The 87,024-nt window shown below is 65.7% G+C and carries 78 protein-coding genes and 1 pseudogene; 38 read left to right on the top strand and 41 right to left on the bottom strand.

The features are described from left to right. Window positions 1-444: 444 nt before the first annotated feature. Together ABLE92_RS22630 and ABLE92_RS22625 are read right to left on the bottom strand one after the other, a co-directional pair. The gene (locus tag ABLE92_RS22630) at window positions 445-762 is read right to left on the bottom strand and encodes a putative quinol monooxygenase (protein WP_348807044.1); all 318 of its coding nucleotides are present in this window, start codon (window positions 760-762) and stop codon (window positions 445-447) included. An 87-nt stretch (window positions 763-849) separates the two neighbouring features. After that, complete coding sequence (locus tag ABLE92_RS22625) at window positions 850-1,647, bottom strand: sulfite exporter TauE/SafE family protein (protein ID WP_348807043.1); 798 nt, start codon at window positions 1,645-1,647, stop codon at window positions 850-852. A 98-nt stretch (window positions 1,648-1,745) separates the two neighbouring features. Between ABLE92_RS22625 and ABLE92_RS22620 the strand changes: the two genes are divergently transcribed. Then, entirely contained in the window at window positions 1,746-2,384 is a 639-nt protein-coding gene (locus tag ABLE92_RS22620; protein WP_348807042.1) for a DUF1345 domain-containing protein, read from the top strand. A 3-nt stretch (window positions 2,385-2,387) separates the two neighbouring features. On the opposite strand, the gene solA is transcribed toward ABLE92_RS22620, so the two are convergent. Beyond that, on the bottom strand, window positions 2,388-3,524 hold the full coding sequence (gene solA, locus ABLE92_RS22615; RefSeq protein WP_348807041.1) for an N-methyl-L-tryptophan oxidase: 1,137 nt from the start codon (window positions 3,522-3,524) through the stop codon (window positions 2,388-2,390). Next, window positions 3,521-4,669, bottom strand: coding sequence for an ornithine cyclodeaminase family protein (locus ABLE92_RS22610; protein ID WP_348807040.1), 1,149 nt, complete (start codon window positions 4,667-4,669; stop codon window positions 3,521-3,523). The genes solA and ABLE92_RS22610 overlap by 4 nt, the downstream gene beginning before the upstream one ends. A gap of 156 nt (window positions 4,670-4,825) precedes the next feature. On the opposite strand from ABLE92_RS22610, the gene ABLE92_RS22605 reads away from it, so the two are divergent. Continuing rightward, entirely contained in the window at window positions 4,826-5,428 is a 603-nt protein-coding gene (locus ABLE92_RS22605) for a TetR/AcrR family transcriptional regulator (protein WP_348807039.1), read from the top strand. A gap of 13 nt (window positions 5,429-5,441) precedes the next feature. On the opposite strand, the gene ABLE92_RS22600 is transcribed toward ABLE92_RS22605, so the two are convergent. Further along, on the bottom strand, window positions 5,442-6,128 hold the full coding sequence (locus ABLE92_RS22600; protein WP_348807038.1) for a helix-turn-helix domain-containing protein: 687 nt from the start codon (window positions 6,126-6,128) through the stop codon (window positions 5,442-5,444). Beyond that, a complete protein-coding gene (locus tag ABLE92_RS22595; RefSeq protein ID WP_348807037.1) occupies window positions 6,125-7,633 on the bottom strand; it encodes an APC family permease in 1,509 nt (502 codons plus the stop codon). The genes ABLE92_RS22600 and ABLE92_RS22595 overlap by 4 nt, the downstream gene beginning before the upstream one ends. A 238-nt stretch (window positions 7,634-7,871) precedes the next feature. Here ABLE92_RS22595 and ABLE92_RS22590 point away from each other — a divergent pair, with 238 nt between their 5' ends. Both ABLE92_RS22590 and ABLE92_RS22585 read left to right on the top strand, forming a co-directional pair. Continuing rightward, complete coding sequence (locus tag ABLE92_RS22590; protein ID WP_348807036.1) at window positions 7,872-9,353, top strand: APC family permease; 1,482 nt, start codon at window positions 7,872-7,874, stop codon at window positions 9,351-9,353. 51 nt (window positions 9,354-9,404) lie between these two features. Next, complete coding sequence (locus ABLE92_RS22585; RefSeq protein ID WP_348807035.1) at window positions 9,405-11,318, top strand: primary-amine oxidase; 1,914 nt, start codon at window positions 9,405-9,407, stop codon at window positions 11,316-11,318. A gap of 528 nt (window positions 11,319-11,846) precedes the next feature. Here the strand turns inward: ABLE92_RS22585 and ABLE92_RS22580 are convergent. Continuing rightward, window positions 11,847-12,998: an acyl-CoA dehydrogenase family protein gene (locus ABLE92_RS22580; RefSeq protein ID WP_348807034.1), complete on the bottom strand. Its 1,152-nt coding sequence runs from the start codon at window positions 12,996-12,998 to the stop codon at window positions 11,847-11,849. 3 nt (window positions 12,999-13,001) lie between these two features. After that, window positions 13,002-14,195 (bottom strand): thiolase family protein, encoded by a 1,194-nt coding sequence (locus ABLE92_RS22575; RefSeq protein WP_348807033.1) that lies wholly within the window; start codon window positions 14,193-14,195, stop codon window positions 13,002-13,004. A gap of 172 nt (window positions 14,196-14,367) precedes the next feature. Here ABLE92_RS22575 and ABLE92_RS22570 point away from each other — a divergent pair, with 172 nt between their 5' ends. Both ABLE92_RS22570 and ABLE92_RS22565 read left to right on the top strand, forming a co-directional pair. Then, the gene (locus ABLE92_RS22570; protein WP_348807032.1) at window positions 14,368-14,976 is read left to right on the top strand and encodes a TetR/AcrR family transcriptional regulator; all 609 of its coding nucleotides are present in this window, start codon (window positions 14,368-14,370) and stop codon (window positions 14,974-14,976) included. Between the two features lie 95 nt (window positions 14,977-15,071). Further along, window positions 15,072-15,956, top strand: a complete 885-nt coding sequence (locus ABLE92_RS22565) for an oxygenase MpaB family protein (protein ID WP_348807031.1) — start codon at window positions 15,072-15,074, stop codon at window positions 15,954-15,956. Between the two features lie 367 nt (window positions 15,957-16,323). On the opposite strand, the gene ABLE92_RS22560 is transcribed toward ABLE92_RS22565, so the two are convergent. From ABLE92_RS22560 to ABLE92_RS22550, 3 genes are all read right to left on the bottom strand, one after another. Further along, window positions 16,324-16,956 (bottom strand): TetR/AcrR family transcriptional regulator, encoded by a 633-nt coding sequence (locus tag ABLE92_RS22560; RefSeq protein WP_348807030.1) that lies wholly within the window; start codon window positions 16,954-16,956, stop codon window positions 16,324-16,326. A gap of 104 nt (window positions 16,957-17,060) precedes the next feature. Next, on the bottom strand, window positions 17,061-18,677 hold the full coding sequence (locus tag ABLE92_RS22555) for an MFS transporter (RefSeq protein ID WP_348807047.1): 1,617 nt from the start codon (window positions 18,675-18,677) through the stop codon (window positions 17,061-17,063). 273 nt (window positions 18,678-18,950) lie between these two features. Then, window positions 18,951-19,337 carry a MarR family winged helix-turn-helix transcriptional regulator gene (locus tag ABLE92_RS22550; RefSeq protein ID WP_348807046.1) on the bottom strand — a complete coding sequence of 129 codons (387 nt, stop codon included), beginning with the start codon at window positions 19,335-19,337 and terminating at the stop codon, window positions 18,951-18,953. A gap of 337 nt (window positions 19,338-19,674) precedes the next feature. On the opposite strand from ABLE92_RS22550, the gene ABLE92_RS22545 reads away from it, so the two are divergent. The 6 genes from ABLE92_RS22545 to ABLE92_RS22520 all read left to right on the top strand — a co-directional run bounded on the left by ABLE92_RS22545 (window position 19,675) and on the right by ABLE92_RS22520 (window position 25,092). Beyond that, window positions 19,675-20,781: a GGDEF domain-containing protein gene (locus tag ABLE92_RS22545; RefSeq protein ID WP_348807029.1), complete on the top strand. Its 1,107-nt coding sequence runs from the start codon at window positions 19,675-19,677 to the stop codon at window positions 20,779-20,781. 173 nt (window positions 20,782-20,954) lie between these two features. Then, the gene (locus ABLE92_RS22540; protein WP_348807028.1) at window positions 20,955-21,671 is read left to right on the top strand and encodes a type 1 glutamine amidotransferase domain-containing protein; all 717 of its coding nucleotides are present in this window, start codon (window positions 20,955-20,957) and stop codon (window positions 21,669-21,671) included. A gap of 56 nt (window positions 21,672-21,727) precedes the next feature. After that, complete coding sequence (locus ABLE92_RS22535; protein WP_348807027.1) at window positions 21,728-22,780, top strand: ABC transporter permease; 1,053 nt, start codon at window positions 21,728-21,730, stop codon at window positions 22,778-22,780. Next, window positions 22,777-23,613 (top strand): ABC transporter ATP-binding protein, encoded by an 837-nt coding sequence (locus ABLE92_RS22530; RefSeq protein ID WP_348807026.1) that lies wholly within the window; start codon window positions 22,777-22,779, stop codon window positions 23,611-23,613. The genes ABLE92_RS22535 and ABLE92_RS22530 overlap by 4 nt, the downstream gene beginning before the upstream one ends. Then, entirely contained in the window at window positions 23,610-24,473 is an 864-nt protein-coding gene (locus ABLE92_RS22525; RefSeq protein WP_348807025.1) for an ABC transporter ATP-binding protein, read from the top strand. Before ABLE92_RS22530 ends, ABLE92_RS22525 begins: the two co-directional genes overlap by 4 nt. A gap of 4 nt (window positions 24,474-24,477) precedes the next feature. After that, window positions 24,478-25,092 carry a TetR/AcrR family transcriptional regulator gene (locus tag ABLE92_RS22520; RefSeq protein WP_348807024.1) on the top strand — a complete coding sequence of 205 codons (615 nt, stop codon included), beginning with the start codon at window positions 24,478-24,480 and terminating at the stop codon, window positions 25,090-25,092. Window positions 25,093-25,100: 8 nt separating this feature from the next. On the opposite strand, the gene ABLE92_RS22515 is transcribed toward ABLE92_RS22520, so the two are convergent. Then, on the bottom strand, window positions 25,101-26,153 hold the full coding sequence (locus tag ABLE92_RS22515) for a porin PorA family protein (RefSeq protein WP_348807023.1): 1,053 nt from the start codon (window positions 26,151-26,153) through the stop codon (window positions 25,101-25,103). A gap of 175 nt (window positions 26,154-26,328) precedes the next feature. On the opposite strand from ABLE92_RS22515, the gene ABLE92_RS22510 reads away from it, so the two are divergent. Further along, complete coding sequence (locus ABLE92_RS22510; protein ID WP_348807022.1) at window positions 26,329-27,636, top strand: PucR family transcriptional regulator; 1,308 nt, start codon at window positions 26,329-26,331, stop codon at window positions 27,634-27,636. A 29-nt stretch (window positions 27,637-27,665) separates the two neighbouring features. Here ABLE92_RS22510 and ABLE92_RS22505 read toward each other — a convergent pair whose 3' ends face one another. The 6 genes from ABLE92_RS22505 to ABLE92_RS22480 all read right to left on the bottom strand — a co-directional run bounded on the left by ABLE92_RS22505 (window position 27,666) and on the right by ABLE92_RS22480 (window position 33,915). Further along, window positions 27,666-29,087 carry an ABC transporter substrate-binding protein gene (locus ABLE92_RS22505; RefSeq protein ID WP_348807021.1) on the bottom strand — a complete coding sequence of 474 codons (1,422 nt, stop codon included), beginning with the start codon at window positions 29,085-29,087 and terminating at the stop codon, window positions 27,666-27,668. 29 nt (window positions 29,088-29,116) lie between these two features. Beyond that, window positions 29,117-29,473 carry an ArsR/SmtB family transcription factor gene (locus ABLE92_RS22500; protein ID WP_348807020.1) on the bottom strand — a complete coding sequence of 119 codons (357 nt, stop codon included), beginning with the start codon at window positions 29,471-29,473 and terminating at the stop codon, window positions 29,117-29,119. Between the two features lie 84 nt (window positions 29,474-29,557). Next, complete coding sequence (locus ABLE92_RS22495) at window positions 29,558-30,790, bottom strand: GTP-binding protein (protein ID WP_348807019.1); 1,233 nt, start codon at window positions 30,788-30,790, stop codon at window positions 29,558-29,560. 135 nt (window positions 30,791-30,925) lie between these two features. Further along, window positions 30,926-31,579 carry a nitrile hydratase subunit beta gene (gene nthB, locus ABLE92_RS22490; protein ID WP_348807018.1) on the bottom strand — a complete coding sequence of 218 codons (654 nt, stop codon included), beginning with the start codon at window positions 31,577-31,579 and terminating at the stop codon, window positions 30,926-30,928. Between the two features lie 51 nt (window positions 31,580-31,630). Next, window positions 31,631-32,260, bottom strand: a complete 630-nt coding sequence (gene nthA / locus ABLE92_RS22485) for a nitrile hydratase subunit alpha (protein WP_348807017.1) — start codon at window positions 32,258-32,260, stop codon at window positions 31,631-31,633. Between the two features lie 83 nt (window positions 32,261-32,343). Further along, window positions 32,344-33,915, bottom strand: a complete 1,572-nt coding sequence (locus tag ABLE92_RS22480; RefSeq protein ID WP_348807016.1) for an amidase — start codon at window positions 33,913-33,915, stop codon at window positions 32,344-32,346. A 264-nt stretch (window positions 33,916-34,179) separates the two neighbouring features. Here ABLE92_RS22480 and ABLE92_RS22475 point away from each other — a divergent pair, with 264 nt between their 5' ends. After that, entirely contained in the window at window positions 34,180-35,142 is a 963-nt protein-coding gene (locus ABLE92_RS22475) for a helix-turn-helix domain-containing protein (protein ID WP_348807015.1), read from the top strand. Window positions 35,143-35,316: 174 nt separating this feature from the next. After that, window positions 35,317-36,375, top strand: coding sequence for an aliphatic aldoxime dehydratase (gene oxdA / locus ABLE92_RS22470; protein WP_348807014.1), 1,059 nt, complete (start codon window positions 35,317-35,319; stop codon window positions 36,373-36,375). Window positions 36,376-36,405: 30 nt separating this feature from the next. Here oxdA and ABLE92_RS22465 read toward each other — a convergent pair whose 3' ends face one another. Beyond that, the gene (locus ABLE92_RS22465) at window positions 36,406-37,299 is read right to left on the bottom strand and encodes a helix-turn-helix transcriptional regulator (protein WP_348807013.1); all 894 of its coding nucleotides are present in this window, start codon (window positions 37,297-37,299) and stop codon (window positions 36,406-36,408) included. A 156-nt stretch (window positions 37,300-37,455) separates the two neighbouring features. Here ABLE92_RS22465 and ABLE92_RS22460 point away from each other — a divergent pair, with 156 nt between their 5' ends. The 4 genes from ABLE92_RS22460 to ABLE92_RS22445 all read left to right on the top strand — a co-directional run bounded on the left by ABLE92_RS22460 (window position 37,456) and on the right by ABLE92_RS22445 (window position 40,313). Further along, window positions 37,456-37,830 carry a DUF2255 family protein gene (locus tag ABLE92_RS22460; protein WP_348807012.1) on the top strand — a complete coding sequence of 125 codons (375 nt, stop codon included), beginning with the start codon at window positions 37,456-37,458 and terminating at the stop codon, window positions 37,828-37,830. A 157-nt stretch (window positions 37,831-37,987) separates the two neighbouring features. Next, window positions 37,988-38,845 (top strand): LLM class F420-dependent oxidoreductase, encoded by an 858-nt coding sequence (locus ABLE92_RS22455; RefSeq protein WP_348807011.1) that lies wholly within the window; start codon window positions 37,988-37,990, stop codon window positions 38,843-38,845. Between the two features lie 110 nt (window positions 38,846-38,955). Further along, window positions 38,956-39,708, top strand: coding sequence for a helix-turn-helix domain-containing protein (locus tag ABLE92_RS22450; protein ID WP_348807010.1), 753 nt, complete (start codon window positions 38,956-38,958; stop codon window positions 39,706-39,708). A 20-nt stretch (window positions 39,709-39,728) separates the two neighbouring features. After that, window positions 39,729-40,313, top strand: coding sequence for a PIN domain-containing protein (locus ABLE92_RS22445; protein WP_348807009.1), 585 nt, complete (start codon window positions 39,729-39,731; stop codon window positions 40,311-40,313). A 40-nt stretch (window positions 40,314-40,353) separates the two neighbouring features. Here ABLE92_RS22445 and ABLE92_RS22440 read toward each other — a convergent pair whose 3' ends face one another. Together ABLE92_RS22440 and ABLE92_RS22435 are read right to left on the bottom strand one after the other, a co-directional pair. Beyond that, complete coding sequence (locus ABLE92_RS22440) at window positions 40,354-41,208, bottom strand: aldo/keto reductase (protein WP_348807008.1); 855 nt, start codon at window positions 41,206-41,208, stop codon at window positions 40,354-40,356. 20 nt (window positions 41,209-41,228) lie between these two features. Next, complete coding sequence (locus tag ABLE92_RS22435; protein WP_348807007.1) at window positions 41,229-41,624, bottom strand: (R)-mandelonitrile lyase; 396 nt, start codon at window positions 41,622-41,624, stop codon at window positions 41,229-41,231. Window positions 41,625-41,744: 120 nt separating this feature from the next. Between ABLE92_RS22435 and ABLE92_RS22430 the strand changes: the two genes are divergently transcribed. Then, window positions 41,745-42,419 (top strand): TetR/AcrR family transcriptional regulator, encoded by a 675-nt coding sequence (locus ABLE92_RS22430; protein WP_348807006.1) that lies wholly within the window; start codon window positions 41,745-41,747, stop codon window positions 42,417-42,419. 30 nt (window positions 42,420-42,449) lie between these two features. Here ABLE92_RS22430 and ABLE92_RS22425 read toward each other — a convergent pair whose 3' ends face one another. Further along, window positions 42,450-43,046 (bottom strand): TetR/AcrR family transcriptional regulator, encoded by a 597-nt coding sequence (locus ABLE92_RS22425; protein WP_348807005.1) that lies wholly within the window; start codon window positions 43,044-43,046, stop codon window positions 42,450-42,452. 85 nt (window positions 43,047-43,131) lie between these two features. Between ABLE92_RS22425 and ABLE92_RS22420 the strand changes: the two genes are divergently transcribed. The 3 genes from ABLE92_RS22420 (at window position 43,132) to ABLE92_RS22410 (ending at window position 47,049) form a co-directional block, all read left to right on the top strand. After that, window positions 43,132-44,349: a cytochrome P450 gene (locus ABLE92_RS22420; RefSeq protein WP_348807045.1), complete on the top strand. Its 1,218-nt coding sequence runs from the start codon at window positions 43,132-43,134 to the stop codon at window positions 44,347-44,349. 196 nt (window positions 44,350-44,545) lie between these two features. Further along, window positions 44,546-45,343, top strand: a complete 798-nt coding sequence (locus ABLE92_RS22415; protein WP_496560838.1) for a lysophospholipid acyltransferase family protein — start codon at window positions 44,546-44,548, stop codon at window positions 45,341-45,343. Between the two features lie 83 nt (window positions 45,344-45,426). Continuing rightward, the gene (locus tag ABLE92_RS22410) at window positions 45,427-47,049 is read left to right on the top strand and encodes an AMP-binding protein (protein ID WP_348807003.1); all 1,623 of its coding nucleotides are present in this window, start codon (window positions 45,427-45,429) and stop codon (window positions 47,047-47,049) included. A gap of 117 nt (window positions 47,050-47,166) precedes the next feature. On the opposite strand, the gene ABLE92_RS22405 is transcribed toward ABLE92_RS22410, so the two are convergent. From ABLE92_RS22405 to ABLE92_RS22395, 3 genes are all read right to left on the bottom strand, one after another. Further along, complete coding sequence (locus tag ABLE92_RS22405; RefSeq protein WP_348807002.1) at window positions 47,167-48,486, bottom strand: WS/DGAT/MGAT family O-acyltransferase; 1,320 nt, start codon at window positions 48,484-48,486, stop codon at window positions 47,167-47,169. Further along, window positions 48,486-49,655, bottom strand: coding sequence for an alpha/beta hydrolase (locus ABLE92_RS22400; protein WP_348807001.1), 1,170 nt, complete (start codon window positions 49,653-49,655; stop codon window positions 48,486-48,488). The genes ABLE92_RS22405 and ABLE92_RS22400 overlap by 1 nt, the downstream gene beginning before the upstream one ends. Window positions 49,656-49,830: 175 nt before the next feature. Next, entirely contained in the window at window positions 49,831-50,850 is a 1,020-nt protein-coding gene (locus tag ABLE92_RS22395) for a zinc-dependent alcohol dehydrogenase (protein ID WP_348807000.1), read from the bottom strand. Between the two features lie 145 nt (window positions 50,851-50,995). Between ABLE92_RS22395 and ABLE92_RS22390 the strand changes: the two genes are divergently transcribed. Then, window positions 50,996-51,565: a TetR/AcrR family transcriptional regulator gene (locus ABLE92_RS22390; protein ID WP_348806999.1), complete on the top strand. Its 570-nt coding sequence runs from the start codon at window positions 50,996-50,998 to the stop codon at window positions 51,563-51,565. 41 nt (window positions 51,566-51,606) lie between these two features. Here ABLE92_RS22390 and ABLE92_RS22385 read toward each other — a convergent pair whose 3' ends face one another. Further along, on the bottom strand, window positions 51,607-52,368 hold the full coding sequence (locus tag ABLE92_RS22385) for an IclR family transcriptional regulator (RefSeq protein ID WP_348806998.1): 762 nt from the start codon (window positions 52,366-52,368) through the stop codon (window positions 51,607-51,609). Between the two features lie 62 nt (window positions 52,369-52,430). Then, entirely contained in the window at window positions 52,431-53,615 is a 1,185-nt protein-coding gene (locus ABLE92_RS22380; RefSeq protein ID WP_348806997.1) for a 4-hydroxybenzoate 3-monooxygenase, read from the bottom strand. Window positions 53,616-54,155: 540 nt separating this feature from the next. Between ABLE92_RS22380 and ABLE92_RS22375 the strand changes: the two genes are divergently transcribed. Next, window positions 54,156-54,392 (top strand): FitA-like ribbon-helix-helix domain-containing protein, encoded by a 237-nt coding sequence (locus ABLE92_RS22375; RefSeq protein ID WP_348806996.1) that lies wholly within the window; start codon window positions 54,156-54,158, stop codon window positions 54,390-54,392. Next, on the top strand, window positions 54,389-54,949 hold the full coding sequence (locus tag ABLE92_RS22370; protein WP_348806995.1) for a type II toxin-antitoxin system VapC family toxin: 561 nt from the start codon (window positions 54,389-54,391) through the stop codon (window positions 54,947-54,949). Before ABLE92_RS22375 ends, ABLE92_RS22370 begins: the two co-directional genes overlap by 4 nt. Here ABLE92_RS22370 and ABLE92_RS22365 read toward each other — a convergent pair. From ABLE92_RS22365 to ABLE92_RS22355, 3 genes are all read right to left on the bottom strand, one after another. Continuing rightward, window positions 54,882-55,277 (bottom strand): type II toxin-antitoxin system VapC family toxin, encoded by a 396-nt coding sequence (locus ABLE92_RS22365; protein ID WP_348806994.1) that lies wholly within the window; start codon window positions 55,275-55,277, stop codon window positions 54,882-54,884. The two genes, ABLE92_RS22370 and ABLE92_RS22365, sit on opposite strands and share 68 nt — an antisense overlap. Further along, window positions 55,264-55,497, bottom strand: a complete 234-nt coding sequence (locus ABLE92_RS22360) for a hypothetical protein (protein WP_348806993.1) — start codon at window positions 55,495-55,497, stop codon at window positions 55,264-55,266. Before ABLE92_RS22360 ends, ABLE92_RS22365 begins: the two co-directional genes overlap by 14 nt. Window positions 55,498-55,657: 160 nt before the next feature. Next, window positions 55,658-56,530, bottom strand: a complete 873-nt coding sequence (locus ABLE92_RS22355) for a universal stress protein (RefSeq protein WP_348806992.1) — start codon at window positions 56,528-56,530, stop codon at window positions 55,658-55,660. A gap of 240 nt (window positions 56,531-56,770) precedes the next feature. On the opposite strand from ABLE92_RS22355, the gene ABLE92_RS22350 reads away from it, so the two are divergent. Further along, window positions 56,771-57,484 (top strand): TetR/AcrR family transcriptional regulator C-terminal domain-containing protein, encoded by a 714-nt coding sequence (locus ABLE92_RS22350; RefSeq protein WP_348806991.1) that lies wholly within the window; start codon window positions 56,771-56,773, stop codon window positions 57,482-57,484. Then, complete coding sequence (locus ABLE92_RS22345; protein ID WP_348806990.1) at window positions 57,481-59,160, top strand: acyl-CoA dehydrogenase family protein; 1,680 nt, start codon at window positions 57,481-57,483, stop codon at window positions 59,158-59,160. Before ABLE92_RS22350 ends, ABLE92_RS22345 begins: the two co-directional genes overlap by 4 nt. Window positions 59,161-59,202: 42 nt before the next feature. Here the strand turns inward: ABLE92_RS22345 and ABLE92_RS22340 are convergent, their stop codons facing one another. Further along, window positions 59,203-60,099: a LysR family transcriptional regulator gene (locus tag ABLE92_RS22340; RefSeq protein WP_348806989.1), complete on the bottom strand. Its 897-nt coding sequence runs from the start codon at window positions 60,097-60,099 to the stop codon at window positions 59,203-59,205. Window positions 60,100-61,040: 941 nt separating this feature from the next. Between ABLE92_RS22340 and ABLE92_RS22335 the strand changes: the two genes are divergently transcribed. After that, a complete protein-coding gene (locus ABLE92_RS22335) occupies window positions 61,041-63,434 on the top strand; it encodes an acetyl-CoA acetyltransferase (protein WP_348806988.1) in 2,394 nt (797 codons plus the stop codon). 266 nt (window positions 63,435-63,700) lie between these two features. Here the strand turns inward: ABLE92_RS22335 and ABLE92_RS22330 are convergent, their stop codons facing one another. Then, window positions 63,701-65,068: an FAD-binding oxidoreductase gene (locus tag ABLE92_RS22330; RefSeq protein ID WP_348806987.1), complete on the bottom strand. Its 1,368-nt coding sequence runs from the start codon at window positions 65,066-65,068 to the stop codon at window positions 63,701-63,703. Between the two features lie 172 nt (window positions 65,069-65,240). Here ABLE92_RS22330 and ABLE92_RS22325 point away from each other — a divergent pair, with 172 nt between their 5' ends. The 3 genes from ABLE92_RS22325 to ABLE92_RS22315 all read left to right on the top strand — a co-directional run bounded on the left by ABLE92_RS22325 (window position 65,241) and on the right by ABLE92_RS22315 (window position 68,874). After that, window positions 65,241-67,397, top strand: a complete 2,157-nt coding sequence (locus ABLE92_RS22325; RefSeq protein ID WP_348806986.1) for a protein kinase domain-containing protein — start codon at window positions 65,241-65,243, stop codon at window positions 67,395-67,397. A 64-nt stretch (window positions 67,398-67,461) separates the two neighbouring features. Next, entirely contained in the window at window positions 67,462-67,890 is a 429-nt protein-coding gene (locus ABLE92_RS22320) for a nitroreductase family deazaflavin-dependent oxidoreductase (RefSeq protein ID WP_348806985.1), read from the top strand. Between the two features lie 75 nt (window positions 67,891-67,965). Beyond that, the gene (locus ABLE92_RS22315) at window positions 67,966-68,874 is read left to right on the top strand and encodes a serine/threonine-protein kinase (RefSeq protein ID WP_348806984.1); all 909 of its coding nucleotides are present in this window, start codon (window positions 67,966-67,968) and stop codon (window positions 68,872-68,874) included. Window positions 68,875-69,013: 139 nt separating this feature from the next. Here the strand turns inward: ABLE92_RS22315 and ABLE92_RS22310 are convergent, their stop codons facing one another. After that, window positions 69,014-70,135, bottom strand: coding sequence for an amidohydrolase family protein (locus ABLE92_RS22310; protein ID WP_348806983.1), 1,122 nt, complete (start codon window positions 70,133-70,135; stop codon window positions 69,014-69,016). Between the two features lie 185 nt (window positions 70,136-70,320). Between ABLE92_RS22310 and ABLE92_RS22305 the strand changes: the two genes are divergently transcribed. Then, window positions 70,321-71,472 carry an FAD-binding oxidoreductase gene (locus tag ABLE92_RS22305; RefSeq protein WP_348806982.1) on the top strand — a complete coding sequence of 384 codons (1,152 nt, stop codon included), beginning with the start codon at window positions 70,321-70,323 and terminating at the stop codon, window positions 71,470-71,472. 66 nt (window positions 71,473-71,538) lie between these two features. On the opposite strand, the gene ABLE92_RS22300 is transcribed toward ABLE92_RS22305, so the two are convergent. From ABLE92_RS22300 to lon, 7 genes are all read right to left on the bottom strand, one after another. Next, window positions 71,539-72,756 (bottom strand): hypothetical protein, encoded by a 1,218-nt coding sequence (locus tag ABLE92_RS22300; protein WP_348806981.1) that lies wholly within the window; start codon window positions 72,754-72,756, stop codon window positions 71,539-71,541. Window positions 72,757-72,913: 157 nt separating this feature from the next. Then, window positions 72,914-73,324, bottom strand: coding sequence for a heat shock protein transcriptional repressor HspR (locus tag ABLE92_RS22295; protein WP_348806980.1), 411 nt, complete (start codon window positions 73,322-73,324; stop codon window positions 72,914-72,916). A gap of 3 nt (window positions 73,325-73,327) precedes the next feature. Continuing rightward, window positions 73,328-74,542, bottom strand: a complete 1,215-nt coding sequence (dnaJ, locus tag ABLE92_RS22290) for a molecular chaperone DnaJ (RefSeq protein WP_348806979.1) — start codon at window positions 74,540-74,542, stop codon at window positions 73,328-73,330. Between the two features lie 112 nt (window positions 74,543-74,654). Continuing rightward, on the bottom strand, window positions 74,655-75,308 hold the full coding sequence (gene grpE / locus ABLE92_RS22285; RefSeq protein ID WP_348806978.1) for a nucleotide exchange factor GrpE: 654 nt from the start codon (window positions 75,306-75,308) through the stop codon (window positions 74,655-74,657). Beyond that, window positions 75,305-77,158, bottom strand: coding sequence for a molecular chaperone DnaK (gene dnaK / locus ABLE92_RS22280; RefSeq protein WP_348806977.1), 1,854 nt, complete (start codon window positions 77,156-77,158; stop codon window positions 75,305-75,307). The genes grpE and dnaK overlap by 4 nt, the downstream gene beginning before the upstream one ends. A 538-nt stretch (window positions 77,159-77,696) precedes the next feature. Next, window positions 77,697-78,053, bottom strand: a complete 357-nt coding sequence (locus ABLE92_RS22275) for a hypothetical protein (protein WP_348806976.1) — start codon at window positions 78,051-78,053, stop codon at window positions 77,697-77,699. Between the two features lie 231 nt (window positions 78,054-78,284). Then, window positions 78,285-80,621 carry an endopeptidase La gene (gene lon, locus ABLE92_RS22270; RefSeq protein WP_348806975.1) on the bottom strand — a complete coding sequence of 779 codons (2,337 nt, stop codon included), beginning with the start codon at window positions 80,619-80,621 and terminating at the stop codon, window positions 78,285-78,287. A 177-nt stretch (window positions 80,622-80,798) separates the two neighbouring features. Here lon and ABLE92_RS22265 point away from each other — a divergent pair, with 177 nt between their 5' ends. The 5 genes and pseudogenes from ABLE92_RS22265 (at window position 80,799) to ABLE92_RS22250 (ending at window position 86,259) form a co-directional block, all read left to right on the top strand. Further along, entirely contained in the window at window positions 80,799-81,524 is a 726-nt protein-coding gene (locus ABLE92_RS22265; RefSeq protein ID WP_006369927.1) for a TnsA-like heteromeric transposase endonuclease subunit, read from the top strand. Next, window positions 81,521-83,533 carry a TnsB C-terminal domain-containing protein gene (locus ABLE92_RS22260; RefSeq protein WP_348806974.1) on the top strand — a complete coding sequence of 671 codons (2,013 nt, stop codon included), beginning with the start codon at window positions 81,521-81,523 and terminating at the stop codon, window positions 83,531-83,533. The genes ABLE92_RS22265 and ABLE92_RS22260 overlap by 4 nt, the downstream gene beginning before the upstream one ends. After that, entirely contained in the window at window positions 83,526-84,599 is a 1,074-nt protein-coding gene (locus ABLE92_RS22255) for an ATP-binding protein (protein ID WP_006369929.1), read from the top strand. Before ABLE92_RS22260 ends, ABLE92_RS22255 begins: the two co-directional genes overlap by 8 nt. Next, a pseudogene (locus ABLE92_RS26230) lies at window positions 84,565-85,047 on the top strand (TniQ family protein); the annotation flags it as partial. The gene ABLE92_RS22255 and the pseudogene ABLE92_RS26230, both read left to right, overlap by 35 nt. A 159-nt stretch (window positions 85,048-85,206) precedes the next feature. Further along, window positions 85,207-86,259 (top strand): hypothetical protein, encoded by a 1,053-nt coding sequence (locus ABLE92_RS22250; RefSeq protein WP_246221959.1) that lies wholly within the window; start codon window positions 85,207-85,209, stop codon window positions 86,257-86,259. 332 nt (window positions 86,260-86,591) lie between these two features. Here ABLE92_RS22250 and ABLE92_RS22245 read toward each other — a convergent pair. After that, a partial coding sequence (locus ABLE92_RS22245; protein ID WP_348806973.1) for a hypothetical protein occupies window positions 86,592-87,024 on the bottom strand: 433 nt, incomplete at its 5' end.

Raw genomic sequence — 87,024 nt, 5'->3', positions numbered from 1 at the left:
GTTTCCACCAACCACCCACAGTCAAACGACCGCAGCAACGCGTCGCCATCAACCTGCACCACCAACCCACCGCATAACACAACAAAATCGGGAACTGACTCACCACAGCTTGACACTCACCGGCCGGGCGCCATCAGTGTCGGACAAAGCGCTGTCAACGTGGAGGAGAGCGCTGTCAACGGAGTTCAGAGCGCTGTCAGTGAACCGACAGCGCTCGCCAACGGGCCTGTCGTCGCCTTCCAGCCTTGACTGACGGTGGTCTCGACACGGCTCGTCGTTTCGACGGAGCTCAACGCGGCGGCTTGCGCTCCTCACCGGCTCGACCAGCGGGGGTCCGGACACAACTCAACCAGCGGGGGGTTAGGACACGACTCAGCCAGCGGACGTTCTGGACACCACTCGACCACGTGAACCCGCGGGTCACGGGCGCACTGTCAGTGAAACCTAGAGGGCGCCCTTGTTTGCGTCGCCGGCCGGGACGGCGGTGAAGGTCTTGACGTCCAACGGCCCCGCGAGGAGGGGACCGATCGCGGCGCCGAGTTCGGCGAGCGCCGGTGCGCCGCCATGCACCTTGAGGGCGTCGGCCGATTCCCACTTCTCGATCATCACGAAGTCGGTGCCGACGGCCGCCTCGTGCAGTGCGTACAGTTCGCAACCCGGCTCGCCGTGGACCTTGTCGATGGCGGTCAGGATCGCCTCCTTGACCTCGGCTTCCTTGCCCTCCTGCGGGCTGATTGTCGCCACCACGATCACCTCGGACATCTCGTGTCACTCACCTTCGTCTCGACTGCAGTTTGACCAGTCGCACGCTACCCGGTGGCCACCCCGTCGACGGTGAAACCTCAGAACTCAGGCGAGCAGCCGCCACAGGCCGACGAGACCGACGATGACGATCACCACGCGCAGCGTCCACGGCGACAACCGTCGCCCGTATCGTGCACCCACGACGCCGCCGATCAGCGAACCGACGGCGATCATCCCGGCCGCCGCCCACTCGATCCGGTCAAATGCGACGATCGTGTAGGTCACGGCGGCAACCACATTCACGATCAGCGACAACAGATTCTTGGCCGCGTTGAGGCGCTGGATGTCGTCCGGCGCGATCACTCCGATGGCACCGATCAGCAAGATGCCCTGCGCGGCTGTGAAGTATCCGCCGTAGATGCCGATGAGGAAGGTGGCCGACGTCATCGCGGCGAGGCGCGTGGGCGTCAGCGGAAATGCCTGGGAGATCGGCACATCCGGGTCATGGCCGGCCCTCGACCGCTGCAACGACCGGCGCTGGATCCGGGGTCCGAGAACCACCAGGATCAGCGCACCGATGAGCAACACCGGCACGACGGCCTCGAACACCGTCTCCGGCAGATGCAGCAGCAGAAAGCATCCCAGCAACGCACCGAGGAACGACCCGGGGATCTGCCACCGCAGCCTCGGCCACTGCCCGTCGAGTTCCCGCCGGTACCCCCACGTCCCCGACACCCCGCCGGCGACCAGCCCGATCGCATTGGAGATGGTCGCGCTGACCGGAGGCACCCCGAAGGCCACCAGCGTGGGGAAGGTGATGAGTGTTCCACTACCGACCAGCGCGTTGATGGCTCCGGCACCGAACCCGGCGGCGAGCACCGCCATCAATTCCCACGTGGACATGCCTCCAGGGTGCCCGGAGACCGAATCCACACGGCGTCTGGGTGCCGCACCCCGCGTCGTACCGCCGCAAACGGCTCACGAACCACTATCACTGAAGCATGCAGATCACGCCGAACGCCGCGACCCACCGCATCCTCACCGCTGTGGCCGTAGGAGTCGTGGCCGGCACCGCCACCGGCGTGCTCATCGACGACATCGGACACGGACTGCTCGTCGGCATCGTCGGGACCGCAGGAGCGTTCGTGCTGATGGACTGGCTCGCCCTGTGGCCGATGGACGGCGCCGAAACCAAGGAGCATGTGGCCCGCGAGGATTTCCGGCCGCAGGTCGACGAGATCATCGTCATCGCCGCCGCCCTCTCCGCCCTCGGTGGCATCGTCGGATTGCTCATCGAAGGTGGTTCCCACGCGCAGTGGCCTCCCGCGGCACTCGCCCTGGCCGGCGTCTTCCTCGCCTGGGCGAGCCTGCACCTGATGTTCGCCACCCGGTACGCCTACATGTACTACGCCGACGGCACGCCCGGCGGGATCGACTTCAACTCCGACGATCCGCCGGCCTTCCGCGACTTCTTTTATTTCAGCTACAACCTCGGCATGACCTATCAGGTGTCCGACACGTCGGTCTCCGACTCGGCGATTCGTGCGGTGGCGCTGCGCCAGTGCCTCATCTCCTACGCCTTCGGTGCGGTGATCCTCGCGACCACCATCAATCTCGTCGCCGGAGTGGTGACCGGGTAGCGGTCAGGACACCGCCACGCTCCGGTGCCCGTCGACGGTGAACGCATCGCCGACGAACCGCACCGGCTCACCGAGCGCCATCGCCGCCAATTCCTCACCCCACACCGGTGCGAACTTGAATCCGTTGCCGCTCATCGCCGTTGCCACGACGATCCGATCACCGACCCGATCGATGACCGGCATCTTCGTCGGCGTCCACGAATCGGCGTGCAGCGACCACCGGACAACCTCGGGGATGAGATCGGGCATCAGCCGCTGTGCCTGCTCGCCGACCCAGCGCAACTGATCGCCGTCGAGTGTCGTGGGATGCCCGGTGGCGGTGTCGAAGTCGAGATGCGAGCAGATCTTGATGCTGTACCCGTCAAGTGTCGGCACACCGAACGCATGCACGTCGCCGCGGTCACGCATGAAGCCGGGCAACCGATCCGGGGTGAACAGGCCGATGTGGCGCGGCATCAGCCAGGTGAGCGCGAACGTCTTGGACGTGACGATGTCGGCGAGACCGGGCAGCACCTGGGTGGTCCAGGGACCGGCGGTGACGATGACCTGATCGGCGAGGTACTCACCCCGGGTGGTACTCACCCTGACCCCGTCAGCGGCGTCCTCGATGTCGAGCACCGTGGTGTCGTACAGCGCCGAAGCACCGTGGGCGAGAGCCTGATCCGTGGCTGCCGCGACGGCCATCTCGGGCCGCATCGCCCCACCGAGCGTGTCGAGCACACCCACGTCGCCGTCGTCGATGGCGAACTGCGGGAAGCGTTCCCGCAACGATGAGGCGTCGAGAACCTCGTGAGGCAGGTCGAACTGATCGATCGCGGCGAGGGTCGGCACCAGGTCCGGATGATCGGCGGGCGCCACACTCAATGCCCCCACCGGCAGCAGAACGTCGGTGCCGTAGGCCGCACCCAACTGTTGCCACAGTGCCCGCGAGCGCAGCAGCGCCGGGGTGAACAGTTCGCCTTCCTTGGCGGCGACGCGGAACAGTCGGGACTCCCCCGCGTACGCGCCGTTGGGGTGGACGCGTCCGTACTGTTCGATGCCGAGGACGTCCACACCTCGGGAGGCCAACTGCCACAGTGTCATCGACCCGATGGAGCCGAGTCCGACGACGATCACCGAACGTCGCGCGGCGGGACTCATGCCAGCACCGGGCTTTCCCACAGGTTCAACGAGGTTCCGATGCCGCGTTCGACGGCGTTGCGGTACACCACCGTTCCCCACGCGACATCCTCGACGGGCATGCCGCCCACCGACATCAGCACGATCTCGTCGTCGCTGCGACGACCGACCACATCACCCGCGGCCACCGCGCCGAGGTCGATGAGTTCGTCACGGTCCATCGCGCCGTCGTGGATCATGTCGAGGAACTTGCAGCCGATGATCGGGATCACGTTGTGCGACGGGTATCCGGCCTCCTCCGCCCAGGCCTCGTAGAGGCGGGTGTTGTCGACGACCTTGCGCACGTCGGGCCCCTGGAGGGTCTCGTCGATGTTGCAGCCGGCCGGCATGCTCAGGAAGGCGCCGGGCTTGATCCAGTCGCGGGTCAGCGTCGGATAGGTCGACGGGTCACCCGCCTCGCCGGAGGTGCAGAAGGTGACGATGTCGCTGTCGCGGACCGCCTCCTCCAGGGTGTCCACCTCGACGACGGTGATCTGCGGAAACTGGTCGGCGACCCAGGAAGTGAAGGTGTCCAGGCTCTTTCGGCCACGGCCCTTGATCTTGACGGTGTCGATCTTGGGGCAGGTCGCCACGAATGCCGCCAGTGAGGTCTTGGCCATCACGCCGGGTCCGACGATGCCGACGACCTGCGAGTCGGGTTGGGCGAGCAGTCGTGCGCCGACGCCGGGAACCGCGCCGGTGCGATACGCCGACAGCAGATTCGCCGACATGAGTGCCAGCGGCGCACCGGTGTCGGTGTCGTTCAGCATGAACATGAGAATCGAACGGGGAAGCCCCTTCTCGCGGTTGGCGATGTTCGATCCGTACCACTTCATGCCACTGGTGCCGAAGCTGCCGCCGAGGTAGGCGGGCATCGCCATGAAGCGACGGTCGGCGGTGTTGGCCGGCATCGTCTCGAACTCGGATTCGTCGGGGAAGGTGATCATCGCACCGTGCGAGTCCGCGTTGGGTCCGGCCATCCGGTAGTCGCCGCGATGCAGCAGCACGAAGGTTTCCTGCATGGCATCCACGCAGGTGGCCATGTCGGTGACGCCGGCGGCGATCATGTCCTGTTCGGACAGGTAGCGGAAGTCGATGGCGGTGGTCGGTCGGGTCGTTTCGGTCATGATCGTGGGTCCTGACATGTGGGTGAGGTGATCGGTCGCGCAGTCGCATCGACGTCGATACCCTGCGGTTGCCAGCAACATTACAAACGTAATGTTTCGGATGAGTACTGGTATGTTCCCTTTGGGTAAACCGCATCGGGAGGAGGAGCCACCGTCGTGAACAACGTCTCCACGCCCACCTCCGGCGCCCGTCCCGGCTACGGCACCGGCCGTGATGCCCTGGTGTCGGCAACCATCACCATCGTTGCCACACAAGGTATTCGGAAACTGACCTATCGTGCGGTGGCCGCGGCCGCCGGCGTCACCCACGGCACGGTGCAGCATCATTTCGCCAACCTGGACACCCTCCTCGAGGCCGCCCTCGAGCATTGCGTCGACGTCAGCATCGCCGATTCGGCACTGTCCGGCGGCCATGACAGCGTCGACGGCTTCATGGCGGGACTGTCGCGGCTGGTGCGAGACACCCTCGACGAGCAGGTCTTCCAGTACGAACTCGTGCTCGAGTCCCGTCGCCGTCCCGAGTTACGGCCGCACGTCGAACGCTATTACGCGCGATATGCCGAGTCCATCGGAGAATCGTTGCGGCGGATGCATCTTCCCGACGACGACACCACCGTGGAGGTGGTCTTCTCCGCCGTCGACGGCCTCGTGTTCCGCGCCCTCACCCTCGGCGACGGCAATCTCTCCCACCTCGACGTGCATCTCGACCGACTCCGGGAGTTGTTGCACGCGTTGGGCGAACGCGCGCCGGAGAGATGACCCGGGACCGAGCTCAGCCCTCGGCACGCAGGATGGCCCCCACCCGGGCGGCCGGCTCGCTCAGCAACCGTGCCAGCGCGTCGGCGTTGTCGATGTGCTTGGCCGGCGCCGAGATCACCAGCACGGCGCTCAACTCGTCGTCACGACCCCAGACGGGCACCGCCACGCACCCGAAGTTGGGGATGAACGATCCGACCTGACTGACGAATTCCGGTGCCGCCGAGGGATGTCCCGATCCGACGGCGAGGACGAGACGTCCGGCGGCCGAGGCGGTCAGGTCGTGCAGGAGCCGCCCGGGATCGCTGAGCGGATAGTCGGGGTCGATGTCGATCAGACTCAGGCGCGCCCGCGCGGTACCGGGCCGGTGACAGCCGAACAGGTGCACGCCGAAGCGCAACCCACCCCGGATCTCATCCAGGGTGGTGCGCAACTGTTCCGGCACCGTCGAGCCCGACGCCACTCCGACGAGGCGCTCGATCTTGGCACCCAACGCGAACCCGCCGAGATCGGGGGTCCGGACCAGATACTCCTCCTGGGCAAGCAGATTCACCAGCCGGTAGGTCGCCGACTTCGACAGGCCCAGATGCCGCGAGAGTTCGGCGGCACTGACACCGGGCCCGATCGTGGCCACCTCTTCGAGGATCTGCAGCGCGTTGATCACCGACCGCGACGACGAATCGCCGGCGAAGGCCGGGCTCATCGGGTCGGCCCGACGACGGCGATGTCGTCGGTGTCCAGATGCCCACTCCAGACCTCGGAGCGGGTCGGTGTCTCGTGAATACCGACCCGAGCCAGCAACTCCGGCCGCACGACACGCAGGACCACACAGCCCAGCGCCGCGATCACCAGCCAGGCCACCGCCGCCAGGATCCCGGGCCACCACGCCCCACCGATGTTGGTGACGATGAAGACCACGAGGATCGTGACGATCCCGACGGAACCGAGCGCGGCGGCGACGACGATCCGCGGCTGCAGTTCACCGGTCCGGTAGAGGAATACCGGCGCCGCGACACACACCAGCGCGTACGCCACGAGAAACGCGATCGCCGGCGCCGACGCCATCGACCCACGGACGCTGTTGGCCGACGCCCCCGCGAAGATACTCACGACCACCACCGCGGCGATCAGCGCCACCGACACCACCACCCCCACCACCGGGGTCTTGTATCGCGGATGGGTGCGCCCGAGCGGCGCGGGCACGACACCCTCACGCGACAGCGACAGCAATGTCCTCGTCAACGCCGTCGTGCTGGCGAGCATGCACGCCAGGAACGACGCGCACACCCCGATGTAGACGATCGGCGTGACCCACCCGACCCCCAGTTCCCGGGTCAGAACACCGAGGTCGCCGCTGCCGAGTCCCGCGATGGCCTCCAGCACCGACGGGTTGCCCGCCTGTGCCGCGGTGGCGAGAACCACGACGACGACCCCGATGCCGAGCGAGACACGCATCGCCCGCGGAACGGTGCGCAGCGGTCGCCGCGCCTCCACCGACAGCGTTGCCGCGCTCTCGAATCCGACGAGTCCGCACACGGCGATGGCCACGCCGCTGAACAGGTCGGTCATGCGGTCCGGGCCGGCCACCATCGCCGACAACGACGAATGCGGAGAGGTTCGGACGAGCAGTGCGACCACGACGGCCAACAGCACGACGACGGCGACGGACTCCACCACCAGTCCCACCCGGGCCGAGAAGCGTATTCCGCGGATGAGCAGGACCGCGCACAGCACGGCGAGCGCGGTGGCGGCGACGCAGATCTGCGCGGGTCCGGGATCGTCGACACCGATCAGGCGCAGCCCGTACCAGGACATCTGCGACAGCATGAGCACACCCAAAGCGCCGTACCCGAGCACCATCGCGGCAGCGGTGATCAGCCCGCTCGTCGATCCCAGTCCCTTGGCGACGTAGGTGTAGAGCGCACCCGGAGCGGCCATTCGCGACGCGAACGCGCCCAGGGTGACCGCGACCAGCGCCGACAACACCGCGGCACCGATGACGCTCCAGACCAGCGGTCCGCCGGATTGGCTCACCAGCATCGGTATGGTGGCGGCCGCGGCGCAGGGTGCCATCACCGCCACCGACTGGGCCACGACGTCGCCGAAGCCCAGGGTGCGGCGGTCGAGGCCCGCCAGTTGCGACCGGGCACCCAGCCGCAGGCGCACCCGCGCGCGGCGCCCGGCACCATCGGCTACGGGCTCGGACATAGGGCGCGACGCTAGTGACGCGGTGTTGCCGCCGTGTTTCGGGCCCGTGTTCGCGCGGTGACATGCAACGGGTCGTCGGGCCCGGCCGATTCCCGATGGGATGTCACAACGGTTAACTGCGGAGCAACTCCGTGGCGATGAACGACCGCGATTCTGGATGCACGACGGGCATTGCGGCCCGATGCGTTCATCCCCGGCGCCGATCCAATTGCGCGCCCCTGCCACGAAAGACACACCCATGACATCCATCGACGCCGGCGCGGCATCTGCCGCGACGACCTCCCCGGGGCCAGCCTCGGCTCCGACCACCCGATCCTTGTCCGGTTCCCTCGGTGTGGGGGCGATCGTCTTCATGGTCGTCGCGGCGGCCGCCCCGCTGACCGTCGTCGGCGGCGGCGTGCCGATCGCGTTCCTGCTGGGCAACGGGCCCGGTGTGCCGGCGATGTTCGTCGTCACCGCCGTGGTGCTGCTGCTGTTCGCAGTCGGCCTGTCGACGATGGCCCGCTACATCCCGCGTCCCGGCGCCTTCTTCACCTACGTCGGCTACGGCCTCGGCCGGCCCCTCGGTCTGGGCACCGCCCACCTCGCACTGCTCACCTACACGATGGTGCAGGTCGCGGTGTACGGGCTGATCGGTGTGCTGATCTCCTCGGGCATCGTCGACCTCGGTGGCCCGGACATCCCGTGGTGGGCCTGCGCGCTGGCCGTCGCCGCGTTCACCGGAGTACTCGGCTACCGCCACATCGAGCTCAGCTCCAAGGTGCTGGGACTGCTGCTGATCGCCGAGATCGGCATCGTGCTCATCCTCGACATCGCCATCATGGTTCAGGGTGGCGCACAAGGGTTGTCGCTGGAATCGTTCACCCCGTCGGCGGTCTTTTCCGGCGCTCCCGGCATCGGTTTGATGTTCGCCGTCGCCGGCTTCATCGGCTTCGAGGCGACCGCGATCTTCCGCAACGAGGCCCGCGATCCCGACCGCACCATCCCGCGCGCCACCTACGTCGCCGTACTCCTGATCGGCGTGTTCTACGCCTTCACGTCGTGGGCGCTGGTGATGGCGTGGGGCCCGGACAATGTGGTGGCCGCAGCCGCCGAGGATCCGGCCGGCATGATCATGGCCACCGCGCAGACCTACCTCGGCACCTGGGCGTCGACGACCGTGAACATCCTGCTCATCACCAGCCTGTTCGCCTGCATCCTCAGTTTCCACAACGTGATCTCCCGCTACCAGCATTCGATGGCCAATGCGACGGCGATGCCGTCCCGCCTCGGCACCATCCACCCGACGCACCTGTCACCGCACGTCAGTTCCTTCGTGCAGACGACCACCGCGGTGGCGCTGGTGGCACTGTTCGCCGCCCTCGGACTCGATCCCGAACTGCAGGTCTTCGCCTGGTTCTCCGGTGTCGCGACGCTCGGCATCGTGGCGCTGATGGCACTGACCTGCGTCGCCGTCATCGTCTACTTCCGGCGCAAGAAGATCGCCGCCGGCGTGTGGCGTTCGGTCGTCGCACCCGTCCTCGGTCTCATCGGCCTCGTGGTCACCCTGATCGCCGTCGTCGCCAACTTCCCGACCCTCATCGGTGGGTCACAGTCGCTGGCCGACTTCTTCTTCGCCCTGGTGGTCGACGCGGTCCTCATCGGCGTCGTCCAGGCGTTGATCCTGCGCCGTCGCAACGAAACCGCCTATGACTCACTGACCTCCGCCATCGCGGCCTGACCTCGCCACCCACCAGGAATCGGCCTCCCACCACCAATCGAGAGGAACACCATGACCATCGCCCCCGAGACCGTCACCGCCCCGATACTGGGCAGCCTCACCGCCGACGAGATCACCAAGGCCCGCAACATCCTCAGCAGCGCCGGACTCGTCACCACCACAACCCGCTTCGTCTACGTCGGATTCGACGAACCGGACAAGGCCGCCGTGCTGGCGCACCGCTCCGGCGACGCCCCGGCACCGGATCGCCGTGCCCGGATCATGTTGCTGGACATCGTATCCGGTGTGGCCACCGACAACCTGGTGTCGCTGACCGACGGGAGCCTCGTGGCCAGCACCCCGGTCGATCCCGAGGTGGGTCAACTCCCCATCCTCGACGAGGAATTCGCGATCGTGTCGGAGTTCCTCGCGACCGAACCCCGCTGGGGTGAGGCGCTGCGGGCCCGCGGCGTCGACCCGGCCACGACGGTCGCCGTGCCGCTGTCGGCGGGTACGTACGACAATCCGAATGAGAAGGGCCGTCGCATCATTCGTACCTTCGCGTTCGTCCAGGGGCACGAGAAGGACCTGCCCTGGGCTCATCCCGTCGACGGATTGTGCGCCTACGTCGACATCGTGAACCGCGAGATCATCGACATCGTCGACTACCGGAGGTTCGATGTTCCCACCGAATCGGCGAACTTCGACACCACCGAGATCGCCGGGGCACCGCTGGAGGGGCTCAAGCCGATCGAGATCACCCAGCCCGAAGGGCCGAGTTTCACCGTCAGCGGGGAGCACATCGACTGGACCAACTGGTCCCTCGACATCTCCTTCGACGCCCGCGAGGGACTGATCCTGCGGAACCTGCAGTATCAGAATCGCGACGTGGCCTACCGTGCGTCGATCAACGAGATGGTGGTGCCGTACGGCGATCCGTCGCCGAACCGCTACTGGCAGAACTACTTCGACACCGGCGAGTACGTCTACGGGCGCTACACGAACTCGCTGACCCTAGGTTGTGACTGCCTCGGCGAGATCTACTACTTCGACGCCACCCTCGCCGACGAGCAGGGCTCGCCCCGCACCATCACCAATGCGATCTGCATGCATGAAGAGGATTACGGCACGCTGTGGAAGCACACCGACATCTTCACCGGCATGAGCGAGGTGCGGCGTCAGCGCCGCCTGGTGATCAGCTTCTTCACCACCGTCGGCAACTACGACTACGGCTGCTACTGGTACCTCTACCTCGACGGCACCATCGAACTCGAGGCGAAGCTCACCGGCATGGCCTTCACCGCCGCCTACCCGGAGGAGGGGTCGGACTACCAGAGCCACGTCGCCCCCGGTCTGGGACTGCCGTATCACCAGCACCTGTTCAGCGCACGCCTGGACATGACCGTCGACGGCGTCACCAACGCCGTCGACGAGATCGATGCGGTGAGTGTGCCGATGGGAGAAGGCAATCCGTGGGGTAATGCGTTCACCGCGCAGATCACCCGCATCGCCTCCGAGGCCGACGGGGTGCGGCAGGCCAATGCCGCGGCGGGCCGAACCTGGCACATCGTCAACACCGAGAAGACCGGCCGGATGGGTCACCACCCGGCGTACGCACTGCACGCCCATCAGACCCCGATGCTGCTCGCCGACCCCGCGTCATCGATCGCCAAACGGGCCGCATTCACCACCAATCAGGTGTGGGTGAGTGCCTACGATGCGTCGGAACGTTATGCGGCAGGCGATTTCGTCAACCAGAGCTCGGGCGCGGTGGGCCTGCCCGCGTACCTCTCGGCCGATCGCCCCCTCGACGGCGAGGACATCGTGGTGTGGCACACCTTCGGGATCACCCACTTCCCCCGCACCGAGGACTGGCCGATCATGCCGGTCGACTACGCCGGATTCACGTTGAAGCCCTACAACTTCACCGACAAGTGCCCGGTGATGAACGTGCCACCCACCACGGCCAAGCACTGCTGCGGGTAGTCGGTCCCCCGCCGGCCGAGTGCCGCGAGCCTCGACCCCCGCCGGTCGAGTGCCGCGAGCGTTGACCCCACCTGCTTGACCCCGCTGGCCGAGTGCCGCGAGCGTTGACCCCGCCTGCTTGACCCCGCTGGCCGAGTGCCGCGAGCTTGCGAGCGGTGTATCGAGGCCACCACACCGAGCCCGAGAGCGCTTGGTGCGCACCACCTTTCCAGCCCACGAAAGTGGCCTCGATACACTCGCTCGTTCCTCGCGAGCACTCGGCCGGCGGGAACGACTGACGAAAGCCGCTTCGACTCGCCCGGGAACCTGCCCCGCTGGCCGAGTGCCGCGAGCTTGCGAGCGGTGTATCGAGGCCACCACACCGAGCCCGAGAGCGCTTGGTGCGCACCACCTTCTGGCCTACGAAAGTGGCCTCGATACACTCGCTCGTTCCTCGCGAGCACTCGGCCGGCGGGAACGACTTACGAAAGTGGCCTCGATACGCTCGGCCGGCGGGAGCGACTTACGACACTTTGGTGCAGAACGGAACTACAGGCCCATGTCGCGGCCGATGAGATCCTTCATGATCTCGGTGGTGCCACCGAAGATGGTCTGGATTCGGGAATCGGTGTACGCGCGCGCCACCTTGTACTCGTTCATGTACCCGTAGCCGCCGTGCAGCTGCACGCAGCGGTCGATGACCTTCTTGGCGGTTTCGGTGCACCACCACTTGGCCTTGGCCGCGTCGACCGCGGTCAGGTCGTCGTCGAGCACCGCGCGCAGGCAGCGGTCGATGTACTGCTCGGCGATGTCGAGTTCGGTCGACATCTCGGCGAGATAGAAGCGGTTGGCCTGGAACGAGCCGATCGGCTTGCCGAATGCCTTGCGGTCCTTGGTGTACTGCAGGGTCTCCTCGAAGACGCCCCGGGCACCGGCGATGGCACCGACGGCGATCGACAACCGCTCCGAGGGCAGGTTTTGCATCAGGTGATAGAAGCCGCGGCCCTCGACGCCGAGCAGATTCTCCTTGGGCACACGGACATCGGTGAACTGCAGTTCGGCGGTGTCCTGCGCCTTGAGGCCCATCTTGTCGAGCTTGCGCCCGCGCTCGAAGCCCTCCATGTCGCGTTCGACGACGAGCAGCGAGAAGGCCTTGTGACCGGCGGCCGGATCCGGATTGGTGCGGCACACCACGACCACGAGGTCGGAGTTGATGCCGGCCGAGATGAAGGTCTTCGATCCGTTGAGGACGTAGTGATCGCCCTCGTCGCGTGCCGAGGTCTTGATACCGGCCAGGTCACTTCCGGCACCGGGTTCGGTCATGGCGACGGCGAGAATCGTTTCGCCGGTGGCCATTCCGGGCATCCACCGGGCCTTCTGCTCATCGTTGGCCAGGTGCAGGAAGTACGGGACGAGCACGTCGTTTTGCAGGCTCAGACCGGGTGCGGCACCACCGAACCGGGAGAACTCCTCCACCACAACGGCATTGAAGCGGAAGTCGTCCATGACTCCACCGCCACCGAACTCCTCGGGGATGTTGAAGCCGAGCAGTCCGGCGTCGCCGGCCTTGCGGTAGGCCTCGCGGTCGACCTGCCCCGCGGCCTCCCACTTCTCGACATTCGGCGCGCATTCGCGAGCCAGGAATTCACGTGCGCTCTCACGCAACTGCTCGTGTTCGGTTTCGAAGATGGTGCGTTTCATGGGTCAGATCCGTTCGATGATGGTGGCGTTGGCCATTCCGGCGCCTTCACACATGGTTTGTAGACCATAACGGCCGCCGGTGGTCTCGAGATGATTGACGAGCGTGGAGAGCAGTCGGGTTCCCGACGATCCCAGCGCGTGGCCGAGTGCGATCGCCCCGCCGCGCGGATTGAGCTTGGCCGGGTCTGCACCGAACTCGTGTGCCCACGCCAGCGGTACGGGTGCGAAGGCCTCGTTGACCTCGTAGGCGTCGATGTCGTCGATCGACAGACCCGCCCGGGCAAGCACCTTGTGCGTCGCCGGGATCGGCGCGGTCAGCATGAAGACAGGGTCGTCGCCGGCCACCGAGAAGGAATGGAACCGGGCACGCGGTTTCAGTCCCAGGGTTGAGGCCATGGTGTCGCTCATGATCAACGCGCCGGACGCGCCGTCGGTGAGTGGCGAGGAGCTGCCGGGCGTGATGTGCCAACCGATCTCGGGAAAACGCTGCGCGTACTGCTCGGTGTAGAAGGACGGTTTGAGTCCGGCCAGCCCCTCGGCGGTGGTGGTGGCTCGCACCGTTTCGTCGACGGCGTGGGTCGAGCGGTTGCCGTCGGCGTCGACGACGTCGATCGGCAGGATCTCCCGACCGAAGAAGCCGTCGGCGGCGGCCTGCGCCGCACGCCGATGTGACTGCGCCGCAAAGGCATCGAGAGCCTCACGATCGAGCTTCCACTTCGCGGTGATCAGTTCTGCCGAAATACCCTGGCCGACAAGACCATCAGGGTATCGGGCGGCGATGCTCGGACCGTAGGGACTCTGGCCGGCAGTGGAGAATCCCATCGGCACCCGGCTCATCGATTCGACGCCCGCGGCGATCACGATGTCGTAGGCGCCGGCGATGACGCCCTGCGCGGCGAAGTGCGCGGCCTGCTGACTGGAGCCGCACTGACGGTCGACGGTGGTCGCAGGCACCGACTCCGGGAAGCCCGCGGACAGCAATGCGGTGCGCGAGATGTTCAGCGCCTGCTCACCGGCCTGGCCGACGCATCCGCCGATGACGTCGTCGACGCGGGCGGGGTCGAGGTCATTGCGCTCGACGAGCGCGCGCAGCACGTGCGCGAGCAACTCGACGGGCTTGGTCTCCGACAGGGCGCCACCGGGCTTGCCCTTCCCGGACGCGAGGCGGACGACGTCGACGATGACGGCTTCGGGCATGAGGCGATCCTCCCAGGAGTGACGACTTTGGTGGCCCGATTCCCGCACGGAACCACCGACTGATCGTTCGCTAAGTAGTAACACATAGGTGTGATCCAGATCAATCACAACCGCACAACCAGCCGAAACGGGTGATCCGGGTGGTCCCGTCGATGAACTAGGATCGGCTTCCATGGCCCGCGAGCGCAGATCCACACCGTCGCGGTACGCGCGTGTGCGCTTCCTCGAGGCCGGCCTGACCGTTCTCGCCGAGGACGGGTACGGCGCCCTCAAACTGGCCGCCGTCTGCGCCCGGGCCGACGCCACCACCGGCAGCTTCTACCACGCCTTCGACAACTGGGCCGAGTTCACCTCCGCTCTCATCACCTTCTGGCGGAAGGAGAAGAGCCAGCGCCCGATCGCCGAGGCCCGCAAGGTGGCCGATCCGCGCGCGCGACTCGCGGTCCTGATGGACATCGGCCTGACCCTGCCCCACGACTCCGAGTCGGCCATTCGCGTGTGGGCGGCCCAGGACCCCGAGGTGCGGGCACTTCAGGAGGAGGTCGACCTCGAGCGCCGCGATTTCATCGCCGAGACCTACCGCGATGTGCTCGGCGACGACGCGAAGGCCGAGGTCTACGCCACCATCTCGATGTACCTGCTGGTCGGATACGAGAGCGGCACGCTGCGCTCCTACGACGCCCTCGACCAGGGATTCCATCTCTTCGTCGAGAGCGCGATCGGACCACTCGACGACGCGCCGGCCCCGGAGTCGACGACGCCGTCCGCCACGTCCGACTAGTCGATCACCTCACGACACATCTCCGGTGTGACCTCTTGCACATTAGTGTAAGTCTACTTATAGTCGACGGCACCGGCCCGACGTGAGGAGCGCGTGTGTACACCATCGATCGCAATCTAGGACTCGATCCCGACACCGAGTTCGAGCTCATCTATCGCAACCTGACCACCTTCGAGTTCCCGTGGGACATGAATCAGGCGTTGAGCTTCGCCCTGTTCCGCACCTATGCCGTTCCGAGCATCGGCCGACTTCTCGACGACACCGGCGAGTTCACCGGCCGAGTCCAGAAACGTTACGACGACACCGGTCTTCTCCTGGAAGTTCCTCTACTCGAAGGATTTTCGAGCCCCAACGGTCGCGCCGCGGTCCGCCGGATCAACCAGATGCACCACATGTACGACATCAGCAACGACGACATGCTCTACGTCCTGGCCACCTTCGTCGTCGTCCCCAAACGGTGGATCGACGACTTCGGTTGGCGGCGCATGACTCACGAGGAGGTTCTCGCCTCCGTGCGCTACTACCGCACACTCGGCAAGCACATGGCGATCACCGGAATCCCGGACACCTACGAGCAGTTCGCCCGGCTGATGGACGAATACGAAGCGAAGCATTTCGCCTACGACGCGGGCGCCCGGCGGGTCGCCGACTCGACGATGCGCCTGATGCAGACCTTCTATCCGAAACCACTGGCCCCCGCGATCGACATCTTCAGCCGATCGGTGATGGACGAACCGCTGCTCGCCGCATTCCACTATCGCCGGCCGGGTCGGATCGCACGCGCGGCGTCGGTGGCGGGATTGCGGGCCCGGGCACGTGTGGTGGCCGCCCTGCCGTCGCGCCGCAAGCCCCGACTGGTGCGCGACATGCCACGAATCCGCAGCTACCCCAACGGCTTCGACATCGAGAAGCTCGGCACGTTCGCCCCCGGCTGCCCGGTGCACCACACGGCCGAGAAGCCGGTCGCGTCGGCGGGATAGGGCCTCTCACCCGATCGGCGGAACCCACCCGCCGGTCGAACCGACCCCATACGCCGGTCGAGCCGCTGCGAGCCCCAAGGGCGAGCAGCGAGTCGAGACCCCGTGCGATGCGCTGGAAAGCGTTGCGAGCGTTCCAGCCTCACCTGGCGGAGGCCTCGATACGGCTCGTCGCTAGCGCTCCTCACCTACTCGACCAGCGGGAAAGCACGGCCCCCAGCGGGGGTAGGGCTCCTCACCTACTCGACCAGCGGGAAAGCGCGGCCCCCAGCGGGGGTAGGGCCCCTCACCTACTCGACCAGCGGGAAACGCGGCCCCCAGCGGGGGGTAGGCCTCACGCACCCGACCAGCGCGGAATCCCCGCGAAAGGTCAAGCAAGATCCGAGAATTCGACGGCCGCCAAGGCGATGTGCACATAGTCGCGGGCCGTCTCGGCCGGGGTCCGGGGACCGTCGGGGCGGTACCAGCCGGCGATTCCCTGACACATCGACAGGATCGCGCGACGCGCCGAGTCGGGCACCCTGGTGGCGAAAACACCGGCGCGGCAACCATCTTCGATCGCCTCACGCAGCTGCTGATCGATGGTGTCGCGATGTTCGCGATACCACCGACTGTTGTCTTCGGTGAGTGAACGGTGCTCCGAGTCGAGGAAGGCCAGATCGCGATAGTTGGCCATGTACAACGCGATCGCCTCCACCATCGCCGACAGCCGCCGGACCGGGTCGGTCCCGGCCTCGACGAGTGCGGCGTCCACGTGGGCGCTCACGGTGGCCATGGCGTGATCGAACAACGCGACGAGGATGGCCTGCTTGTTGTCGTAGTGGTAGTACAGCGCGGGGACGGTCACCCCCACCGCCGCGGCGATCGTCCGGACGCTGGTCGCGTCGTAGCCGTGCTCGACGATCTCGGTGAGCGCGACGTCGAGGATCTTCGGGAGGTTCAGCGGCGGGTAGTGCCGCCAGTCATCGAAGGCGGGCGCCACGGCCGCCACGGCGTCGCTCATCGCACCTCCCCGCGTCATCGACTGCTGGGGAGTTGCACTCGCAACTCCCACCTGCGCGGAATGCATTGTACGCAGGTGGGAGTTGAGCGTGCGGGAGGCGAGGGTCAGCGTGCGGGCGCTCCGACAGGCACGTTCGCGACGCCGATCTCGGCGACCTCGTCAACACCGCCGATCTCGCCGACCTCGTCAACGCCGGCGTCCACGGAGATCTCGTCGATCTGCTCCTCGAGGGCGCTGGTCATCTTCAGGGCGACCTCCTTGATGAACAGCACCGCGACCAGGCTGATCGCCGCCATCACGGCCGACACCAGGAAGATCCGGGCGGTGCCGTCGCCGTAGGCGCCGCGCACGATCTCGGCGATCGGGCCGGGCAGTTCGTTCAGGTTGGACAGTCCGGCTGTCCCGCCGCCGGTTCCCGCGCTGATGCCGAGTGCGCCCAGCCCCTTCGCGATCAGATCGGTGACGTGGTTGGACAGCACCGCACCGAGGACCGACACACCCGCGGCACCTCCGAGTGAGCGGAAGAAGGTGATGGTCGAGGTGGCCGCACCCAGTTCGGTGGGCTTGACGTTGTTCTGCACGGCCAGCACCAGGTTCTGCATGCTCATCCCCATGCCGACGCCGAGCACGAACAGGTAGGCACCGACGAGCACCATGTCGGTGTGCGCTCCGATGGTCGACAGCAGACCGAATCCGACGGTCATCAGCGCGGCACCGGCGACGATGAAGCCCTTCCAGCGACCGAAGCGGGTGATCAACGTGCCCGACACGGTTGCCGACACCATCGATCCGACGATCATCGGCAGCATCAGCAGACCGGCGATGGTCGGCGAGTAGCCGCGGGCGATCTGGAAGTACTGACCGAGGAAGACCGCACTGCCGAACAGCGCGACGCCGACGGCGATGCTGGCGACGGTCGCCAGTGCGATGGTGCGGTCGCGGAACAGGCGCAGCGGGATGATCGGGTCCTTGGCCTTCGACTCGACGAACACGGCCACCGCGAGCAGGATCGCACCGAGCGCGACCAGACCGAACGACATGCCGGAAACCCAGTCGAAGTTCTTGCCGGCCAGGGTGACCCAGATCAGCAGCGTGCTGACGCCGGCGGCGATCAGCGCGGCTCCGGTGTAGTCGATGGTGACGTCGCGCCGGATCACCGGCAGGTTCAGCGTCCGCTGGATCACCAGCAGGGCGATCACCGCGAGCGGGACGCACACGTAGAAGGTCCAGCGCCAGCCGAGCCAGCTGGTGTCGACGATGACTCCGCCGATCAGTGGGCCGGCGACGGTGGCCAGCGACATCACCGCGGCGATCGGACCCTGGTAGCGGCCACGTTCACGCGGGCTGAACATCGACGCGATCACGATCACGACCAGCGCCTGCAGACCACCCAGGCCCAGACCCTGGACCACACGGAAACCGATGAGCATGCCCACCGATTGCGACAGTCCGGCCAGGACCGAGCCGATGACGAAGACCGTCAACGCCGCCTGGACCAGCAGTTTCTTGCTGATCAGGTCGGACAGCTTGCCCCACAGCGGGGTGGTGGCCGTCGACGCCAGCAAGGTGGCGGTGACGACCCAGGTGTACTGATCCTGCGTGCCGTGCAGATCGGTGATGATCGTCGGCAGCGCGTTGGACACGATGGTCGATGACAGGAATGCGACGAACATTCCCAGCAGCAGCCCGACGAGCGCTTCGAGGCGCTGACGGTGCGTCATCGGCGACGACGCCTCGGCGACGTGTGAGTCGCTCTGCGACACAGTCGAACTCATGCGAAAACCTCCCTGGAATTCGGTCAGTTCCCTCCACCGCGTGGGTGCAGGAAGAAGAGTGAGTGCGCGCGGCGACGACGCCGGCGCAACGGGTGAACCCGGTCGGGCACACCAATTAGTTGAGTAGTGCAACTTTATACCCGATAGATGCAACATGCAACTATCTGTCGCTATTCCCCGCCTCGTCGAGCCGGGGCACCGAATCGGCGAGCGGCGTCGTCAGTCGCTACTGGTCTCGAGACGCCGAAGCAGTTCGGTGAGAGTGCGGATGTCGTCCGGGTCCCATTTCGACAGACGCGCCCGCCACTCGGCCACCGCCGACGCGACGACGGCGTCGACACGCTGCCGGCCGACCTCGGTCAGCGAGACGACGCGGGCCCGGGCATCATCGGGATCGGGATGACGCTCCACCAAACCCAGTCGCACCACGGCATCGACCTGCCGCGTGACCGTCGACTTGTCGAGCTCCAGGGCCGCCACCAGCTGCGACATCGGCAAGGAATCGTGCCGCGCGAGAATCGTGAACAGCGGATACGACGACGGATCGAGCGCCGGGTCGATCGCATGAGCACGCAGCCGGGCCCGACCGCGCCCCTGACGCCACATGTCGGCCAGCGCGTCCTCCAACCGCGTGATCGGGTCCGCCGCCGTCCGCACGGATTCGGCTGCTCCCGACTCGCGATCGATACCGTCGCCACTCACGGGAAACAGACTAGCCATGCACGTGCCGGCGTCATCCGTCGGCGACGCCCGACACCCGCTTGAGTACACTTCACTATGGGAAATACCCTTCGATGACACTGTCCGGGGCCGGTTGTCAGATGTGCGCTGGGGAGGGCTGCACATGTGGATACGCAGTTCTGTCACCTCTGAATCGTCGGGCGGCGCCGCCGTACCGTCACCCGCACCTGAACCCGAGGGGGTCGACCGCGAGCACGCGTTCTTGCACGCGCGCCACGCACTGCAGAGTGCGGGCGGCCGCGAGACCACGGTCCGCTACGGAATCGCCGCACTCACCTTGATGTTCGGCGTGCTGGGTGCGGTGAGCATGTTCACGCCGGACGGTTCGGCGGGGTCACCGCCGCGCATGATCGCCATGGCGATCATCGCCACGTCGACCGTGCCGTTCGCCGTGCTCGTCAGCCAGATGAGCCTGGCCACGGCATGGTGGAGCAAGACCGGGCGACTTCGTGGCATGAACAACAGTTTCGCCATCTACGCCGACGTCGGTCTGGCGTCAGCGCTCGCGACATTTCAGAGTCCCGTCCTCGTCCTCGCCGCCTCGTCGCTGTTCGGCGTCGTCGGCGGGTATGTCGCGAATTTCGTGCACCTGCGCATCGTCATCGTCCACATGGTGTTCAGCACCACCACCATCGTCACCACGGCAGCCTTCGCGGTGGCACAGGGTGTCGGTGTCGCCACCGCGGGCTACCTCGCGCTGGTGGCGCTCACCTCGGCCAACGGCCTGGTGCTACTGCTGCGCAACTACTCGCTGTCCTTCAAGCGCGCGCTGCAGATCCAACTCGACTACACGACCACCGATCCGCTGACCGGCGTCCTCAACCGGCGCGGATTCACCGCCGCGATGGCGGGTGTGGCCGCGCGGCCCGGCCGACCGTTCGCGGTGGTGATGATCGACATCGACCACTACAAGTCGATCAACGACCGCTACGGCCACGCGGTCGGTGACGCCGTACTCACCCGGCTCGCGCAGCGCATCCGATCGACCGCCGGACCCGACGCCGTCGTCGGCCGCCTCGGCGGGGACGAGTTCGCCATCGCCGCCCAACTGGGTCACGACGCGCTGGAGCGGATGGCCCGCCGCCTCAGTGTTCCGGCCTCGGGTCTGGTGGGCGGACGCATCGTGACGATGAGCGTCGGCGCCGTCTGCGTCGATCCGCTTCCTCCGATCCCGCGCGGTGAAGCGGATTCCTTCCTCGCGGAGTACCTCAACCAGGCCGACACCGCTCTGCTCTCGGCCAAACACGCCGGCCGCAACACCTACGTCGTCGTCACCGCCGATACCGAGCAGGCCTCGGAGACCGCGTGAGGGCGCCGAAGGGCTGACTCGGCGCGCACTGGCGTGTAACCGATCAGGAAGTGGTTGGTGCACAGTTCTTTTGGTGTCGACCGCGGTTCGCGGCCATCCTCGGTGAATCCGATCGTGGTTACGGTGGACCTACCGGCCGCACAACGCGGCGATCACGAACCCAGGAGGATGCAATGACGGGCACCGTGCTGTTCATCATGACCGGCGCCGACCACTGGACACTCAACGACGGCAGTCGGCACGCGACCGGGTTCTGGGCCGAGGAGGCGGTCGCGCCCCTCGAGGTGCTGCGCGCGGCGGGTTATCGCGTCACCGTGGCCACACCCGGTGGTGTGCGGCCACCGGTCGACGAGGCCAGCCTCGACGCCGGCGCCGTCGGTTCCGCCGAGAAGGCCGATCATCTGCGCGAGGTGATCGCAACGGCCACCGAATTCCAGTGCCCGATCGCGCTGTCCGACGTTGATCTCGCCGACTACGACGCCATCTTCGTGCCCGGCGGCCACGGCCCGATGGAGGATCTCGCCGTCGATCCCGGTGCCGGCGCGGTCCTGACGGCCGCCGACCGGGCGGGCACACCGCTGGCCATTGTCTGCCACGGCCCGGCAATCCTGCTCTCGGCCACCGCCGACGACGGGACCAACGTCTTCGCCGGACGGACCGTCACCGGCTTCAGCGACGCCGAGGAGGAACAGGGAGGACTTGCCGACAAGGCACCGTGGCTGCTGCAGGATCGACTCACCGAGGCCGGTCTGCACGTCACGGTCGGTGCGCCGTGGTCGGTGCACCTCGAGTCCGACGGCAACCTGCTGACCGGGCAGAATCCGGCATCCTCCGAACCGCTCGCGCACGCCCTGCTCGGTCGGATGGAGACGCCCGGCGACAACCGCTGACCGACCAATATTCATCAACTGATGACTTTTGTGGGCGTGGGGCCTACTCTCGAGCCATGCGCGCAATGATCCTCAAAGAGTTCCGTGAACTCCGGCGTGATCCGCGAACGCTGGCCATGCTGATCGCACTGCCACTGTTGCTGCTGATCGTCTTCGGTTATGCCGCAAACTTTTTCGTCGGCTCGACGGAAGCGGCGGTCGTCGGACCGCAGGCCCGACAGGCCGCCGCGGCGTTGCCTGCCTACTTCGACGTCACCGTCATCGAACCCGGCGACAATCGTCAGGATGCGGTGAACCTGTTGAAGGAGAACAAGGTTGACGTCGCCCTCGTCACCGGCCAGACCCCCACCCTGGCCTTGGTCGACGGTTCCAACCTGTTCTCGGCCCAGTCCACCGTGGCGGTCCTCAACAAGGCCGGCGCCGCCGTCACGACCGACGTCCTGTTCAACCCCGGCCTGAAGACGTCGTGGGTGATGGTGCCCGCGCTGATCGGCCTGATCCTCACCTTCATCGGCACCATCGTCACCAGCATCGGTTTGGTGCGTGAACGCGAAGCAGGAACCCTGGAACAGTTGGCGGTGATGCCGATCAAACCCAGTCAGGTGATCCTGGGCAAGATCGCCCCGTACTTCCTGCTCGCCGCGATCGACATGGCCATCGTGACCCTGCTGGGCATGTGGCTGTTCGGAGTGCCGTTCAACGGCAACGTCTTCGCGTTCATCCTCGGCAGTGGCATCTTCCTGTTCGTCGTCCTCGGCCTCGGCGTGTTCATATCGACGGTGTCGCAGACCACCGGGCAGGCCATCCAGACCGCATTCATGTTCATGATGCCGCAGATCTTGTTGTCGGGCATGATCTTTCCGCTTGATGCGATGGCAGCGGGAGTGCGCTGGATCGGCTACCTCCTGCCGTTGACGTACTTCAACATGATCGCACAGGGAATCATGCTGCGCGGCGCGCCGATCACCTCACTCTGGCTACCGTTCCTGGTGCTGGCGGTGATGGCGGTCATCGTGTTCACCGGTGCGACGTTGCGGTTCCGGCGTGACCTCGCCCCCAACGCTCCGAAGACCCGCCCGGCCGACTCCCCGGCCGAGGATGCCTCATGATCGCCTCTGCCACATCGGTTTCCGTGCAGTTCGGCGACACCGTCGCCCTCGACGGGGTGAGCGTCGAACTGCGCCCCGGGACGGTGGTCGCGGTGGTCGGCGGCGACGGCGCCGGCAAGACCACGCTGCTGCGCACGTTCGCCCGGGAGGTCATCCCCGCGTCCGGGAGGGTGCTCGCCCCGGACAAGGCCACCATGGGCTTTCTGCCGGCGGGACCGGGCAGTTGGAGTGCGCTGACCGTCCGGCAGAACCTCGATTTCGTCGGCGGCATCTACGGTTTGACCGGCACTGCGCTGACCGAACGCCGCGAGGAGATGATCACCCGCGCCGGGCTCGGTGTCGCCGCCGATCGCCCCGCCTCGGCACTGTCCGGCGGAATGCGCCGCAAACTCGCCGCGTCGATGGCGATGATCCACCGGCCGCAGCTGATCATCCTCGACGAACCCAGCACCGGGGTCGACCCGGTGAGCCGAATCGACCTGTGGCGGATGATCTCCGAGAGCGCTGCCGACGGCGCCGCGGTCATCATGTCGACCACCTACCTCGACGAGGCCGAACGCGCCGGGGAACTCCTCGTCCTCGACGGTGGCCGCACCCTCGCGCAGGGTTCGTATGACGATGTGCGCGCCGGGTTCGCCGGCACCGTCACCACCGCACCGCAGCCCGCGCGACGGGAATGGTCGTGGCGGCGTGGGCACGATCGTCACGAATACTGGCCGCCCGGAACGACACCCACCGACCCCGGGCAGCGGACCACCATCACACCGGACCTCGAGGACATCGTCATCTCCCTGTCGCTGGAACGACAACTACCGTCCGGGGCGAGCACATGAGCGAGCACCCCGTCATCCGTGCCACCGCGGTGACCAAGAGATTCGGTGACTTCACCGCCGTCGATGCCGTCACCATGGACGTCCGGCCCGGTGAGGTCGTCGGGCTCCTCGGCGCCAATGGGGCCGGCAAGACCACCCTGATCCGCATCCTGCTCGGCCTGCTCCGCCCCTCAGCGGGCAACGCCACCCTGTTCGACGGTCCACCCGACCGCAAGCGCCGCGCCCGATTGGGTTATGTCCCACAGAATCTCGGCTTGTACCGGGATCTGACCGTGGCCGAGAACCTCGACTTCTCCACCGGCGCGTACGGCGTGCCGACACCCACGCTGCCCGATGACCTCCGATCCCACGCGGGCACCCTGGTCGGCGACCTTCCGTTGGGCGCGCAACGACGCATCGCCTTCCTCGTCGCGCTCGCCCACTCTCCCGACGCCCTGGTGCTCGACGAGCCGACCTCCGGCGTGGATGCGCTGTCCCGGGCCCGGCTGTGGGACACCATCCGCGGTGAATCCGACAAGGGCACCGGCGTTCTCGTCACCACGCACTACATGGAGGAGGCGCAGGAATGCGACCGGCTGCTGCTGATGTCGGCAGGCGGACTCGTCGCACACGGCAGCGAGACCGACATCATCGGTGACACCCGCGCGATGTCGGTGACCACCGACGACTGGCAGCAGGCGTTCGCTGCCCTCAACTCGGCCAACGTTCCGGTCATCCTGTCCGGCAGGGCGATTCGTGTCGCCGACACCGACCCGGATGACCTCCACCGAATCCTCGATCAGGCGGGAATCGCCGCCACCATCACACCCGTTCCGGCCACCATCGAGGAGAAGATGCTGGTTCTCGCCCGGAACGCCTGACGCCATGAGCACACGATCACGAGGCCGACCACGTGTGGATTCCGCGCGGCCGGAGACGCGAACGGCGATCCTGACCGCGGCCCGCGAGATCTTCGCCGAGCGAGGTTTCGAACGAACCACCATGCGCGCCATCGCCTCTCGCGCCGGTGTCGATGCCGCATTGATCCACCACTACTTCGGCACCAAGGACACCCTGACCGTCGAGGCGCTGCGCCCGGACATCGATCCGGCCGCCGTCTTCCGCGGGCTCACCGTCGACACCCCGGGCCTGGGCACCGTATTCGTGACGCGGGTACTGACCGTCTGGGAGAACGACGTCCCGCAACGCGAACGAGGTACCGCACTGCTGCGCATCGCCGTCACCCATGATCCGGTGGCCGAACGGATGCGCACCTTCTTCTTCGGACTGGCCCGACACGTGCTCGGCGACATGGCCGCCGACGACGACCGAGACCTCCGGATCGCGTTGATCGCCAGTCACATTCTCGGCATCCTGATGATGCGCTACGTGCTCCGCCTCCCGGAGATCGCCGACGCCGACATCGCCACGCTGGCCGGACGGGTCGGACCGGTGATCGAGCAGTACCTGACGGGACCGCCCGGATCACCGGTCGAGTGACCGCACGTTCAGTCGTTCACCAGTTCCTTTGTGGCCGAGGCGGTCGTGTCATCGGTGGCGTCGTCGGCGGGCTTCCGGCTGCGCAGTACGCCGATCGCGATGGCGATCACCCCGAGTACCAGCAGGACCAGCGGCACGACCACCGACAGCAGCGTCAGCTTCTGCGCGGCCGACTCGGCCTTGGTCACCGCAGCGGCCACGCTGTCGGGGGTCAGGTTCGCCTTCACCGCGAGCACCGGCAGCAGCGGAACCGCTTGACCGTTCACCATGACGGTGGCCAGGATCTGTTGGTCGATCGAGGAATTCAGCGGTGCACCCGTCGTCGCATCGGCATCGAGGACGATCTTCGACGACGCGGTGTAGGCGAGCGGCACGGTGTCCGGCAGGGTCGGCAGCGCGGCGGAGATCGCCTGCCCCTGCTCGGCAGGCAACGTGGCGACGAGACCGGCGATCAACGCCTTGGGCAGGGCCGGCGGAAGCGACTTCAGCGTGTCCTGATTCTGCAGTGCCCCTGAGGCATTCACCTCGTATCGGAGGACGTCACGATCGTTGACGGTTCCCTCACCGAGGTACGTCAGCGGCGCCGCGGCCTGCAGATCGGGCACGTAGAAGCTGTAGTTCTGCGGCTTCGGGTGCAGCGGCAGCGTGAAGATCAGTCCTGATGCCGCGGTGGCGCCGCTACCACTGGGCGGCTGGTCGGTCGCCTCCATCGTGGTCCGATCGATGGCGTAGGTGATCGACGACGGCTTCTGGAGGCCACCCGGTCCCTTCAGCAGGGAACTCCGCTCGGTGATGGCCAGGCCCTCCTGCTCGCCGGTGACCTGCACTCGTTGATCCAGGGTGATCGGGACGTCCTTCGCGACGGCGTTCGCGAGGTCGCCGGAGGCCATCGCGGCCGAGTTGAGCATCGTCGCGGTGCCCGAGTAGGTGGCCGTCGTGTCGACATCGGTGGGCAACTTACTCAGCGCCGGGGTGATGGCGAACCGCGTGACCGCGGACAACACGAGCAGAAGTAACCCGATGACGATGAGAACAACCGAGGATCGGCGAAGTCCTGACATGAACACTCTCCAGGTGATGAAGGAACTGACCAGCCGACTTCACCAGAGTGGGCTGGGTCACATCCAGGCTGTCGGCACATCGTGTGGCACCGCATAACGGACACCCCGCCGGAGTGGGCCGCGTCACATCCGCGCGGTACGGTCATCGCATCAGCGACGAAAGACGGGTGATCGCATGACGCGGTTCGCAGCATCCGGAGGTGCGCCGACAGCCGAGTCGGCGGCAGCCAGGCCTGGTCGAACGGGGCTGACGGGATCGGCGGGGCTGCGTGTCGCCGAGGCCACCTCCCTGACCCCGGCGCCCCCGGAGCTGCTCCGCCATGCCGCACGTCTGGCCACGAGCCACCTGTCCTCGCTCGCCGACAGGGCACTGGCCCGCATCCGCGCCGAGGTTCCGCACTACGGCACCCTGATCGACGGTTCCCGCGACTTCGAGTCGGCGATCTACACGACGGTCGAGGTCGCGGTGTGGTCGCTGGCCGATCCCGACCGCAGCACCGATTCGGCACGACATGCCTGGGACATCGGACGCCGGCACGCTCGGGCCGGCATCCCGCTGCCCGTGGTGTCGCAGGGTTTCCGGATCGGCGCCGCGGTGGTGTGGGACCGACTGGTGGAGCTGATCTCGGCCGAACATCCCGACCTCATGCCGGTCCTGGCACGATGCGCCAACGAGTACTGGCAGTTCTGTGAACGGGACCAGCGACTGATGATGGAGTCCTACCGACTGATCGTCGACGGCGACGTGGCCCACATCGAACGGAAGCTCTTACCGGTTCTGCGTATGCTGCTGCGTGGCCATGCCGACAGCGTCGACTGCGAGAGCGCGGCCGTCGCGCTCGACGTTCCCCATGACGGACGATACGTCGTCGCCCGAATCTCGGACCGGCGCAACGATTTCAGTGTCAACGACGGTTTCGGTGTCGACGACGGCCCGATCCGCGACGAGGTCGGCGAGATGACCATCTTCCGCTGTCGTCAGAGACACGGCATGACGCTGGTGGTCCACCTCGGCGACCGATCTCACGACGAGGCGAAAGCCGCGCTGGCCAAACGTTTTCCGAACACCGCAGTCGGAATGAGCCCCGTGGTGTGCGGCCTGTCGGCACTCGGTCAGGCCAACCAGCACGCCGATCTCGCCGAACGTATCGGCGCGGGCCACACCGGCATGACCGTGCTGTCCGACCGCATTCCCGAAGCACTCCTGCTGGCTCGTCCCGATCTGGCGTCGGTTCATCTCAGCGAGGTACTCGGCCCCGTCCTCGACCTCGACGCCACCGAGCGGGACACCCTGCTGCACACCATGCAGACCCTGGACGTCGGCGGGTCCACCGCCCAGGCCGCCAAAGCCCTGTTCTGCCATAACAACACGGTGCTCAATCGTCTGCGGCGGTTCGAACGCCTCACCGGACGTCACCTCGAGTCGCCCGGGGATCTCGTGGACGTGGCGCTGGCGTTGTGCGCGTTTCGGTTGCGGGGGTGAGGGTTGGGCGAAGCCCCCACGGCACCTGTTCACCCGTCGTCGCGATACCCGATGGCGACGATCTGTCCGTCGACCACCTCACCGAGGTAGATCGGCGGGGTGATGAGGCGGCGGGCACCGTCGCGTCCGGTCACCGATCCCGACTCGACGACGGCGAGAAAGTCCGCGGTCGTCGGTGCGTCGTCGCCCCGCCGGGACGATCGGGCGTAGGCAATGATGGCCTCGTAGGTGGTCTCGGTGAGGGAACTGGCCGGCGGCACAAGCGGACCGGCGCGTTCCCGGTATCGCCGGATGAGTGATCGGTTGGCGTCGCTGTCGAGACTTTCGAAGTAGGCGAATGCGGTGTGCAACCCGGCGGCCGCCTCGTCGCCGATGAGTTGCAGGCTTGCCTCGTCCAGCACCAGTGCGAATGTTCTTGTCGCACGGTGGAGTTCGCTCTTCCAGAAGGAACGTTGGAACGCCACCTCGTCGTGGCCGACGAGGGTGGTGAGCACGAGCTCGGCACGCGAGAGGCGAATCCGGTCGATCACCTTCTCGAAATCGGTGGTCCCGAGGTCGACGAATGCCTCCCCCACCACCGAGCCGCCGGTTTCCGACACCACCCGACGGGCCGACATGTGCGCCCCGAACGACCACGAATAGCGTTGTCCGACAAAGAACCAGCGTGACGCCCCGGTGTCGGACATGAGGTGCGGAACACCCACCCGGAGTTGACCCATCGGACGTTCACCGAGCCGGATCACGTTCTCGCGGTTCGCACCTCCCTCGTTCAGGACTGTGTGGATCAGCAGCACACCGGTGCCTTGCAGGGCATTGGCCACCGCATTGAACGTCGCCGACGTCACGCATGCGAACACCGCCCGGCAGCCCTCGCGGACCAGACGCAACGCCTCTGCGACCCCCGACCATGATCGGGAGGCGTCGTCGCCGACACGGAGTTCGACCCGTTTGCCTCCGATGCCGCCGTCGTCATTGATCTCGTCGACCGCCATCTCGGCCAGGGTCTGCGTGGCCTGGGCGAACACCGCGGCGGAACCGGACTTGCTGAGAAGAAGACCGATCCGGTGCACGGACGGATGCGGCGGTGACGGAGGATCGAATCCGCGGCGGCGCACCAGCCAGTCGATGCCGTCATGGTCGACCTCGGATGCGAGCGTGACGCGGGTACCGTCACCCTCCCGATGGAAGCGGATCGTCAACCGTCCCGGCCAGGGTTGCTGGTGCACGATCACGACCCGTTGCGCGGGCCGGATCGACATGACACGTCCGAGGAGGGTGATGTCGGACTGGTCGGTGGCGTCCGAGCGCATGGGCAGGGGGATCGCAATGGCAGCACCCACTGCGAGTTCGGCACACTCCGCCCCGAGGAGGCGCCCGTCGGCGAACATCTGGAAGGCACGGGCGGGGTGGACGCCGACGTAGGTCTGGGCGGTTACCGAGACCGTCGACATCGATCCACCTCTGTCGGTCCGGTGACCGGTCAGGCGGTCCGGCCCGACGCAGACGAGTCGTCGGCGTCGGGCAGTTCACCGGCCGTCGACTCCGGTGCCGTGGCGAGCGCACCGTTGAGCAGACTCTGCAAGAACTCGAGCGCATCGCGGGCCGGTCCGGACGGGTCGATGGAGAAGTAGCGGTGCCGACCCTCGCGGCGCTCCACCACCATGCCGGACAGTCGCAGCGCCTTCAGGTGCGTCGAGACGGTGGTCCGTCCCACGGAGGTGATGCGATCGCTGATGAATCCGGCGCTGCACTCACCGTTTTCGGCAAGGACGTCGAGGATCTGGCGACGTACCTGGTCGGCCAGGACGGCGAATGCCGACTCCTCGTTGTCCTGCACCTTCAACCTCCACGATCAGGCGGGCTGTCGCGTTCTCCATCGAACTCTTCTGTGTACTCTAACGGGTCGCCCACGGACGGCGGATCACACTGCCGCCCGACCGGTCTGCGCGACCGGGCTGATCACCGCATCGCCGTGCCCGGCACCGAGCGGGTCGGGCCACGTGCTCCACACGTCGGGACCCAGTCTGATCTCGTCCATGGTCAGCAGGCATTCATCGAGCCGCTCGACCAGCAGTCTCTTGTCGATGTCCTGTCCGATGAAGACCAACTCCTGGCGGCAATCACCAGCCGGCTCCTCCCATTTGTCGAGGATGCCTTTCCGGCGGTAGTCGTCGGTCGGCCACGCGACCTCGGGGAGGAACCGCCACCATCTGCCGACGTAGCCGTGCCGGATTCGGTGCCCGGCCTGGGAGATGCTTCCGATCTCGGAGAATCGCGCCGCATTCCAGAAGTACCCTTTGGCGCGCAACAGATTCCCGTTGTCCCATTCCGTGACGAGAAAGTCGTGGAGCCGTTGCGGATGGAACGGCGAACGCTGGCGATAGACCACGGAACCGATTCCGTACTCCTCGGTTTCGGGCGTGTGCTGACCTTCGAGTTCCTGCAGCCAGCCCGGTGCGGTCGCCGCCTTCTCGAGGGAGAACAGGCCGGTGTCCATGATGGCGTCGAGCGGGGCGTCACCATGCATCATCGTCAGGACGTCCGCGGAGGCGTTGAGCGTTCGCAACACACCGACGACCTCGGCGAGCTGACGTTCGTCGATGAGATCGGTCTTGCTGATGAGAATGACGTCGGCGAACTCGATCTGGTCGACGAGGAGGTCGGCGATGCCGCGCTGATCTTCGGGAGCGTCGGCGGTGACCGCCCCTCCCGTCCGGTAGTCGTGCAGAAAGCTGCTGCCGTCCACGACGGTCACCATCGTGTCGAGGCGTGCGATGTCGGCGAGCGCCCCGCCGGCAGGGTCGATGAAGGTGAAAGTCTCTGCGACGGGCAGGGGTTCGGAGATTCCGGATGATTCGATGAGAAGGTAGTCGAAGCGTCCCGCGGCGGCGAGCACACTGATCTCGGCGAGCAGGTCGGCCCGCAGCGTGCAGCAGATGCAGCCGTTGGTCATCTCGACCAGACGTTCCTCCGATCGACTCAGGGTGACCTCCCGTTCGATCTCGGCACCGTCGATGTTGACCTCGCTCATGTCGTTGACGATGACGGCGACCCGACGGTTGTCGCGGTTACGCAGGATCTGGTTGAGGAGTGTGGTCTTACCGGCGCCGAGGAAGCCGGACAGGACTGTCACCGGAAGTCTGTTGTCGGTCATGGGTTCATCGACCTCTCGTGATGCAGGGCTGGCTCATTGACGAGTCGAGGATCAGGCGGAAGGGAAAGGGCTGCGCGGGTGGCGGATACCTCGATGGCACGCTTCCGGGGGTATCCGCCACCCATTGCGGGTCTGTCAGGCGGCGGGCTCGAGGTATCCCTCGAAGAGATCGACCATGACGCTGGCTGCGTCGGTGTCGTCACCGAAGAGTTCCTCGCCGGTGAATTCGACGTGGTAGGTCGGTTCGGCTCCGCCGTCGGTGCGGCCATGGCCGATCGCGTCGGGGAACGGCCACTTGTCGGCGGTGCGGTGCCGGACGATGCCGGTGCGACCGCGGCAGAAGGCCGGCATGCGGATGTGCCCGGCGAAGTATTCGTCCCGGACGCGGACCGTGTCACCGACGTTGTACACGTGGTTGTCGGTGCGGGCGGGGCGACCCTGCGACGTGGCCGGCAGCGACAGCGGGAATGGTCCGCCCGCAAAGGATTCGAGTTCCTCCTGGGTCAGGACCCCGGTCTCGACCATCAGTGTCGCGACCCCGATGGCGTAACGCTCGTAGTAGGGCGTGACCAGGTAGTGAACGGGCGCGATGCGTTCGACGACGTGGCGCACCTCGTCGACGCTGAACTTGCCGAGTTCGGCGACGCCGAGGAAGAAGAGGCTGTAGGGCAGGTGTTCCCAGTCGGCGTGGAAGGTCTCCGGGCTCGGCAACCCGTGGTCGTATTCGTTGATCGTGTGGTCGACCGGGCCGAAGCCCTGTTTGCCGCCCAGATCGTGCACTCCATCCATGATGGTGTCCTTTCTGATGTTTCGGATCTGATCGTTTGGAGGTGGGAGGTGTCAGGGCACCGTGGGCAGGGCCACGCCGATCAGGCAATCCTTGGTGACGATCGCCTGGAGCTGTTCGGCGGTCCAGCCCTCCGTGCCCGCCGGGCGCATCGGCAGGACGAGATAACGGGTTTCGGCCGTGGTGTCGACGACGCGGATCTTCATGTCGTCGGGCAGGGTGGTACCCAGCTCGGCGAGAACGGTGCGTGGCTCGCGGACCACGCGGGCACGATACTCGAAGCTCTTGTACCAGGTCGGCGGCAGACCGAGGATCGGCCAGGCGGTGCAGGAACACAGGGAGCACACGATGACGTTCTTGAGGTCGGGTGTGTCCTCGAGCGCCACGATGTACTCGCCCTGCGGGCCGAGCCAGCCGTACTGGGCGACGGCGGCGGTTCCGTCGGTGAGCAGCAGTTCGCGGAACTCCGGGTCGGTCCACGCGCGCGCCACCAGCTCTGCGCCTTTGCGTGGAGTGAAGTCCTCTTCGAAGGTCTTCTTCCAGGTTTCCACATACCCTTCGGGGACAAGACCTTTGGACTTCAGCGCCTCGTAGAGCGCCCAGGCCCGATCGCCGGCCGGCGCCTGCTCGGGCACTCCGGGGGCGTGGGTGACCGCTGGGCTGTGATCGATCGTTGTGGACATGGTGGACCTTTCCTTGTTGGGCTGAACTGTTATGGCGAAATGTGGGCTGTGCCGAGAAATGTGGGCTGCGAACTCGAGAGTGGCTACGCGGGAGCAAGTTCCGGAGACACCGTGGAGGTCACCGGCGGAGCGGGGAATCCTCCCGACAGCGACTCGAAGGCATGTCCGACGCGCAGGACGGTGGCATCGTCGAAGTGCTTGCCGATGATCATCATTCCCGCGGGTAGCCCGTCGACGAGACCCGCGGGGACCGACAATGCTGGATGGCCGGTGACGTCGAAAGGTGCGGTATTGGCGATCATGCCGAGCGCCTTGGCGAGGTAGGTACCACGGTCGATCCCCGGTTCGGGAAGTTCGGAGGCAACATACGGCAGCGTCGGCATCACCAGAACGTCGTAGGTCCGCAGTGCGTCGTCGTAGGCGGCGCGGGCGGCCGGGACCAGGTTGCGCGCTTTGCCGTAGCTGCTCGCGCCCAGGGCGGTGACTCCGTGATATCCGCACAGGGCAACGAGTTTCACGGTCTCCGACAGGTCGTCCGCGTGGTCGATGCGACCCCGGCCGAAGAAGGCCATCTGCTCCGGGTCGTACAGTCCCCCGGCGTTGAGTCCGTAGCCGTTGCCGTCGAGCATCTGGTAGGCACCGCCATCGGTGGCGATCACATTCCAGACGTGGAAGGCATGCCGATGCCACGGGATGCTCACCTCCTCGACGACCGCGCCATGAGTCGCGAACCCGTGTGCGGCGGCCCGTACCAGCTCGTCCACCTCGGCCTGCGAGACCTCATGACCGAATCCTTCGGTCACCACTCCGATCCGCAGTCCATCGACACCACCGTCGAGACCTTCCGTATAGTTCTTGGCTGCAAGGGATTCGGGCTGACGCGGGTCGTCGCCGTCGACGCCGGCGAGCACCGAGAGCATCAGTGCGGCGTCGGCGACGGTGCGGGTGATCGGACCGACGTGATCGATGGTCCGCTCGATGGGGAATGCGCCGGTGTAGGGCACGAGTCCGAATGTGGGTTTGTGTCCGACGACCCCGCAGAACGATGCCGGGATCCGGATCGAGCCGCCCTGGTCGCCGCCGATGGCGAGGTCGACGTCGCCGTTGGCCACGAGGGCGCCGCTGCCGCCTGAGGAGCCGCCGGCCTCGCGGGTGGGATCCCACGGATTGCGTACTGGACCCGACGCCGGGGTGAAACTCGATCCGGAGAAGCACAGGTCCTCGCACACCGATTTGCCCGCGATCTCGGCGCCCGCGTCGAGCAGCCGGGTGACCACGGTCGCGTCGCGGGACGGGATGAATCCCTCCAGCGTCCGCGAGCCGTTCATCATGGGTACGCCGGCGACGGCCACATTGTCCTTGATCGCGACCCGCCGCCCGGCCAAGCGGGTGTCGGATGGGGAATCCGCGGAGATCGACGTCCGTGCGTACCACGCGCCCAACGGATTCGATTCACCGGTCTCGGCGAGTTCGTACTCGCGCGTCGGTGCCGTGGGTGCGGCGTTGGTCGCATAGAGATCGTCGACGGCGTCGTAGGAACCCAGTGCCCCATCCACGAGGCCGGCGAACTCGGTGCGCCCCTCGTCGTTCAGGGTGAGTCCGAAATGTTCTGCAGCGCGGCCGATGTCGTCGGGGGTGGGTCGCTGAACTGTCATGGTTGATTTCTCCTCACAGGCGGTGTTGGCTATGTCGCTTTCGAAATCCGATGGTGGGGTGGCTCAGTTATAGTGCGCACCTACGCACATGTCAATGTGTATCGACATATCGACTTTTGGCTGCGCTGCCGCGCCGTTCGTGTTGTACTGGACGTGCGCTACAACAATGCTCAGACACGTCAGCCCAGCAGAGTTGTCAGCCAGCGCCCGACAGTTGACCGACAGTGACCAGCAGACCAACAGTGACCACCAGGTGAGGTTCCGATGCTCATACGATCTGGTTTCACACTCCCCGCGCGCACCGCCCGACCGGACGACTGGGCCGAGATGCTGCGGGATCACTTTGTGTCACTGGAGGTTTCCGACCTCGAGGACTCAGGTTTCACCGGCGCAGTGCGCTCATCACAGGCCGCCCACCTGCACGTCGCGACGGTGAACTCGGTGACCCAATGCATTTCCCGAAGCCGGCCACTCATTCGTACCGACGGTCGAGACGACCTGCAGATCGGTGTCCTGCGGCGTGGTCGGGCCACGATGAGGCAGGACGACCGGGAGTGCACACTCGGACGCGGGGACTTCGTCCTGTACGACATGAGTCGCCCTTTCGACTGGCACTTCGAGGGCCATCCGCACGACGGGTCCTGGAGCATGGAGGTCTTCACCTGGCCACGCTGCTCACTGCCACTCGGCGAAGCGGACGTGCGAGCGCTGACCGCGGTCGCTTTCGACGGGCACTCCGGTGCCACCTCCCTGTTGGGCAGGTTCCTGCACGATCTGGCAGCGTTGCGGATGGCCGACAGTATCGACTCGTCCACCGACGCCATCGTCGACGAGGTGGGCGACCTGGTGAACGCGGTCCTGCGTCGGTCGTTGCGCACCGACCGCTCACCACATCACGACCTCATGCGATCTGCTCTCGCCGAGATCGATTCGCGCCTCACCGATCAGGCCCTCGGGCCAGCCGACATTGCTGCAGCACTGTCGATTTCGCTGCGTCACCTGCATCGTGTGTTCGCCGAACACGACACCACGGTGTCACGCACGATCCGGCAGCGCCGACTGGAGAACTGTCGCCGTGATATCGCCGCGGACACCGGCAAAGTCCGCTCCCTCCAACAGATCAGCAGCCGTTGGGGTTTCGGCGACCTTCCGGTGTTCAGTCGCTCCTTCAAGCAGGAGTACGGCATCAGTCCGCGCCAGTATCGGGCAACTCTCGTCACCGGCTGATCATCGGGCGTTCAGCGACAAGTACGTGACCCTCTCAGGTAAGTGAGTATCCGATTCCTGACTACCGTTGGTCTCACCGCGCCGAAAGCATCACCATCACAACGTGATTGACGACCGTCGACGCGCAACGAATCGCATCGTCGGTCCACGATGCGCCAGGCCCAAGGAGTAATCATGGAATCAGCCATCGACACCCACCTCGTCTGCCCGCGTGCAATCTCACGACGGGTGCCCGACGAGTACCAACCGCCCTTCCCCATGTGGGTCGGCCGAGCCGACGACGCCGTCACCGAGGTCACCATGGCATACCTCGGCGTTCAGTACCGCGACGCGGCCGACCGTGCCGGCGCGTTGGAGGCGTTGCGCACGATCGCGGGCCTGCTGGACAACGACGCCGATCATCACGATCTGACCGAGCACACCGACGCTGCCGGCTACGTCAACCTGATGGTGACCGGATACTGGCGCGAACCCGCTGCATTCTGCTCCTGGCTGCGGTCACCCGCCGTCACGGAATGGTGGAACTCCGACGACCGGCTCTCCGACGGTCTCGGCTACTTCCGCGAGATCACCACCCCGCGCGTCGATCAGTTCGAAACCCTGTATGCCTTCCGGGACAACCTCCCCGGGGTCGGCGCGGTCATGGACACGATCAGCGGCGAGATCAACGAGCACGGTTATTGGGGATCGATGCGCGAACGCTTCCCGCTGTCCCAAACCGACTGGATGCAGCCCTCCGGCGACCTGCGCATCATCAGTGGCGATCCCCACGCCGGTGGCCGCGTCACCGTGCAGGGACACGACAACATCGCCATAATCCGATCCGGACAGGACTGGCGCGACGCCGGAGCCGAGGAACGGTCGCTCTACCTCGACGAGATCGAACCCACGCTGCGTGCCGGAATGGACTTCCTCCGCGACGAGGGCCAGGCAGTCGGGTGCTACAGCAACAGACTCGTACACAACATCGATCTCGACGGGAACCCCGTCGACGAGACCTACAACATCGGCCATTGGCGTTCGCTGGAGAAACTCGAGCGGTGGGCCGAATCGCACCCCACTCACCTGCGCATCTTCACCACGTTCTTCAAGGTGGCGGCCGACCTCGACAAACTCCGTCTGTACCACGAGGTCTCGGTGTCCGACGCCGCCAATCAGGTGTTCGAGTACATCAACTGCCACCCCGCCACCGGGATGATGCGCGACGCCGTGCTCGGCCAACCTGCCGAGTAGTCGGCGGGCGCACCCACGAGGTGACGGTGCTCAGCGGATCAGCGGCCGCATCTCGCCCGACGCGTCCGCGGTCGCCGCCCAACTGGCCAGCAACTTCAAGGAGTCGGCGGCCGGCGTCCCGGCGGCCGCCGTATACGCGAGCATCGTCAGCTCCGGGTGCGCCGGGAATTGCATTGCCTCGTAATCGAGTTCCATCGCGCCGACCGCCGGATGACGGAGCTTCTTCTTCCCGGTCCGATGGAACCGCACATTGTGCGCCGCCCACCGGGTACGGAATTCGTCGCTCCGCGTGGACAATTCGCCGATCAGATCGATGAGCTTCTTGTCGTAGGGATTGCGGCCGGCCTCCGACCGCAGCATCGCGGCGATGTCGTCGGCACTGCGTTCCCAGTCGACGAAGAAGTCCTTGGATGCGGGATGGAGGTAGACGAAGCGGGCGGTGTTGGGACACCGCGTCGGATCACTCGCGAGCAGCGGGGCATACAGCGCACGCGCCATGGTGTTGACGGCGAGCATGTCGTGACGGGCGTTGCGCACCCACGCGGGCGCATCAGACATCGCGTCGAGCAACTGCTGCACTCCCGCCGTGATACCGCCGCCGCGGGAGCGCTGACGCACCGGCCCCTTCTGGGCGGCGCGCGCCAGATCGTACAGATGCGCCCGCTCCGCCTCGTCGAGTTGTAGTGCGGAGGCGACGCCGTCGAGCACGGCATCCGAGGCGCCGGTGAGGTTGCCGCGTTCCATCCGCACGTAGTAGTCGATGCTCACCCCGGCCAGCAGCGCCACCTCCTCGCGCCGCAAACCTGCGACGCGGCGTTTGGCGCCACCGTAGGCCGGCAGCCCCGCCTGTTCCGGGGTGATCCGGGCGCGCCGCGAGGTGAGGAACTCGCGGACCTCGGCTCGATGGTCGGCTGGTGTACTCATGTCTTCCACGGTAGGTCGCGGTCATCGGTGGTGGGAGGTACTGGCGTTACCCGGAAGAACCGGAACTCCCACGACCGGCGGCGGGCGAGTGCACTGGTGATCGACCCAGCACCGTCCACAATTGCCACGCAGACCACGATTCGACAAGGAGCCACCATGAGTACCTGGACACCCCGGGATGCGCGAGCGATCGCAGATCCCCAAGAAGTGGAGCTCGCCACGCGACGCCGCGACGGCAGCCTCCGCACACCACGAACCATCTGGATCGTCCGCGTCGGCGATGACCGCGTGTTCATCCGTTCCACCAACGGCCGTGGCGCGGACTGGTTCCGCTGGGCGATCGCGACCGGACTCGGCCAGATCTCCACGAGTGGAGCCACTTTCGACGTGACCTTCAGCGCGGCCAGCGACGACGACCTCTATGCCGTCGATGCCGCGTACCGTTCCAAGTACGGCGGCTACGCTTCGATCGTCGACCATCTCGAAGGACCCGGACCGCGTTCGGCGACACTCGAGGTCATCCCGGCCTGACCAGGGCACACGATCGATCGGGTTCGAGCGCGGCTCGCACCCGAGAGGATTCTGCTCTTTCCCGGTACCGTCAGTCCCTCCCTCGCACGCCGCGGCCACCGTACCGTGACAAGAGCGCCTGTTCTGCGCCCGATCGCACCATTCCCGAGGAGGACATATGGAACTCGCTCTGCACATCGCCGATTTCACCTGGGACAGTGGTCCTTCGGCGCTGGGCCCCACGCTCGCGCAGCATGTCCGCGACGCCGAGGACATCGGGGTGCGCCGCATCAGCGTGATGGATCATTTCTGGCAGATCCGCGGCGTCGGCCCGGCCGAAAACGAGATGCTGGAGGCATATTCGGCCCTGGGGTTCATCGCCGCTCACACCGAGCACTCGCTCCTGCACACCCTGGTGACCGGGGTGACCTACCGTGAGTCGGCGCTGCTGGCCAAGGCAGTGACCACCCTTGACGTGCTCTCCGGAGGACGTGCGGGTCTCGGGATCGGTGCCGCGTGGAACGACGAGGAGTCCGAGGGACTCGGCTTCGACTTCCCGCCGACATCCGAACGCTTCGAGCGACTGGAAGAGACGATTCGCATCTGTTTGCAGATGTGGTCGGACTCCGAGGAGCCGTTCGAGGGCAAGTATTACACGTTGGCCCGCACGTTGAACTCACCGCAATCGCTCAGCCGACCGCGGCCCTATCTGATGATCGGCGGTTCCGGTGAGAAGAAGACGCTGCGCATGGTCGCCCAGTATGCCGACGCCTGCAACATCTTCGGTGGCCCCGACGCCGGACACAAACTCGACGTGCTGCGCGCCCACTGCGACACCGTGGGTCGTGATTACGACGAGATCGACAAGACCACCATCTTCAGCATCAACCCGGACAGCACCGTCGACGACATCGTCGAGACCGCCAACGAAATGGCCGGCCACGGGTTCACCTCCGCCTACGTCTACGCCACGGGGATCACCGAACCCCGCCGAATCATCGATCTGTTCGCCGGGGCGATGCCCCGGTTGGTGTAGACCTCCTCGAAGAGATTTACTGAGCGTTCTCAGCCAAGCGGAGGGCGTGTTCGGCAGAGCACTGCCGCCCGATCGAGATTCCGTTGGCAGGGCCGAGAATGCCAATGCCGATGAGCGTGCAACGGTTCCTGCGCAAGTTCCGGACATCAGTTGCTGGCACCCTTGGAGCTACGAAGACGGCAGCACTCGGTGATGCTGGACCCCGGCACGGCAACATCAGGCCCCACTCGGAGTGGCCGACACCCGGCACGCCATGGCACACTGTATTCGAACGTTTCGAAAGCGCACGCGGAGTATTCGGTGACAGGAGTGGGTCTATGGGCGCAAACGAATCTGTCGATCTGCAGTCGCAGACCGTGCTGTCCGATGACAATCCAGAACAGCTGGCACCGGTGCTGAGTTTCCTACGATCTCACGGGCGACACGCCGATGTCGCCGCCGCTCCCACGTATGCGTTGGTTGGGATCGATGAGGACGATCGCATCGATGTTCCGGAACCGGTACATCGGGCGTTGGTGCAGGTCGTTGCCGCATTGCGAGCCGGTAAGGCGGTCACTATCGCGCCACAGAGCATGACGCTGACCACCCAGCAGGCCGCCGACTTGCTGGGGGTGAGTCGGCCGACCGTGGTGCGACTGATCACGGCGGGCGAGTTGCCCGCTGATCGTGTCGGGAACCGGCACAAGCTGCTCCTCGACGATGTGCTGGCGTATCGCGATGTCCGTCGCCGACGGCAGTACGCGGCGTTGGAGGCAACCGCTGTGGATGTCGATCCGGATGACTCGCCCGATGCGATTCGTGCCGAGCTGAAGAAGGCGCGCGCGGTGGTGGCTGCACGACGTCGCGCCGCGGACGCGCGTTGAGCTGTTCCTGACACAGTCGGATGGTCTTTACCGCTGTCCTGGATACGTGCGTGCTGTGGCCCAGTACGCAGCGTGACTTCCTGCTGTCATTGGCGGTGGAGAATCTCTATCGGCCGTTGTGGTCCGAGGTAATCCTCGACGAGCTCGAGTACCACGAATCCGGAAAACTGATGCGCTCCGGTGTCGATGCGCAGTCGGCCGTCAAGAGAGCCGCGCGGCTGCGAGCGCTGATGACTTCAGCATTCGACGACGCCACCGTACGCGGGTGGGAGTCACTCGAAGGATCGTTCGGCCTTCCCGATCGCGACGACGAGCACGTGCTTGCCGCGGCTGCCTATGGCGGCGCCGGCGCAATCGTGACAGACAACGTCAAGGACTTTCCTGCCGAAAGGGTTCCACACGCGATACGGATACTGCGGCCGGCAGAGTTCGCTGCGATTACGGTTGCGGCCTCACCGGATCGAGCCGTCACGGCGCTCCGCAAGATGCAAGCTCGACGCATACAGCCCGCTCAGTCCGTCGACGAAATCCTCCAAGTCCTCGCCGTGCGGTATGCGATGACCGAGGCCGTCGACCACCTTCGCGCGGCAATGTCCGCCGAATAGTCCACGGCGTCAGGCAAGTGCGATCAACCGCGGCACGGACTCACTTCCCACTGAACACCGGGAACGCACCGGCGTCACCGTAGTCCCGAATATGCATGGCGCGCAACGAATCCATGTCGGTGTCGGAAATGGTGAAGTCGACGTCGGCGTTGCTGCGCATGTGGTCGGGATTGGCGGTCTTGGGCAGCGCCACCGTCCCCAACTCGATGACGTAGCGGATGCACAACTGCGGAACGCTCACGCCGTAGCGCTCGGCCATCGCCACGACCTCGGGGTTCTCGAGAATCTTCCCGTGCGCGATGGGTGAATACGCCTCGACGAGGATGTCCTTGCTCGCACAGTAGGCGATGAGATCGCTTGGGGTGCTGCCCACATGGACGAGGATCTGGTTGACGTGTGGTGCCACCGTGGAGCCGGTGAGAATGTTCTCGAGATCTCCCTGCTGGAAGTTGGAGACACCGATGGAGCGGAGTTTGCCTGCGGTGTAGGCCTCTTCGAGTGCACGCCAGGCCTCGCGGTTGCCCTCGGCGTAGTCGCCGCCGCGGAAGTCGGCCCACGGCTGCGGGCTGTGGATCAGCATCAGATCGAGGTACTCCAGGCCCATCGTGGACAGCGAACCGTCGATCGCTGCGACCGCGTCGTCGTAATTCTTGATCTCGGCGGCCAGTTTGGTCGAGACGAACAGGTCGTCGCGGGCGACTCCGCTGGTGCGGACGCCCTCCCCGACACCGCGTTCGTTCCCGTAGGCCTGCGCGGTGTCGATGTTGCGGTATCCGACCTCGACGGCGTCGCGCACCGCCCGGGCGGCCTTGTCGTCGTCGACGAACCAGGTACCCAGGCCCAGCTTGGGGATCGTCACTCCGTTGGCGAGGGTGTAGGTATCGTTGAGAATCATCGCTTTTCGCTCCTTCTTCGTCACGCGTGGTATTCGTCGTCGGTGACGTGGTCGAGCCACGTGACGACCTCACCATTCTCATCGGCTTCCGCGATGGCGACGTGCGCCATGAATCGGTCGGGCGTGGCGCCGTGCCAATGTTCTTCGCCCGGTTCGATGTAAACCACATCACCCGGACGGATCTCCTGTACGCCGCCGTCGCGGGTGGCGACCAGACCGATGCCGTCGGTGACGTAAAGGGTCTGGCCCTTCGGATGGTGATGCCATGCGGTGCGCGCACCGGGCGAAAAGCGCACGTGCCCACAGCTGATCGCCGTCTGCTCGTCGGGAGTGCTGATGCCGTCGATCTGGACCGTGCCGGTGAACCAGGCCTCGGGCCCGGCCCCTGTCTGTCCACCGCTCTTGGTGTACTTCATCTTCGTGTCCTCTCGGGATGAACTCGCCCCCGCACCGGTAAACGGATTAGGCGTATCCGGTTACCACCGTACCGCCGTAACCGGATACGGTCAATCCGCTTAGTCTGCTACCGTGAGCCCATGGCCGCGAACGACGCCGAACGACCGTTGCGCAAGGACGCGTCGATCAATCGCGAACGACTCCTCGATGCCGCACGAGAGTTGTTCGCCGAGAAGGGGCTTGGTGTCACACTCAACGACATCGCCCACCACGCCGGCGTCGGCGTCGGCACCGCCTACCGGCGTTTCGCGAACAAGGACGAGATCATCGACACGCTCTTCGAGGAGCGATTGGAGGCGGTCGAAGCGGTCGCCCGCGAGGCGCTCGAGGAGGATGACCCCTGGATCGCCCTCACCGACTACCTACGCCGCACCCTGAAGATGCAGTTCGGCGATCGCGGTCTGCATCAGATCCTCGACGATCCCACCCTCGGCGACGAGCGCATCGGCGATGTGCGTCGGCGCATCGCGCCGCTGATCGTCGAACTGGTCCGGCGCGCACAGGAAGCCGGCGTCGTCCGGCATGATTTCGCCCCCACCGACGTCACCTTCATCCAGTCCGCCATGGCACCCATCATGAACAGCACCCGTGACGTGGCACCCGAGCTGTACGAGCGCTACCTGACCTTCATCCTCGACGGAATCCGCAGCGACACGCGGGAATTCACCCCCCTGCCGACGCCCGCACTCAACTCCGAGACCACCCACTCGGCCATGACCCGGAAGCGGCGGGCAGCAGCGCGGCGAGCCAGGTGACGAACGATCAGCCCGTCATGGTTCCGAAATTCACCGCACCGCAGCCCATTTGGTCACCTCGGCGACCAACTGATCCAGGTCATCCGACGATGGTGCCGCTCTCCCCGGTTGACCGAAGGCGGTTGCCAGCAGAGCTCCGACGAACGCCCGGACAAACCAGGTGATGTCTCCCGGTCGCATCTGGCCGGATTCCTGGGCGGCCTTGAACGCCTGCGTCAAGGCGCGCGACATGGGCTTCTCCACGCGACGTTGCAGCTCGGCGTAGACCTCCGGATGCTCGATGGCGTCGGCGGTCACACGCAGTTGGACGTCCAACGCCTCCGACTTCAGCCGTGAGATGAACACCGTCCCGAGTTCGGTGAGGTCGGTGGCGAGGTCGCCGCTGGCCACGAACTCGACCTCGTCGATGACCCCGACCGCCGCGCGCAGCAGCTCGTCGGCGCTGGGCCAGCGCGCAGCGACCGCCTTGCGTGTCACATTCGCGCGCGCAGCGACCTGGCGGACGCTGAAGTTCTCGACTCCCGCCGCAGCGAGTTCTTGTCGCGCCGCGGCCAGAATGCGCCGCGTCAGAGCCTCGTCGCGCGGCCGTCCGACAGGAGCGCGGGCTCCCGTTTCGACTGTGCTCATGGCTAGGCCACTCTACCCCTTGACCGCCGCACGAACCTCGACCATCATTAGGGGTCCATAATGGACCCCTAATGAAGCTGGCGTGATGACACCCACCGGATGCCCTGAGTACAACCCCTTCGACGACGCCGTCCTCGAGGACCCCTTCCCCACCTACGCCACCATGCGCACGGCATGCCCGGTGCATCGCTTCGACGGGCACCAACCCGCCTTCTACACCGCATTCACCTACGCCGACGTGGTGCAGGTGGTGATGAATCGGGACGACTGGACCGCCCGGTACGGACTGTCACCGCGCTTTCAACGGGGCGTCGGATTCAACACCGACGGACCCGAACACGTGAAGTTCCGCCGCGCCGTCGTCGCCGGCCTCAAACCGCGTGCCATCGAAGCCCTCAAACCGGAGATCGACACCCTCGTCGCCGACCTCATCGCCGAGATGAAGCGGCACGGACCCGGAGACTTCCACGATCTGTTCGCCAGCCCCCTACCGGTCGCGGTGATCGCGAAACTGCTCGGCGTCACCGGTGACACCGACCGATTCAAGGAGCTGTCGGACGCACTGATGGTCGAGGGCATGAACAGCACCGACCCCGCCGGCTTCCAGCAAATCGTCGCCGAACTCGACGACTACTGGAACGACCAGCTGGCGCCACGCCGACAAGCACTGGCCTCGGTGGACGACCCGGGCCTCGAACACCTCGGCACCGTCGTCCCCGACGACCTGATGTCCACCTTGCTCGTTTTCACCGCCGACGACGGGCGACGACTCAGCGACTTCGAGATCACCAATTCCCTGATGAATCTGCTGCTCGCCGGCAACGAAACCACGACGTCGCTGCTGACGAACCTCGTCTGGAGACTCCTCGAAGAGCCCGGTCGATGGGCCGCCCTGGTGGCCGACAGGTCGCTCATCGACACGGCAATCGAGGAGAGTCTGCGTTTCGACGCACCGGTGCTCGGGATGTTCCGGACGAGCCTGCACGAGGTGGAACTCGACGGCGTCACCATCCCGGCCAAGTCGAAGATCCAGGCGAATTACGCAGCGGCCAACCACGATCCGGACGTGTTCACCGCACCCGACGAGTTCCGGCTGGACAGGGACCCCGACGAACTCCGTGCGCACCTCGCGTTCGGACGCGGCGCCCACGTGTGCCCCGGCGCGCAACTCAGCCGGATCGAAACCCGGATCGCGATCAACGCACTGCTCGATCACTTTCCGACGCTCACCCTCGACGGCACCCCGGAACGCATCGCGCCCTTCAACTTCTGGGGCCGCAGAACCGTGCCGGTGTCCTGGTGAGCCCGTCGCGGGAGGCCGATGTGTCGCCGCGAGCATCGTGATCGCACGGTCGACGCGGCCGAGCCCAATGGCGGTCCACCGCGACGACCGGGCGGCGGCCACTCGTACGTCGGCCGGCCTGCGACCGTCCAGCGTCTTCACCCAGCCACAAAATAGTGATATATAATTATGCTATTTGTGAGGTCGGGACGTGGAGGTGAGAGACGTGTTTGCAGAGTCGCACAAGCGCGACCCCGGGTTCGTCGAGCGGGTGGCACCGATCCTGCACACGATCTGCAAGGTCTACTTCCGCTCAGAGGTGTACGGCCTGGACAACCTGCCCGCCGGGGGCAACCTGATCGTCTCCAACCATTCCGGCGGCACGCTGACCGTCGACGTCGCGGTGCTGGGTACGGAGTTCATCAACACCTTCGGCCCCGAACGCCCGTCCTATGTCCTCGGCCACGACATGATGTTTCGTGCCCCCGGAGCCGACCAGTTCCGCAAGGCCGGATTCATCCGCGCCAGCCGCGACAATGCCGCTTCCGCCCTGCGTGATGGTGGAACCGTCATGGTCTTCCCCGGCGGTGACTACGACGTGTACCGCCCGTTCACCGCGTCCAACACGATCGACTTCAACGGGCGGGTCGGTTACGTCACGACCGCGATCGACGCCGGCGTCCCGATCGTTCCCAGTGTCTCGATCGGCGGGCAGGAGAATGCGCTGTACCTGAGCCGGGGCACTCGACTCGCCCGCGCGCTCCAGCTGCCCAAGCTCCTGCGGACCGACGTGCTGCCGATCAGCATCGGATTCCCCTTCGGACTCAGCGTTCTGCTGCCGATCAACGTGCCGCTGCCGACCAAGATCGTGACCCGAGTCCTCGAACCCATCGACGTGGTCGCCGAGTTCGGCCCCGACCCCGACGTCCACGCCGTCGACCGCGAGGTGCGGCAACGCATGCAGGTCGCTCTCGACGAACTCGCATCGCAACGCCGCTTCCCGATCATCGGCTGAGCTTTCGCCGATGTCGGATGCTCGCCACCCGGCTCGACCCGACCATGACCCGGACGCATCGCCACGGAAAGGCCATACCCACAATGAATCTGCCCCTCCCAGCCAGAGTCGGCGCCATCGGCCAACTGGTCTCGTCGCTGACCCGCGCCGGACTCATCGCCGGACTGCGCCCGGACAAGTACGTGCGGATGGCGGCGATCGTCCGGCGTGAGGGCGTCACCGCGACCACCGGCATCTCGTTGTCGGCGGTGCGCTGCCCACAGCGAACCGCCCTGATCGACGAACTCGGTGCCCTCACCTGGCAGGAATTGGCCGACCGGTGCGACGCCTTCGCCACGGCGTTGCAGAAACTCGACGGTGCCACGCCCCGCGTCATCGGCGTGATGTGCCGCAATCACCGGGGCTTCGTCGAATCCCTCGCCGCGGTCAGCAAGATCGGCGCCGACATCGTCCTGCTCAACACGGCTTTCGCGGGCCCGCAACTCGCCGAGGTGGTGCAGCGGGAGGGTCTCGACACGATCATCTACCACGACGGGTTCGGCAGCGCGGTCGATCACGCACTCGCCGAGGATGATTGCCGGCGTATCCGCGGCTGGGTCGACGGTCCGGGTGAGGAACCGACCATCGAGGACATGATCGGTGCCCGGCTCGGCCAACGACCCGAGCCGGCCACCCGCACCGGCAAGCTCGTCCTCCTGACGTCGGGAACCACCGGGACTCCCAAGGGTGCTCGGCGGGCGAGCGGGGGCGACGTGTCGACGTTGAAGGGTGTTCTCGATCGGATTCCCTGGCACGCAGAGGAAACCATGGTCGTCGCCGCCCCGATGTTCCATGCGTGGGGTTTCGGCCAGTTGCTGCTGTCGGCCACCATGTCGTGCACGGTCGTGATGAGGCGCCGCTTCGACGCGGAAGAGACCCTGCGCATGGCGCATGAGAACAAGGCGAGTGCGCTGGCCGTGGTTCCGGTGATGCTCGATCGGATCATGGAGCTGCCCAACGATGTTCGGGCCAAATACCCACTGCCGCACCTGCGTTTCGCGACGGCGTCCGGGTCCCGGATGCGCCCCGATGTGGTCACCGCGTTCATGGACGAATTCGGCGACGTCGTCTACAACAGCTACAACGCGACCGAGGCCGGCCTCATCGCCACCGCCGTTCCCGCGGACCTGCGCCACGATCCGGAGACCGCGGGCAAACCGGCAGTGGGCACCGAGGTCCTGATCCTCGACGACGCCGGGACGGTGGTCCCCACCGGCGAGGTCGGCGAGATCTTCGTGCGCAACGACAATCAGTTCGACGGGTACACCGCGGGCGGTACCAAGGACTTTCACGAAGGATTCATGGCCTCGGGAGACCTGGGCCGACTCGACGGCGACGGCCGTCTGTACGTCGTCGGCCGAGCCGACGACATGATCGCCTCCGGCGGCGAGAACGTCTACCCGATCGAGGTCGAGCGGACTCTGGCCGCGCACCCCGCGGTCACCGAGGCCGCCGTCATCGGCGTCGCGGACAAGGCCTTCGGGCAACGACTCGAAGGCTTTGTGGTTCTTCATGACCCGACCGTGGGCCCCGACGACCTCCGCGACCACATCCGCGCACATCTCGCCGGGTACAAGGTGCCACGCACCATCACGGTGCTCGATGAACTCCCCCGGAACAACACCGGAAAGATCCTCAAACGCGAACTGGTCACGCGGTTCGACTGAGTGCGAGCGAGGACGCTCACACCCCCACATTCGGCAACACGAACGAGGCGTTCGCGCGGGTTTCGGTGAGCCCCACCGCCGCCCGCATCACCGACAGTTCCTCGAGCAACCATGCGGTCATCTCGCGGGGTTCCCCAGGGTGTCGGAGTCGACGAGCATCGAGAAGTTCAGCTGGTCCACATAACTCCACACCGTCAGGTTGACGGCGCAACCCGCGGAAAGTGGTCCGACCGAATACAATTCGGTGATCGGTGCGCCGAGAACGTAGCGTCGATCACTCGGCCCCTTGACGTTGGACACCGGCAGGTTCATCAACTGACTGCGCCGGCTGCGCCGTGACAACCGGCCCAGACCACGACGCCCCACCGCGGGAGGCAGGAAATCCAGCCAATCGCTCATCAATTCCGGACCGAGGCGTTCGTGCGCGTCCTTGGCCAGGGTCGACGCCTGGTGCGCCACCCGACACCGCTGCTCCGCGTCGTCGACGTCGACAGGCAAAGAAACGAACAAGGTACTCAGCCGATTACCGGAGATGCGTTCCGGCGACGTGTCGAGACTGACCGGCACCGAGACGATCAACGGTCGATCCGCGTTGCCGTCATGAACGATCAGCGCGCGCCGCAGTGCCCCGGCAGCCAGGCCGAGCACCACATCATTCAGCTTGAGTCCCAACGTCTTCGCGATCTCGCGGACATCTCCCAGCGGCATCGACGTACTCGAGAACCGGCGGCCCGGTGTGAGGACGTGGTTCATGAAGGTGGGCGGCGGATCGAACGGCTTCGCCAGGCCCTCCGGACGTTCCCCACGCGTGCGTCGCACCCGGCGCAGTCCGCGCGACGAATCACGCACCAGCGCGGGCACATCCGTCACCTGCCTGGCGTGATCGGCGAAAGCCCCCCGAATCAGTTGCCCGTTGGTGGGAAGGGCGTCCGGGGTATGTGGTTCGCGTTCCGACGGAGCGTTCGATGCTCGCTCGGTGGCGCGCGCAAGGAGATTCCCGGACGCGACCCCGTCGGCGAGTGCATGGTGCACCTTGCCCACGACCGCGATTCGACCGCCGACGAGACCTTCGACGAAGGTGAACTCCCACAGGGGCTTGTCGCGATCGAGGGGTACCGATGCGATCTCGCCGATCGCATCGTCGAGTTCGCGACGGCCCGCGGCACCGGCCAGCACCCGCTCCCGGACGTGATAGTCGAGATCGACGGGGCAGTTCTCCAACCACAACGGGTGGTGGAGTTGTAGCGGTACGTCGACCAGCCTGTACTGCAGCGGTGGGAGCAGGTGGAGCCGCCGACGCAGGGTGTCACGGAACTGATCGACCGTGAAGCCTCCGATATCGCTGGGGTCGATGATCGCGATCTTGAGCGTGTGCATGTGCACATTCGGCGTCTCGCCGTACAACAACGAGGCGTCCCACCCACTCAACCGCTTCATCAACCGAACTCCGTCTTGCCGTCGTCTTGGTAATCCGCGGCACGGTACTGACTGTCCAGAAAGTCACCGATCGCATCCACGACGAGATCGGTGCGCGCGCCGTCGAAGATGTCGAAGGCGTGGCCCGCGCCGGGCAACTCGAGATAGGCGACCTCCGACCCCGATCGCTCTTCCAGTTCGCGAACGAAGTCGCGGGCCTGCTCGACCGGTATCACCGCATCCGCTGTCCCGTGGACAACCAGGAACGGTGGGGTGTCCTCGTCGATCTGGGCGATCGGCGAGGCCGCGTGATACACCTGCGGCGCCTCCGATTCGGGCACGCCGACGACGACTCCTTCGAGGAAGTGCATGAACCGTTCACGTTCCCTCGTCGACCGGTCCTCCCAGTCGTAGCGGCCGTAGATTCCCACGGCCACATCGATGTCCGGCGACGACATCGCCACCAGAGACGCGATGTGCCCACCTGCCGAGCATCCGGCGATGGCCAGGAAGTCGCTGTCACCCCCGTACGATGCGATGTTCTCCACTGTCCACTCGACCGCGCGGGTCACGTCGTCGAGATGTTGGGGCCACGGGTGATTGGGAGCGACCCGGTAGTCGACGCTGAGACAGACCCACCCTCGTTCGACCAGATTCGACAGCAGTGCGTAGCCCTGAAATGCCCGGCGGCCGTGAATCCAGCCGCCGCCGGGAACGAAGACGAGCACCGGTGCACGTCGGTCGGTCGAGCCGGGACGACGCCAGACGTCGAGAACCAGCGCGGGGTCGTCGCCGTACCTGACGTCGGGGGCACAGACGTACCGGTGACGACTACAGGCCGATGTGAGCAGTGGTGGGAGGCGCCGCTGGACCGGTGCCGGTACCGCGTGATCGCGGACGTCGGCGAACTCGTCGAGCGACTCCTGGATCGCACCGGCGGTGGCCTGCCGCTCGAGGACGCGTTGCCTACCCGCGCCGGGCCGCATTCTCTCTCGCAGCACCGAACCGAACATTTCGGGAATCTGCCGGCATCCCCAGAGTCCGACCGCCGCGGTCGGCCCCATCCACTCCAGATGTTTGCCGATGACCGGGATCGTCGTGGAGAACTGAGCGAAGGACAGCAGCGCATTGGCCGACCGCCGAGAAGGCGCGGTCCCATCCGCCGGCGTATCCCAGAAATCCGCTTCCATTGGATAGATCATTACACGGTTTACGGCGCCATGGGAGCGATACGTCGGCAGTACTCGACTTCCGGGCTGTCGATGCAGGACACGGCCGCGGCCACGAAATCGCGCAAAGCGGACATCGGTCGGCGGCGGCCCGCTGCGGCCTCGGATGCCGGTACGAGAGCTTCGTGGCCCCCGGTCAGTCCCCCAGAACGAAGATGGGTTTGTGGCCCGCGTTCGGGCCGGTGAGCACGTCGGGGATCTGTTCCCAGTCGTAGATGCCGCTGGTGACCAGTTCGGGATGCAGCGTCCGGTCGGCGACGGCCCGCAGTGTGGGGGTCATGTTGGGCCGGGCCATGCCCTTGCCGTTGTGGAAATTCACCCCGCGCTGATACAGGGCCAGCATGGGCAGCGACACGTCCTCAAAGTAGATGCCGACACTGTTGACGGTCCCCTCCGGCACCACCGACACCAGTGCTGCCCGGAGCCTGTCCGGATCACATGATGCGTCGACCGCGACATGAAAATCCTTGTCACGCTTGCCGTTGATGTCATGCACGTCGGCACCGAGCCGAGCGGCGACGTCCATCCGGACCGGATCGTCGTCGTAGTACACGGTGTGCGCCCGGGCGCAGTGGACGGCGACATCGACGGCGTAGAGCCCGATGGATCCGGTGCCCCCGAAGACCGCGACCTTGGGGTCGGTGATGCCCTCAACCGAGGGCATCACCGTCTCCCAGCCGAGGGCGAGGTTGTCTCCGATGGAGGCGAGGTGAATCGGGTCGATGCCGTCGGGAAGTTTCGCGAGGTTGTAGTCGGCGTACGGGACGCGGACCAATTCGTCGAAGGTGCCGCCCCACATGCCGTTGACCGGTAGTCCGTACTGGGCGTCACCGTGCCGCAGACACCGCGCGGGATGGCCGATCGCGCATTGCGCGCATGTGCCGCACGCGATGTGCCAGGCCACGCCGACGGCGTCACCGACCCGGAAGTCGGCGCACTCCTCACCCACCGCGACCACCCGGCCGACGCACTCGTGGCCAAGTGGGAAGGGACCGAACGTAGAGAACGGGGTCTTGTCGGCGATCACGTGGTGGTCGAGATCGCAGGTCGTCGATGCGATCGGCCGCACCAGCGCGTCGGTGGGCTCCAGGATCTGCGGTTCGTCGACCTCGTCGAATCTCAGCTCTCCAGGCTTCACGAACATCAGGCTCTTCATCGGATGTCTCCTGTCGGTGGTGGTCTCGGGTGCGTGCGCCGATCCCGTTGCCGGAGGTGGCGTGACCACCACCGGCGACTTATAACGGTCGTTATAACTCGAGGAGGCTACGCTAAGACAATCGTCATAATCAAGAGGGGAAACGATGACCAAGCACACGGCCCGCGATCAGCTCGTCGCAGGCGCCGCCGACATGCTCGGTCGACGCGGTCTGAGGGCGTCCAGTATCCGGGAGTTGGCCAAGCATTCCGGTGCCCCCTTGGGCTCGACGTACCACTACTTCCCCGGCGGCAAGACCCAGGTGGCAGTTGAGGCGGTCGAGTTCGCCGACACCCTGACCGTCCGGGCGTTGTCCGAGGGACTCGCCGCCGGCCCCGTCGACGGACTCCGACGATTCATCGCGATGTGGCGAAAGATCGTGGTCGACAGTGAGTTTCGTGCCGGCTGCCCGGTACTCGCGGTATCCGTCGAGGAACCCGATGACGACGACGCGCCACTGCGGGCCGCCGCCCGGGCATTCGATCATTGGACGACGCTTCTCGCGGAATCACTTGCAGCACATGGCGCCACTCAGGAAGCGGCGCAGCAGACCGCGACACTCATCGTCGCCTCGATCGAGGGCACGGTGGCCATGTGCCGGGCGCACCGGAGCACCACGCCACTCGACCGCACCGCCGATGCGCTGGAGGATGTCGTGCGCTCGATCATCGCCTGACGGGCGCGTCGGCGGCGATCCGACGTCCCACGGGATTGCCGTCACACACCGCTGTCGTGCAGCACGCGCACGATGCCCTGGGCCGCAACCTGAGACGCCGCGACCAGCATCGCCCTGTTCCGTCCCAACGACGGCACCACGACGCCGAGTGCGGCGACGACATCGTCGTCGCCGTTGCGGATCGGGACCGCGATCGAACAGGCACCGAGGGTCATCTCCTCGACGGTCGTGGCGTAACCGAGGTGCCGGATCTGTCCCAGTTGCCGATCCAGCACCCCGGGCGCGATGACGGTGTGTGTGGTCATCGGCCGCAGATCCGAGAGAACGGCACGGCGCACCTCGTCGGGCGCATGGGCGAGGAGTACCTTTCCGACTCCGGTGCAGTACAACGGGAGTCGGCCGCCCACCTCGCTGACCACCGGCACCGAGGCGCGCCCGGAGAGGCGGTCGAGGTAGAGCACCTGAGCACCGTCACGCACCGCGAGATGCACGGTGGCCAGTGTGGCCGCGTACAGGTCGTGCAGAAACGGCGCGGCGATCTCGCGGATGTCGGATTGGATCGGCGCCAACAAACCCAGGTCCCACAGGCGGCGTCCGATGACGAAGCGAGCGTCAGGTCGCTTGACGAGTGCGCCCCAGCTCACCAACTCCCGGGTGAGTCGATGGGCGGTGGGTAGCGGCAGGTCCGCGCGATCGGCGATCTCGGTCAGGGTCAACGCACGATGGTCGCGGTCGAATGCGGCCAGCACGGCCAGAGTCCGCTGCGCGACCGACTGCCCGGGAGCACTCGTGTTGCCCGCCATCGACGTTCCCCACTTTCACTGAAGTGAAATGATAGGGCATCACCACACCGAGTCGCCTCACATCAATGCTGCGACCACCCGGTGTAGCCCTCGGCGAGATATGCCGACCCGGCCTCGGAGGCCACCAACGTCGCCAACTCACCGAGCTGGCGTTTTTCGTCGAATTCCGTTGCGCCCGAGCCGTTGTGCAGCATCGTCGTCATCCAGTAGGAGAAGTGCTGGGCCTTCCACACCCGCGACAACGCCCGCTCGGTGTAGGTGTCGAGTGCGTCGGTGTCGTTGGTGCGCAGGGCGCGTTCGATGACGTCGGCCAGCACCCGCACATCCGCCAATGCCAGATTCAGGCCCTTGGCGCCGGTCGGCGGAACCGTATGGGCCGCATCGCCGGCCAGCAACAGACGCCCGTGCCGCATCGGCGACTGCACGAAACTACGGAACGGCAACACCGTTCGTTCGATGACCGGGCCTTCGGTGAGCCGGAAACCATCCGGTCCGGACAGCCGTGTCTGGAGCTGATCCCAGATCCGGTCGTCGGACCACGCGGCCGGATCCTCGGTCGGATCGCACTGAAAGTACATGCGCTGCACCGTCTCCGTGCGCTGAGAGATCAACGCGAATCCCTGCGGGGAGCGGTTGTAGATCAGCTCGGGAGCGCTCGGTGGCGCCTGCACCATCACCCCGAACCAGGCGAACGGATACTCCCGGAAATACCGATGCGGTTGCGCCACCAAGTCGCGGCAGATGCTGCGTGACCCGTCGGCACCCACCACCAGATCGGCGGTGATCTGCTGTCGTGACCCATCCGCGGCGGTGATCCGCACGACCGGTCCATCGACCACGTCGGCGACCTCGGTGTCGGTGACCCCGTAGCGCAGATCCCCGCCGTCACGGGTGCGTGCCCGATGTAGATCGATGAACACGTCGGTCTGCGGATACAACCAGCACGACGCCCCGGCCAGTTTCTGGAAGTCGATCCGGTGGCTCACCCCACCGAAGCGTAGATCGATGCCCTCATGTTCATGACCGTCGGTCAGCACCCGGCCCGACACCCCGGAATCGACGAGCAGGCGCACACTGTCGCGTTCCAGGATTCCCGCACGGTGCGTCGTCTCGATCGCCTCGACCGTGCGGTTGTCGACCACCACGCTCTCGATTCCCGCGACGTGCAGCAGATGCGACAGCATCAACCCCGCGGGCCCGCCACCGATGATGGCCACCTGTGTCCGCGTCGAGGCCACAGCGCTCATGAGTGTCTCCATTTCCTGTGAGGCAGTGCGTGTGTCCGACGGTACGAGGCGGCGATCACACCTGTCGATAGACTGCTTTCACTCAGTGAAAGTCAGCGACGGGTCGTTCCTCATCTGGCCCGGCATCGATATGAACGCGGCGTGAGAGGGCGCTCGTGTCGATATACGACGCGAAGGCCCTCTGGCACCGCGTTCGTATCGGCATCCGGGCGGGATCGGACGGCCAGGCAATATAACCGGGATGGCTCAGCGGATCAGAAACAATTGTTGCTTCCGTTACCCTGAGCGGTCCCGATTATATTGGCGCTCCAGCGGATTCGTCATCAACGGACGCACCGGCCCGCCCACTGATCCCAGCTACATCTCACACCTGGCTTCGACACGACCTCCGTTCGATGGAGCTCAACGCAGGGCCATCGACGCTCGATCTCGGCAACGGTCATCGCAGTCACGTCAGCGTCGGGTTCGCCACCATTCGTCAAACCCTCCACCCGCGGCAACTGATATCATCTGGGAGAAACGATATCAAGGAGGCCGGGCATGGCGGCGATCACCGTGCGGGGACTTTCGGACGAGACCCATCGGGCATTGAAGGCACTGGCAGCGCAACACAATCGGAGTACAGAGGCGGAAGTAAGGGCCATCCTCGATGAAGCCGTCTCACCCACCGAGCGCGTCAAGTTGGGGACATTGCTGACCGAAATTGGCAAGGAGGCGGGAACCGGCATCGAGATCGAACGCGATCGCTCACCTGACGAGCCCATCGATTTCTCATGATCGTTCTGGACTCCAATGTGATATCCGAGGTCATGCGTCCGCAACCACATCGTGCTGCCGCAGCGTGGCTGGACGAGCAGTCGATGCAGACCCTGTACCTGACTGCGATCACTCTTGCCGAAGTGAGGTACGGTATCGCGGCACTGCCACGAGGCAAGCGTCGTGACCGCTTGGCAGGCCTCTTCGAGAGCCGTTTGCTGCCCCACTTTGCCGAGCGAATACTGGTTTTCGATGATGAGGCAAGTGCCAGTTACGCGCAGCTGGCCGCCGACGCTCGCCGACGCGGCACGACCATCGGCATGGCAGACGGATTCATCGCCGCGACCGCCCTCGTGCACGGATTCGCCGTCGCCACAAGAGATATCGAGCCGTTTGCCGCCACCGGCGTTCGGGTCATCAATCCGTTCCAGGACAACGCGTTGACATCCGGCAGCGCAACCGGTTCTGCAACCAGCAACCGCGACATCAGGTCTCCGCCTGATTCGAGGCTCACTCGCCGAGTACTTCGATCCGACACGTCGGGCCATGTGCGCGAGCAAGTTTCGCGTCAAGCGTGACCAGGGTTGCGTTCAGAGCCTCGGCCAGCGTGACATAGAACGCGTCCCAGCCGCGAATCGACTCGCGCAGTTCCCAGACGCGGTCGAGCATCCATCGGTGGGAGTACCGCTCACCGGGCCAGTCGCGCAGATCCTCCACCGCTTGACGTGCAGCCGTCCCATCCAGTCCGCCGCGAAGGTACTGCGCACGGATGACGCCCAACACTTCGACGTCGATGACCTCCGGGGCGACATGGTCGGGGTCCGCGGCGAGGCGTGCTGCGATCTCAGCCGAACGCGAGGTGTCGGCGACGATTTCGAACAGACACGACGCGTCAACGACGAGCATCTGGCCACTCGCCCCGCCACTTGTCGAGGTCCGTCAGGACGTCTTCGGTGCGGATCTGCGACGGTCGGCGACCGGTGCGGCGCAGCCATTCGGCAATGGATGGCCGTGTCGCGATCTTCGTGGCTTCCCGCCGCAACAGTTCCGGAACCGTGATGCCGTCTTCGGCTGCACGTCGGGACAGCGCGGCGTAAACCTCGTCATCGATGTCGCGTATCTGCACCGTTCTAGGCATATCTGCAACATATCATGCAAGTTCGCATGATCCCAGGTAGAGAGCGCAAAGCGCGCGACCTCAATCCGTGCACTCCTTCTACCGCGGTTGTCGCCAGGTCGAGGTCAGCATTCCGGATTGCGCCGCAAGTGCCGCGCCCTGACCGCGTCTACTGCGAACCCTGCACCACCATCACGGGACACTGCGCGACATGCAGCACCGCCTGACTGGTCGAACCCAGCATCAGTCCACGAAATCCGCCGCGTCCACGGCTCCCGACCACCACGAGTTGTGCGTCCGTCGACAATTCGGTGATGCGGTCCGACGGGGAGTCTGCTGTCACGACGGGCTCGACATCGACGTCGGGATAGTCCTGGGAATACCCCGCTAGCCGCGCACCCAACGTCTCACGGGCTTCATCGTTCAGCTCGCGCAACACATCTTCAGCTGCCTCGTAGAACGCTGCGCCCGAGAATCCGCCATAGGCATGAACCGCGACCAGTGAGGTGTCGAGGTATCCCGCCTGAGCGAATGCCTGGGTGATCGCATCGGTCGACGTCGGCGAACCGTCCACACCCACCACCACCGGCCCGCTCGATGGCAGTCGATCCGACACCACCACGACCGGGCACTCGGCATGGGCTGCCACATGGGTACTGACCGAGCCCAGAAGCAATCCCCTGACACCACCCAAGCCCCGTCGGCCGACGACCAGAGTGTGTGCGCGGCTTGAGATCTCGCGAAGTGTCAGCGCCGGTCTGCCCTCGATCACCTCACCACTGACGGTGACACCCTCGGCGGTGTCCTCGGCCAAGCCCTTCGCCAACTCGACTGCCGCTTCGGCGAAGGCGCGTCCCGCGGCCGCCGCGGACTGCACTGCGGACACCGCGGCAAGGGTGAAGGCCGGCTCCGGCGGCGCCGCAACGCTCACGATGTGCAACGGACGATTCTCCCGCACCGCAGCACGCGAACCCCACCGCACCGCATTGGACGCCTGTTCCGATCCGTCCACCGCGACCACGATCGGCGCGTTGACCGCCATTGTCACCACTTCCTTTCCTCGGATACACCGCCAGCATTCCAGAAGAGACACCGCCAGATGCCTGAACGGGCGGCTGAGAATCAGCGCCAGCGACAATGTCGTTTTGGTGGTGGTGCTGCTCCCGCCTCCTCCTCTTCTTCTTTCTCCTTGTCCCGTTGTTGACGACATTGTTGACCCCCACTCCCCCACCCATTATTGTCTGCCATACAAACTTTGTACGACCGACAAACTCGGAGCCCGGTGACATCAACACCCACCCCACGCAAACGCGCCACCCGCACCAGCGGCAAGGCGACGCGATCCGCGTTGCTGCGCGCCGCGGACGAGGTGTTTCGCGAGCACGGTGAGGCCGCTTCTGTCGCAATGATTTCCGAACGCGCACAGACGTTTCCAAATCAGGTCACCTACTACTTCGGGTCCAAGGAGCAACTCTTCGTCGAGGTGGCGTGTGCTGCGGTGCTGCGCGCCGGACGTCACGCCGAGGAGTCGGCGTCGTCGGCCGCCACCGTGCGTGAGTATGCCGAAACCCTGGTGACCACCCTGCTGGGACCCGAGGCCCGCAACGTCGAGATGTTCACCACCGCGATGCTCCTGGTCTCTCGCCGCACCGACCTGCGCGACCACATCACCGACACCCTGCGCACACTGCACGAACGTGGTGCCGAAGCACTGATGCAGACGCTCGTCCGCACCGGCTGGCAACTGCGCACCACCATCGAGGTCGAGGCGCAGGCGTTCTGGTCGGCGATTTTCGGTCTGGCCGTACAGAAGTCGGCCACCGGAGACGCCTTCGGCCCCACCCTCACCGACGCGGTGACCGTCATCTTCACCAATCTCGGTGTACCCGAACAGATCCTGGACTCGCCGCTGACAGGTGGTCTCGATACGCCACTCACTACGTTCGCGGCTACTCGACCATCGAGTGGGCCACACCTTCGAAAGGAACACTCATGACCTCCTCGTCGATCACCCACCCACAGCCACACGTCACGCACTCGGTGTTCAACCAGTCCACACCACGTGTCGACGTCAACGAATACGAGCTCAACACCGTCCTGCAGGAGGCGGTCACGCGTCACGACGCCTCCTGGGCTGCAACCGAACTCGCCGAGGTCGGCGCCCTCGTCGGCAGCGCACAGTTCCAACACGATGCACACCTGGCCAACACCATCACCCCCGAACTGCGCACCTTCGACCGTTGGGGTCACCGGATCGACGAGGTCGAGTACCACCCGTCGTATCACCGCATCATCTCCGCCGCGATGGCGCACGGCGCCCACACCCGGTGCTGGGACGACCCGCAACCCGGGTCACACGTCGCCCGGGCCGCGATCTTCATGCTCTTCGGCCAGATCGAACCGGGTCACGCGTGCCCGGTGTCGATGACCCACGCGGTGATCCCGTCACTGGAGTTGCAGCCCGACGTGGCCGCCCAGTGGGTGCCGAAGGCGTTGTCGCGCAGTTATTCCCCGGAGCTCTCCGCGGACAAGTCCTCGGCCGTCTTCGGTATGTCGATGACCGAGAAGCAGGGCGGCTCGGATGTGCGGGCCAACACCACCGTCGCCCGTCCGGTCGGGGCGGGCGGACCGGGCGCCGAGTACCTCCTGACCGGCCACAAGTGGTTCTGCTCGGCACCGATGTCGGATGCCTTCCTCGTCCTGGCGCAGGCCGAAGGCTCGGGCGGCGAAGGACTTTCCTGCTTCCTCCTGCCGCGCGTGCTCCCCGACGGCACCCGCAATGTCTTCCGCATCCAGCGTCTGAAGAACAAGCTGGGCAACAAGTCCAACGCATCGAGCGAGATCGAACTCGACGGCACCCTTGCGCTGATGGTCGGCGAACCCGGCCGCGGGGTGCGCACCATCATCGAGATGGTCGCCCAGACCCGACTCGACTGCCTCCTCGGCAGCGCGGCGGGGATGCGCCAATCCGTCGCCGAAGCCCTCTGGCACGCACGGCATCGCGCCGCGTTCGGAGCCACCCTCGCCGACCAGCCGGCGATGACCGCCGTCCTCGCCGATCTCGCCCTGGAATCCGAGGCCGCCACCGTCACCGCGATGCGCCTGGCCCGCGCCCACGACGAGGACGCCGACGACACCGAACGCGCCTTCCGCCGCCTGGCCACCGCCGTCGCCAAGTACTGGATCTGCAAACGCGGACCACACCACGCCTACGAGTCGCTCGAATGTCTCGGCGGCAACGGCTACACCGAGGACTTCCCCCTCGCCATGCGCTACCGCGAACAGCCGGTGATGGCCGTGTGGGAGGGCTCCGGCAACGTCATCGCCCTCGACGTCCTGCGTGCGATGACCCGCGAACCCGAATCGATCGGCGCCTTCGACGCCGAGGTCAACCTGGCCCGCGGCGAGAATCCGGTACTCGACGCGCACCTGGACTCGCTCCGCACCCAACTCGGCGAACTCGCCGGCCTCGACGCCGCCGGCGCCCAACGACGCGCCCGACGGGTCGTCGAATCCATGGCCCTGGCATTGGAGGCGTCACTGCTGGTGCGGTTCTCCCCGGCACCGGTGGCCGACGCCTTCATCGGCGCACGACTCGGCGACGACCGCGCCTTCGAATACGGCGCTCTGCCGACCGGGGCGGACCTCACCGCGATCCTGTCGCGGCACTGATCGTCGCCGAGGATCGCCAGATGAGCGTGGAGACGGAGTTCCTCAGATCAGCTCGGTCTCCACGCTGACCCCCACCGCGTCGAGAATCAGATTCCGAATCCTCGGCGCCGTGTTGGGCAGCCACAGCGCCATCACCGGGGTCATCGGCGGATCGTCGAACTCGACGATCCGAATCTGATTGCCGTACAGCCAGCCCGGCTGATTGGTGACGAACGCACACGCCTCCGGATGGGTGATCACCGCCATGTGCGGCGGGGTCCCGCGCAGGGTGGAGGCGATGATCTTCGGCTCGAATCCGGCTCGTCGGCAGTAGGACACGAGCATGTTGACGTAGTCCTCCTCCAATTCCGATACGACGATCTGGCAGGACTCGAGATCCTTCATCGCGCACGTCGGATTGGCGGCGAGCGGGTGATGGGCATTGACCGCCAGCCGGAGTTTGTGCCGAGTCGCCGTCGCACCCGCAAGATCGGGCGGCACCTCTCGGCTCCGCGCCAACGCGAGGTCGATGTTGCCGCCGAGGATCTCCTCCCGGATGGCCGACGGTGACAACGGCCGCACCGTGATCGGCAGTGACGGATCGGCCAGCACGGCACCCTCGATGATCTCGAAGACCTCCGACGGCGCCAAACCCGGAGTGTGCCCGATCGTGTACGGATCGGGATTGCTGGCATCGATCAGCCGCACCTCCGACGCCAGGTGCGCGCCACCGGCCAGCAGCGGCACCGCACCCTCGTAGAGGGCCTTGCCCGCCGGCGTCGGCGTCAACGAACGCCGGGACCGCGAGAACAACTCCACCCCGAGTTGTCGCTCCAGGTCCCGGATGGCCGCCGACAAGGCCTGCTGTGAGATGAACAGGCGCTCCGCTGCCACTCTCAGCGATGGCGCCTCGACGACCTCGACGAACATCCGGAGACGTCGCAGATCGAGATCACGCATGATAACCCTTTCCCTGATCTAACGATGTGAACGAATCGTCAGGCACAGATTGTCAAAACTCTTGATCTTCCTACTCGATGATTAACATTAGTTGCTCTAAAGTCGTTCCTGCACGATCAAAAAGGGGACAAGAAAGACCGATCGGCAAGACGCAGCCATCGCGGCTCGTGACGCAGCATCGAGGGGGTGCTACGTCACATCGGGGGGATCACGGATGACGTTTCCGCGGCACGGAGGGGATGCCGCGGCGACATGGCAGCAACACTGTGGACCGCACGCCGCGACGCGGAGGGGATGTCGCGGCGTGTGGTCCACGAACTCCTCGCGACGGCAGTTGTTGCGGACACCACCAGCCGACCCCGTGTGACGCCGTCGAACCACGCTCACCTGCCCACCTCTCGGCTCTAACGGCTCTCCCTGGACATCGAACCCCGGCGGCCTGCGCCACCTGCTGTGCGACCACACGAGTCTGTCCCGGTCCTCGGCTCGCGTGCCCGTATCGTCTCCGTCTTCGCTCCGTCCGGCATCGCCGTTACACCCCGAAGCCCGACGAAACCCCAGCACTCAAGAATTCTGCACCATCGGCGGCGGTCCGGCAGCGACCGGCGGCCACAGCGACGCCGTCGTCGGCAACCGACACCGAACCATTTTGGCGATGGTCGCAGTTCACCGGCCGCCGCAATTCGATCCCCGTTTCCCGCGACGTTTCCGTGTCAGTGATCTTGCTTACTCTCCACGATTATCTCGCGCGATATTCCGACGTTTCCGGTAATACGCCGAGACCGCCACTGCGCCTTGGCTCGACTGCGGGCTCCGTCGACTGCGCGCTCCGTCGACCCGGTGCGAAACCATGGTCGGTGACGCGGGGTGACCGTCGGCGTGCCCGCCACCGCATGACACGATCATGGCGACCTGTCTCAACCCCGTCCGGGAGGACACGCATGCCCGACGACGTGCCCGTGAACGAACTCGATCCGTCCACCCCTGTCATCGTCGGAGTCGGTCAGGCGTCCGAACGTCTCGACGATCCCGACTACCGCGCGCTCGGCGAGGCCGATCTCGCCGCACGTGCGGTCGAAGCGGCACTCGCCGACTCCGGGCTCGACGCCGATGTCCTCGCGCCGCGGATCGACACCGTCGCCGCGGTGCGGTCGTTCGAGGTGTCCAGTCCGTTGTCGTCGTCGCCGCTGGGACGCCCCGACAACATGCCGCGGGCCGTCGCCGCACGGACCGGGATGGACCCGGCCCGGGCGATCACCGAGGTGGTGGGCGGTCAGAGTCCGCAGAAGCTGGTCACCGAGTTCGCGCAGCGCATCGCCGGCGGCGACTGCGATGCCGTGGTGGTCTTCGGTGCCGAGGTCATCTCGACCGTGCGTCGTGCACAGTCGGCCGACGCCGCCGACCGGCCGGACTTCACCGAGCAGGTGCCGGGCTCCCACGAGGACCGTGGCTTCGGGCTCGCCGGCCTGACCTCGGTGCAGGAGGCACGCCACGGGCTGCTCGAACCGATCACCCAGTACGCGCTGCTGGAGAATGCGCGACGACATCGGCTCGGCGCGTCGCGCTCCGAGTACACCCGGTCGATGGCGGAGCTGCTCGCACCGATGTCGGAGGTGGCCGCGCACAATCCGCATGCGGCCTCGCCGCAGCGACGTTCCGTCGACGAGGTCGCCACCGTGTCTCCGGCCAACCGGGTGCTGGCCGATCCCTACACACGGTTGCTCGTCGCCCGCGATCAGGTCAATCAGGCCGCAGCCACCGTCCTCATGTCGGTGCGCGCCGCCCGCGACCTCGGCATCGACGAGCCCCGATGGGTGTTCCTGCACGGCCATGCCGATCTGCGGGAACGTCCGCTGATGCGGCGGCCGGACCTGTCGACGAGCCCGGCATCCATCGCGGCCGTGAGCTCCGCGTTGGACATGGCCTCCGTCGACTTGAGCGACGTCGACGTCCTCGACATCTACAGCTGCTTTCCGATCGCCGTGTTCAACGTGTGCGACGCATTCGGGCTGGCCGCCGACGATCCGCGCGGCCTCACCGTCACCGGCGGCCTGCCCTACTTCGGCGGTGCCGGCAACAACTACTCGATGCACGCGATCGCCGAGATCGTCGGACGGGTCCGCCGCACACCGGGCAGCACCGGGCTCGTCGCGGCCAACGGCGGCCTGATGAGCAAGTACTCGGTCGGCGTGTACTCGGCCACCCCGGCACCCTGGCAGCGCGGCGACGACGCCGATCGCCAACGTGAACTCGACTCGGTACCAACGGTTCACGAGCGACGACTCGCCGACGGTCCGGCCGTCGTCGAGAGCTACACCCTGACCGAACCCGACAAGCAAGGACGCCGCCGCGGCATCGTCGTCGGACGCCTCGACGGCGGGGACCGCTTCGTCGCGAATACCGCCGAGGGCGATGACGAACTGATCGACCTGCTCGCGACCGCCGACGACCCCATCGGCACTCGCGTCTTCGCCCGGTCGTTTGCCCGCGGCAACCGGGTGGCGATCTCGGCCGAACGCATGTCGGAGTTGTTCCCGCTGAGGGCACCGGCACTTCGGGATCGGTACGAGCACATCGAGGTTCGTCGTGACGGACGAATCCTTGAGGTCACCATCAACCGTCCGGAATCGCGGAATGCGCTGAACCCCAAGGCGAACGAAGAACTGGACGAGATCTTCGACGCCTACTTCGCCGATCCCGAGCTGTGGGTGGCGATCCTGACCGGCGCCGGCGACAAGGCGTTCTCGTCCGGAAACGATCTCGCGCACATGGCCGGTGACGCCCTGCTCGCCGTCCCGAAGAACGGCTTCGGCGGGCTGACGTCGCGGCGGGACCGACCCAAACCGGTGATCGCCGCGGTCAATGGTGTGGCGCTCGGCGGCGGCCTGGAGATCGCGCTGGCCTGCCACATCATCGTCGCCGACGAGAAGGCGAGCTTCGGGTTGCCTGAGGTCAAGGTCGGATTGGCTGCTGCCGCAGGCGGATTGGTCCGCCTCCCGCGAGCGGTCGGGCCGGCACTGGCACGCGACATGATCCTGACCGGCCGTCGGATCGACACCGCCGAGGCCTACCGCATCGGCCTGGTCAGTCGCATCGCCGACCACACCCGGGCCCTCGACGTCGCCCGCGAGGTGGCGCAGGAGATCCTCGCCGCCTCACCCACGTCGGTGCGGGCCTCACTCCGGGCGATGGCCGATGCCGAGCGGATCGACGATCCCGACGACGCGATCGAAGAGACGTCGAGCGTGCTCGACGCGCTGTTGATCAGCCAGGACACCATCGAAGGGATCAGTGCCTTCGTCGGTAAGCGGCCACCGCGGTGGACGGGTCGTTGACGGCGGAGTCACCTCCCACCGGTTCCGCCGGTCCAGTCGCCCCGCTCCCGCCGGTCGAGCCACCCTTTCGTCGGTCGAGCCGCGGCGAGCCCCCAAGCGCGAGCCGCAAGTCGTTTCGACGAAGCTCAACCGGTCGAGCCGCCTATTCGTCGGTCGAGCCGCCTATTCGTCGGTCGAGCCGGACGAAGCGAAGCTGAGTCCGCGTCGAGACCAGGTGACACAGCAGCGGCACCCCACCACTCCGGACAAAGGTCGGACAGTGGAAACTACAGCAGCACACCGGGATTGAGCAGGCCGTCCGGATCGAGCGCCTGTTTGATCGCGGCGGTCAGGGCCATCACGTCCGGGCCGACCTGGTTGGGCAGCCACGCCTTCTTGAGCCGTCCGACACCGTGCTCGCCGGTGATGGTGCCGCCCAACGAGATCGCGAGATCCATCACCTCACCGAAAGCCTGCTGCGCGCGCTGCGCCTCGTCGGCGTCCTCGGGATCGAAGACGATCAACGGGTGAGTGTTGCCGTCACCGGCGTGCGCGATGACCGAGATCATCACGTCGTTCTGATCGGCGATCGCCGCGACGCCGTCGATGAGGGCTGGTAACGCCGGCAGCGGGACCCCGACGTCCTCGAGGAGCAGCGACCCCAACTTTTCCACTGCCGGGATCGCGGCCCGTCGTGCGGCCGTGAACGCCTCCCCTTCGGCGGCATCGGAAGTATCGAAAACATCTGCGGCACCGTTGGTTTCGAAGGCCTCACGGATGATCTCCACCTCGGCGACGCCGGCCGGTCCGGGTGCGTCGGATTGGGCGACGAGCAGCGCACCGGCCTCGCGATCCAGGCCCATGCGCAGCATGTCCTCGACGGCGTTGATCGAGACCTTGTCCATGAACTCCAGCATCGCGGGTCGGATCTTCGAGGTGATCGCGAGAACCGCCTCGCTGGCGTCGTGAACCGAGGAGAACGTGCCGACCACGGTGCACGCCGACGCCTGCGGCGGCAGCAGACGCAACGTCACCTCGGTGATGATGCCGAGCAGCCCTTCGCTTCCGACGAACAGCTTGGTCAGCGACAGTCCCGCGGAATCCTTGAGTTGCTTGCCGCCGAGGCGCAATGCCCGACCGTCGGCGAGGACGACCTCCATGCCGAGCACGTAATCGGTTGTCACACCGTACTTCACGCAACACAGACCGCCCGCATTGGTGGCGACGTTGCCGCCGATGGAGCAGATCTCGAACGACGACGGGTCCGGCGGGTACCAGAGATCGTGGGCCGCCGCGGCCGCCTTGACCTCGGAGTTGAACAGACCGGGTTGCACCACCGCGGTGCGGGTCGCGGTGTCGATGGTCAACTCGCGCATCTTCTCGGTGGAGATCATCACCGCACCGTCGACCGCCGTCGACCCACCCGAGAGGCTGGTGCCCGCGCCACGCGTGATGATCGGTATCGCGTGCGCGGCGCACCACCGCACCGTCGTCTGGACCTGCGCGGTGGTCGTCGGGCGGATCAGCGCCAGCGGTGTTCCGGCGTCGGGATCCGCGGCGCGGTCCTGGCGGTACCCGGCGAGGATGTCCGGATCGGTGACCACCATCTGCTCGGGCAATTCGGCACGCAACTCGCTCAAATCCACTGTGGTCATGGATTCAGGGTAGGTGTGCGGCCCGTCGATGTCCGTCGCGTGTTGAGATCGGAGGCGTGTCATCCGTCCCGACGAAAAACTCGTCGTATCGAATCTCAGAATCAGCACGCTGAGATGTAGATCGCTACAGTAGCCGGGCACATAGACGACGCTGAATACGAGGGGCACCACCGTGCAACTGCAACCAGGCGGGGAGTTCGCAGGTTATCGCATTGTCGACACCCTCGGCGAAGGCGGCATGGGACAGGTGTTCCTCGTCGAACATCCACACCTTCTGCGACGCGAGGCCCTCAAAGTCATCTCGATAAATGGCGCAGGCTATCCAGAGTTCGGCCTCCGATTCACCAACGAGGCACGCGCCGCCGCATCACTCGAGCATCCAGCCATCGTGTCAATTCACAACTACGGGATCACCGACAGCACTCCGTGGTTCACGATGTCGTACCTCGACGGCGACGATCTCACGTCTGCGCGACTGACCCTCGTCGAGGCGGTTGAGACGATCGGACAAGTAGCGGCCGGACTCGACTACGCCCATCAACGTGGGGTCATCCACCGTGACATAAAGCCTGCCAACATCGTCGTGACCCGCTCCCCGTCGGGCCGTATCGATCGAGCAGTCCTTCTCGACTTCGGTATCGCCAAACTCGCTGAGGCCCCCTCGATTACCGCATCCAACGTCTACGTCGGAACGATGACGTATTCGGCACCTGAGGTACTCGACGGTCAACCGGCCACTGCGCTTTCCGATCAGTACTCCCTGGCGTGCACGGCGTACGAATTACTGACCGGCAAGCCACCTTTCAACGGAATGACGCCAGCGGCACTGATTGCCGCACACATCCAGAAACAGCCCCCTCCGCCCAGTATGTACCGGCCAGAACTCGCTGCCGTAGATCTGGTCTTCGCGACCGCTCTTGCCAAGGACCCAGCGCATCGGTTCCCGACATGCACCGCTTTCGCGACGACGTTGGCGCAAGGTCTGCTCATGTCCGGACCGCATCCCGTTACAGGGCAAACCAGTTCGCGGACAACAATTCCCAGTAGTGTTTACGCAGCGCCGACAACGCCCCCGCCAGGAGCCGGCCCCAACAGACCACCATCTGGCTACCCGAGCACGATCGCCGGACCAATGGCACCGCGTCGCCGGCGCAGGGGTCGCGCAATCCTGGTCGGCGCCATCGCTACGGCGGTGATCTCACTCGTCGTCACCGGCGTAGTCCTGTGGCCGACTCCTCAACCAAACGAGACAACCGCAGCAGAGAGTGCGGCCCTGAGCCAGCAGATCAGCAACAGCTGGAACACGACATGCATCGTCAACAGCGGAGCTCTCTATTGCATGGGCAACAACGGTTTCGGCCAGGTTGGTGACGGTACAACACTGGCTCAGGCCTCGCTGGTCAAGGTCGACGGGGTCTCACACGTCACGGCGGTATCAACCGACTTCAACACCTGCGCAATCGCTGATGGCGAGGTCTACTGCTGGGGAAACAACGAGTACGGTCAACTCGGCGACGGAACAACAACCAACCGAGTAACTCCCATCCATGTACCCGGCCTATCGGGTGCCACGTCAGTCAGCACCGTGGCAGGCCTGAGCTGTGCAGTCGCCAACGCCACCGCATACTGCTGGGGCAACAACAAGTTCGGGCAGGTCGGAGACGGTACGAAGATCGATCGCCACACCCCGACAAAGATCTCCTCATTGACCAACGTCTCGGCTATTCAGACCACCGGGTCGGCAACTTGCGCGATTGCAGATCAGACCGCCTACTGCTGGGGAAGCGAATACCGTTCGGGGAATACCGTCACAGACCAATCCCCCGACGACGACCGCAGCAAACCGACCGCCGTTGCGGGATTGCCGCAAACCAAGTCGATCTCGACGGCCGGTTCCACCACTTGCGCCGTCAGTGTGGACGGCAAGGTGTATTGCTGGGGTGACAACACCTGGGGCGCCGTCGGCAACGGCACTACCGATGAGCAGTACACACCCCTGGCATTGCCCGGTATCCCGACCTCAACTGAGGTCGACACCTCCGGATCTACAACCTGCGCCGCCACACTGGACGGCCTGTACTGCTGGGGACGCAACGCTAACGGTGAACTAGGCGATGGAACGAGCACGGACCGGCTGAGCCCGACGCGCACTCGTGAACTCACCGACGTAACTGCAGTCACCATTGGCAACTATTCGGATGGCCCGGAACACGGAAGCAATACCACCACATGCGCCATGGCCAACAAGATCCCCTACTGCTGGGGTGCATACCTCGACCGCAATTACGCGTTCGTCCACACGGTGCCTCAACCGATTCAGCTCCCCTGACATCAATTCGTTCCCTCAACGCAATTGGTGACACTGCTCGCCGGATGTGGCAATACTGGAGCACGTGAGCGACTTCAACCAGACGATCATCGATGAATTCCACGCCAACGACGGCACCGTCACCACCGCAGGCTTCGGTCGCCATCTCGTCCTCGTCCACTCCATCGGCGCGAGATCCGGCGCCGAACGCGTCAACCCGCTGATGTCCCTGCCCGACGGCGCAGGCGGTCGATTCATCATCGGCAGCGCGGCCGGCTCTCCGAAGGACCCCGCCTGGGTTCACAACCTGCGCAAGCACCCGAACATCACCATCGAGGTGGCCGGGGAGAAGTCCGGGATCGAGACATTCCCGGCGACTGCGACCGAACTCAACCCGGTCGAGCGTGAACAGGCGTGGCAGGGATTCGTGTCCGCGTCGAATCAGTTTCTGAAGTACACCGAGACCGCAGAGGGCCGCGTCTTCCCCATCTTCCGGCTGACACCCAAGACATAGACCCACCGCACCCACGGTCCTCGTCGTCGACTTGTCGGATTTCTCAAACGCACGGTCCTGGCTACTCTTGTGCGCATGTTCACCTCGGGTGAGGTGGTGGCGGGGTTCACCATCGATGCGGTCGTCGGCCACGGCAGCAGCGCCGACGTCTACCGCGTGCATCGAGATGACGAGGCGACTCCGTTGGCGTTGAAGGTGCTGCGGACCGACCTTCACGGTCTCGAGCATGCCCGCGAACGCTTCGAGCACGAGTTCGCGATCGCGTCCCTGCTCCATCACCCCAACATCGTGGCGATGGACTCCAGTGGCGAAGTCGCCCTCGGCGATCAGAGGCATCCCCGGCACACCGCCCTGTGGTTGGCGATGCAGTACGTGGCCGGGCCGTCGGCGATCTACCTGATCCCGCGCTACGACCAGCAACCACAGGTGTCGGCGGTGCTGCGGGTGGCCCAACAGATCGGTGCCGCGCTGGACTACGCCCACTCGAAGGACATTCTGCACCGCGACGTCAAACCCGCCAACATCCTGCTCACCACCACCGACGACACCACCGACGCCCTCCTCACCGACTTCGGCATCGCCCGCTTCCTCGACGACACCCGCCCGCTCGCCCGCAACGGCCGGGTGCAGGGTTCGGTCGCCTACGCCGCACCGGAATTACTTCAGGCACAACAACTGTCACCGGCAACCGACGTCTATGCCTTCGCGTGTTCGCTGATCGAGCTGTTCACCGGGTTGCCGCCGTACCCGCGCACGACGCCCTTCGCAATCACCTACGCCCACATCCGCGACCAACCTCCGAAGCTCACCGCCCGACGCGAGTGGCTCCCATCGTCGTTGAACTCGGTGTTCGCCAAGGCGCTCGCCAAGAATCCGGCGGACCGCTACCAGACGTGCGGGGAGTTCGTCGAGATCATCACGCGGGCGTTGCGCGACGTCCCGGTGCCGGTGGGTCCGACGCGTCGTCGCGGTTGGTTGCGGTGAGGTGCAACGCTTTTGAACGCTTTCCAGCGCAGCCTTCGGAGGTCTCGACACCTCCTCGGCTAGCGCCTCGTCGGGCTCGACCGGCGAAGTGTCGGCAGGACCAGCGGGATATGTTGTGGCAATCCGCTATTCGCCGGTATCAGTCGTCGCCGATCCGGTATACGCGCCGCGCGGTGTTGCGGAAGACGTTGCGTACCACGGTGTCTCCCCAGGGTTCGAGGACGTCGAGCAGGCCGCCGATCAGCATGTCGACGGATGCGTTGGGTTTGTCGATCGGGAAGTTGGACCCGAACATCACCCGACTGGCACCGAAGTGGGCGACGATGTGCTGCATCAGCGGTCCCACCATCTCGACCAGTGTCTGCCGAGTGCCGATGTTACCCATGGACTGTCGACCGTAGCCGAGCACCGGAAGCGCCAGTCCCGACAGTTTGATCACCACGTTGCGCTCCGATGCCAGCGTCGTCATCCGTTCACGCCAGAGGCGCAGAATGTCCGCGCGGGCGGCCGCGGTGGTCCCGGTGCGAGTCCCGACAGGTCCGAAAGCACCGACCGGACAACCGAAATGGTCGACGATGATGGTGGTGTCCGGGAATTCGCGGGCCAGGGTGACCACGTCGTAGAGCTGATGCGAGTACACGAACACCTCCACGGCGAGGCGACGTTGCGCTACCTCCTCGATCCCGGTGAGGAAGGCCGCCGATGCCAGCACGCCGTCGACGGCACCACCGGAACGCACCTTCGGATCGGGATGGCGGGTGGCGGTGGTCTGGATGCCGCGGATGCGATCACAGACCTCGATCTGTGCGTCGAGGCGCTCACCGAAACCCTCCGAACGCGGATCGGCCCGCGCCATGACCGCTCCGAGCGTGGGCGCGACCCCCACACCGAACGGCAAACCCATCAGATAGCGGGCCTCGTCGACGGCATTGCGCGTCGCCTCGGGTTCAACGGACTCCGGCAGACGCCAATACGATTCGGAGATGACGACCGACTCGATCGGCACCCCGATCGCACCGGCCACCGGAGCGATGTCGGCACCGTAGTGCCGCGGCTCGTAGGCCCGCGCGACCGATCGTGGGGTCAGCAGGTACTCCCGTTCCGATTGCGGGACGGCGACGGAGAACACGCGGTCACCCATGCCGGGCACAAAACGGTATCCGCGTACCAATCGGTTGCCCGACCATGGCGCCTGGCGCGGATTCCACTGTTGAACGTGCGCGTCGACGATCCCGGGGATCAGGTCGTCGATGGTGGCCATGCCCCCGACATTGCCATAGTCACGGGTTGATCACATCCGTTCGGCCGGGCATGCCACCGTTCGCGGTACACGCGGCAGTAGTGGGTTCGCGGTCACGTCCGCGACCACGAGGCACAATGGGTGGGCGCCGCACGCGGACAACCGTCGGACCGCTGGGCGCAACAACGACGTTTGGGAGGTGGACCGTGGCGAATCATTCGCGCCATGTGCTGCACCACCTCCGTGAGCTGATCAACCGCGATCCGGACCGCTTCACGTCGAACCTGTACACACGCCTGTTCGCCGTCGACCCGGATCTGCGGGAACTCTTCGGCGTGATGATGTCACTGCAGCGGCAGGCGTTCTATCACGTCATCGACCACGTCCTCGAGGTGATCCCCGCGCCGACGGGACAGCAGGAACTCGTCGAATTCCTCGCCCAACTCGGTCGCGACCACCGCAAGTACGGGGTCCTGCCCGACCATTACCAGGCGATCTACCAGGCGTTGATGGGCGAGTTCGCCTCGCTGCTTCGTGACCAGTGGGATGAGGACGCACAACGCACGGTCGGTCAGGCCATGATGCTGGTGACCGGAGTGATGCGCGGTGCCGCGCAGACCGCGGCGGGCCCGGCGACGTGGACGGCGCAGGTCGTCGAGAAGTTCCGCATCACCCGCGGACTGGCCGTCGTACGACTGGTGTCGAAGGCGCCGCTGACGTTCAACACCGGGCAATACCTGGAGACGCAGATCCCGCAGTGGCCCAAGACCTGGCGCAGTCTGTCACCGGCGATTCCGCCCAATCCGCACGGCGAACTCGAATTCCACGTCCGGGCGGTACCCGGCGGCAGCGTCAGCACCTCCATCGTCCAGGAAACGCAGGTCGGCGACGTGTGGACGTTCGGGCAGGCGCACGGCACCCTGCACATCGACCGTGACCGTGAGGTGCTCATGGTGGCCGGCGGAACCGGCCTCGCACCGCTGCGCGCGTTGCTGATCGACATGTCGACCCGCGGCGACACCCCGCCGACACACGTCTTCTACGGCGCCCGCCATCCCGGCGAACTCTACGACCTGCCGGTCCTGCGGCGGATCGCCTCGACCAATCCGTGGCTGACGGTCACGGCGGTCTCGGAGGAGACGACCAATCCCTGGTGGCTGGACCACCCGGTCAACCCGGCCGCACTCGGCATCGACCACCGCGTCGGCACGCTCGTCGACGTGGTCGCCGCGGCCGGCCCGTGGGAGGACCGCCAGACCTTGATCACCGGGTCACCGGCGATGGTGGAGAACACCCGCCGCGGCCTGATCATCGCCGGCGTGCGGGCCAGCCTCATCCAGCACGACCCGATGTTCTGATCACAGCCTTCCGACGTCCACTCTTTCCGACGCCCACTCCGCATTGAGGAGCGGCTCACCCGCCGATCAGGGCGGCCCCTCGATGACGGTCGTGGTCACGTAGACGGTCTCGTTCTCGGTGACCGTCGCGGTCGCCGACTCGGTCACCGTCTGCGTCGCCGTCTGCGTCTCGGTCTGCGTCTGCGTTTGCGTCTGCGTGACGGTCTGCGCCGTGGTGCGCGTGACCGTCGGCGGCGTCGTCGTCTCGGTGACGGTTTGTTCGTCGACGACGGTCTGCGTCACCGGATCCCCCGCGCGGGTCACGGTGATCTCGCCGGTGGTGCCGGTGACCGTCGTCGTCGACGTCACCGCCGCCGGGGTCTCGGAGCCGACGCCGGTGAACAGGGCCACCAACACGGCCAGGCACAATAGTGCCGCAACTCCTGCCGCGCCGCCGATCGCCCACCAACGCAGGCCGTGCGACCCGATGGCGGTGGTCGGCGCCGCGTCGTCGGTGGCGTAGGCGGGTGCCGTGTGCCCGACCGCAGCACCACCAACGGCCGCACCTCCGACCGCGGCACCTCCGACAGCGGCGCCGACGGGGATGGCCCGGGTGTCGGCGAGCACCACCGCGGTGGCGCCCTGGGCGACGGCGAACACCGGTGCACCGACCGGGGCGGCGGGTCGGCCGGTCGCCGCGGCCACGGCCGAGACCACCTCGGGCAACTGTGCACCCGACCCGACGCACAGGAACCTCGCCGGGCTGGGATCGGCGGTCAGGGGACGCAGCAGTGCCGCGGCGGCGGTGGCACCGGCGGCATCGCTCAACGAATGCGCATCGGCAGGCGACACCTGCGCGGTCCGGATCGTGCGTGCCGCGGTGGCGTCGACCAGCGCGAGAGTGTCCCCGGTGGCGAGTGCACCGGACTGATCGAGGGTGACGACACCGACGACGCCACCGCCCTCCCGGCCGGCCACCTGCGCCAACGCGGCAGGCAGGTCGACGAAGACGACCGCGGCGGCCCATGCCGGCGCTCCCGGACCGTGTAACGCGAAGTCGAGGTGGGCGCGGACGTCGGGGCGTGCGCAGGTGGTGACGATGTGGTCGATCTCGAAGGGCGCGGAATCGACGAGCTCGGTGAGGGCGGTCAACGCCGATTCCGGGGAATCGTCGGCGAGGTCGACGAAGTTGCTGGCGACGATCTCACCGGCCGCGTCGAGCACAACCGAGGCGATCTCCTCACCCAACACCGACACCCCGAGCACTGCTGGCCCGGTGATGTTGAGATCCGGGGACTGGCTCACCGTCGCCTCCTTCATCCAACCGGCATTCGACGCCACACACTAACGTGCGACCCCGGTGGGCAACAGATCAGGCCGCTGTGAGAAGTCGGCCGATCCGGTGCACCGGGGTCGCACGTTATTCGGTTGTGAGGGTGGTGATCGTTACGCTCTGGTCGTCCTAGTCGTCGCCACGACGCCGACGGGGTTGCCACACGACCAGCGCATTGGTGCGCGGGACGGGGACGAGCTCACCGCCGCGACGGGCGCGGTGCGCCTCGACCTCGCGTTGCAGTTCGTGCAGTCGTAGCTGCAGTGCGTCGACCTGATTGGTCAGGTCGATGATCCGCTTGATGCCGGCGAGGTTGACGCCTTCCTCCTGGGAGAGGCGCTGGATCTCGCGGAGCACCTCGACGTCGCGTGTCGAGTAGCGACGCCCACCGCCACTGGTGCGTTCGGGCGTCACCAGTCCGAGCCGGTCGTAGGTGCGCAGGGTCTGCGCGTGCATACCGGCCAGCTCGGCGGCGACCGAGATCATGAAGGTCGCGCTGGTTTCCCGTGGATCAGGTCCGGGTCGGTTCTGTTCGGCCATGACTCATCGCCCCCAGCCCGCCCGTGGATCGAATCCGCTGGCCTTCTCGGCCTCGGCGTAGGCGTGCATCGCCTCGACCGCGGCGTCGTCGAGCTTGCGGGGCACCTCGACCTTGACGGTCACCAGCAGGTCACCGGAACCACCGGCGCGCTTGGGGACTCCGCGTCCGCGCACACGCAGGGTGCGGCCGTCACTGGTGTTCGGCGGGATCTTGACGCCCACCGAGCCCTCGAGGGTCGGCACCGACACGGTGGCCCCGAGCACCAGCTCGGAGATGCTCACCGGCAACTGCACACGCAGGTCGTGGCCGCTGCGGGTGAAGACCTTGTCGGCGGTCACGTGGACGACGACGTAGAGGTCACCCGACGGCGCACCGCGGCGCCCGGCCTCACCCTGTCCGGCGAGCCGGATGCGTTGGCCGTCCTCGACGCCCGACGGGATGCGGACGTTGATGGTGCGCGAACGCACCTTGACGCCGCTGCCGTCGCAGTCGGCGCACGGATCGTCGATCCGGGAGCCGGTGCCCTGGCAGTCCTGACAGGGTTCGCTGAATCCGAACGCGCCCTGATTGCGGCTGACGAAGCCGGAACCATTGCAGTTCGGGCAGACCCGCGGGCTGGTGCCCGGCTTGGCGCCACTGCCGTGGCAGGTGGTGCACGGCGCCGGGCTGGTCACCCGGAGTGGGACGGTCGTACCCAATGCCGCGTCCGCGAACGACAACGTCGTCTCGGTCTCGAGGTCGTTGCCCCGACGCGGCCGGGTCGCCGTCGACGTGCGGGTGCCGCCGCCGCCACCGGAGCCGCCGCGGTTGAACAATCCCTCGAAGAGATCGCCGAATCCGCCGGCACCCTCTCCGCCACCACCGCCGAACAGGTCACCGATGTTGAAGTCGGCGCCGGTCTCGGTGGAGTACCGGGTTCCGCCGCCGCCGGGGAATCCACCGGGAAAACCGTTGCCGCCGCCGCGGAATCGGCCGCCGGCGAACATGGCGCGCGTCTCGTCGTATTCCTTGCGCTTGTCGGCGTCGGCGAGCACGCTGTGGGCTTCGGACACCCGCTTGAAGCGCTCTTCGGCTTGCGCGTCCCCGGGATTGGCGTCGGGGTGCAGCTCGCGGGCGAGCTTGCGGTAAGCCTTCTTGATCTCTTCAGACGAAGCATCAGAAGCAACGCCGAGGTCCTTGTAGAAGTCGCGTTCAAGCCATTCTCGTTGTGGAGCCACCAGACGTCACCTCCTTCGTTATGAACATGTCTGGTTGAAGTATGTGTGCGCCCCCGGTGACGCGCGGTTCGCCAGTGGCGTTCCGCGCATCACCGGGGGAGCGTGTAGGTGCTTATTGTGCACCAGTGGGCGCGTCCTGGGCGCCCGATGCGCCGGCCGGCGCCGGGTCGGTGACCGTGACCATCGCGGTCCGGATCACCTTGTCACCCAGGCGGTACCCGCTGCGGTACACCGCACCGAGGACCGGCTCGGCACCACTGCCGTCGTTCTGGACGGCTTCGTGCAGTTCCGGATCGAACACGTCGCCGGGTTCGCCGAACTTGACGAGTCCTTCCGAACTCAGGCTGCCGGCCAACTTGTCGGCCACCGCACGCAGCGGACCCGACTCGAGGTCGCCGTGCTCGCGGGCCCGGTCGAGATCGTCGAGGACCGGCAGCAGCTTCTCGATCAACACCTGTTTGCCGTAGGCGACTCGCCCCTGCTTCTCCTCCTCGGTCCGCCGCTTGTAGTTGGCGAACTGTGCGCGTTCACGCTGGAGGGCGGCAGTGAGTTCGGCGACCTCGTCGGTCGCCGGGGCCTTCGCCTCTTCCAAGGCCGGCTCCTCGCCGGAAGCAGGTGCGCTTCCGGTGTCGGGGGTCGGTTCACCCTCGGGGCGCACCTCACCGGTTTCCGGGTCGATGCGCCGACGATCGGTGACCGTGATCGGCTCGTCGCCGGGGGTCTGGCCCCCGGCGGCCGAACCGGCCTCGGGCCCACTCTGGGTCACTTGGTGTCCCCGGAGTTCGGCTCGTCGACAACCTCGGCGTCGACGACGTCATTGTCACCGGCGGTCGCGGAGCCACCGTCGGCGCCTGCGGCCTGGCCCTCGGCCGCGGATGCGGCGTAGATGGCCTGACCCATTTCCTGGGACTCCGCCGAGAGCTTCTCGATCGCGCTCTTGATGGCCGCGATGTCGTTGCCCTTGAGGGCCTCGTTGGCCTCGCCGATGGCGGCGTTGACCTTGTCCTTGACCTCGGCCGGCACCTTGTCCTCGTTGTCCTTGAGGAACTTCTCGGTGTGGTTGACCAGCGACTCGGCCTGGTTACGGGTCTCGGCCTCCTCGCGACGCTTGCGGTCCTCGTCGGCGTGGGCCTCGGCGTCCTTGATCATCCGGTCGATCTCGTCCTTGCTCAGGCCGGAACCCTCCTGGATGCGGATGGAGTTCTCCTTGCCGGTGCCCTTGTCCTTCGCGGTGACGTGCACGATGCCGTTGGCGTCGATGTCGAAGGTCACCTCGATCTGCGGAACACCTTGCGGCGCAGGCGCAATGCCGCCGAGCTCGAAGCTGCCGAGCAGCTTGTTGTGCGAGGCGATCTCACGCTCACCCTGGTACACCTGGATCTGCACCGACGGCTGGTTGTCCTCGGCCGTGGTGTAGGTCTCGCTGCGCTTGGTCGGGATGGTGGTGTTGCGCTCGATCAGCTTGTGCATCACGCCGCCCTTGGTCTCGATGCCGAGGGACAGCGGGGTGACGTCAAGCAGCAGAACGTCTTTCACCTCACCGCGGAGCACACCGGCCTGCAGTGCGGCACCCACGGCGACGACCTCGTCGGGGTTGACACCCTTGTTGGGCTCACGTCCACCGGTCAGTTCCTTCACCAGGTCGGTGACGGCCGGCATACGGGTCGAACCACCAACGAGCACAACGTGATCGATGTCGCCGACGGAGATCCCGGCGTCCTTGATGACCGCCTGGAACGGAGCGCGGGTGCGCTCGAGCAGATCCGAGGTGATCTTCTGGAACTCGCTACGGGAGAGCTGCTCGTCGAGGAACAGCGGGTTCTTGTCGGCGTCGACGGTGATGTAGGGCAGGTTGATCGAGGTCGACTGCGAGGCCGACAGTTCGATCTTGGCCTTCTCGGCAGCCTCACGCAGACGCTGCATGGCCATCTTGTCCTTGGTCAGGTCGATGCCCGAGGAGCTCTTGAACTTCTCGACCAGCCAGTCGACGATGCGCTGATCCCAGTCGTCACCACCGAGGTTGTTGTCACCGGAGGTGGCCCGGACCTCGACGACACCGTCGCCGATCTCCAGCAGCGAGACGTCGAAGGTACCGCCACCGAGGTCGAAGACCAGGATGGTCTGTTCCTTCTCACCCTTGTCCAGGCCGTAGGCCAGGGCAGCGGCGGTCGGCTCGTTGACGATGCGCAGGACGTTGAGGCCGGCGATCTGGCCGGCTTCCTTGGTGGCCTGACGCTGTGCGTCGTTGAAGTATGCGGGCACGGTGATGACCGCGTCGGTGACATCCTCACCGAGGTAGGCTTCCGCGTCGCGCTTCAGCTTCATCAGCGTACGGGCGCTGATCTCCTGCGGGGTGTACTTCTTGTCGTCGATGGCGACGCTCCAGTCACCCTCGCCCATGTGGCGCTTGACGGAGCGGATGGTGCGGTCGACGTTGGTGACCGCCTGGTTCTTGGCCGGCTGCCCGACGAGCACCTCGCCGTTGCGCGCGAACGCGACGACCGACGGGGTGGTACGCGAGCCTTCGGCGTTGGCGATGACGGCGGGTTCGCCGCCTTCGAGTACCGACACCACGGAGTTGGTGGTGCCGAGGTCGATTCCAACAGCACGAGACATCTTTGCGATTCCTCCTAGTTCATGGGTGTGCACTGTTTCTGGGTGTGCACCCAAGGTCTTGGTCCCGCGCGCCGAGCTCGATGAACTCGACGCGCAGGGGTCTGGCAAACCTGACCGCCAGACCCAGACTTCAGTGCGTCCGACTCATGTCCTACTGGTTGAGTCGGTCTCAGTCAAGTCGAGTTGAGCCTGTATGGCTCAGGTTCTCGTTGGGTTCAACGGGGTGTGGTGCGAGTATGTTCCCGGAATCGAGAAAAAAGTTGAGCGAGTTTCGCTCAACTTTCTACGTGGAGGGGTTTCTGCTGGTTCGGGCTGGTTTCTGCGGTTGTTCCTGCGGGTCTGGTTGGCTCGCGCGGGTGGGCTCGGCTCGCGCAGGTCGGGTCGGCTCGCGCAGGTCGGCTCGGCTCGCGCAGGTCTGTTCGGCTCGCGCGGGTCGTCGACGGCTCGCACGAGCCGACATCACCCGCGGGAACCTCGAGGACTCGCGCGAATCGACGCCGGCCAGGTCCGCCGGACGCCGGTCGGGGCTGCGGGTGCGCTACGTCGACGCCGGCGTCAGGGAGTCGCCGGGGAAGCCCTGCACCGGGTGGACGTGGAAGGTGAAGACGCCGGCGGCGACGGCCGGGTCGTCGGTCATGATCTCGGTGACCGTCTCGACGGAGCGGTCGAAGACCCCGACGCCGCAGAAGTCGGTGTCGTCGCGGGCCGGCAGGACCACCACCAGGTCACCGGCCTTGCGCAGCGCCAGCAGTCGGCGCCCGTGCTCCCGGATGAGGTCCGGGGCGTCGTCGCTGCCGTAGTTGGGGCCGGCTTCGAGGACGGCCACGACGTAGGGCTGGGCGTACTCGAGGACCGTCTGCATCTCGGCGTCGGTGATGTCGGGCAGGGTGGTCATCGCGGATTCCTCCTCAGGGCGTCGGTCCTCGCGTGACCGAGCGTCATCGAACGGCTACGAATCCACTGTAGGCCGGGATCCGGGCGTCGCGTCGGGACTGTGGCGATCCAGCGCAATGTTCATCCGTCGCCGGTGAAGTCGTTCCCCGAGAGGTTCAATGCCTTGCCGAACAGCACGAAACCGGGGGAAGAACATTCTTCCCCCGGTTTCGCCCGTATCGTCCGGGATCGATCAGGCCGCCGCGGTCACCTCATCGGCAACCGGCTCCAACGCGGCCGCGACGATGTCGGCGACGTCGGCGATCGGCGTGACCGTCACTGCCTCGAGGATCTCGGCGGGGACGTCGTCGAGATCGGCCTCGTTACGTGGCGAGATGAACACCTGGGTCAACCCGTTGCGTTGTGCCGCAAGCAGTTTCTGCTTGAGCCCACCGATCGGCAGGACCCGTCCGTTCAACGTCACCTCGCCGGTCATGCCGACCTCGGCGCGCACCTTGCGGCCAGTCGCCATCGAGGCGAGGGCCGTCACCATCGTGATGCCGGCGCTCGGGCCGTCCTTGGGGACCGCACCCGCGGGCACGTGCACGTGGATGGTGCCCTCGAGGTTGCGTGGATCGATGCCGAGTTCACGTGCGTGGGCACGGACGTAGGACAGTGCGATCTGCGCGGACTCCTTCATGACGTCGCCGAGTTGGCCGGTCAGTTGCAGCCCGCCCTTGCCCTCGCCGGCGTCGGTGCGGTTGGCCTCGATGAACAGCACGTCGCCGCCCATTCCGGTGACCGCCAGACCGGTTGCGACGCCGGGAACCGCGGTGCGCTCCTCGGATTCGGGAGTGAACCGTGGCCGACCCAGATCGTCCTTCAGGTCTGCCTTGTCGACGGTGACAGGTGTTGTCGCCGTGCCGTTTTCGATCTTTGTGGCCTCCTTGCGCATCAGCTTGGCGAGCAGTCGCTCGAACTGACGCACACCCGGTTCGCGGGTGTAGTTGGCCGCGATCTCGCGCAGCGCGTTGTCGGTCACCGAGATCTCGTCATCGGTCAGCGCCGCACGCTCACGCTGCCGCGGGAGCAGGTAATCGCGGGCGATGGCCACCTTGTCGTCCTCGGTGTAGCCGTCGATGGTCACCAGTTCCATCCGGTCCAGCAGCGGTCCCGGGATGTTCTCGACGACGTTGGCCGTCGCCAGGAACACCACGTCGGAAAGGTCCAGATCCAGATCGAGGTAGTGATCGCGGAACGTGTGGTTCTGCGCGGGGTCGAGGACCTCGAGCAGCGCCGCCGCCGGGTCACCCCGATAGTCGGAACCCACCTTGTCGATCTCGTCCAGCAGCACAACGGGATTCATCGATCCCGCCTCGCCGATGGCACGCACGATACGACCGGGCAGGGCACCCACGTAGGTGCGCCGGTGACCGCGGATCTCGGCCTCGTCGCGCACGCCGCCGAGGGCGACACGCACGAACTTGCGGCCGAGGGCGCGGGCCACGGACTCCCCCAGCGACGTCTTGCCGACGCCGGGCGGACCGGCCAGCACCATCACGGCTCCGGAGCCACGTCCGCCGACGACCTGCAGGCCGCGTTCGGCGCGCCGGGCCCGCACGGCCAGGTATTCGACGATGCGGTCCTTGACGTCCTCGAGGCCGTGGTGATCGGCGTCGAGGATCTCGCGAGCACCCTTGATGTCGGTGGAGTCGGTGGTGGTGACGTTCCATGGAAGATCCAGGACGGTGTCCAACCACGTTCTGATCCAACCGCTTTCGGGTGATTGATCGCTGGACCGCTCGAGCTTGCCGACCTCACGCAACGCCGCCTCGCGGACGTTGTCGGGCAGGTCGGCGGATTCGACGCGGCCGCGGTAGTCGTCGGCACCGTCGGGCTCGTCCTCGCCGAGTTCCTTGCGGATGGCGTTAAGTTGCTGACGCAGCAGGAATTCCTTCTGCTGCTTCTCCATTCCGTTGCGGACGTCGTCGGCGATCTTGTCGGAGACCTCGGTCTCGGCGATGTGTTCGCTGGTCCAGTCGATGAGCAGCCCGAGTCGTTCTGCGACGTCAGGGGTTTCGAGCAGTTGCCGCTTCTGGGTGTCGTCGAGCCACGACGAGTAGCCGGAGGTGTCGGCGAGATCGGACGGGTCGGTCATCTTGTTGACCGCGTCGATGATCTGCCAGGCCTCGCGGCGTTGCAGCATGGCCAGGACGAGCTTCTTGTACTCGGCGGCAAGGGCTTTGGTCTCGGCGGTGGCCTCACCGTCGTCGACCTCGGTCACCTCGACCCACAGCGCATTGCCGTGACCGGGTGCGCCGCTGCCGATGTGTGCACGCTTCTCGCCCTTCACCACGGCAGCCGTTTGGCCGCCGGGGATCCGCCCCACCTGCACGATCGAGGCGATCACGCCGTGGGTCGGGTACCGATCGTCCAGGCGCGGAGCGATCAGCAGTTTGCCGGACTCACTGGCCCGGGCCGCGTCGATCGTCGCCTGAGCCGCGTCGTCGAGCGGGATCGGCACCACCATGCCGGGCAGGACGACCAGGTCAGGGACGAACAGAACGGGCACTGAGTATGTCTGTGACATGTAACCTCCAAAGTTCAGTCTGACCGACTCAACCTCGGTGGCGGGATCTTTGTTCCCGGCGATATTTCGCCAGGGGTGAACAGGAGTGTAGCTTCTCACCGAACGTGTCATTTTCTCATCGGCTTGTCATAGGCGTGTCATCGTTCTCATCGGGCTGTCATGCGGCACGATAGCAAAATGCCTGATCAGATCGGTGCGACCGAGATTCGCTTCGTTACCGAAGCCGGTGACGAGACCATCAGTCAGGTCAGGGATCACTCGATCAGCTCGATGGCCCGAGCCCAGCCAGTGCGCCTGCCACCGTCCCACGCCGGCCAACGCCACTATCCAGGTCTTTTTTGGACCCGTACAACAGCCGACCACGTGGTTTACGAAAGCCTTCTCGAACGCGACCGCATCTTGCTTGCCGACTTCGATCCCGAAGTCGTTTGGATCACGGCGCAACCTTTCTGGATCACCGGCGACGACAGAGGTACCGGCCGACGCCACTGTCCCGATCTCCTACTGACGCGGGCTGATGGGTCATATTTGGTCGTGGACGTCAAGAATCCACGAATCGCGCAGAAAGACGAGGTCAAGGCCGTGTTCACGTGGACCAAGGTGGTGTCCAAGCGCCTCTCCGCCGATTATGAGGTTTGGACCGGCGAGGACTCGGCGTTGATCAACAACATCAGATTCGCTTCTCAGGCTCGCCGCGAGTCGCGCGCGGCCCTGTTCCAGACGGTGCTCGAACGATTTCCAGAGGAGCTCTCAATCGCGCACGCTGAAGCCACACTCGCAGCCGAGCGGATTGCACGGCCTCGACACATCGTCCTCGAGCTTCTGTGGACGGGCACCTTCACGGCCGATCTCACCCGGCCATTCGGCGACAACACCTTGATCCATCGAGCCGAGGCCGTATGAGCAACACTTATCGACTTGCTGTTGGCGATCGGGTGTGGATCGACGGATCCGTGGTCCGCATAGTCGAGATCAGCGACAGTCGGTCGATAGTCGAATCGGATCGCGGCACACGAGCGGTGAGCACTCCACACCTCGTGAGGTCTTCTCAGCCGCTCGACGCACCTCGCAGGCCCTGCGAGACGTCCGGACAACTGCTTTCGAATCTTACGAAGAAACAGCAAGAGACTTACAACGCACGGCTCGCCGTCGTCGAAGCAGTACTGGAGATGCATCACAACAGCGGCGACTCTATCGGTCGCAGCTCCGAAACGGTCGCTCTCGCACACAACATGTCTGACCGCACCGTCAAACGCTGGGTGAAGGCGTATCAAGAGTCAGGACCAGCCGGCCTCGTCGAAGCAAGGAAGCAGCGCTCGCCGATCGACCCACTCTGGCGGGAGGCGTGCCTCGACGTACTCAATCGGTACACACGCGAATCCACACCCAGCAGAAACATAGTAATCGACCAGGCCAACAATCTGCTGACCGAGCGGTGTGGCGCCGATCTGGCGCCCACCCCATCCAATGCGACCGCCTACCGCTGGCTGGACGAGCTCTCCAAGGGTCGCTATTCATTTGGCAGCGGAAAGGCACGGCGAATCGCCGCCGACCGGCCGGAGGCCCCGTATGGCCGTTTGCGCGCCACGCGCCCCGGAGAGTACTTCGTACTCGACACAACGCGCCTCGACGTGTTCGCGATGGAGCCGATCACGCTGCGTTGGGTGCCGGTCGAACTCACTGTGGCGCAAGACCTCTATACACGCTGCATTGTCGGTCTGCGCCTGACCCCGATTTCAACCAAGGCAATCGACGTGGCCAATGTGTTACACCAGTCGGTCACGCCCCAAGAACCGGTCGACGACGGAGCGTGGCCGTTTCACGGCGTGCCTAGTTCGATCGCAATCGAACGCGACGACCCGACCGCAGACGATGCCACTCCGAGCATCCCAGGCTGCCTACCCGAGTCAATCGTTGTTGACCATGGCAAGATCTACCTCTCGCACCATGTCAGATCCGCCTGTGCGCGACTCGGAATCTCGATTCAGCCTGCGATCGTAAAGAAGGCGTCAGACAAGCCAACTGTCGAACGCTTCTTCAAGACCATTCGGCTCGGCCTGCTTCAGCAACTGCCGGGCTACAAGGGACCCGACGTCTATCACCGCGGTGAAGACATTGAGAGTCAAGCGTTCTACTACGTCGCCGAGCTTGAGTCGATAATTCGCGAGTGGACAGCTCGGGTGTACCACCGGTCGAAACACGAAGGCTTGTGTCTCCCTGAGACGCCCGGCCTCGAGCTATCACCGCTCGAAATGTACGAGATCGGCCTGGCTCGCGCCGGTGGACTCACCATCCCGTCCTCACCGGACCTTGCGTACGAGTTTCTCAATGTGGAGTGGCGCACGATCCAGCACTATGGCATAGAAGTGGATGGGCGCCGATACGATGGCGCGGCGCTCAACCCTTACCGGAATAGCAAGTCCAACTTCGGTGGTCCGAAGGCTAGAAAATGGCCAATCCACATAGACAGCGGCGATGTTCGACGCGTGTACTTCCGCGACCCCTCATCTGGCAAATGGTCGCCTCTGGTCTGGGAGCACGCAGGTGGACTCGACCAGCCCTTCTCCTCGGACGCCGCCGACTACACCAAGCTTCTGGCCGTCCGCGAAAACCGGCATGTCGACCCACAGGACGCCGTCCGCAACCTCCTCGATGAGTGGTCCAAAGGCAACACCAAATCCAAGCGCGACCGCGCCCTCGCACGACGCCTGGCCAGCACCCGTTCCACGGCAAGCGATACTGGCGATGGCCAACCTGACGACGAGATTGCATCACTGCCAGGAGTTATCGACCTTCTCGCGAGGAGAGCAGAACGTCGCCCTCCAGGTTGGGATTGGACGATGACCTCGATGTGTTTGAGAAGTACCAAGGTGCAGACGATTCGAGCTATGAGGTATTCGACGAATGAGTAACCCATGGGCACTATGGCTTCGAAACAATCAACCGCATCGCTACAACCTGGCGTCAAAAGTGGGCTGGCACGACTTCGTGCATTCGCCGCCGCGCGCGAGCCTGGAACTCCTCACGAAGGGACAGATCGCAGCGCTCAGCGACGACGAGCGCGAAGACTACAACGAAGCTCGCTTTGTATGGAATGCCAACCTCCCGACTGTCAAGACAGCTCAACTCACGCACGCCTTCGCTGTCATCGATCAAGTCATGGCGTCCAACCGTCGCGATGGCGACCGCCTCCGCGGATCGGTCGTGATCGACGCCCCGCCAGGTCTCGGTAAGACCACCATCGCCATCCGCTACGCAAGGCAGTTCCATCGAACTGCAATTCGCCGCCTCAGCAGCGAGACCGCCGCAGGCGATCAGCGTATTCCGGTCGCCTTCATCCCGCTCGATGCTGGAATCACCCTCAAGGGCCTGAACAGAAAGATCCTCGCCTTCTATGGCCATCTGGGGGTAGCTGGTGCGAATACTTCTGGTTTGGGTGCGCTCGCGGTCGACTGCGTACGGAGCTGCGAGACTCAGATAATTGTCATCGATGACCTTCACTTCATCGACTTTCGAGACCGTCACGGTCGCGAAGTAAGCAATCATCTGAAGGGCTTGGCCAACGAAATGGCGGTCACGTTCATTTACGTCGGTGTACGCCTCACAGAGAAGAAGTTCTTCGACGAGGGCCTGGGAGGCGATGACGGTGCCGTGTACGCACAGACTGCCCGCCGTGCCACACGTGCACGCGTCGCGCCGTTCAACACCGACTCCGATGCCAGCAACGTCGCCTGGATCTCGCTTCTCAACGCCCTCGAATTGCACCTAATGCTCGCCGCGCAAACGCCTGGGACACTATCCGATTTCGGCAAGGAACTCTTCCGCCGAACGCAAGGGCACATCGGTTCACTGACGAACCTGCTCGATCGGGCCGCCTATCTGGCTATTAAGACGGGCACCGAGCAAATTACTGCGAGCATCCTGGAGGAGGTCGTCGTTGACAATGCCGCTCAGCGGCTCACCACTCCCAAGAGGTGAGAGAACCGACGCGGAGCAACTACCCTCCGCAATTGCGATACCAGACGGGTACAACCCGCGGCGGCTTCCCATACTCGTCGCCCCCAGGGACGATGAGACCGCACCGAGTTGGCTGCGCCGTTTCGGCCACCGCTACGGACTCACCGCACGCGCGCTACTCCGAGAACTCGGGATTCCAACGAGTGCCTGGTCCCCCACACGAGTCTCTGCGCATATCGCTGAGCACAGTGATTTGATTGTGGATACGGTGGGGCTACCGGACGAACGAGCCCGATACCTCCGGGCAGGACTCATATCCGAGGCTGTTTCCGCATTTCGCACGCACTGGGAACGGTACGGTAAGTCTTCGGAATCGATGCCCCTCGACCCTTCCTACTGTCCCGAATGCCTTGCTCAGCAAGGATACTGGAACTCGACATGGTCACTGCCGCTACACCGCGTCTGTGTCGAACATGCGATCTTGATGCCTACCAACTGCCCTCGGTGCGCCGAGACGCCGTGGGCGGGCACGAGTTGGCCCAATAGCACCGACCCCAACTGGGCCTGTCCGCAGCGCGACAATCGCCCCCGAACACCAAGAACTCGACACGCATACTGCGGCCACGACTTGCGCGACGTCGAGTTCCGTAGGGTTGCCCCCGAGATCGTTGAAGCTCAGGTTTGGATTCTCGAACTCGCACGCGGTGCATCAGAGCCTTCGACGAACAGCTTTGGCGGTCAGCGGTTCAGTACACGCGAATACTTCGACGCGGCTCTGACGCTGGGCAAGCCCATTATGAGCTGTCAAGCAGCAAGCGACCCTGACGCCGCGTGCCTCGAGCAACTCCTCAAGGTAAAGTCCATCCTCTGCGAGGAGGACGTTCATGCGGCTCATTCGCTCGCCGTAGAGCAGAGCGTCCTTACTCCAGGAACCTGGCTTCTCAGGGACGGCCGAGATTTGCCCCGTAGTCGGACGAATGCGGTTATCGGCCACCTCGCCATCACCCCGCTCGCCGAAAAGCTATCGCCGACGGCACAACTGACGTTTCGAGTTGCTAGTGGGTGTGCCCGTTATCCGACGGCCCACGAGATCCCGGGCAACCACATTCCTCTCTCGTCGATACCTCAAGTTCACTGGACGGGATTCCGCGACTACACGACTGCGAAGGATCGCGCCGTCCTTTCCATGCTCCTTGCACGGTCTGGGACCGCGAGACCTTGGGGCCATATCGCTTTCGCGCTAGGACTGCCTCACGAATTCTCGCGCTACCCACCACTACTCATCCGCCGGATCAAGCGCAGCGGCGATTGGACCGACACCCTGGATCAGATCGAGAACCAGACCCGGGAACTGCTCACCGGCCCGCCTCCTATCGATTACCACCGCCGGCGGCTTCAACTTGCCAATCCAGATCTCACGATCTCCATTGCGAGAATTCTTAGCACGAGCCGCACGTTCAGAGCAGTGACTCCACACGCGCTAGCCGTCGCGATTTGGGAGGTCTACACCGGCGGGGCCGCCGAGTTCGCGACAGAATCGCTCTACTCTGAGGATTCCAACGACGGCGATCTCAGCTCGGCGCGCAACCTGGTACGCGAGCAGTGGTCCACAATCCGATCAAACAGCCTGTTGCCTGACCTGGGATTCGGCGAGGAGCCACTTGAATGGCGCCCACCTTGAAGGAGCTACGTGCAGACAGGACACTCCGGCAACAGATCTGACTCGCGCTCGTCAGTGGCTTCGAGAATGCCCTCACTCTACCGCGGAACGCTTGAGGCGGATCAGCACATGTGCCGCGCAGATGTCTACGAGGCGAATGAGTCATACCGACGCCACGGGCTCAAAGGAGTCGGGCAACTCAACTCACTGATGGAAATCCTCCTGCAGCACACCTTCAACGCCGCAAGTCCACGCTATACACCGTGGGAAATTGATCGAGAACCACCAGGGCGTGCAATCTCCCTGCCGCCGACGGCATGGCCGCCGAGTTCGGAACCGACCCTTGCGACACGCTACCCGGATGGTCCGACGAACTGGTAGTCGAACGCCTCGGTCTTGATCGGGCATCGCCCGCAGGGTCGCGCGAGGTGTGGGCATTCGTCGGCGTCGCTTGCAACAATGCCCATGTGAAGTTCCGTCGCCGCAACCTCGAAGCTCTTGGAAACCTCGTCGTGGGCAACCTCGGACGCGACGATGCCCAGAACGTCGACGAAGTTCGGTACTTCCCGTATCGCTCCAGCATGTACATCACTGAGTTCTTTCAAGAGTTGGAGACGGAGTACCAGCACGACGGCTCCACCCGCCACCGGTGGGTTGCCGACGTGTGACGTGTAAGGGCTCGGGACATGCTTGACGTCGTGTCGTCGGGACATCGTTGACGTCTCACGCTTGTCGGTGGTCGCAGTCAGAGTGTGGGGGGTGTCCTTCTCTGCTGAGACTGAATCC

Origin of the sequence: Gordonia oleivorans, from assembly GCF_040044975.1 — a bacterium.
Classification (GTDB): domain Bacteria; phylum Actinomycetota; class Actinomycetes; order Mycobacteriales; family Mycobacteriaceae; genus Gordonia; species Gordonia oleivorans.
This window is presented reverse-complemented; position numbering and strand designations above follow the sequence as displayed.

What these genes read in the sequence shown, in the direction of transcription:
- ABLE92_RS22310 (WP_348806983.1), bottom strand. Translation starts at nt 70,135, where the DNA reads ATGGCCACCATCGACGACCTGATCCCCGGGATCGTCGACGCGCACGTT.
- ABLE92_RS22580 (WP_348807034.1), bottom strand. Translation starts at nt 12,998, where the DNA reads ATGAAACGCACCATCTTCGAAACCGAACACGAGCAGTTGCGTGAGAGC.
- nthA (WP_348807017.1), bottom strand. Translation starts at nt 32,260, where the DNA reads ATGTCCACAACGATCGATCACAGCCCAGCGGTCACCCACGCCCCCGGA.
- ABLE92_RS22465 (WP_348807013.1), bottom strand. Translation starts at nt 37,299, where the DNA reads ATGAGTACACCAGCCGACCATCGAGCCGAGGTCCGCGAGTTCCTCACC.
- ABLE92_RS22265 (WP_006369927.1), top strand. Translation starts at nt 80,799, where the DNA reads ATGCCTGATCAGATCGGTGCGACCGAGATTCGCTTCGTTACCGAAGCC.
- ABLE92_RS22345 (WP_348806990.1), top strand. Translation starts at nt 57,481, where the DNA reads ATGACCTCCTCGTCGATCACCCACCCACAGCCACACGTCACGCACTCG.
- ABLE92_RS22575 (WP_348807033.1), bottom strand. Translation starts at nt 14,195, where the DNA reads ATGCCCGAAGCCGTCATCGTCGACGTCGTCCGCCTCGCGTCCGGGAAG.
- ABLE92_RS22420 (WP_348807045.1), top strand. Translation starts at nt 43,132, where the DNA reads ATGACACCCACCGGATGCCCTGAGTACAACCCCTTCGACGACGCCGTC.
- ABLE92_RS22450 (WP_348807010.1), top strand. Translation starts at nt 38,956, where the DNA reads ATGAGCGTGCAACGGTTCCTGCGCAAGTTCCGGACATCAGTTGCTGGC.
- ABLE92_RS22560 (WP_348807030.1), bottom strand. Translation starts at nt 16,956, where the DNA reads ATGAGCGACGCCGTGGCGGCCGTGGCGCCCGCCTTCGATGACTGGCGG.
- ABLE92_RS22455 (WP_348807011.1), top strand. Translation starts at nt 37,988, where the DNA reads ATGGAACTCGCTCTGCACATCGCCGATTTCACCTGGGACAGTGGTCCT.
- nthB (WP_348807018.1), bottom strand. Translation starts at nt 31,579, where the DNA reads ATGGATGGAGTGCACGATCTGGGCGGCAAACAGGGCTTCGGCCCGGTC.
- ABLE92_RS22365 (WP_348806994.1), bottom strand. Translation starts at nt 55,277, where the DNA reads ATGCTCGTCGTTGACGCGTCGTGTCTGTTCGAAATCGTCGCCGACACC.
- ABLE92_RS22585 (WP_348807035.1), top strand. Translation starts at nt 9,405, where the DNA reads ATGACCATCGCCCCCGAGACCGTCACCGCCCCGATACTGGGCAGCCTC.
- solA (WP_348807041.1), bottom strand. Translation starts at nt 3,524, where the DNA reads ATGAGTCCCGCCGCGCGACGTTCGGTGATCGTCGTCGGACTCGGCTCC.
- ABLE92_RS22515 (WP_348807023.1), bottom strand. Translation starts at nt 26,153, where the DNA reads ATGTCAGGACTTCGCCGATCCTCGGTTGTTCTCATCGTCATCGGGTTA.
- ABLE92_RS22460 (WP_348807012.1), top strand. Translation starts at nt 37,456, where the DNA reads ATGAGTACCTGGACACCCCGGGATGCGCGAGCGATCGCAGATCCCCAA.
- ABLE92_RS22555 (WP_348807047.1), bottom strand. Translation starts at nt 18,677, where the DNA reads ATGACGCACCGTCAGCGCCTCGAAGCGCTCGTCGGGCTGCTGCTGGGA.
- ABLE92_RS22570 (WP_348807032.1), top strand. Translation starts at nt 14,368, where the DNA reads ATGGCCCGCGAGCGCAGATCCACACCGTCGCGGTACGCGCGTGTGCGC.
- ABLE92_RS22475 (WP_348807015.1), top strand. Translation starts at nt 34,180, where the DNA reads ATGCTCATACGATCTGGTTTCACACTCCCCGCGCGCACCGCCCGACCG.
- ABLE92_RS22385 (WP_348806998.1), bottom strand. Translation starts at nt 52,368, where the DNA reads ATGGCGGGCAACACGAGTGCTCCCGGGCAGTCGGTCGCGCAGCGGACT.
- ABLE92_RS22530 (WP_348807026.1), top strand. Translation starts at nt 22,777, where the DNA reads ATGATCGCCTCTGCCACATCGGTTTCCGTGCAGTTCGGCGACACCGTC.
- ABLE92_RS22355 (WP_348806992.1), bottom strand. Translation starts at nt 56,530, where the DNA reads ATGGCGGTCAACGCGCCGATCGTGGTCGCGGTGGACGGATCGGAACAG.
- dnaK (WP_348806977.1), bottom strand. Translation starts at nt 77,158, where the DNA reads ATGTCTCGTGCTGTTGGAATCGACCTCGGCACCACCAACTCCGTGGTG.
- ABLE92_RS22255 (WP_006369929.1), top strand. Translation starts at nt 83,526, where the DNA reads ATGAGTAACCCATGGGCACTATGGCTTCGAAACAATCAACCGCATCGC.
- ABLE92_RS22375 (WP_348806996.1), top strand. Translation starts at nt 54,156, where the DNA reads ATGGCGGCGATCACCGTGCGGGGACTTTCGGACGAGACCCATCGGGCA.
- ABLE92_RS22370 (WP_348806995.1), top strand. Translation starts at nt 54,389, where the DNA reads ATGATCGTTCTGGACTCCAATGTGATATCCGAGGTCATGCGTCCGCAA.
- ABLE92_RS22435 (WP_348807007.1), bottom strand. Translation starts at nt 41,624, where the DNA reads ATGAAGTACACCAAGAGCGGTGGACAGACAGGGGCCGGGCCCGAGGCC.
- lon (WP_348806975.1), bottom strand. Translation starts at nt 80,621, where the DNA reads ATGTCACAGACATACTCAGTGCCCGTTCTGTTCGTCCCTGACCTGGTC.
- ABLE92_RS22630 (WP_348807044.1), bottom strand. Translation starts at nt 762, where the DNA reads ATGTCCGAGGTGATCGTGGTGGCGACAATCAGCCCGCAGGAGGGCAAG.
- ABLE92_RS22395 (WP_348807000.1), bottom strand. Translation starts at nt 50,850, where the DNA reads ATGAAGAGCCTGATGTTCGTGAAGCCTGGAGAGCTGAGATTCGACGAG.
- ABLE92_RS22440 (WP_348807008.1), bottom strand. Translation starts at nt 41,208, where the DNA reads ATGATTCTCAACGATACCTACACCCTCGCCAACGGAGTGACGATCCCC.
- ABLE92_RS22590 (WP_348807036.1), top strand. Translation starts at nt 7,872, where the DNA reads ATGACATCCATCGACGCCGGCGCGGCATCTGCCGCGACGACCTCCCCG.
- ABLE92_RS22610 (WP_348807040.1), bottom strand. Translation starts at nt 4,669, where the DNA reads ATGACCGAAACGACCCGACCGACCACCGCCATCGACTTCCGCTACCTG.
- oxdA (WP_348807014.1), top strand. Translation starts at nt 35,317, where the DNA reads ATGGAATCAGCCATCGACACCCACCTCGTCTGCCCGCGTGCAATCTCA.
- ABLE92_RS22620 (WP_348807042.1), top strand. Translation starts at nt 1,746, where the DNA reads ATGCAGATCACGCCGAACGCCGCGACCCACCGCATCCTCACCGCTGTG.
- ABLE92_RS22525 (WP_348807025.1), top strand. Translation starts at nt 23,610, where the DNA reads ATGAGCGAGCACCCCGTCATCCGTGCCACCGCGGTGACCAAGAGATTC.
- ABLE92_RS22335 (WP_348806988.1), top strand. Translation starts at nt 61,041, where the DNA reads ATGCCCGACGACGTGCCCGTGAACGAACTCGATCCGTCCACCCCTGTC.
- ABLE92_RS22410 (WP_348807003.1), top strand. Translation starts at nt 45,427, where the DNA reads ATGAATCTGCCCCTCCCAGCCAGAGTCGGCGCCATCGGCCAACTGGTC.
- ABLE92_RS22315 (WP_348806984.1), top strand. Translation starts at nt 67,966, where the DNA reads ATGTTCACCTCGGGTGAGGTGGTGGCGGGGTTCACCATCGATGCGGTC.
- ABLE92_RS22400 (WP_348807001.1), bottom strand. Translation starts at nt 49,655, where the DNA reads ATGGAAGCGGATTTCTGGGATACGCCGGCGGATGGGACCGCGCCTTCT.
- ABLE92_RS22480 (WP_348807016.1), bottom strand. Translation starts at nt 33,915, where the DNA reads ATGACAGTTCAGCGACCCACCCCCGACGACATCGGCCGCGCTGCAGAA.
- ABLE92_RS22445 (WP_348807009.1), top strand. Translation starts at nt 39,729, where the DNA reads ATGGTCTTTACCGCTGTCCTGGATACGTGCGTGCTGTGGCCCAGTACG.
- ABLE92_RS22510 (WP_348807022.1), top strand. Translation starts at nt 26,329, where the DNA reads ATGACGCGGTTCGCAGCATCCGGAGGTGCGCCGACAGCCGAGTCGGCG.
- ABLE92_RS22505 (WP_348807021.1), bottom strand. Translation starts at nt 29,087, where the DNA reads ATGTCGACGGTCTCGGTAACCGCCCAGACCTACGTCGGCGTCCACCCC.
- ABLE92_RS22430 (WP_348807006.1), top strand. Translation starts at nt 41,745, where the DNA reads ATGGCCGCGAACGACGCCGAACGACCGTTGCGCAAGGACGCGTCGATC.
- ABLE92_RS22535 (WP_348807027.1), top strand. Translation starts at nt 21,728, where the DNA reads ATGCGCGCAATGATCCTCAAAGAGTTCCGTGAACTCCGGCGTGATCCG.
- ABLE92_RS22625 (WP_348807043.1), bottom strand. Translation starts at nt 1,647, where the DNA reads ATGTCCACGTGGGAATTGATGGCGGTGCTCGCCGCCGGGTTCGGTGCC.
- ABLE92_RS22390 (WP_348806999.1), top strand. Translation starts at nt 50,996, where the DNA reads ATGACCAAGCACACGGCCCGCGATCAGCTCGTCGCAGGCGCCGCCGAC.
- ABLE92_RS22540 (WP_348807028.1), top strand. Translation starts at nt 20,955, where the DNA reads ATGACGGGCACCGTGCTGTTCATCATGACCGGCGCCGACCACTGGACA.
- ABLE92_RS22340 (WP_348806989.1), bottom strand. Translation starts at nt 60,099, where the DNA reads ATGCGTGATCTCGATCTGCGACGTCTCCGGATGTTCGTCGAGGTCGTC.
- ABLE92_RS22550 (WP_348807046.1), bottom strand. Translation starts at nt 19,337, where the DNA reads ATGTGGCGTCAGGGGCGCGGTCGGGCCCGGCTGCGTGCTCATGCGATC.
- ABLE92_RS22600 (WP_348807038.1), bottom strand. Translation starts at nt 6,128, where the DNA reads ATGAGCCCGGCCTTCGCCGGCGATTCGTCGTCGCGGTCGGTGATCAAC.
- ABLE92_RS22330 (WP_348806987.1), bottom strand. Translation starts at nt 65,068, where the DNA reads ATGACCACAGTGGATTTGAGCGAGTTGCGTGCCGAATTGCCCGAGCAG.
- ABLE92_RS22275 (WP_348806976.1), bottom strand. Translation starts at nt 78,053, where the DNA reads ATGACCACCCTGCCCGACATCACCGACGCCGAGATGCAGACGGTCCTC.
- ABLE92_RS22595 (WP_348807037.1), bottom strand. Translation starts at nt 7,633, where the DNA reads ATGTCCGAGCCCGTAGCCGATGGTGCCGGGCGCCGCGCGCGGGTGCGC.
- ABLE92_RS22295 (WP_348806980.1), bottom strand. Translation starts at nt 73,324, where the DNA reads ATGGCCGAACAGAACCGACCCGGACCTGATCCACGGGAAACCAGCGCG.
- ABLE92_RS22260 (WP_348806974.1), top strand. Translation starts at nt 81,521, where the DNA reads ATGAGCAACACTTATCGACTTGCTGTTGGCGATCGGGTGTGGATCGAC.
- ABLE92_RS22495 (WP_348807019.1), bottom strand. Translation starts at nt 30,790, where the DNA reads ATGACCGACAACAGACTTCCGGTGACAGTCCTGTCCGGCTTCCTCGGC.
- ABLE92_RS22405 (WP_348807002.1), bottom strand. Translation starts at nt 48,486, where the DNA reads ATGAAGCGGTTGAGTGGGTGGGACGCCTCGTTGTTGTACGGCGAGACG.
- ABLE92_RS22425 (WP_348807005.1), bottom strand. Translation starts at nt 43,046, where the DNA reads ATGAGCACAGTCGAAACGGGAGCCCGCGCTCCTGTCGGACGGCCGCGC.
- ABLE92_RS22380 (WP_348806997.1), bottom strand. Translation starts at nt 53,615, where the DNA reads ATGAGCGCTGTGGCCTCGACGCGGACACAGGTGGCCATCATCGGTGGC.
- ABLE92_RS22520 (WP_348807024.1), top strand. Translation starts at nt 24,478, where the DNA reads ATGAGCACACGATCACGAGGCCGACCACGTGTGGATTCCGCGCGGCCG.